Genomic DNA, 96,471 nt, shown 5'->3' with positions numbered 1-96,471 from the left:
CACCCCGGGGGTGTTGTCCACGAAATTGGTGATCAGCCAGTTCAGGTTCTGTGCGGCCTGGCTCATCTGACTCAACTCAACGCTCCTGGTGGTTCTGGCCGAAGCCGTCGAAGCCCTGCTGCTGGCGGCCGAAGTTGTTCTGGCCCTGACCCTGGCCCTGGGCCGGACCCTGGCCCTGGCCGGCCTGGCGGCCCTGCTGGATGCCGCGGCGCAGGTTGGTCAGGCGGCCGCGGACCTCCTCCGGGCTGCGGGAGACCTGCGGGCCGGTCAGCGGCGCCGACTCGGCGGTGCCGGAGACCAGGTTGGCCTGCGGGGTGCGGCGCGGCAGACCCGAGGTGGTCAGACCGCTGGTCGAGGGCTCGCGCACCTGCTCGGCACGGCGCCAGCGCTCGTCGTTGGCCGACGGGCGCCACGGGGCCTCGGCGGCCTCGCGGCGGCCGGGCTCACCGCCCTGCGGACCGGGCCGCTGCGGACCGGCCTGCGGGCCCGGACGCTGCGGGCCGCCCTGCGGACCGGCCGGCTGCTGCGGCGCCTGCGGGCGCTGCTGCTGGCGCGGCGGGCCCTGCGGGGCCTGCTGCTGCGGCGGGACGCCCGGCGCCGAGGTGCCGGGGCGCTGCGGCTGGTACTGCGGCTGCTGCTGCGGGCGCGGACGGGCCTGCTGCTGGCCGCCGTCCTCCGGACGGAACCACTGCTGGGTGTCCTCCGGGCCGGGGCCGGTCGGCAGCGCCATCGGCTGGGCCTGCTGCTGCTGCGGCTGGGGCTGCTGCGGGGCCTGCTGGGCGAACGGCTGGCCGCCGCCCGGCTGGGTGGCCGGGTCCGGCAGGACCGGCTCCACCAGGCCGAGGCCCAGCGGGTCGCGCGGGTCGATGTCGCTGGCCTCGAAGCGCGGCCGGCCGAACTGCACGGTGGACTCGACGGGGTTCTCCGCCGGGCCCGGCTGCTGCGGCGCCTGCGGGCGCTGCTGGCCGGGGACGGGACGGCCGCCCTGCGGGCCGGCCTCCGGACGCTGGCGCTCCGGCATCGGGGCACGGCCGCCGGGGCCCTGCTCCGGGCCGCGGCGCGGCAGGCCGCCGGCCTGGCCGCCGGGACCGCCCTGCGCGCCCGGGGCACCGGACGCGCCCGGGACCCGCCGCGGCTGGCCCTGCAGGCCCTGCTGGTTGGGCTGGCCCTGCGGGGCCTGCTGGCCCTGCTGGTTCGGGGCGCCGTTCTCGCGCAGCGCCTGGCCGACCTCACGGGTCGGCAGGCCGCCGGCGGGACGACCGCCCTGGGGCTGCTGGGGCTGCTGCGGGGCACCGCCCTGCGGGCCCTGACCGAGCTGCGGACGCGCCGGGGCACCGGTCGGGGCCTGGCCGAGCGCGGCGGCGGAGCGGCCCGCGAGGGCCTCCGCCGCGGTGCCGCGGCCCTGCTGGCGCGGGGTGGGGCCGAGGCCGCGGCCCTTGCCGGCCGCGCCGCCGGCGGGGCGCTGGCCCGGACGGCCGGAGGCGTTGGTGACGTCCACCGGCAGCATGACGAGTGCGGTGGTGCCGCCGGAGTCGCTGGGACGCAGCTGGATGCGGATGCCGTGTCGCAGGGACAGGCGGCCGACCACGAACAGGCCCATGCGGCGGGAGACGGAGACGTCGACGGTGGGCGGGCTCGCGAGGCGCTCGTTGATATCCGCGAGGTCGTCCGGGCTCAGGCCGATGCCGGTGTCGTGGATCTCGACCAGCACGCGGCCGTCGGGCAGCGCGTGGCCGGTGACCCGGACGCGGGTCTGCGGGCTGGAGAACGAGGTCGCGTTCTCCAGCAGCTCGGCGAGGAGGTGGACGAGGTCGTTGACGACGCGGCCGGCGACCTCGGTCGACGGCACCGCGGCGAGTTCGATGCGCTCGTACTGCTCCACCTCGGAGGCGGCGGCGCGGAGCACGTCGACCAGCGGGACGGGGCGGGTCCAGCGGCGGCCCGGGTCCTCACCCGCGAGGACGAGGAGGTTCTCGCCGTTGCGGCGCATACGGGTCGCGAGGTGGTCCAGCTTGAAGAGGCTGGCCAGCTGGTCCGGGTCGGCCTCGCGGCTCTCCAGCTCGGAGATGAGCGACAGCTGGCGCTGGATGAGGCCCTGGCTGCGGCGCGAGAGGTTGGTGAACATCGCGTTGATGTTGCCTCGCAGGAGGGCCTGCTCGGCGGCGAGGCGGACGGCCTCGCGGTGCACCATGTCGAACGCGGAGGCCACGTGGCCGATCTCGTCCGCGGAGTCGACGCCGACGGGTTCGACGGTGACGTCGACGTCGTGCGGGTCGCTCTCGGAGAGGGTCTTGACCAGCTCGGGCAGGCGGCGCTCGGCGACGTCCTCGGCCGCGGTCTGCAGACGGGTCAGCGAGCGCACCATCGAGCGGGCCACGATGGCCGCACCGGCGATGGCGACGATGAGGACGACGGCGATCAGCGCGGCGTTGACGAGCGCCTCGGTGTCGGCGTCGGACTGCAGCTTCTGGGCCTTGCCGTCGAGGTCCTCGAGCAGCTGGGTCTCGATGCGCTGCTCGGCGTTGATCTTGACGCTGGCGGCGTCGTACCAGTCCGTGTAGGTGCGCGGGTCGGTCTGCCGGATGCCGTTGGTGTTGAGGACCTGCTGGGTGTACCGGTCGGTGTCCGCGATGGTCTGGTTGAAGCTCAGGCTGGAGCGCTTCTTGCGGGCCTCTTCGTCACCGTAGATGGCGGTGAAGTTGGCGAGCGCGGACTCCTCGGAGACCTGCAGCCGGATGCCGAAGGTCTCGTCCGAGGGGGAGAGGTCGGCCTTCTGCGGGCGGGCCAGCGCGGCGGAGATCAGCGCGCGCTGCATGGACGCGTTCTCCTTGGACAGCGCGAACTGGCTGAGCGCCCGGGTGATCTTGATCAGCTCGGTCGAGTTCGACGCGATCGCGATCTCCTCGGTGATGCCGATGAGACCCTTGATGATCACGTCGTAGTTCAGGACGGTGGCCTGAATGTTGTCGATGTTGGTGTACGCGGAGCCGCGCGCCTCCGACAGCTGGTTGAGGTCCTTGCGGACCTGCAGCAGCAGGGCCTTTCCACCGGCGAGGTCGAGCTCGTCGAACTTGTCGGCGCTGGTGGCGAAGGCCTTGCTCAGCTGGTCGGTGTTCTTCTGGGCGTCCATGACGTCCGGGTCCTGCCGCTCGCCGGGCTTGGCGGTGAGCGGGCCGGCGCTGATGTCGCGCTCGGTCTCCAGGGCGTCCGCCAGCGCGGTCGCGCGGCGGGCGAGGTCCGCGAGGTCGGTCATCTGCGCCAGCTGGCGGGAGTTCTCCATCGAGGTCTGCACGCGCAGACCGCCGAGGACGAGCGCCACCATCACGGGGAGCAGCAGCAGCGCGATCAGGCGCGTGCGGATGCGCCAGTTGCGCAGCGCGAACCTGTTGAGGCCGGTCGCCCGGCGGTAGTTGAGCGTGCTGCGGAGCCGCGAACGGCCCGACTTGCCGTCGGCCGCGTCGTGGCCGTCCGTGACCGTGTCGTCGGCGGGCTCGGCGCTGCCGCCGGCCTGGCCTGCTGTCGGCGCTGCCTGGTGGGGGCCGGCCACCGGCTCGCGCGACTCCGGGTCACCCGCGGCGCCGCTGCCCCTCTTGAAACGTCCCTGCACTGGCGTCGCAACCTCTGGACCGGGCGCCCCTCCCCGCTGGCGCGGAGGGGGACGGTGTCGAGTTTTTCCGTGGCATTCCAGCACAGCGCGAGAAGTCCAACAAGGGCCGTTATGACTCGGTGTCCTGAGCTACCGACCGCGCGCAGGCTCTCACGGTCCGTGCGGTTACGCGCCGGTAATACGGCTCTTTTCGGACACGCAGCACCCTTCGGCCGACCGGGTGGAGCCCGGACATGTGCGACCAATGTCCGAGATGGGTGTTATGTCCGAATTCTCGAACCGCCCCGAATGTCCCGAAAGCCGAAATGGATCACGGAATTGTGACCAAAGTCACAGATTAATGTGTAGCTTTGGTCACGGCTCCTGTGACAGGAGATCCTTACCCTTGGCGGGGTCGCGGAGAGCCTTCCCAGGCCCGCGCCCGCCCAAAAGTCCTCCTCGCGAAACCAAGGTGCCCCGCCCATGTCCCAGCCGACGAAGGCCGCCGCGAAGTCCACGCTCACCGTCCGGCCGACCGCCAACCCGCGTCGGACCACCCTGGCCTCCGTCGCGGACTTCGCCCAGCTCCCCGGCGCGGTGGCCTCGCAGGAGCCGCGCGAGTACGCCGTCGAGCTGCCCGACAGCACGGCCAACCCGCGCCGCACCCAGCTGATGGTGGCGCCCGCGCCGCGCCTCCCCCGGGACTGAGCGCACCCGCCCGCAGGAGGGGCGCCGACCGCACCGGTCGGCGCCCCTCGGCGTGTCCGGGGCGTCCGGGGTGCCCGCGCGCCCCCGCCGCCGCGTGCCCCCGGGCCGGCGGCACCCCGCGCGATAGCCTGGGAACGATCGAGCAGGCCACCGACCGAGAGGCTGCAGGGTGCGTATCGCCAGGTTTTCCGTCCGGGAAGGGAGCCCTGCCGCCGGCAGCGTCTCCTTCGGCGTCGTCGAGGGCGATGCGGCCCAACCCGATTCCCTGGTGGTGCACGCGCTGGCCGGCCACCCGTTCGGGCCGCCGCAGCTGTCCGGCGAGAGCTACCGGATGCAGGACGTCCGCCTGCTGGCGCCGATGCTGCCCAACAAGATCGTCGCGGTCGGCCGCAACTACGCGGCGCACGCCGCCGAGCTCGGCAACGAGGTCCCGGACGTCCCGCTGACCTTCTTCAAGCCGTCCACCGCGGTCGTCGGCCCGACGGAGTCCATCGCCTACCCGCCGTTCTCCTCGGACGTGCAGCACGAGGCGGAGCTCGCCGTGGTGATCGGCCGGATGTGCCGCGAGGTCCCGGTGGGGCGCGTCCCCGAGGTGATCCTCGGTTACACCTGCGCCAACGACGTCACCGCGCGCGACGTCCAGCAGCGCGAGGGCCAGTGGGCCCGGGCCAAGGGCTTCGACACCTCCTGCCCGCTCGGCCCGTGGATCGAGACCGAGCTGGACCCGTCCGACCTGGCGATCACCTGCACCGTCAACGGCGAACTGCGGCAGACCGGCCGCACCTCCCTGATGGTGCGTTCGATCCCCGAACTGATCGCGCACATCTCCGAGGCGATGACGCTCCTGCCGGGCGACGTCGTCCTGACCGGCACCCCCGCGGGCGTCGGCCCCCTCAGCATCGGCGACGAGGTCGCCGTCTCCGTCGAAGGCATCGGCACCCTCGCCAACAAGGTGATCAAGCGTGGCTGACTCCCTCGCGGGCCCGGACGTCCGGGTCCGCTTCTGCCCGTCCCCGACCGGCAACCCGCACGTCGGGCTGGTCCGCACCGCCCTGTTCAACTGGGCGTTCGCCCGCCACCACGGCGGCACCCTGGTGTTCCGGATCGAGGACACCGACGCCGCCCGCGACTCCGAGGAGTCGTACGGCCAGCTGCTCGACGCGATGCGCTGGCTCGGCTTCGACTGGGACGAGGGCCCCGAGGTCGGCGGCCCGCACGCGCCCTACCGGCAGTCCCGGCGGATGGACGTCTACGCCGACGTCGCCCGCCGGCTGCACGAGGCGGGGCACGCCTACCACTGCTACTGCTCCACCGAGGAGCTCGACGCCCGCCGCGAGGCCGCCCGCGCGGCGGGCAGGCCGTCCGGCTACGACGGCCACTGCCGCGAGCTGAGCGAGGACCAGGTCGCGGTGTACCGGCTGGAGGGCCGCAGCCCGATCCTCCGGTTCCGGATGCCGGACACCACCCTCGCCTTCGACGACCTCGTCCGCGGCCCGGTCGCCTTCGACCCCAAGGACGTGCCCGACTACGGCATCGTCCGGGCCAACGGCGCCCCGCTCTACACCCTCGTCAACCCGGTCGACGACGCGCTGATGGGCATCACCCACGTGCTGCGCGGCGAGGACCTGCTCTCCTCGACGCCGCGCCAGATCGCCCTCTACGCGGCGCTCGCCGACATCGGCGTGGGCGGCGGCACCACCCCGCGCTTCGGCCACCTGCCGTACGTGATGGGCGAGGGCAACAAGAAGCTCTCCAAGCGGGACCCGCAGGCCTCGCTCAACCTCTACCGCGAGCGCGGCTTCCTGCCCGAGGGCCTGCTCAACTACCTGGCCCTGCTGGGCTGGTCGCTCTCCGAGGACCGGGACCGCTTCTCCATGGCGGAGATGGTGGAGGCCTTCGACATCGCCAAGGTCAACGCCAACCCGGCCCGCTTCGACCTGAAGAAGTGTGAGGCGATCAACGCCGAGCACCTGCGCGCGCTCGACCCGGAGGACTTCGTCCGCCGGCTGGTGCCGTACCTGCAGGCCGCCGGACTGCTGCCGGCCGAGCCCACCGCGCACCAGCTCGACCTGCTGGCCGCCGTCGCCCCGCTCACCCAGGAGCGGATGGTCGTGCTGAGCGAGATCGTCCCGATGGCCGGCTTCCTGTTCGTCGACCCGGCGGACTTCGCGGTCGACCCGGACGACGCCGCCAAGGCGCTCGGAGCCGACGCCCGGCCGGTCCTGGAGGCGTCCGTGCAGGCGCTGGAGGCGCTGGCCGACTTCACCCCGGACGCGATCCAGGCCGCGCTGCGCGAGGCCCTGGTGGACGGCCTCGGGATCAAGCCCAAGTTCGCCTTCACCCCGCTGCGGGTGGCGGTGACCGGCCGCCGGGTCTCCCCGCCGCTGTTCGAGTCGATGGAGCTGCTGGGCCGCGCCGAGACGCTGCGTCGGCTGAGGGCCGCCCTGGAGGCCGCGCCGGCCTCCTGAGGCCGTCCGCGCCGCCTGCGGCCCCGGTGCGCTGACCAGGGCCGCAGGCGCCCGGCGCCCTGCCTGCGGTTATCGATTTTGGAGCCGGGCCTGGCGTCGGGTAATGTTCTTTCTGCGCCGCCCGGGCAGGGAGGCGCAAGACACCGAGCGAAGGCCCCGCAGGGGTTGAACTCTGGTGGGGTATGGTGTAATTGGCAGCACGACTGATTCTGGTTCAGTTAGTCTAGGTTCGAGTCCTGGTACCCCAGCGCAGTACAGCAGTAGTGCAAGCCCCCGTTGTGTAGCGGCCTAGCACGCCGCCCTCTCAAGGCGGTAGCGCCGGTTCGAATCCGGTCGGGGGTACGCAGTTTCTTCGGAAAATTGCAGAGTGAATGAGTATGCCCCCGTTGTGTAGCGGCCTAGCACGCTGCCCTCTCAAGGCAGTAGCGCCGGTTCGAATCCGGTCGGGGGTACTCAGCACCACCTCGGTGGTGCGGGCCCCCGTTGTGTAGCGGCCTAGCACGCCGCCCTCTCAAGGCGGTAGCGCCGGTTCGAATCCGGTCGGGGGTACTTTTGGGGTATGGTGTAATTGGCAGCACGAGTGATTCTGGTTCATTTAGTCTAGGTTCGAGTCCTGGTACCCCAGCCAACAAGCTCCGGGTGACCGGGGCTTTTTTGTTTTCCGGCCCGTCCCGTTTCCCGGACCGCCCCGGAATTCCCGTGCGCAGCCCGAAGGGCCCGTCCCCGTGTTCCGGGGCGGGCCCTTCCGTCGTCGCCGGTGCCGCCGGGCGTCAGCCGCGGCGGAGCGCCTCGGTGAGGCGGTTGGCGGCCTCGATGATGGCCTGGGCGTGCAGCCGGCCCGGGTGGCGGGTGAGGCGCTCGATCGGGCCGGAGACCGAGACGGCGGCTACCACGCGGTTGGAGGGGCCGCGGACGGGCGCGGAGACGGACGCCACGCCCGGCTCGCGCTCGCCGATCGACTGGGCCCAGCCTCGGCGCCGCACGCCGCTGAGCGCCGTCGCGGTGAAGCGGGCGCCCTGCAGGCCGCGGTGCAGGCGCTCGGGCTCCTCCCAGGCCAGCAGGACCTGGGCGGCGGAGCCGGCCTTCATCGGCAGGGTGGAGCCGACCGGGACGGTGTCCCGCAGGCCCGAGAGCCGCTCGGCGGCGGCGACGCAGATGCGCATCTCACCCTGGCGGCGGTAGAGCTGGGCGCTCTCGCCGGTGACGTCGCGCAGGTGGGTGAGCACCGGACCGGCGGTGGCGAGGAGGCGGTCCTCGCCCGCCGCGGCGGAGAGCTCGGCGAGTCTGGGGCCGAGGATGAACCGGCCCTGCATGTCCCGGGTGACCAGGCGGTGGTGTTCGAGTGCGACGGCGAGTCGGTGGGCCGTGGGCCGCGCCAGACCGGTGGCGGCGACCAGCCCCGCCAACGTGGCGGGGCCAGACTCCAGTGCGCTCAGCACCAGAGCGGCCTTGTCGAGAACGCCGACGCCGCTAGTGTTGTCCATGTCTCGATACTGCAGTCTCAGTGGGCGAGACGCAAGTTCAATCTTCCGAGAAAAGCGCCACTCTTGATGCAGCAGCCCGGGAGACACCCAGGATGGACCCTCACCAAAGCGTCCACATCCTGGACAGACGATCCGGCGTGCAGGTCGCGACTCCGCAGCGAGCCTCACCAGGGCAGCACCGGAAGAGACCCCGACGACACGAGAAGGCCGGCAATGCGGCCGGCTGGAGGGAAAGCGATGGGACGGACACTCGCAGAGAAGGTCTGGGACGACCACGTCGTCCGGCGCGCCGAGGGCGAGCCCGACCTCCTCTTCATCGACCTGCACCTGCTGCACGAGGTCACCAGCCCGCAGGCGTTCGACGGCCTCCGGCTGGCAGGCCGCAAGGTCCGCCGCACCGATCTCACGATCGCCACCGAGGACCACAACACCCCGACCCTCGACATCGACAAGCCGATCGCCGACCCGGTCTCCAAGGTCCAGCTGGAGACGCTGCGCAGGAACGCCGCCGAGTTCGGCGTGCGCATCCACTCGCTGGGCGACGTCGAGCAGGGCGTCGTGCACGTCGTCGGCCCGCAGCTGGGCCTCACCCAGCCCGGCACCACCGTGGTCTGCGGCGACTCCCACACCTCCACCCACGGCGCCTTCGGCGCGCTGGCGTTCGGCATCGGCACCAGCCAGGTCGAGCACGTGCTGGCCACCCAGACGCTGCCGCTGGCCCCGTTCAGGACGATGGCCATCACTGTCGAGGGCGAACTGCCCGAGGGCGTCACCGCCAAGGACCTGATCCTCGCCATCATCGCCAAGATCGGCACCGGCGGCGGCCAGGGCTACGTCCTGGAGTACCGCGGTTCCGCCATCCGCAGCCTCTCCATGGAGGCCCGGATGACCATCTGCAACATGTCCATCGAGGCGGGCGCCCGGGCCGGCATGATCGCCCCCGACGACACCACCTTCGACTACCTCAAGGGCCGCCCGCACGCCCCCGAGGGCGAGGACTGGGACGCCGCCGTCGCGTACTGGCGCACCCTGACCACCGACGAGGACGCCGTCTTCGACGCCGAGGTGTTCATCGACGCCGGCTCGCTGACGCCGTTCGTCACCTGGGGCACCAACCCGGGCCAGGGCGCCCCGCTCGGCGCCAACGTCCCGAACCCCGAGGACTTCGAGGACCCGCAGGAGCGGATCGCCGCCGAGAACGCCCTGAAGTACATGGGCCTGGAGGCCGGCACCCCGCTGCGCGAGGTCCCCGTCGACGCCGTCTTCGTCGGCTCATGCACCAACGGCCGGATCGAGGACCTGCGGGCCGCCGCCGACATCCTGGACGGCCGCCGGGTCGCCGACGGCGTGCGGATGCTGGTCGTCCCCGGCTCCGTCCGGGTCGCCCTGCAGGCCGTCGAGGAGGGCCTGGACAAGGTCTTCACCGCCGCCGGCGCCGAATGGCGCCACGCGGGCTGCTCGATGTGCCTCGGCATGAACCCGGACCAGCTGGCCCCGGGCGAGCGCTGCGCCTCGACCTCGAACCGCAACTTCGAGGGCCGCCAGGGCAAGGGCGGCCGCACCCACCTGGTCTCCCCGCAGGTCGCCGCCGCGACCGCCGTGCTGGGTCACCTGGCATCTCCTGCTGATCTGAAGCCCGCCGACCCGGCGGCCAACCCCGTCGCCGTGGAGGCCTGAGCCATGGAGAAGTTCACCACCCACACCGGCCGGGCCGTCCCGCTGCGCCGCAGCAACGTGGACACCGACCAGATCATCCCGGCGCACTGGCTGAAGAAGGTCACCCGCTCCGGCTTCGAGGACGGCCTGTTCGAGGCCTGGCGCAAGGACGAGGACTTCGTCCTCAACCGCCCCGAGCGGCAGGGCGCCAGCGTCCTGGTGGCCGGCCCCGAGTTCGGCACCGGCTCGTCCCGCGAGCACGCCGTCTGGGCACTGCAGAACTACGGCTTCCAGGCCGTGATCTCCTCGCGCTTCGCCGACATCTTCCGCGGCAACTCGCTGAAGAACGGCCTGCTGACCGTCGTCCTGCCGCAGGAGACCGTCGAGCGGCTGTGGGAGCTGGTCGAGGCCGACCCGACCGCCGAGATCACCGTCGACCTGGAGGCCCGCGAGGTCCGCGCCGAGGGCGTGACCGCCTCCTTCGAGCTCGACGACAACGTCCGCTGGCGCCTGCTGAACGGCCTGGACGACATCAGCATCACGCTGCAGAACGAGGCCGACATCGCCGCTTTCGAGGCGACCCGCCCCTCGTTCAAGCCGCGCACCCTGCCGGTCGCCTGACGGACCGCAACTCCGCGCGTACGCCGGATGGCCCGCCTCCCCTCGGGGGGGCGGGCCATCCGCCGTTCGGCCCCCCGAGTGCATCGATGCGGCCCTTCGGACCGGCCGGAGTTCGAGTCCGAGTTCGGGTCTGACACCCACTCGGAACAGCACCGGGCATTTGCCCAAGACCCCCCTTGCGCAGGGCACATCACAACAGATGGCACAATCGTTGCATGCACCGGCACGACGAACCTCCGTACGCGGGCGGCGATCCCGCGCACCCGGAGGTGAACGGCGGTGCAGCCGGCGGTCGAATTGACGGCCGGACGGACGACCAGACCTCACCTGCTGAGGAACCGGACGACCCGGAAGCCGAAGCGCTCTTCGCGCTTGTGGCCGAGCGGTTGAAGCAAGCCCACGCTCGCGTATCTGCGCTGAACGTGTCAGCGGAAGCAAAGACCGCTCTCACCCGTCAACTGCTGATCGTCACGGAGACCGCCAAGCGCGATCTCCCGGGGGCGGCCCGGCGGTTGAGTCGCTTTGTGCAGGACCTCGACGCGGGGCGCCCGCCGCTCGGCTGAGGACGCGAACGCGCAAATCCATTGCGACACTAGGGTGATTCACGCGTTTGGTAATTGAAAGTCCGCAGATACATACCTAACGTGCGAAATGAACGGATGGATTCATCCGGCGCCCGTTTCCGAAGGGGAAGACGTGAACAAGGCTCAGCTTGTCGAAGCGGTGGCCGAGCAGCTGGGCGGTCGCAAGGCTGCCGCAGAGGCCGTCGACGCAGTGCTCGACACCATGGTGCGTGCCGTCGTGGCCGGTGACCGGGTCTCGGTCACCGGCTTCGGCACCTTCGAGAAGGTGGAGCGCTCCGCGCGCTTCGCCCGCAACCCGCAGACCGGTGAGCGCGTCAAGGTCAAGAAGACCTCCGTCCCGCGCTTCCGTCCCGGCCAGGGCTTCAAGGACCTCGTCAGCGGCTCCAAGAAGCTGCCGAAGGAGGGCCCCTCGGTCAAGAAGGCCCCCAAGGGCTCGCTCACCCCGGGCAAGGGCGGCGCCACCACGGCCGCCGCCAAGCGCGCCGCCACCAAGCGCGTCGCGGCCGCCACCGGCACCGCCGCCGCGGCCACCAAGAAGACGGCCGCGAAGAAGGCGGCTCCCGCCAAGACCGCCGCGGCGGCGAAGAAGACCACCGCGACGGCGAAGAAGGCGGCTCCCGCCAAGACCGCCGCGACGGCGAAGAAGGCGGCTCCCGCCAAGACCGCCGCGACGGCGAAGAAGGCGGCTCCCGCCAAGACCGCCGCGGCGGCCAAGAAGACCACCACCGCCGCTGCGGCGAAGAAGACCACCGCGACGGCCAAGAAGACCGCCCCGGCGAAGAAGACCACGACGCGCAAGACCACCGCGCGCAAGACCGCCGCCAAGTAGCCTCTGTCGGCCCTTCGGGCGACGGCCGGTCAGAGCACGGCGCGAGATCGGAGCACGGCGAGAGCTGCGGCGGCCCGCGGATCCGGGATTCCGGAGGCGGGCCGGCGCAGCTCTTCCGCGTGCGGTGGCGCCGTCCCTGGCCGGGCCGGGCAGTGGTACGGGGGAGGGGCTCAGCCCTCGGCGCCCTCGGCGCCCGGGTCGGGGAAGGTCTGCAGCGTCACGAAGACCACGCGGCGCCCGGCGCCCTCGCCCTCGGTGCGGATCCGCACCCGCTGGCCGGGCCGCAGCAGCCGCAGGCCGCCGGCGTCGAAGGCCGCCGCGTCGAAGGGCACCGGCGTGCCGTCGTCGAGCAGGACGGAGCCCGCCCGGGTGCCGGGATCGAAGGTGAACGCGGTGGCCTGCATGGCTGCAAGCATAGCGAGCGGTCACACCAGGGCGGCCGCCGCGGCGGCCGTCCGCGGCCCCACGCCGAGGGCCAGCGCCTCGCGCAGGTCCTCCCCGGTGTCCACGTCCCGCCGCACCGAGGCCACGTCGGCCAACTCCAGTTCGCACGCGCCGCCGAGGGCGTGCCGCAGCCGCGAGCCGTCCCCGAAGGCGGGCCGCAGCGCGCCGCCGGACGGTGCGGCGAGCAGGGTGGTGCCCAGGCCCGGGGAGTCCGCCAGGAAGGCCCGGCGACCGGACGGCACCGCGGCCAGCACACGGGCGAGTTCGGCCGGCCGCAGGGCCGGCAGGTCCGCGGAGAGCGCCGCCACCGGGGCGTGCGGGGCGAGCGCCGCGGCGCGCGCGGCACCGTGCGCCAGGGCCGCGTTGAGGCCGCCGCCGGGCTCGTCCGGCACCACCAGCGCACCGAGGCGAGCGAGTTGCTCCGCGGCCGCGGCGTCCCGGGTCACCGCCAGCACCCGGGCCACCGCCGGGCAGGCCAGTGCGGCCCGCGCGGTGTCCAGGGCGAAGGCCAGCGCCAGCCGCGGGCGGTGCGGCCCGGCGAACGGCCCCAGCCGGCTCTTGGCCACCGCGGGCGGCTTCACCGGCAGCACCAGCGACCACAGCGCCGGGGCCGGTGGCAGCGGCGGACGGCCGGCGGGGCGTACGGTGTCCTCGGTCATCGGCGCCATTGTGGCGTCGGCTCCCGGGCCCGGGCCAGGCGGCCGCGATTCGCGTGCGTTTGGTCACTCGCCCGGGGCCTGCCCAGGGCGGCTGCTCGACAGCCGGTCCGCCCGCGGGTGAGACTGGTCGGCGCCCCGGGCCCTCCCGGCCGTCCCGGCCGGTGGAGAGCAGCAGGTCACACCCCGTCGAAGCGCGGCAGCGAACGGCGTACGGGGGCCGGCGCCGGGGCCCCGCCCGGGCACACCGGGCGGCGATCGAGGACCGCGGCACCCCACGTGCCGCACCGGATGAGGAGGAGCTGGGTGGCCCGCCGCTCGTACGCCAGTTTCGGCAACGCCGACTACGGGATCTGGTACCGCTTCGCGGCGGTCCTCGTGAAGCCGGTGACCAATGCGCTGGCGAAGACCGAATGGAGCGGCTGGGAGAACCTGCCGAAGGAGGGCGGCTTCATCGCGGCCGTCAACCACAATTCGGTGATCGACCCGGTGTTCTACGCCCACTGGCAGTACAACAGCGGCCGCCCGCCGCGGATACTCGGCAAGTCCCAGCTGTTCTCGGTGCCGTTCATCGGCTTCATGCTGCGCAAGACCGGCCAGATCCCGGTGTTCCGCGAGTCCACCGACGCCGCCGAGGCGTTCCGGGCCGCCATCGAGGCCATCGACGGCGGCCAGTGCGTGCAGTTCTACCCGGAGGGCACGCTGACCCGCGACCCCGACCTGTGGCCGATGACCGGCAAGAGCGGCGCCGCCCGCGTCGCGCTGATGACCGGTGCGCCCGTCGTCCCGGTCGCCCACTGGGGCGCCCACGAGATCATCCCGCCGTACGGCCGCGGCGGTAAGGGCAAGTACCACCTCTTCCCGCGGCACAAGGTGACGGTCGCCGCCGGACCGCCCGTCGACCTGAGCAAGTACCAGGGCCAGGAGCTCACCGCGCAGGTCCTCAGGGACGCCACCGAGGACATCATGGCGGCCATCACCGCCGTCCTGGAGGGCATCCGCGGCGAGCAGGCCCCCGCCGAGCGCTACGACATGCGCAAGGCCGCCCGCGAGCGCGCCGCCGCCGCGGCCGCCAAGCGCGACCGGGCCCGCAAGGGCGACGCCGAGGAGCGTGCCGAGTGACCCGCTGCGCCGTCTTCGGCACCGGATCCTGGGGCACCGCCTTCGCGATGGTGCTCGCCGACGCCGGTTGCGACGTGGTGCTCTGGGGGCGCCGCAAGGAGCTCGTCGACGCGATCGACCGCACCCACGAGAACCCGGACTACCTGCCGGGCATCGACCTGCCCGCCCGCGTGCGGGCCACCACCGACGCCGCCGAGGCGCTGGCCGGCGCCGACTTCGCGGTGCTTGCCGTGCCCTCGCAGACCCTGCGCGCCAACCTGGCGGCCTGGGCGCCGCTGATCGAGCCGCAGACCGTCCTGGTCAGCCTGATGAAGGGCATCGAACTCGGCACCGCGGAGCGGATGAGCGAGGTGATCCAGGAGGTCGCCGGGGTCGGACCGGAGCGCGTCGCGGTGGTCTCCGGCCCCAACCTGGCCATGGAGATCGCCCGCCGGCAGCCGGCCGCCAGCGTGGTCGCCTGCACCGACGAGGCCGTCGCCCAGCGCTTCCAGAAGGCCTGCCACACGCCGTACTTCCGCCCCTACACCAACACCGACGTGGTGGGCTGCGAGCTCGGCGGCGCGGTCAAGAACGTCATCGGCCTGGCCGTCGGCATGGCGGCCGGCATGGGGCTGGGCGACAACACCAAGGCCACCCTGATCACCCGCGGCCTGGCCGAGACCACCCGGCTCGGCCTGGCGCTCGGCGCGGACGCGCACACCTTTGCCGGCCTCGCCGGGATGGGCGACCTGGTCGCCACCTGCTCCTCGCCGCTGTCGCGCAACAACACCTTCGGCATGAACCTCGGCAAGGGCATGACCCTGGAGGAGACCGTGGCCGCGACCAAGCAGACCGCGGAGGGCGTGAAGTCCTGCGAGTCGGTGCTCGACCTGGCCCGGCGCAACGGGGTCGACATGCCGATCGTGCAGGCGGTCGTCGACGTCGTGCACAACGGGCGCCCCACCCAGGAGGTGCTCGCCGGTCTGATGGCGCGCTCGGCGAAGCCGGAGCGACGGTGACCGGAACCGCGGGTTTCGCACGGTAGTCTCACGTCCGATATGAGCATCGAACAGACCTCCCCGAACCAGCCCGGCGCCAAGCCCCGGGTCGCGATCGTCTTCGGCGGCCGCAGCTCTGAGCACGCGATCTCGGTCGTCACGGCCGGCAGCGTGCTCAAGTCGATCGACCGGAGCAAGTACGAGGTGCTGCCGATCGGCATCACCCACGAGGGCCGCTGGGCGCTGGTCGGCGACGAGCCGTCCCGGATGGCCATCACCGACGGCAAGCTGCCCGACGTCGCCCAGGTCGCCGAGCACGTCGAGGGCCAGGTCGCGCTGCCGCTCGCCCCGGGCAACCGCGAGGTCGTCCTCAGCGAGCCCGGCAGCACCCCCAAGGCGCTCGGCGAGGTCGACGTCGTCCTGCCGCTGCTGCACGGCCCCTGGGGCGAGGACGGCACCCTGCAGGGCATGTTGGAGCTCTCCGGGGTGCCGTACGTCGGCTCCGGCGTGCTGGCCAGCGCGGTCGGCATGGACAAGGAGTTCACCAAGCGCGTCCTCGACTCGCACGGCATCGGCGTCGGCGACTGGACGGTCGTCCGCCCGCGCGACTGGGAGACCGAGGAGGGCCGCGCCGCCGCCCGCGAGCGGATCGCCGCGCTCGGCCTGCCGCTGTTCGTGAAGCCCTGCCGGGCCGGCTCGTCCATGGGCATCAGCAAGGTCAAGGACCTCGCCGACCTGGACGCGGCGATCGAGGAGGCCCGCCGCCACGACCCCAAGATCATCGTGGAGCGGGGCGTCGAGGGCCGCGAGATCGAGTGCGCCGTCCTGGAGTTCGAGGACGGGCCGCGCGCCAGCCTGCCCGCCGAGGTCCTGGTCGGCGGCGACTTCGAGTTCTACGACTTCGAGGCCAAGTACATCGACTCCTCCGAGGTCGAGATCCCGGCGAAGCTCACCGCCGAGGAGACCGCCGAGATCCGCCGCCAGGCCGTCGCGGCCTTCGAGGCGCTCGGCTGCGAGGGTCTCGCCCGGGTCGACTTCTTCCTGCTGGACGACGGGCGGTGGATGGTCAACGAGATCAACACCATGCCCGGCTTCACCCCGATCTCCGCCTACCCGAAGATGTGGGAGGCCACCGGGATGCCCTACCCGGAGCTGATCGACCGTCTGCTGCAGGCGGCCCTGCGCCGCTCCACCGGCCTGCGGTAGTCGCCGGGTTGCCCGTCTGGACTTCTCAGAGGCCCTCGGGAACGGCCGTCCTCACCGCGTCGGAGATCGCCGGGATCGGGTCGGCGTAGTTCGGGAAGGCGCCCTTGGGCACCAGCACCTCGACGTACGCCTTGCGCAGCGTGGTCACGAAGCGGTACCCGCCGTCGCCGTCCTCGGCGAAGCCCCACTGCACCCCGTTGATCTCGGGCGAGTTCTTCAACGGGTCGTCGTCGAGGTACGCGGGCCGCTCGATGCCGCAGCGCAGCACCGTCCGCGGCGAGCTCGCCCAGGCGGCGGTGTACGGCGAGGCGGGTGACGGGTCCCTGCGGTCGTGGCCCTGGACGGACTGCGGCAGCGCCCGGTCCAGCGCCTCGCAGTACCGCGCCACCGCGGCGGACGGCACCGGCGGCGCGACCTCGTCACCGCCGCCGTTGCCGACGAGCAGCAGCACGCACCCCAGCAGCGCCGCGGGCGGGGCGAGCCAGCGGACGGGGGTGGGGAGCGACGCGAACGGACGGGAGGAGGCCACCCGCCGATGGTATCCGCGCCTACAGGCGGACCACCGGACAGGTCAGCGTGCGCGTGATGCCCTCGATCTGCTGCACCTGGGCGACCACCAGGCGGCCCAAGTCGTCGATGGATTCGGCCTCCGCACGCACGATCACGTCGTACGGGCCGGTGACGTCCTCGGCCTGGACGACGCCTTGGATCTTGGCGATGGACTCGGCGACCGCGGTGGCCTTGCCCACTTCGGTCTGGATCAGGATGTACGCCTGTACCACGGGAGACCTCCAGGCGGCTGGGGGGTGGGCTGGCCGTCAGTCCGATCACCACGCTACCGCTCCCCTCCCCGGGGAGGGGAGACTTCTGCAGGGGTCGAGGGCGTACGCTGCGCGCGGGGGCGCGCGAGGACCGCGCCGGTTGAGTTGAGAGGACGGCAGATGCAGGGGACCGTGGGCGAGCTCGGCGAGTTCGGACTCATCAGGGAGCTCACCGCCCGGCTCGAGCCGACACCGGCCGTCGACCTCGGCCCCGGCGACGACGCGGCCGTGGTGAAGGCCCCCGACGGCCGGGTGGTGGCCACCACCGACGTGCTGATCGAGGGCCGGCACTTCCGCCGGGACTGGTCCACCGCCTACGACGTGGGCCGCAAGTCCGCCGCGCAGAACCTCGCGGACGTGGCCGCGATGGGCGCCGTGCCGACCGCGATCCTGCTGGGCTTCGTCGCCCCGGCCGACCTGCCCGCGACCTGGGCCACCGAGCTGATGGACGGGCTGCGCGACGAGTGCAAGGTGGCCGGCGCCGCCGTCGTCGGCGGCGACGTGGTGCGCGGCGACGCCGTCACCCTCGCCATCACCGCCCTCGGCGACCTGCAGGGCCGCCGCCCGGTGCTGCGCTCCGGCGCCCAGGTGGGCGACGTGGTCGCCGTCACCGGCTGGCTGGGCTGGTCCGCGGCCGGGCTGACGGTCCTCCAGCGGGGCTTCCGCTCGCCGCGGGCCTTCGTCGAGGCGCACCGCCGTCCCGAGCCGCCGTACCACGCCGGCCCGGCCGCCGCGGACCTCGGCGCCACCTCGATGGTCGACGTCAGCGACGGCCTGGTCGCCGACCTCGGGCACGTCGCCGCGGCCAGCGGGGTGGACGTCGACCTGCGGGCCGCCGACTTCGACGTCCCCGCGCAGATGGCCGACATCGGGCAGGCGGTCGGCGTGGACCCGCTGCTGTGGGTGCTCTCCGGCGGCGAGGACCACGCCATCGTGGCGACCTTCCCCAAGAGCGTGCAGCTGCCCGCCCGGTGGCGGGTGGTCGGCGAGGTCGTGCGCACCGCGCGGCCGGGCCGCGGCGGCCGGGTCACCGTCGACGGGGCGCCCTGGGAGCGGGTCGGCGGCTGGGACCACTTCGCCGCCGAGTGACCCCGAACGGGTGAGCCGGGGCCGGGCGCGGTGGGGCCGCCGGGACGGTAGCAGCGCGTAGTCTTGCCGTGGTGCCGGGGCGGCCGACCCGTCCGGCCCGGCCGCCCGGTGCCGACCGGCCCCGGACCGCCACGACTCGGGGCCGCCCGCCCCAGGGAGACCAGGCGACCATGCGTATCGGCGTCCTCACCAGCGGCGGCGACTGCCCCGGCCTCAACGCGGTCATCCGTTCCATCGTCCACCGCGGCACCGACGTGCACGGGGACGAGATCGTCGGCATCGAGGACGGCTTCCTCGGCCTGATCGAAGGCCGGGCCCGGACGGTGTCGCACGACGACGTCACCGGTCTGCTGACCCTCGGCGGCACGGTCCTCGGCTCCGCCCGGGTGCGGCGGGACCGCATCGAGCAGGCCGTCCGGGAGTGCCGGGACCTCGCCGCCGGCCTCGGCATCGACGCCCTGATCACCATCGGCGGCGAGGGCACGCTGACCGCCGCCCGGATGTTCAGCGACGCGGGCCTGCCGGTGGTCGGCGTGCCGAAGACCATCGACAACGACATCGACGCCACCGACGTCACCTTCGGCTTCGACACCGCCGTGCACGTCGCCACCGAGGCGATCGACCGGCTGAAGACCACCGCCGAGTCGCACCAGCGGGTGATGGTGGTGGAGCTGATGGGGCGGCACACCGGGTGGATCACCCTGACCGCGGGCATGGCCGGCGGGGCGCACGGCATCCTGATCCCGGAGAAGCCGTTCGACATCGAGGCCGTGGCACGGATGGTCGAGGAACGCTTCCGGCGCGGCAAGAAGTTCGCCATCATCGCCGTCGCGGAGGGCGCCCGGCCGATGCCGGGCACGCTGCTCTTCGACCACGGCGGCCTGGACCAGTACGGCCACCAGACCTTCGGCGGCATCGGCAACAAGCTCGCCCGCGAGCTGGAGGGGATCCTCGGCACCGAGGCCCGGCCGGTGATCCTCGGGCACACCCAGCGCGGCGGCTGCCCGACCGCCCGCGACCGGGCGCTCGCCACGCGGTTCGGCTGGCACGCCGTCGAGGCCGTCCACAAGGGCGCCTTCGGGCACTTCACGGCCCTGCGCGGCACCGAGGTCGAGCTGCTGCCGATCGCCGACGGGGTGCGGGAACTCAAGACGGTCCCGGAGTACCGCTGGCTGGAGTCGGAGGCCGTGCTCTGAGGCCTCCCCGGTAGGTTGTCGGGCATGGCTCCGACTGAACAGTCCTCCGTGTCCGCCGCCGGCTCCGCCGCTCCGCCCCGTGTGCTCACGGTGGCCGGTTCGGACAGCGGCGGGGGCGCCGGCATCCAGGCCGACCTCAAGGCGATGCTCGCGCTCGGCGTCCACGGGATGAGCGTGATCACCGCGGTGACCGCGCAGAACTCGCTCGGCGTCCAGGGCTACTGGGAGCTGCCGGCGGAGGCCGTCCGGGCGCAGTTCCGCAGCGTGGTCGACGACATCGGCGTGCAGGCGGTGAAGACCGGCATGCTGGCCTCGGTCGAACTGGTCGAGACCGTCTCCGAGCTGCTGGCCGGCGTCGGCGCGCCGATCGTGGTCGACCCGGTCGGGGTGTCCAAGCACGGCGACGCCCTGCTCGCCGCCGAGGCGGTCGCCACCGTCCGCGAGCGGCTGCTGCCGGTCGCGACGGTCGCCACCCCCAACCTGCACGAGGTGGCGCAGCTCACCGGGGTGGTCGTCGAGGACGAGGAGGACCTGCCCGCCGCCGCCGAGGCGGTCCTCGCGCTCGGCCCGCGCTGGGCGCTGGTCAAGGGCGGCCACCTGGCCGGCGAGGCCGTCGACCTGCTGGCCGGCGCCGACGGGGAGCGCCACTGGTACCGGGCGGCGCGCTACGACAACCGGCACACCCACGGCACCGGCTGCACCCTGGCCAGCGCGATCGCCGCCGAGCTCGCCAAGGGCAGCGCCGTGCCGGAGGCCGTCGGCGCCGCCAAGGAGTACGTCACCGGGGCGATCGCCGCCGGTTTCGCCCTGGGAGCCGGGATCGGCCCGGTCGACCACGGCTGGCGCACCCGCGGCTGACCGCCGCACCCCCGCGGGGGCCGCCGCCGGCCCCCGCGGACCCGCCCCTCGGACCGGCGGCACGCGGCGGCGCGGAACCGGCACGGCAGCACCGGCGGGAAACGCAGGAAAGCCGACCCACCCGAGGGTGGATCGGCTGTCCGGAGGACCGGCGTACCGGTCTGCGCGTCAGCGCGAGACCTTACCGGCCTTGATGCACGAGGTGCAGACGTTGAGCCGCTTCGGCGTCCGCCCAATCACAGCGCGCACCGTCTGAATGTTGGGGTTCCAACGACGGGGGGTACGGCGGTGCGAGTGGGAGATGCTGTTGCCGAAGCCCGGCCCCTTGCCGCAGACGTCGCAGTTGGCAGCCACAGGAGTCACTCCAAGACTTCAGATCAGGTACGTTCGAAAACCCCGGCTGAACCCACCGACACCACGCACGTGGGGCGAATCGGATCAAGGGGTGAGCCCGGGTTGTTCCAGGCAACCGGGAGAGCATACAACGCCTGCTCCCGAGCTACGAAACTACCATGTCGGCGCCGGTGATCGTGCCCGGGCGGCGCGCGGGCCCCGGACGCTCCCGGCCGCGACGCCCCCGCCCGGCCCCGATAACCTGCCAGCATCGCCCCACCGCCACCGCCTCCGGCAGCCCCCGCGCCGGCGGGCGTTCCCGTGGCGTTCACCCGGAGGAGACCTGGTGCTGGACACGCTCGACGCCACGGCCGTCCGCACCTGGTGCCGGCTGGCGCTGACCGCCCTCGGCCAGGCCCGGGAGGAGATCGACGCGCTCAACGTCTACCCCGTCCCCGACGGCGACACCGGCACCAACCTCTACCTGACCGTCGAGGCCGCCACCGAGGCCGCCGAGGAGGCCGCGGGCGACCCGGCGGCCGACGGCGACGGCCTCGGCCCGATCACCGCCGCGATGGCCCGCGGCGCGCTCATCGGCGCCCGCGGGAACTCCGGCGTGATCCTCGCCCAGTGGCTGCGCGGCCTCGCCGAGGGCCTGGCCGACGGCGGCGACGCCCCCGCCCTGCGCCGCGCCCTGCCGCGCGCCGCCGAGGCCGCCTACCTGGCCGTCGCCGACCCGGTCGAGGGCACCCTGCTCACCGTCGCCGCCGAGGCCGCCCGCGCGGCCGCCGCCGAGGACGGCAGCCTCGCCGACACCGCGCGCACCGCCTGCAGCGCCGCCCGCGCCGCCCTCCAGCACACCCCCGAGCAGCTCGACGTCCTCGCCGAGGCCGGCGTGGTCGACGCCGGCGGCCGCGGCCTGGTCGCCGTCCTCGGGGCGCTCGCCGACACCGTCCTCGGCCACACCCCGATGGGCCCGATGGCGCTGCGCCACGAGACCGTCCGCCCGCTCCCCGCCCACCACGACGACTGCGAGGGCCACGCCCGGCTGCCCGGCCACCCCGCCTTCGAGGTCATCTACCTGCTGGAGGCCGAGGAGGACGCGATGCCCGCCCTGCGCACCCGGCTCGCCGCCCTCGGCGACTCCCTGGTGGTCGGCGGCGGCGACGGCCTGTGGAACGTCCACGTGCACGTCGACGACGCCGGCGCCGCCGTCGAGGCCGGCGTGGAGGCCGGCCGGCCCCACCGGATCCGGATCACCCACTTCGCCGAGGCCGCGGCCCGCGCCGGCGCCGGCAGCCGCCCCGAGCCCTCCGCCCCCGCCCGCGCGGTGCTCAGCGTGGTCAGCGGCCACGGCCTCGCCGAGCTCTGCGAGCAGGCAGGCTCGGCCGTGCTGCACGCCGACCCGGACCGCCCGCCGGTCAGCGCCGAACTCGCCGACGCCGTCCGGCGCTGCGCCGCCCGCGAGGTGATCGTGCTGCTCAACGACCCCGAACTGCGCGCCGCCGCCGGGGCCGCCGCCGACCAGCTCCGCGAGGAGGGCGTGCGGATCGCCGTGCTGCCCACCCGCTCGCCCGTCCAGGGGCTCGCCGCCCTCGCCGTCCACGACGCCGGCCGCCGCTTCGACGAGGACGTGGTCGCCATGACCTCCGCGGCCGGCGCCACCCGGCACGCCGAACTCGCCGTCGCCGAGGGGGAGTCCTGGACGATGGCGGGCGTCTGCCAGGCCGGCGACGTGCTCGGCCTGATCGACGGCGACGTCGCCGTCATCGGCACCGACGCCGCCGAGACCGCCGCCACCCTGCTCGACCGGATGCTCGCCGCCGGCGGCGAACTCGTCACCCTGGTGCTCGGCGCGGACGCCCCCGGGCACCTCGCCGAGGACCTCGTCGCCCACGCCCGGCGGCAGCGCCCCGAGGTCGACACGGTCGTCTACCACGGCGGCCAGGAGTCCGAGCTGCTGCTCATCGGCGTGGAGTGAGGCCGCGCGCGCCCGCGCTGTCGTCGCCGTGGTGTCCAATAGGGCGTGATGGGCGCTCTCGATGAACCACTGACCAAGCTGGTCGGCGACCGCACCGCCAAGGTCCTCGCCGACTCCCTCAAGCTGCGCACGGTCGGCGACCTGCTGCACCACTACCCGCGCCGGTACGTCGAGCGCGGCCAGCTCACCAGCCTCGACGAGCTGGAGGTGGACGAGCACGCCACCGTCCTCGCCCGGATCGAGAAGGTCACCCTGATCCCGTTCCGCGGCCGCAAGGGCGACCGGCTGGAGGTGATCGTCACCGACGGGCGCAGCCGGCTCACCCTCGTCTTCTTCAACCAGGGCTGGCGGCAGAAGGAGCTCCGCCCCGGCGCGCAGGGCCTGTTCGCCGGCAAGGTCGGCCTCTTCAACCGCACCCGGCAGCTCGCCTCGCCCGACTACCAGCTGCTCGACGAGGACGCCGACACCGGCGCCGCGAGCGCCTTCGCCGGCCGGCTCATCCCGGTCTACCCGGCCAGCGCCCAGATGCCCAGCTGGAAGCTGGTCAAGTGCGTCGAGATCGCCCTGGACAAGCACCTCGCGGACGTCGGTGAACCGCTGCCCGCCGAGCTGCGCGCCGCGCACGGGCTGATCCCGCTGCCCGAGGCCCTCGAACTGATCCACCGTCCGCGCACCCAGGCCGACCGCGAACGCGCCCAGGACCGGCTGCGCTGGGACGAGGCCTTCGTCCTCCAGGTCGCGCTGGCCCGCCGCCGCGCCGCCGACTCCGCCCTGCCCGCCACCGCCCGCCACCGCCGCCCCGGCGGCCTGCTCGACGCCTTCGACGCCCGGCTGCCCTTCCGGCTGACCGACGGTCAGCAGAGGGTCTGCGCCGAGATCTTCGACGACGTCGCGAGCGAGCATCCGATGCACCGGCTGCTGCAGGGCGAGGTCGGCTCCGGCAAGACCCTCGTCGCGCTGCGCGCCATGCTCGGCGTGGTCGACGCGGGCGGCCAGGCCGTCATGCTCGCCCCCACCGAGGTGCTCGCCCAGCAGCACCACCGCTCGATCGTGGAGATGATGGGCGACCTCGCCGAGGGCGGCATGCTCGGGGGCTCCGAGCTCGGCACCAAGGTGGTGCTGCTCACCGGCTCCATGGGCGTGCCCGCCCGCCGCCAGACGATGCTCGACATGGCCAGCGGCGACGCCGGCATCACCGTCGGCACGCACGCCCTGATCGAGGACAAGGTGCAGTTCCAGGACCTCGGCCTGGTCGTCGTCGACGAGCAGCACCGCTTCGGCGTCGAGCAGCGCGACGCGCTGCGCGCCAAGGGCGAACGGCCGGCGCACCTGCTGGTGATGACGGCGACGCCGATCCCGCGCACCGTCGCCATGACCGTCTTCGGCGACCTGGAGACCTCCGTCCTCGACCAGCTGCCGGCCGGCCGCTCGCCGATCTCCAGCCACGTGGTGCCCGCCGTCGAGAAGCCCAACTTCCTCGCCCGCACCTGGGAACGGGTGCGCGAGGAGGTCGGCAAGGGCCACCAGGCGTACGTGGTCTGCCCGCGGATCGGCGACGAGCCCGAGGAACCCCGGAAGAAGCGGAAGTCCGCGGAGGAGGACCTGGAGGACGTCGGCGCCGCGAGCGACGACCGGCGGCCGCCGCTGTCCGTGGTCGAGACGGCCGAGATGCTCGCGAAGGGGCCGCTCGCCGGGCTGAGGATCGAGATCCTGCACGGCCGGCTGGCGCCGGAGGCCAAGGACGACGTCATGAAGCGGTTCGCGGCCGGACAGGTGGACGTGCTCGTCGCCACCACGGTCATCGAGGTCGGCGTCAACGTCCCCAACTCCACCGTGATGGTCATCATGGACGCCGACCGCTTCGGCGTCTCCCAGCTGCACCAGCTGCGCGGCCGGGTCGGGCGCGGCAGCGCGGCCGGCCTCTGCCTGCTGGTCACCGACATGCCGGCGGCGAGCCCGGCCCGCGGCCGGCTGGACGCGGTGGCCGGCACCCTGGACGGCTTCGAGCTCTCCCGGATCGACCTGGAGCAGCGCCGCGAGGGCGACGTGCTCGGCCAGGCGCAGTCGGGCGTGAAGTCCTCGCTCAAGGTGCTGAGCGTGCTGGTCGACGAGGACGTCATCGCCACCGCCCGCGAGGAGGCCACCCGCCTGGTCGCCGCCGACCCGGACCTCACCGACCACCCCGACCTGCGCACCGCCCTGGAGAGCCTGCTCGACGAGGACCGCGCCGAGTACCTGGAGAAGGGCTGACGGACGGGCCCGGAGCCCCGGTGATTGTCAGTGCCCGGAGGGAGAATGGTGTTGTTCGGGCGCACTCCCAACATGCTTGCCCGGCACGACACTTGGGGGTCTCCATGGCATTCCGTCATCTCAACGAGCTGCCGCTCGGCGACAAGGTCTTCCGGATCGAGCTCGCGAGCGAGGACGACCGCGAGGTCACCCTCACCCTGAACGGCTGGCGCGAGGGGGCGGCGGCCACCCCGTTCGCCTCCGGCCGGCTCCGGCTGCCGGTCGAGGACGTCGCGAGCCTGCGGATCGCGCTCAACCGGGCGCTGCGCGCCCTCGCGATCGTCGCCGACGTCGCCGAGCCGATCCCCGACCGCGACGTGCTGCGCGAGCTGTACCCGGGCCACGGCGCCCCCTGGGTGCCGCAGCACGAGGAGGAGCTCGTCCGCCGCTTCCACGACGGCGAGACGATCGCCCGGATCGCCGCCCGCTACGGCCGCACGCCGGACTCCGTCCGCACCAAGCTGCGCGAGCTCGGCCACGACCCGCGCCGTCCCGAGCACTGCCCGCCGGACGGCTGCCTGTCCTGGTCGCGGTTCGCCTCGCCGGCGCTGCTGGGGTCGGCCGCGCCCGCCGAGTGACGCACGGGGCCGCGCGGCGCGCTTGAATGGGGGAGCCCCGCCGGTCCGCCGACGGGGCTCCACAGCGACAGGCACGAGAGGACCGCGCACCCCATGACCCGCGTCATCGCCGGCACCGCCGGCGGCCGCCGGCTGGCCGTACCGCCCGGCCGGACCACCCGACCCACCTCCGACAAGGCGCGGGAGGCGATGTTCTCCACGCTGGAGGCACTGCGCGGCACCGTGCACGGGGCGCGGATGCTCGACCTGTTCGGCGGGTCCGGCGCGGTCGGCCTGGAGGCGCTCTCCCGGGGCGCGGAGCACGCGCTGCTGGTGGAGTCGGACGCGAGCGCGGCCCGGGTGATCCGGGAGAACGTGCGCACCCTCGGCCTGCCGGGCGCCGAGGTGCGCGCCGACCGGGCCGAGCGGGTGATCGCCGGGCCCGCCCCGGTGGTCCCCTACGACCTGGTGTTCATGGACCCGCCGTACTCGGTGACGGACGACGAGGTGCGCGAGATGCTGATCACACTCCGTGCCGGGGGCTGGATCGCGGAGGACGTTCTGGTCACCGTGGAACGCAGCACCCGCGGTGGCGAGTTCGGCTGGCCGGAGGGCTTCGAAGCGCTGCGCTCGCGCAGGTACGGCGAGGGCACCCTCTGGTACGGTCGCGCCGCCGACGAGGCCGATCGACACTCGTAGCACCGGTTACCCCACAAGGGAGCACACGACATGCGCCGCGCCGTCTGTCCGGGGTCCTTCGACCCCATCACCAACGGACACCTCGACATCATCGAGCGGGCCTCCCGGCTCTACGACGTCGTCCATGTCGCCGTCCTGATCAACAAGAACAAGCAGGGCATGTTCACCGTCGAGGAGCGCATCGGGCTCATCGAGGAGACCACCGCCAAGCTCGGCAACGTGAAGGTCGAGTCGCACAACGGCCTGCTGGTCGACTTCTGCAAGGAGCGCGGCATCCCGGCCATCATCAAGGGCCTGCGCGCGGTCAGCGACTTCGACTACGAGCTGCAGATGGCCCAGATGAACCACGGCCTCAGCGGTGTCGAGACGCTCTTCGTGCCGACCTCGCCGACGTACAGCTTCCTCTCCTCGACCCTGGTCAAGGAGGTGGCCTCGCTCGGCGGCGACGTCTCGCACCTGCTGCCCGAGGCGGTGCACCGCCGGCTGGTCGACCGGATCGCCGAGCGCCGCGGCTGACGGCGGGGGCGGCCGGGGCCGGACCGACCCGGCCGGGAGGCCCGTCGGCGGGAGGCATCCGGTCGAAACGGACAATCCTGGCGAACCGTCACAGCCCCCGGCGCGGCCGGAACGCCCGGCCGTGCCGGATGTTGTGAGCCGCGCCCCCGGTGGCCGTACAGTCTGTAGTCCTGCCCCGCGGTGCCGCCCGCGCTTCGGGGCCTGCCTCCGCCAGGACCCCCGGCGGCACACGGAAAGACAGAAGCGCCCGTGGACGTGCAGCAGCAACTGGACGAGATCGTCGCGTCGGTGGAGAACGCCCGCGCCATGCCGATGTCGGCGTCGTGCGTGGTGAACCGGGCCGACCTGGTCGGCATGCTCCGTGACCTGAAGGCCGCGCTGCCCGCCGAGCTCGCGCAGGCCCAGTCGGTGGTCGCCGACCACCAGCAGATGGTCGCGGACGCGCACTCCCAGGCGGAGGAGATCATCCGCGGGGCGCACGACGAGCGCGGCTCGCTCATCTCCGACACCGAGGTCGTGATGCGCGCCCGGGCGGAGGCGGACCGGATCCTCGCCGAGGCCCGCGCCGAGGTGGAGGCCAAGCGCGCCGAGGCCGACGACTACGTCGACTCCAAGCTCGCCAACTTCGAGGTCGTGCTGACCAAGACGCTCGGCGCGGTCGGCCGCGGCCGGCAGAAGCTGCGCGGCGCGGGCGTGTACGAGCCCGAGGACGGGACGGGCGAGGACGGCGAGGAGTTCCAGCCGCGGGTCAGCCCCAGCCCGGAGGCCGACGAGTACGTCGACGCCAAGCTCGCCACCCTGGAGGCGGTGCTCGGCGCCACCCTGGAGGCGGTCGGCAAGGGCCGCGACAAGCTCCTCGGCAAGCAGCCCATCGACGAGCTCGGCGCCTACCTGGCCGCCGCCGACGAGGCCCAGCAGCAGAAGGACCGCGCCGAGGCGGTCGCCGCCGGCTTCGCGACCGAGGGCGAGGAGCAGCCCTGGTACCGCGAGGAGGTGCCGCAGCAGCAGGCCTGGCCCGACCAGACGCCCGCCGCGGCCGGCTGGCAGAACCCGGGCGAGGACGCGTACGGCAACCAGGGCGCCCCGCAGTACGCCGACGTGTACGGCGGCGGCTACGACCCCTCCGCGGGCGGCCAGACCGACCCGTACGGCAACCAGTACGGCTACCAGCAGCCCGCCGCGGCCTACCAGGGCCAGGAGGGCGTGGCGGACGGCTACTACCAGCAGCAGGGCTACCAGGCCGACCCGTACGGCAACCAGTACGGCTACCAGCAGCAGCCGCAGGCCCAGCTGCCGCACCAGCAGCAGGCCGGTCTGGACGAGACGAGCTTCTTCGACACCAGCATGATCGACATGACCAGGCTGCGGGAGCTCGGCGGCCGCTGAGGGCGGAGGGTCGGGCACCGACTTTGGGCCTGGCCCGAGTCTCCGGTAGTCTGACCACTCCGGCCTGTTCGCACCGGCCCCGTCGCGTGCCCGCACACCGGTCACGCACACCACCCCAGAAGGATCCGCGGAACGCAGGGATGCGTACCGCCCCCAGGAAGTCAGGACACCTTGAACCGCCTCGACCACCGCGACCCACTCGTGTTCGACACGCACGAACTCGGTCGTCGCCCCGGCTCGATGCGCACGGTGTCGCGGACCCTGGAGGCCCCGCAGGGCCTGGGCGTCGCAGAGGTCATCGGGGTCCCGGAGAAGAGCGAGATCTCGCTGGAGCTCCGCCTGGAGTCGGTCGTCGAGGGCGTGCTGGTCACCGGCACCGCCGAGGCGCACGTCGAGGGCGAGTGCGTGCGCTGCCTGGAGCCGATGGACGACGACCTGGAGGTCGACTTCCAGGAGCTCTACTACTACCCGGAGTCCGACGAGCGCCACCGCGCCCGGACGGCCGGGGCGGAGGACCTCGACGAGGACTCCGAGGACGAGACTTACCGACTGGAGGGCGATTTCTTCGACCTCCAGCCGGTGCTGCGTGACGCGGTGGTGCTCGCACTGCCGCTGCAGCCGGTGTGCCAGGACGACTGCCTGGGCCTCTGCTCCGAGTGCGGGGCACGCCTGAGCGACGACCCGGCCCACCACCACGACGCCGTCGACCCCCGGTGGGCGGCTCTGCAGGGACTCTCCGCCGCCCCCGGCGACGAGGGTGACGAGAACAAGAACAGCGACACCCGTGAGGGTCTCGCCGAGAACCAGGAGAAGTAGCCGTGGCTGTTCCGAAGCGGAAGATGTCGCGCAGCAACACGCGCCACCGCCGGTCCAACTGGAAGGCCGTCGCGCCCGCGCTCGTCGCGTGCGACCGCTGCCACGAGCCGAAGCTGGCGCACATCGCGTGCCCGAGCTGCGGCACGTACAACCGTCGCCAGGTCCTCTCGGTCTGATCGGCGGGGTGCACGGATCGATGTCGGACGGCAACTCCTCCCGCAAGCCGGGCCCTTCGAACGGGGGCAAGGGCGGCGGGCCGGCCTCGACCGAATACGACGTCCTGGAAGGGCGCCTCGGGTACGAGCTCGAGCGCGCCCTTCTGGTACGCGCCCTCACCCACCGCTCGTACGCGTACGAGAACGGCGGGCTGCCCACCAACGAGCGCCTCGAGTTCCTCGGCGACTCGGTACTGGGCCTGGTGGTGACCGACACCCTCTACCGCCTCCACCCGGAGGTCGCCGAGGGCACGCTCGCCAAACTCCGCGCCGCGGTGGTGAACTCCCGCGCGCTCGCCGAGGTCGGCCGCGGCCTCGAACTCGGCACCTTCATCCGCCTCGGCAAGGGCGAGGAGGGCACCGGCGGCCGCGACAAGTCGTCGATCCTCGCCGACACCGTCGAGGCCGTGATCGGCGCGGTCTACCTCGACCGCGGCCTGGACGCCGCCACCGAGTTCGTCCACCGGCTGTTCGACCCGCTGATCGAGGAGTCCTCGCAGCTCGGCGCCGGCCTGGACTGGAAGACCAGCCTCCAGGAACTCACCGCCGCCGTCGGCATCGGCGTGCCCGAGTACGTGGTGTCCGAGTCCGGACCCGACCACGAGAAGACCTTCGACGCGGCCGCCCGCGTCGCCGGCCAGGACTTCGGGCACGGCAGCGGCCGCTCGAAGAAGGAGGCCGAGCAGAAGGCCGCCGAGAGCGCCTGGCGCGCCATCAAGGCCAAGTACGCCGAGAGCACGCCCGACACCACCGGCTGAGGCGGCCCGCATGCCCGAGCTCCCCGAGGTCGAGGTCGTCCGCCGCGGTCTGGCCCGCTGGACGGCCGGCCGCACCGTCGCCGAGGTGCAGGTCCTGCACCCGCGCTCGGTCCGCCGGCACACCGCGGGCGGCGAGGACTTCGCCGCCCGCCTCGTCGGCACCACCTTCGGCGAGGCCCACCGCCGCGGCAAGTACCTCTGGGTACCGCTCCCCGGCACCGGCCACTCGATGGTCGGCCACCTCGGCATGAGCGGACAACTGCTCGTCCAGGACCCGGCCGCCCCCGACGAGACCCACCTGCGGGTGCGGTTCCGCTTCACCGACGGCGGCCGCGAACTGCGCTTCGTCGACCAGCGGACCTTCGGCGGCCTCGCCGTCGAGGAGGCCGAGGACGGCGACCCGGAGGCCACCCCCGTCTCGCTCGCCCACATCGCCCGCGACCCGCTCGACGGACGCTTCGACGACGCCGCCTTCGTCACCGCCCTGCGGGCCCGCCGGACGACCGTGAAGCGCGCCCTGCTCGACCAGACCCTGATCAGCGGCGTCGGCAACATCTACGCCGACGAGTCGCTCTGGCGCGCCAAGCTGCACTACGACCGGCCCACCGCCGGCATCACCCGCCCCCGCGCCGCCGAACTCCTCGGCCACGCCCGGGACGTGATGAACGCGGCGCTCGCCGTCGGCGGCACCACCTTCGACAGCCTCTACGTCAACGTGAACGGGGAGAGCGGCTACTTCGCCCGCGACCTCGACGCCTACGGGCGCGAGGGCGCACCCTGCCACCGCTGCGGGACGCCGATCCGCCGGGCGGCCTGGATGAACCGCTCCAGCTACTTCTGCCCCCGCTGCCAGCCGGTGCCGCGACAGCGGTAGGCGCAGGGCAGATCCCTGGGTGCCGCCCCCGGGCGGGTCCTCAGTGGTCGGCGAGCTCGGGCTGGTGGGGTTCGACGCCGTGGAGGGCGCCCTCGTCCTCGCCGAACCAGGCGACGCCGACGGCGCTGACCACCGCCAGGACGAAGCCGATCGCGGCCAGCCAGCCCAGGCCGTCCCGCGAGGAGTCGCCCAGCCAGATCACCCCGACCGCGCCCGGCAGCACCGTCTCGCCGACCACCAGCGCGGCGGTCGCCCCGTTCACCGAGCCGACCTGCAGGGCCACGGTGTGCAGGTACATCCCGCCGAGGCCGCCGACCAGGATGGTGTACAGCGCCGGGTCCGACACCAGCGCGACCAGGTCGAACGGGTCGACGCCGTCCAGGATCCGCACGCCGATGCCCAGCGCGCCGAAGCCGAGGCCCGACAGCAGGCCCGCCACGATCGCCCCGCTGCGCCCCAGCCGCCGCACCAGCAGGCTGCCACCGGCGATCAGCACCACCGTCACCGCCAGCAGCCACCAGTGCACCGCCCGCGCGACCACGTGGTCGCCCTCCGGCCCGGCCGCCACGGCCAGCATCACCAGGGCCCCGCACAGCACGCCGATCGACAGCCACTCCAGCTGCTTGAGCCGCAGCCCGAGCAGTCTGACGCTGAGCAGCGCGGTGATGACCAGGTTGGCGCTGATGATCGTCTGGGAGAGGAACAGCGGCAGCAGCCGGGCGGCCAGCGCACCGAGCCCGAACCCGACGAAGTCCAGCACCGTGCCGAGGATGAACTCCCACGTCACGGCGGCCTTCGCGGTCGAGGACAGGCTCGGGCCGCCGTGCTCGGTCAGCGACACCCCGCCCTCGGACCGGGCGGCCTCCTCGCGCGCCGAACGCCGGGCGCCGAGCGCCTGCAGGACGGAGCCGGTGCCGTAGCAGGCGGATGCCGCGACGGCGGTGACGAGGCCGATGAACACGAGGGCTCCGATCATGAGCGGACTGGCAGGCACCACTATGCCCCGTCCGCGACGGCGTCCGGCACCGCCGGGGGGTCTTCCGGCCGGTCGGCGGGGGAGGGATCAGACCGGGGGCGCAGATCGGGGGGCCCGGCGTGCGACCGCAGGAGGGGGAGGGCGCGTCCGGGCGGTAGCGTCGGAGGCATGAGAACCCTCCTGCACCGCCCGGCGGTCGCGCTGACCGCGCTGCTGACCGGCGTGCTGCTGCTCCTCGCGCCGGCGGCGTCCGCGGCCGGCGTGCCCGACGCCGCGGCGACCCTCAAGCAGGGCAAGGTCTACGTCGACCCGTCGATGACCGGCCGTTTCTCCGAGGCCCAGGCCGCCGACCTGACCAAGAAGATCGCCGACACGGACAAGCCGATCTTCGTCGCGGTGGTCCCGGCGAACGACCAGTACCCCGCGGCCACCGTCGCCCGCGACCTGCGCACCGAGGTGGGCGTCGTCGGGGTGTACGCGATCTGGCGCGGTGAGCAGTTCAAGGCGTTCTCCGACCGTCAGGCCCTGCCGCCGGCCTCCGCGGACCGGATCGCCGGCGCCGCCTTCCGGGCCCACCCGAACGACGTCAACGGCGCCCTCAACGACTTCGTCGACCAGGCCGCCCCGCAGACCCGCGGGCACGGCGTGGCCTCCGGCGGGGTGAGCACCGCCGCGATCGTCGTCCCGCTGGTGCTGCTGGCCCTCGCCGGCGGCGGCGTGCTGCTGCTCCTCCGGCGGGCCAAGCGTCGCAAGGAGGAGCAGCGCAGGGCCCAGCTCGCGCAGCTGAGGACGGTCGTCGACGAGGACATCACCGCCTTCGGCGAGGAGCTCGACCGGCTGGACTTCGACCCGCGGGCGGCCGACGCCGACGACGAGCAGCGCACCGACTACACCCGGGCGCTGGACGCCTACGAGCAGGCGAAGCAGCGGATGGACGCGGCCACCGGGCCGGAGGACGTCCGGCCGGTGACCGAGGCGCTGGAGGACGGCCGGTTCTCGCTGGCCGTGCTCGCCGCCCGCCGCGAGAAGCGGCCGCTGCCGGAGCGCCGCCCGCCGTGCTTCTTCGACCCGCGGCACGGCCCGTCCGTGGAGGACGCCGACTGGGCGCCGGCCGGCGGGGCGCCGCGCAGCGTCCCGGTCTGCGCGCAGGACGCCGCCCGGCTGCGCTCGGGCCTGGACCCGGACGTCCGCACGGTGCCCACCGAGCACGGCCGCGAGCCGTACTGGAACGCCGGGCCCGCGTACAGCCCCTGGGCCGGCGGCTACTTCGGCTCGGGCATGCTGCCCGGGCTGGTCGCCGGCACCGTGCTCGGTTCGGTGCTGGCCTCGCCGGGCAGCGCCTGGGCCGCCGACGGCTACCAGGGCGGCCCGGAGGGCGGCGAGTACTCCGGCGCGGACTTCGACCAGAACGACTTCGGCGGCTTCGACGGGGGCGGCGGCGGGGACTTCGGCGGCGGGTTCGACGGCGGCGGGGGCGGGGACTTCGGCGGCGGCTTCTGAACCGCCGGTCCGTGCGCCCCGTCGCCGGCGCACGGCCGGGCGGGTGAATCCGGCCCGCCGCGTACCGGTCACCCGTCCGAGGGACTCGCGAAGGGCTTCGCAGGGTCGCGGAGGTGCCGTGCGGGTGCGGTGAAACCACTTCGCACCGACCGTCCGGGGTCGCACTATGGTCGTGGCATGCACGGTCACGACAGTTACGGCCATCACACGCTGGGGCACGACGGTGTCCGGCCGGTCCGGGTCACCGCCTGGGTCCGCGGCCGGGTCCAGGAGGTCGGATTCCGGTGGTGGACCAGGGCCCGCGCCCTGGAGATCGGCCTGACCGGGTACGCCGTGAACCTCGGCGACGGCCGGGTGCAGGTCGTGGCCGAAGGACTGCACGCCGACTGCGAGGAACTCCTCGTCCTGCTGCGCGGCCCGGACACTCCGGGCCAGGTCAGCGGGGTCACCGAGATCTGGACCGCGACCGGGGACGGGTACGACGGATTCGCGATCCGCTAGCACACCGCAGTTGCCGGAGGGATGGAGAGACCCTCCGGCAACTGCCGGTGTCATCCGGTTGCCAATCGGGCAGACTCGTGGTTGACTCCGCACCAGCAGTGATCCACCGGCTCAGGTGGCCCGCCCTACCCCGTGGTGTGACCTACCCGCCATGCAGGTGAGAGGGGCGCGGTAGCGTGCGGTGATCGTGTTGACCCGTACCGTCTTTGGTGAGACGCTGGAAGCCCGCGCACCAGTCCGCGTTTACCCGGCAGGGTCGAGCCGTCGTGTGCCCAGCTCACTGCGCTCGCCCTGGAGTGCCCAGCCAGCACGTTCGGGTGGACGGGGCGTGCGCACCCCTTCCCCCTAGACCAGTACCGCAAAACGGTTCGGTCACTCAGCGTGGAGGACCATACATCATGGCAAAGGCGCTTCTCGGGTACGTCGGCGGCCCCGACCCGCGAATGCTCTCCGAGATGCGACGGCTGCAGCAGCGCGTTCACGATCTGGAAGCCGAACTTCTCCGGCTCCGGACGGAGAACGACGCTCTCGCCGCTGTCGCCGACGAGCACTCGCTGCTCACCAGCATCGACATGGATCACCGGGAGCCTGCGCTCACCTGATCCTTCCACGATCCGATCGATCGACGCCGTCGGTGCGCTGAGCTTCCCGAAAGGGATCGCAGCCTGCAAGGGACGTCCGGTGTGGCGTCCCTTCGTCGTGTCCGGAGCCCTCCCCGCGCGAATGCTGCCCATGCCGCGTCGCACCCAAACCGCCTCCTGACGCCGTCTCCCGCCCATGGCCGGATACAGTCGCCAGCACAGCGCCGAACACTGGCGAGGAGGTCGGACGGGTGCACCTGAAGAGTCTGACGCTGCGCGGGTTCAAGTCGTTCGCCTCGGCCACGACCCTGCGGTTCGAACCCGGCATCACCTGCGTGGTCGGCCCGAACGGATCCGGGAAGTCCAACGTCGTCGACGCCCTCTCCTGGGTGATGGGCGAACAGGGCGCCAAATCGCTGCGCGGCGGCAAGATGGAGGACGTCATCTTCGCCGGCGCCGGAGGCCGCGCGCCGCTGGGCCGCGCCGAGGTCAGCCTCACCATCGACAACACCGACGGCGCGCTGCCCATCGACTACTCCGAAGTCACCATCACCCGGACGATGTTCCGCAACGGCGGCAGCGAGTACGCGCTCAACGGGACGGTCTGCCGGCTGCTCGACATCCAGGAGCTGCTCTCCGACTCCGGCATCGGCCGCGAGATGCACGTCATCGTCGGCCAGGGCCGGCTGGACTCCGTCCTGCAGGCCGACCCGATGGGCCGCCGCGCCTTCATCGAGGAGGCCGCCGGCGTCCTCAAGCACCGCAAGCGCAAGGAGAAGGCGCTGCGGAAGCTCGACGCGATGCAGGGCAACCTCAACCGCGTCCAGGACCTCGTCGCCGAACTGCGCCGCCAGCTCGGCCCGCTCGGCCGGCAGGCCCGGATCGCCCGCCGCGCCGCCGGCATCCAGGCCGAACTGCGCGACGCCCGGCTGCGCCTGCTCGCCGACGACCTGCTCGGCCTGCGCCGCGCCGTCGAGGCCGAGGTCGCCGACGAACTCGCCCTCAAGGTCCGCCGCACCACCGTCGAGCAGCAGCTCGCCGCCGCCGTCCGGCGCGAGGCCGTGCTGGAGGCGCAGGTCGAGCAGCTCGGGCCGCGGCTGGAGGCCGTCCGGCAGACCTGGTACCGGCTCTCCGCGCTCGCCGAGCGCACCCGCGGCACCGTCGGACTCGCCGAGGCGAAGGTCCGGCACGCCCGCGCCGGCGCCGAGGGCGAGGAACGGCGCGGCCGCGACCCCGAGGAACTCCTCGCCGAGGCCGCCCGGGTCCGCGAGGAGGAGGCCGCCCTCGCCGAGGCCCTGGAGGAGGCGCAGTACGCCCTTGCCGAGACCGTCGAGACCCGCGGCGAACTCGAACGCTCCCTCGCCGCCGAGGAGACCCGGCTGAAGGGCGCGGCCCGCGCCATCGCCGACCGCCGCGAGGGCCTCGCCCGGCTGCAGGGCCAGGCCGCCGCCGCCCGCTCGCGGGCCGCCGCCGCCGAGGCCGAGATCGGCCGGCTCACCGAGGCCGCCGCCGAGGCCGCGCAGCGCGCCGGGACCGCCCAGCAGGAGTACCGGGAGCTCCAGGAGGAGACCGACGGCCTCGCCGCCGCCGACGACGACCACGAACGGGCCCACGAGCAGGCCCGCGCCGACCTCCAGGAGGCCGAGCACGCCCTCGCCGCCGCCCGGGACGCCGCCGCGGCCGCCGAACGCGAACGGGCCGGCCTGACCGCCCGTCACGAGGCGCTCTCCCTGGGACTGCGCCGCAAGGACGGCAGCGGCGCCCTGCTCACCGCCGCCGACCGCCCGGCGGGCGTGCTCGGCTCCGCCGCCGAGCTGCTCACCGTCCACCCCGGCCACGAGACCGCCCTCGCCGCCGCGCTCGGCTCCGCCGCCGAGGCCGTCGCCGTCGACGGACCGGACACCGCCGCCGAGGCACTGCGGCTGCTGCGCAAGCAGGACGCCGGCCGCGCCGCCCTGCTCCTCGCCGACGCCCCCCGCCCCACCGGCGCCGAACGGCCCGCCCGGCCCGAACTCCCCGACGGCGCCCACTGGGCGGCCGACCTGGTGGACGCCCCCGCCGAGCTGCGCGCCGCCGTCGACACCCTGCTCGCCCGGACGGTCGTCGTCGCCGACCTCGCCGCCGCCGGCGAGCTGACCGCCCTGCACCCCGGGCTCACCGCCGTCACCGCCGACGGCGACCTGCTCGCCGCCGCCTGGGCCCAGGGCGGCGCCGCCGGTGCGCCCAGCCTGCTGGAGACCCGGGCCCAGGTCGCCGATGCGGCCCGCCGGATCGACGAACTCGACGTCCGCTGCGCACGGTCGGCGGAGGAACTGGCGGCCGCCGCCGAACGCCGCCGCGAACTCTCCCTGGCCCAGGACGAATCGGCCGCGGCCCGCCGCCGCGCCGAGAAGGAACGCGCCCGACTCGCCGGCGCCCTCGGCCGGTCCGCCGGGCAGGCCAGGGCCGCCGCCGGCGAGGCCGAACGCCTCGCCGCCGCCGCGGAACGCGCCGAACAGGGCCTGGCCGACGCCCGGGACGCCGCCGAGGAACTCGCCGCCCGGCTGGAGGCCGCCGAGGAACTCGACGCCGCCGCCGAGGACGAGCCCGACACCGCCGAACGCGACCGTCTGGCCGCCGCCGGAACCACCGCCCGCGCCACCGAGATGGAGGCCAGGCTCGCCGTCCGCACCCACGAGGAACGGGTCCGCTCCCTGGCCGGCCGCGCCGACCAGCTCGACCGCGCCGCCGCCGCCGAACGCGAGGCCCGCGCCCGGGCCGCCCGCCGCCGCGCCCGCGCCCGGCACGAGGCCGCGGTCGCCACCGCGGTCGCCGACGGCGCCCGGGTGCTGCTCGCCGCCGTCGGGTCCTCGCTGACCGCCGCCGACGCCGAGCGCACCGCCGTCGAGCAGGACCGCACCGGGCGGGAGGCCGAGCTGCGCACCGCCCGCGAGCACGGCCGCGAACTCAAGGCCGAACTCGACCGGCTCGTCGACGCGGGCCACCGGGACGATGTGCTGCGCGCCGAGAAGCGGCTGCGCATCGAGCAGTTGGAGTCCCGCGCGCTGGAGGAGTTCGGCATCGGAGGCCAGGAGCTGATCGACGGCTACGGCCCCGACCAGCCCGTCCCGCCGCCCGTCCCAGAGGACGGCGCCGAGCCCGGCGAGCCCCGCCCGTACGACCGGGCCGAGCAGGAGAAGCGGCTCAAGGCCGCCGAACGCGCCCACCAGCAGCTCGGCAGGGTCAACCCGCTGGCGCTGGAGGAGTTCGCCGCGCTGGAGGAACGGCACCGCTTCCTCGGCGAGCAGCTCGACGACCTCAAGAAGAGCCGGCGCGACCTGATGGACATCGTCCGGGACGTCGACGCCCGGGTCGAGCAGCTGTTCAGCGCCGCCTTCCAGGACACCGCCGCCCAGTTCGAGGGCGTCTTCTCCCGGCTGTTCCCCGGCGGCGAGGGCCGGCTGGTGCTCACCGACCCCGAGTCCATGCTGACCACCGGCGTCGAGGTGGAGGCCCGGCCGCCCGGCAAGAAGGTCAAGCGGCTGTCGCTGCTCTCCGGCGGCGAGCGCTCGCTGACCGCCGTCGCCCTGCTGGTCTCCATCTTCAAGGCCCGCCCCAGCCCCTTCTACGTGATGGACGAGGTGGAGGCGGCGCTCGACGAGACCAACCTGCGCCGGCTGATCGCGATCATGGAGGAGCTCCGGGAGAGCTCCCAGCTGCTCGTCATCACCCACCAGAAGCTCACCATGGAGGCCGCCGACGCCCTCTACGGCGTCACCATGAAGGGCGACGGCATCTCCCAGGTGATCAGCCAGCGGCTGCGCGACGAGCACAAGGAGAGGCGCACCCCGGCCCCGGCCGGGGTGCGCCCGCGCCCGGCGGGCCCGCGGACGGTGAGCGAGCCACGCCGCCCGGCTACTCCCGGCGGCGCGGGGGCGTCGCCGATACTGGGGGGGTTATGGAATACGTGATCCTTGCCGTAGTCATCGCCGTGGTCGCCGTCGGCGCGATCGCTGGCCTCGTCGTCAACGGCAGACGACGCAAGCAGGTGCCTCCCAAGCCCGAGGCACCCGTCATCACGCCGCCGCGCGAGCCGCAGGTCGGCGAGGAGTCCGCCCCGCCCAGCGAGGCACCCGTCCAGACCATCGAGGAGGTGCAGCTCCCCGAGGCCCCCGAGGCCGCCCCTGCTCCCGAGGCCCCCGAGGTCCCCGAGGTCCCGGTGGAGGCCCCGGCGGAGGCCGCGGCCCCGCCGGCGGTCGAGGTTCCCGAACCCACCGCGGGCCGGCTCGTCCGGCTGCGCTCCCGGCTCTCCCGCTCGCAGAACGCACTCGGCAAGGGCCTGCTCACCCTGCTCTCCCGGGACCGCCTCGACGAGGACACCTGGGAGGAGATCGAGGAGACCCTGCTCACCGCGGACATCGGTGTCGCGGCCACCCAGGAGCTCGTCGACAGCCTCCGCACCCGGGTCAAGGTGCTCGGCACCCGCACCCCCGCGGAGCTGCGCGGCCTGCTGCACGAGGAGCTCGTCGCGCTGATCGGGCCGGACGCCGACCGCACCGTCCGCTCCACCAAGCACGAGGAGGGCCCGGCGGTCGTCCTGGTCGTCGGCGTCAACGGCGTCGGCAAGACCACCACCACCGGCAAGCTCGCCCGGGTGCTGGTCGCCGACGGCCGACGGGTGGTGCTCGGCGCGGCCGACACCTTCCGCGCCGCCGCCGCCGACCAGCTCCAGACCTGGGGCGAGCGGGTCGGCGCGCACACCGTCCGCGGGCCCGAGGGCGGCGACCCGGCCTCGGTCGCGTTCGACGCCGTCAAGGAGGGCATCGCCGAGGGCGTCGACACCGTCCTGATCGACACCGCGGGCCGGCTGCACACCAAGACCGGCCTGATGGACGAGCTCGGCAAGGTCAAGCGCGTCGTCGAGAAGCACGGCCCGGTCGACGAGGTGCTGCTCGTCCTGGACGCCACCACCGGCCAGAACGGCCTCGTCCAGGCCCGGGTCTTCGCCGAGGTCGTCGACATCACCGGCATCGTGCTGACCAAGCTCGACGGCACCGCCAAGGGCGGCATCGTCGTCTCCGTCCAGCGCGAACTCGGCGTGCCGGTCAAGCTGGTCGGCCTCGGCGAGGGCGCCGACGACCTCGCCCCCTTCGAGCCGGCCGCCTTCGTGGACGCCCTGATCGGCGACTGACCGGCGACTGACCAGCAACCGGCCACGACCGGACGGCACGGCCACCACGGCACGGCCACGACAGCAAGAGCGGCGGGCCGCCGCCCCTTCACCGGGGCGGCGGCCCGCCGCTCTTCGTACGGCTCGGGTCAGGAGGCGAGCCAGGCCGGTTCGCAGGCGCGGGCCCGGCCGCGGTGGCAGGCGTACGCCAAGGTGCCGAGCAGCAGCCGCGCCTCCGGCGGACAGGCCGCGCTCTCCCTGGTCGGGCGGCGCAGCCAGCGCATCGGCCCGAGCCCGCCGAGCACGGTCGGCGGCGCCGCCACGTACGCGCCCGCACCGTGGCAGACCAGGTCGAGCGAGGCGTCGTCCCAGCCCGTCCGGTAGAGCAGTTCGGGCAGCCGGGGGGCGGTGCCGGGGGCGACGAAGAACAGCAGCCGACCGGCGGGGGAGGCGATCACCGGCCCGACCTGGGTGCCCATCCGCTCCAACCGGACGAGCGCCTGCAGACCGGGCTGCTCCGGCACGTCCAGCACGTCGAAGTGCAGACCGGCCGGCAGCAGCACCGGCGCGTCCGCGGCCAGCAGCGCGCGCAATTCGTCCGCGGGGGTGCCGGGCGCGGCCTTCGGGCCGGGCACCGCGTGCAGGCCGGGGGCGGCGCAGTGCGCGGCGGCGCAGTCGCAGACCCCGGGGGAGCGGCGGTGGGTGCGGGCCGCCCCCGCGACGACCGTCCAGCCGAGGCGGGAGGTGTACTCGCCGGCCGCCCGGAGGGTGGTGGCCCTGGTGCGCCGCAGGGTGCCGCGCGGCGCCAGCCGCAGGTGCCGCAGCCGGAGTTCGCCGAACAGGTTGTCCATGCCTCCCCCAACAGGTTCTGGATGCCGGTGGTTACGGGATTGTGACGGTGCGTCGGACGGACCGCGCGGTGCGGGTGGTGCACCGGAGGCGCGCGCCTGTGGATGCGCTCCGACTCGTGCGGCGCGTTCCAGCAGCCGGCGGGCCCCGGAGCTGCGCAGACCGGGAGGTCGCAGTCGCACGAGGGTTCCTCCGTCGTCTGGGGTGCCGTCAAAGCCGGTAGCATCAGCGGAAGTTGATCCGCCCCCAGGGCGGGAGCCCATCCGTCGGGCATGTGCCGGGGTCACTGCGAACCGGCTACCAGTGAAGCGCGACGCGGCCACTCTTTGTTCACTCTCAGGGGTGGCGAAAGGTGGCGTTTCCTCGGCGGTGCTCCCCCGGATGGCGGAAATCACGTTACGTTCGGCACACGGAGCACAGCGGACCGTCCACAGTACGGGGGTCCGCCTCCTCGGCAGTCGAGCAGGCACGGTACGTCGAGCAAGCGCCCGGACCGTCGGGCACCACGAGCGGGCCCCGAGGCGGGGCCGGGCGGGATGGGGACGTTCCCATGGGAGAGAAGCAACCGAACGAGAAGCTGACGTCGTGGTTCGCCCGAAGCGGCTGGTCCAAGGGCGAGTTGGCGCGTCAGGTCAACCGTCGGGCCCGCCAGATCGGCGCCCACCACGTCAGCACCGACACCTCCCGGGTGCGCCGCTGGCTCGACGGCGAACAACCCCGCGAGCCCATCCCGAAGATCATGTCCGAGCTGTTCTCCGAGCGCTTCGGCTCGGTGGTCTCCGTCGAGGACCTCGGTCTGCGCGCCGCCGTCCCGGTCTCGACCGTCGGCGGCGGCGTCGACCTGCCCTGGAGCGGCGACCAGACCGTCCAGCTGATCAGCGAGTACTCGCGCAGCGACCTGATGCTCAACCGCCGCGGCTTCCTCGGCACCTCGCTCGCCCTGACCGCCGGCGCCGCCCTGATCGAGCCGATGCAGCGCTGGCTGACCCCCGGCCCCGGCGGCGCGCCGACCCCGATCCTCACCGCCGCCAACGGCGGCGAGCCCTACACCGGCCGGCTCTCCGAGCCCGAGATCCAACTGCTCGAGCAGACCACGGTGATGTTCCGCCAGTGGGACGCGCAGAACGGCGGCGGCCTGCGCCGCAAGGCCGTGGTCGGCCAGCTCCACGAGGTCACCGACCTCCTCCAGGAGTCCTATCCCGAGCCCACCACCAAGCGCCTCTTCCGCCTGACGGCCGAACTCGCCCACCTGGCCGGCTGGATGTCCTACGACGTCGGCATGCACCCCAGCGCCCAGAAGTACTACGTCCTGGCCCTCCACGCCGCCAAGGAAGCGGGGGACCGCCCGTTCGGCGCCCTCATCCTGACCGACATGAGCCGCCAGATGATCCACCTCAACCGCGGCGAGGACGCCCTGGAGCTCATCCACCTCGCCCAGTACGGCAGCCGCGACACCGCCACCCCCCGCCAGCAGGCGCTGCTGTACGCGATGGAGGCCCGCGCCTACGCCACCATCGGCGAGGTCAACCGCTGCGCCCGGGCCGCCCGCCTGGCCGAGGACACCTTCAGCGACTGCCGCACCGGTGACGCCGACCCGAACTGGCTCACCTTCTTCTCCGAGGCCGAGCTCAACGCCGAGAACGCGCACTCCTTCCGCGACCTGGCGTACCACTCCAGCCGCAGCCAGCTGTACGCCTCGATGTCCGCGCCGGTGATGGAGCGCGCCGTCGACCTGTTCCGCCAGGACGGCGACCACGTCCGCAGCTACGCCTTCAACCTGATCGGCATGGCCAGCGTCCACCTGCTGCAGAACGAGCCCGAGCAGGCCGCGGTGATGGCCGAGCAGGCCGTCGACATCGCCACCAAGGTCCGCTCCGAGCGGCTGAACACCCGCGTCCGCAAGACCACCGAGGCCGCCAACCGCCAGTACAAGGGCGTGCCCGAGGTCTCCCGGCTCGCCGAGCGGGTCGTGCAGGACATCCCGGAGTTCGCCTCGGCGGTCTGACCGCCACCCGCGAGGGGGCCGGATTCCGGCCACTCGCCCCCCCGACCCCGACCGTGGGGGTCCGTGCGGCCTCGTATCCGTACGGGCTCCCCCGCCCTTCGGCCCGCGGGCCCCCACGGTCGGTGAACCACCCCGCACCCGCTGTACCGAGCGGCGGAACGGTAACGCAAGATCTGTCATGGCACGGCCGTGGTTCACGCGCTCGTAACGCTCCCGTCGGTTGCGTCACGGCGGCGAAACACCGAGCCGCATCGGCCGAAATCAGCCTTCGGCACTCTCCTTCACATCGCCGACACCCCGGGTGGCACGGGACAGGGATCCCGGGCGTGGAGCGGCTTCCATTCACGAGGAGACGCCGATGCCGGACGGCTTCAGCGCGGGCGATACCGCCTTTGTGTTCATCTGTGCGGCCCTGGTCATGTTGATGACACCGGGTCTGGCCTTCTTCTACGGAGGCATGGTCAGGGTAAAGAGCACCCTCAACATGCTGGTCATGAGCTTCATCACGCTCGCGATCGTCAGCGTCCTGTGGGTCCTCTACGGCTACAGCCTCGCCTTCGGGCCGGACGCCGGCGCCGGCCTCATCGGCAACCTGGACTTCCTGGGCTTCCGCGGCATCGGGATGAACGACCTCAGCGGCACCATCCCGGTCACCGGGTTCGCCGCCTTCCAGCTGATGTTCGCGATCATCACCCCGGCCCTGATCAGCGGCGCCATCGCGGACCGCGCCAAGTTCACCGCCTGGTCGCTGTTCGTGGCGCTCTGGGTCACCGTCGTCTACTTCCCGGTCGCGCACTGGGTGTTCGCCTTCGACAAGGGCAACGGCGGCTGGCTCGGCGACCGCAACGGCGTCATCGACTTCGCCGGCGGCACCGCCGTCCACATCAACGCGGGTGTCGCGGGCCTGGCGCTCGCCCTGGTCCTCGGCAAGCGCATCGGCTTCAAGAAGGACCCGATGCGCCCGCACAGCCTCCCGCTGGTGATGCTCGGCTCCGGCCTGCTGTGGTTCGGCTGGTTCGGCTTCAACGCCGGCTCCGCACTGGCCGCCAACGGCGTCGCCGGCATGGCCTTCCTCAACACCCAGGTGGCCACCGCCGCCGCCGTCCTCGGCTGGCTCGCCTACGAGAAGATCAAGCACGGCGCGTTCACCACGCTGGGCGCCGCGTCCGGCGCGGTCGCCGGCCTGGTCGCCATCACCCCCGCCTGCGGCTCGGTCTCCGCGCTCGGCGCCATCGCCATCGGCATCATCGCCGGTGTCGCCTGCGCCGCGGCGATCAGCCTCAAGTACAAGCTCGGCTTCGACGACTCGCTCGACGTGGTCGGCGTCCACCTCGTCGGCGGTGTCATCGGCTCGCTGCTGATCGGCCTCTTCGCCACCGGCCACGTCGGCCAGACCGCCCGGGGCCTGTTCTACGGCGGCGGGTTCGAGCAGCTCGGCAAGCAGGCGCTCGGCGTCGTCGCGGTCGCGGCGTACTCCTTCGTCGTCACCGGCATCCTGGGCCTGGCCATCCACAAGACCATCGGCTTCCGGGTCTCCGAGGAGGTCGAGGTGTCCGGCATCGACCAGGCCGAGCACGCCGAGTCCGCCTACGACTTCACCGCCGTCGGCGCCAGCCTCGTCCGCGCCGTCTCCGCCGCTCCCGCCGCCGCCAGCACCGCCGAGAAGGCCGAGGTCGACGCCTGATGAAGCTCATCACCGCAGTCATCAAGCCGCACCGCCTGGACGACGTGAAGGAGGCCCTGCAGGCCTTCGGCGTCCACGGCCTGACCGTCACCGAGGCCAGCGGCTACGGCCGCCAGCGCGGCCACACCGAGGTCTACCGGGGCGCGGAGTACACCGTCGACCTGGTGCCCAAGGTCCGCATCGAGATCCTCGTCGAGGACGACGACGCCGAGCAGCTGATCGACGTCGTGGTCAAGGCCGCCCGCACCGGCAAGATCGGCGACGGCAAGGTCTGGGCCGTCCCGGTCGACACGGCGGTGCGCGTCCGCACCGGCGAGCGCGGCCCCGACGCGCTCTAGCATCAGCACCACACGCCCTTGGCGGACCTGCCCACCGGCAGGTCCGCCGGACGCGTATCCGGCACCCCGCCCCACGGATGGGATCTCCGACGTGACCACGACCGAAGCCCACCCCTCCGACCCGGCCCGCCCGGACGACCACGGCGCCGCCCGCGCCCGGCTGCTCGCCGACCCCGGTCTCGGCGGGGCCGCCCGCCGCACCGCCCTCGCCCGGCTCACCGACGGCTGGCTCGCGGGCCTCCACCGGGACGCCGGCGCACCCGCCGGCACCGCGCTCGTCGCGGTCGGCGGCTACGGCCGAGGCGAACTCTCCCCGCGCAGCGACCTCGACGTCCTGCTGCTGCACGACGGCCCGATCGACCCCCGGTTGCCGGAACGCATCTGGTACCCGGTCTGGGACTCCGGCGCCGCCCTCGACCACGCCGTCCGCACCCTCGACGAGGCCCGCGCCGTCGCCGCGGACGACCTCAAGGCGCAGCTCGGCCTGCTGGACGCCCGCCACATCGCCGGCGACGCCGCGCTCACCGCCTCGCTCCGCTCCACCCTGCTCGCCGACTGGCGGGCCGGCGCCGCCGGCCGGCTGCCCGAACTCCAGCAGCTGTGCGCCGAGCGCGCCGAACGCCACGGCGAGCTCTCCTTCCTCCTCGAACCCGACCTCAAGGAGGCCCGCGGCGGCCTGCGGGACGTGGTCGCGCTCAAGGCCATCGCCGCCACCTGGCTCGCCGACGCCCCCCGCGACGGCCTGGAGGCCGCCGCCACCCGCCTCGCCGACGTCCGCGACGCCCTGCACCTCACCACCGGCCGCGCCACCGAGCGCCTCAGCCTGCAGGACCAGGACCAGGTCGCCGCCCGGCTCGGCGTCCTCGACGCCGACACCCTGCTCCGCCAGGTCTACGAGGCGGCCCGCACCATCACCTACGCCTCCGACGTCACCTGGCGGGCCGTGGACCGCGTCCTCGCCGCCCGCAGCAACCGCGGCCGCAGGCTCTCCCGGATCGCCTTCCCGTTCAGCGGCACCGGTCGCGGCTCCGGCGCGGTCGCCAAGGGCGCCGTGGAGCGCCGCCCGCTCGCCGAGGGCGTCGTCGAGCAGGACGGCGAGGCCGTGCTCGCCCAGGGCGCCCGCCCCGCGCAGGACCCGGTGCTGCCGCTGCGCGCCGCCGCCGCGGCCGCGCAGGCCGGCCTCACCGTCGCCTACGCCACCGTCCGGCGGCTGGCCGCCGAGACCAAGCCGCTGCCGGTGCCCTGGCCCGACGAGGCCCGCGAGCAGCTCATCACCCTGCTCGGCGCCGGCGAGGCCTGCCTGCCGGTCTGGGAGGCGCTGGAGGCCGAGGGGCTGATCACCCGGCTGCTGCCCGACTGGGAGCGGGTGCGCTGCCGCCCGCAGCGCAACGCCGTGCACCGCTGGACGGTGGACCGGCACCTGATCGAGACCGCCGTCAGGGCCGCCGCGATGACCCGTCGGGTGGCCCGCCCCGACCTGCTGCTCGTCGCCGCCCTGCTGCACGACATCGGCAAGGGCTGGCCCGGCGACCACTCCGAGGCCGGCGAGGTCATCGTCCGCGACGTCGCCGCCCGGATGGGCTTCGACAAGACCGACACCGACACCCTCGCCCTGCTGGTCCGCCACCACCTGACCCTGGTCGACACCGCGACCCGCCGCGACCCCGACGACCCGGCCACCGTCGACGCGATCACCAAGGTGGTCGGCACCCTGCCGCACCTGGAGCTGCTGCACGCCCTGACCGAGGCCGACGCCACCGCCACCGGCCCGGCCGCCTGGAGCAGCTGGCGCGCCTCGCTGGTGGGCAACCTGGTCGCCCGGGCCGCGGCCCGCCTCGCCGGCGGCGTCAGCCACCCGCAGGCCGGCGACCCGACCGCCGAGCAGGAACGGCTCGCCGTGGAGGCCGCCCGCACCGGCGGACCCGCGCTCTCGCTGCACGCCCACACCGAGACGGGCAGCGCCGGCACCACCGGAACCGAGCCGATGGGCGTCGAGCTCACCCTGGCCATCCCCGACCGCCCCGGGCTGCTCGGCACGGTCGCGGGCGTCCTGGCGCTGCACCGGCTCACCGTCCGCTCCGCCTCGCTGCGCGAGCTCGACCCGATCGACGCCGGCCCGGTGCTGCTGCTCTCCTGGACGGTCGCCGCCGAGTACGGCGAACTGCCGGAGGCGGCCCGGCTCCGCGCCGACCTGCGCCGGGCCCTGGAGGGCTCGCTGGACGTCGCCCGCAAGCTCGCCGAACGCGATGCCGCCGCGCCCCGGCGGCGCGGCATCGCCACCCCGCCCCCGGTGGTCTCGGTCGCCCCCGGCGCGTCCTTGAGCGCGACCATCCTGGAGGTCCGGGCGCACGACGCGCCGGGCCTGCTGCACCGGATCGGCCGGGCCCTGGACGCGGCCGGGGTGCGGGTGCGCACCGCGCACGTCTCCACCCTCGGCGCCGACGCGGTGGACGCCTTCTACGTCACCGACGCGGAGGGCCAGCCGCTGGCCGCGGACCGCGCGGCGCAGGTGGCCGGAGCGGTGCAGGAGGCGCTCGGCTGAGCCCCGCGCGGGCGGCCGGGGAGCCGGTGCGCCCGCGGGAATCCCGGGGTGGAGACCGTTCGCCGGGCGGCCGGATACCCTGGGGGCGACGACAGTACCCGTACCGATGCCGCAAGGGACCCGCGACCGACGTGTTCGACACTCTCTCCGACCGCCTCGCAGCGACGTTCAAGAACCTCCGGGGCAAGGGCCGCCTCAGCGAGGCGGACATCGACGCCACCGCCCGCGAGATCCGGATCGCGCTGCTGGAGGCGGACGTCGCGCTGCCCGTGGTGCGGGCGTTCATCAAGCAGGTGAAGGACCGGGCCCTCGGCGCGGAGGTCTCCGGCGCGCTGAACCCGGCCCAGCAGATCATCAAGATCGTCAACGAGGAGCTCATCAGCATCCTCGGCGGCGAGACCCGGCGCCTGCGCTACGCGAAGAGCGGCCCGACCGTCATCATGCTGGCCGGTCTGCAGGGTGCCGGTAAGACGACGCTCGCCGGCAAGCTCGGCCACTGGCTGAAGAAGCAGAAGCACACCCCGCTGCTGGTCGCCTGCGACCTCCAGCGCCCCAACGCGGTCACCCAGCTGGGCGTCGTGGCCGACCGCGCCGGCGTGGCCTTCTACGGCCCGGAGCCGGGCAACGGCGTCGGCGACCCGGTGAAGGTGGCCCGCGACTCGATCGAGTACGCCCGCCAGAAGCAGTACGACGTGGTCATCGTCGACACCGCCGGCCGCCTCGGCATCGACGCCGAGATGATGCAGCAGGCCGCCGACATCCGGGCCGCGGTCGACCCCGACGAGGTCCTGTTCGTGGTCGACGCCATGGTCGGCCAGGACGCGGTCACCACCGCCCAGGCCTTCCTCGACGGCGTCGACTTCACCGGCGTGGTGCTCTCCAAGCTCGACGGCGACGCCCGCGGCGGTGCCGCGCTCTCGGTCGCGCACGTGACCGGCCGCCAGATCATGTTCGCCTCCAACGGCGAGAAGGTCGACGACTTCGACGCCTTCCACCCGGACCGGATGGCCTCGCGCATCCTCGGCATGGGCGACATGCTCTCGCTCATCGAGAAGGCCGAGCAGACCTTCTCGCAGGCCGAGGCCGAGAAGATGGCCTCCAAGCTGCAGGGCGGCGGCAAGGACTTCACGCTGGACGACTTCCTGTCCCAGCTGGAGCAGGTTCGTAAGATGGGCTCGATCTCCAAGCTGCTCGGGATGCTGCCCGGCATGGGCCAGATCCGCGACCAGATCAACAACATCGACGACAAGGACGTCGACCGCGTCGGCGCGATCATCAAGTCGATGACCCCCGCCGAGCGCACCGACCCGAAGCTGATCAACGGCTCGCGCCGGCTGCGCATCGCCAAGGGTTCCGGCGTCCAGGTCGGCGAGGTCAACAACCTGGTCGAGCGGTTCTTCGAGGCCCGCAAGATGATGTCCGCGATGGCCTCGGGCAAGGGCATCCCCGGCATGCCGGGGATCCCCGGGATGGGCGGCGGCGGCAAGCGCTCCGCCAAGAAGGCCCCGGTCGCCAAGGGCAAGCGCAAGTCCGGCAACCCGCTGAAGCGGGCCCAGGAGGAGGCGGCCGCCGCCGAGCGCCGCGCCCTCGGTCCCGGCCAGGGCCAGCAGGCCGCGCCGGGCGGCGCCTTCGGCCTCGGCGCGGGCAAGGGCCCGTCCGACTTCGAACTGCCCAAGGAGTTCAAGGACCTGCTCTGACGGTCCCCGCCCGCCGGCCCGCCGCCCCTCGGGGGGCGGCGGGCCGGCGGCGTTCCCGGGCCCGCCGTGGCCGATCGCCGGGGTCGCCCGGCGTTCGACCGCACACATGCACGATGATGGTGGTGTGCGAGTGAGGATCAGGGAACCCCGACCGGACGACGTGGCCCCGTACGCCGAGGCGGTGCGCCGCTCGGCCGAGCACATAGGCCGGTGGAATCCGGTCGAACCGGACGGCCTCGCCGAACTGCTGGACCGTCAGGGACCGGGCCTGCGCACCTTCCTGATCGAGGACGTCGACACCGGCGGGCTCGTCGGCAAGTGCAACGTGGCCAACATCGTGATGGGCCGGTTCTGCAACGGCGCCCTCGGCTACGACTCCTACCTGCCCTACGCGGGCACCGGGCGGATGACCGAGGGCATGCGGCTGGTGGTCGACCGCTGCTTCGCCCCCGGCGAGCGCGGCGGACTCGGCCTGCACCGGCTGGAGATCAACGTGCAGCCGGACAACACCCGTTCCGTCGCCATGGCCGAGCGGCTCGGCTTCCGCCACGAGGGCTTCACCCCGCGGATGCTGTTCCTCTCCGGCGCCTGGCGCGACCACGAGCGGTACGCGCTGACCGCCGAGGAGTGGACCCCGCTCGACCGCTGACCCGTGTCGTCCGGCCGCCGACCCGCGTCCGCCCCGGGCCCGCGGCGGACGGACGTCCACCCCGGGCCCGCGGCGGCTCAGCGGGGCTGTTCGGCCACCACGTAGCGGAACACGTTGGCCATCCGGACGGAGGCGTCCGCCTGCACGAAGGGGTGCAGCGCCTCCTCCAGCTCCTTGGTCACCAGCGCCGGGCCCCACTCCTCGATCGCGCCCTCGTACAGACCGGTGGAGAGCATGCCGCGGACCGCGCTGTCGAGGTCCGGGTAGGCGAACGGACAGCTGACCCGGCCGCTGCCGGCGGGTCGGAGCCCGACGCCCGCGCACAGCTCCTCCAGTGCGCCGGGGGAGCTCAGCGCGAACGGGTCGAAGGACGGCGTCCGGACCGACCGGCGCCGGGCCACCTCCAGCACGCCCGCGCTCTCGCACCGCTCCGGCGGACCCCAGCCGGCCAGCACCACGTGCCCGCCCTGCAGGGTCAGCGCCGCGGCCTCCAGCACCAGCACCGCCGGATCCGCCACGTAGGCGAGCTCCTCGAAAACGGTGACCAGCGAATACGCCGAGCGGGGGACGGACTGGCCCGACCGGTCGACGCCGCCGGCGCCCGCCACCCGAAGCCGCCGGCCCTCCGCGAGCTCGCGCAGCTCGGCCTCCGCCTCCAGCCCGGCCACCTGCGCGCCGCGCTCCGCGGCGAGCAGCAGGGCGAGCCCCGAGCGGCATCCGAGACCGAGCAGGCTGGTCGCCGGACCGACCTCCAGCCGCCGGTATACCGCCTGGTAGAGCGGCACCAGCATCCGCTCCTGGATCTCCGCCCAGTCACGCGCCCGACCGTGCGACCCCGCTCCGCCACCCGCGTGCGGGCGCTGCGCGGTCGTACCGGTCACCTGCGCTGAAGCCATCGCGGCCTCCCATTCGGTGTGTGCGTCCGATGCTCCGGCTCCCCCCGGTCGTGTCCCGCCCCGCCTTCCAGCGAACAGCGCCCCGGCCCCGCCGTCCAGAGGTGTGCAGGGAGTGTCCGTGCGCCGAGGTGTGCGCCCCCGCAGTGCGCCGGTGAAACGGATTCACGGTCGGCACACCGATCGCCGTACCATTCGCCCCATGGCCAAGACACCCGTACTCACCCCCCAGTCGGAAGACTTTCCCCGCTGGTACCAGGACCTGATCAACAAGGCCGAACTGGCCGACAACGGTCCGGTGCGCGGAACGATGGTCATCCGACCGTACGGGTACAGCCTGTGGGAGCGGATGCAGCAGGAGATGGACGCCCGGATCAAGCGCGCCGGTGCCCAGAACGCCTACTTCCCGATGTTCATCCCGCAGTCCTACCTGACCAAGGAGGCCGAGCACGTCGAGGGCTTCGCGCCCGAGCTCGCCGTGGTCACCCACGGCGGCGGCAAGGAGCTGGAGGAGCCGGTCGTCGTCCGCCCCACCTCCGAGACGATCATCAACGAGTACTTCTCGAAGTGGGTCCAGAGCCACCGCGACCTGCCGCTGCTGATCAACCAGTGGGCCAACGTCGTCCGCTGGGAGCTCCGCCCGCGCGTCTTCCTGCGCACCACCGAGTTCCTCTGGCAGGAGGGCCACACCGCCCACGCCACCTACGAGGACGCCCGCGCCTACGCCTCGCGCATCCACACCGAGGTCTACGGCGACTTCATGACCAACGTGCTCGGCATCGACGTGGTGCTCGGCCGCAAGACCGCCCGCGAGCGCTTCGCCGGCGCCATCAACACCCTCACGCTCGAAGGCATGATGGGTGACGGCAAGGCCCTGCAGATGGGCACCAGCCACGAGCTGGGCCAGAACTTCGCCAAGGCGTTCAACACCACCTACCAGCTGCAGGGCGCCGAGCGCGAGCACGTCTGGCAGACCTCCTGGGGCGTCTCCACCCGCATGGTCGGCGGCCTGATCATGTCCCACGGCGACGACAGCGGCCTGCGGGTGCCGCCGCGCCTCGCCGCCGTCCAGGCCGTGGTGCTGGCGATCAAGGGCGACGAGGCGGTGCTCGCCAAGGTCCGCGAGATCGGCGCCGCCCTGGAGGCCGTGGGCGTGCGCACCGTCGTCGACGACCGGACGGACACCCCGTTCGGCCGCCGCGCCGTCGACTGGGAGCTCAAGGGCGTCCCGCTGCGCATCGAGGTCGGCCCGCGCGACCTGGAGAACGGCACCGCGATGCTGGTCCGCCGGATCGCCGGCGGCAAGGAGCCGGTCGCGGCCGACTCCCTGGCCGCGGTCGTGCCCGGCGTCCTCGAGGAGGACCAGGAGCTGCTGCTCCGCCAGTCCCGCGAGCGCCGCGAGTCCCGCACGGTCGACGTCGCCTCCGTGGAGGAGGCCGTCGAGGCCGCCGCCACCGGCTGGGGCCGCATCTCCTGGGCCGACCTCGGCCCGGAGGGCGAGGCCAGGCTGGCCGAGCAGGGCGTCTCGGTGCGCTGCATCGTCGCCGCCGACGGGTCCGTGCCGGAGGCCGACGACCAGCCCGGCAACGTCGCGATCGTCGCCCGCGCCTACTGACCGCCGTCGCCCGGTCCACCGGCCGCCCCGGGCGGCCCGGCCGGTAGCGGGTGCCGGGTGCCGGCGCCGGGTCGGGGAGTCAACGATCGTGGAGCGGCCGGGCGGTGCCGGTCGGGGAACGGTACAAACCGAAGCCGTTCCGGGACCGGCTCCGTTGCAATTCGATGCCGATTCAGCGGATTGTTAACCGAGGTTTGCACACTGCTCGTCGATGCTACTCGCCGGTCAACTCCCGGCGGTGCGAAACAAGCGGTACGGTATACGGCCCGTGGCCCTGTCAATTTTGACCGGGCTACGGGCCGTCCGCCTTGGGACGGCGTGCGCGTTCCCCGGGAGATAGCCGAGAGCCCCGCCGAGAATCGACGGGTCCACAGATGCAGGGGGTTGGTCTTGCGTCAGGTCAGAACAACGCAATTCAGGAGCGAGTGCGCATTCCTGAGAGATTGCTGGGAATTCCCGGTGAACGGGAACTCGCGGAACATCGGCCCTCTCTCCATCGTTGGTCCAGCGTGAGCACGACACAGCCTCTCGTCCTCGCGGCCGAACTGGCCGCCGCCTGGAGCGACATCCAGGCCCACCACCAGGACCTGCCCGACCTCGCCTCGCCCGAGGCGCTGATCGGCGAGTCCTCCTCGGCGTGCGGCACCCGGCTCGGTTTCGAGCGGCTGCTGCACGAAGCCGCCCACGGGCTGGCCGCCGCGCGGGAGATCCGCGACACCTCGCGGGCCGGCCGCTACCACAACCGGCGCTTCCTGATGCTCGCCTCCGAGCTCGGGCTGGCCCACCCGGTCGAGCCGCACGCCAGCAGCGGCTTCTCCCAGGTGACCATGCTCAAGGAGACGCAGGACAGGTACGCCGACACCATCGAGCGGCTGGAGCGCGCCCTCGGCGCCCACCAGCTCGCCGTCGCGGGCGAGGGCGGCCACCGGGCCTTCCGCGGCCCCGCGGCGCGGCACGGCTCGTCCGGTGGCGGCGTCCGCGTCAAGGCGGTGTGCGGCTGCGGGCGGAACGTCCGTGTCGTCCCCTCCGTGCTCGCCCAGGCGTCCATCGTCTGCGGCGCCTGCCAGCAGCCGTTCAAGATCGGCTGAGTACCGCCCGCCGGCCTCCGTGCCGTCGGTGACCACCCTCCAATTCGACAGTTCGCTGTGCTCGGCTCTACCGGGGGCGGGGGCCCTCGGTCGGGCCGATCTGCAGTGCTGTCGCCCGTGCCGTCGTCATCGCTCGTCGCCGTGCACCGCCCCCGGCAGGGTCCTGCCGGGGCCCCGTGTCGCGCTGCCGGGCCCGTCGCGCGCCCTTCCCGCCGCTCCGGCCGGCGGCGACCCCCGCGCGGGCCGGTTCGGGCCCTCGGCCCGACTGTGGCAGAATGGACAGCTGAGTACTCGGCAGCCGAGCAGGACCCCTCTCTCCTACGGCTGGCGTGTCCCTTGAACGGCCGGTCGCCGCAACCCCACGCGGTGGCAGCGGCCGCTCACCCACGTCAACACCAGGAGAATCCACTCCCGTGGCAGTCAAGATCAAGCTCAAGCGTCTCGGCAAGATTCGCTCCCCGCACTACCGCATCGTCGTCGCCGACTCGCGCACCAAGCGTGACGGCCGCGCGATCGAGGAGATCGGCATCTACCAGCCGACCTACAACCCCTCGAAGATCGAGGTCGACGGCGACCGCGCCCAGTACTGGCTGTCCGTCGGCGCCCAGCCGACCGAGCCGGTCCTCGCCATCCTCAAGCTCACCGGTGACTGGCAGAAGTTCAAGGGCCTGCCCGCGCCGGAGCCGCTGAAGGTCGCCGAGCCGAAGGTCGAGGACTTCTCGCACCTGTTCGCCAAGGCCGTCGCCGGGTTCGAGGACAGCACCACCGGTGTTGCCATCACCCCGAAGGCCAAGAAGGCGGACAAGGCCGAGGCTGACGCCGAGGCCGCCTCCACCGAGGCCTGAGCATGATCGAGGAAGCCCTCGACCACCTGGTGAAGGGCATCGTCGAGCACCCCGACGAGGTGCAGGTGCGCTCGCGCAACCTGCGCCGGGGCAACACCATCGAGGTCCGGGTCCACCCCGACGACCTCGGCAAGGTGATCGGCCGCGGCGGCCGCACGGCCCGCGCACTGCGCACCGTGGTGGGTGCGCTCGGCGGCCGCAACGTCCGGGTCGACCTCGTCGACGTGGACAGCATCCGCTGACGCGGAGCCGTCAGGTCATCGTCAGGTACCAGGGGCCGGCCGGGACGCACAGCGTCCCGGCCGGCCCTTCTGGCGTTCGCCGCCCGGCGTGACGCCGGGGAGCGGGTCGGACGCCGAGGACCGGGTCAGACGGAGCAGGGCCGGGTCGCGAGGACCAGGTCAGACAGAGCAGGGCCGGCCGGAGCCAGGCCGGCCGGAGCCAGGAACGCGCCGCGGGCGCGGGAACACCCAGGAGAACGATCACCGTGCAGCTCGTCGTCGGCAGGATCGGCCGTGCCCACGGCATCAGGGGCGACGTCAGTGTCGAGGTCCGCACCGACGAACCCGAACTCCGGCTCGGACCGGGCGCCGTCCTGCTCACCGACCCGGCCTCCGCAGGCCCGCTGACCGTCGAGTCCGGCAAGGTGCACAGCGGCCGGCTGCTGATCCGCTTCGCCGGCGTCAAGGACCGCAACGCCGCCGAGGCACTGCGCGGCACCATGCTGATCGCCGAGGTCGACCCGGAGGAGAGCCCCGACGACCCGGACGAGTACTACGACCACCAGCTGATCGGCCTGGACGTGGTGCTCACCGACGGCACCCTGATCGGCGAGCTCTCCGAGGTCGTCCACCTGCCGTACCAGGACCTGCTCACGGTCACCCGGCCGGACGGCAGCGAGGTGCTGGTGCCGTTCGTCGAGCAGATCGTCCCCACCATCGACCTGGAGAACCAGCGCGCCGTGATCACGCCGCCGGCCGGGTTGATCGAACCGCTGGAGTCCGAGACGGACGCCGGGGCCAGCCCGGTCTCCGAGGCGAGCTCGGTCTCCGAGGCGAGCTCGGTCTCCGAGGCGAGCTCGGTCTCCGAGGGCGACGAGGAGTCGGCGGGCGGTGCCGGGCGTGAGTGAGATGCGGATCGACGTCGTCACGATCTTCCCCGAGTACCTGGAACCGCTGAACGTCTCCCTGGTCGGCAAGGCCCGGGCGCGCGGCCAGCTGGACGTGCACCTGCACGACCTGCGCGGCTGGACGACCGACGTGCACCGCACCGTCGACGACACCCCGTACGGCGGCGGCCCCGGCATGGTGATGAAGCCCGAGCCGTGGGGCGCCGCCCTGGACGCCGTGCTCGCGCAGGGGCCGGAGGGAGAGGTGCCGACCCTGGTCGTCCCGACCCCGAGCGGCCGTCCGTTCACCCAGGAGCTCGCCCAGGACCTGGCCGGCCGCTCCTGGCTGGCCTTCGCCCCGGCCCGGTACGAGGGCATCGACCGACGGGTCATCGAGGAGGCCGCCACCCGGATGCCGGTGGTCGAGGCGTCGATCGGCGACTACGTGCTGGCGGGCGGCGAGGTCGCCGTCCTGGTGATGGTCGAGGCCGTCGCCCGGCTGCTGCCCGGGGTGCTGGGCAACGCCGAGTCCCACCGGGACGACTCCTTCGCGCCCGGCGCCATGGCAGATCTCCTCGAAGGCCCCGTCTACACCAAGCCCGCCGAGTGGCGCGGCCGCGAGGTGCCGGAGGTGCTGCTCAGCGGCCACCACGGCAAGATCGCGCGCTGGCGCCGCGAGCAGGCCTTCGCCCGGACCCTGGCCAACCGGCCCGACCTGGTCGACCGCTGGCGGCTCGGCTCCTTCGACAAGAAGGAGCGCGAGGCGCTCAACCTGCTCGGCCTGGTCTGGGACGAGGAGGCCGGCCGATTTCGGTCGACAGCCGGGGCTGTGGAAGAATAGGCGACTGTTGTCTGTCGCTGGGCGTCCCCCTCGGGGTCGCCACGTGGCCCGACGCGCCCGCCACAGGGGGTTCGTCGCCAGTCCATGCGGCCCGCAGCACCATCCTTTCTCACGACTTCCGTGGACGGCCTGTGGCGTCTGCGATGGAGAGCACCATGAGCAACAAGCTCGCTGCTGTCGACGCGGCTTCGCTGCGGTCCGACATCCCGTCCTTCCGTCCGGGTGACACCCTCAAGGTCCACGTCCGGGTCATCGAGGGCAACCGCTCCCGCGTCCAGGTCTTCCAGGGCGTCGTCATCCGCCGTCAGGGCTCCGGCATCGGTGAGACCTTCACCGTCCGCAAGGTCAGCTTCAACGTCGGCGTGGAGCGCACCTTCCCGGTGCACACCCCGGTCGTCGAGAAGATCGAGGTCGTGACCCGCGGTGCCGTCCGCCGCGCCAAGCTGTACTACCTCCGTGACCTGCGCGGCAAGGCCGCGAAGATCAAGGAGAAGCGCGACAACTGATCCGTCGTCCCGGCCCGCCGGGACACGGAGTCTCGGGCCGGGCGCACGCTCCCGGGCCGCAGGCCTTGGCGTTTCAGGCCCTGGGGATAAGCTCAGCCCGATGACCACGCACGAACCTTCCACGGACCGCGACGGATGGTCCGCACCCACCGGTGCGGACCATCCGGCGCGGTCCGTGGTCGTTCCCGCCGGTCCCGACCCGGATTCCGCTCCGGAACCGTCCCCGGATTCCGCTCCGGAACCGTCCCCGGATTCCGCTCCGGAACCGTCCCCGGATTCCGCCCCGGAACCGTCCCCGGAGGAGGACTCCGGCCGGGGCTGGGGCCGCGACCTCCTGCTGATCGGCGGGACGTGCCTGATCCTGCTGCTCGTGGTGAACGCCTTCGTGGCACGGCCGTTCGCGGTGCCGTCCGGTTCGATGGAGAACACCCTCCGGCCCGGCGACCGGGTGGTGGCCAACGAACTCGCCTACGCCTTCGGCGGGCACGTACGGCGCGGCGACGTCGTTGTGTTCGACGGGACCGGTTCCTTCCTGCCGTACGCGGACGAGCCCTCGGCCGGCCGACGGCTGCTGGACCGCCTCGGGCTCGCTCCGGGAGGCGATTCGGTGTTCGTGAAGCGGGTGATCGGCGTGGGCGGCGACAGGGTGACGTGCTGCGGATCGGACGGACGGCTCAGGGTGAACGGGGTACCGCTGGACGAGAGCGCCTACGTGGCGCCCGGGGACGCGCCGTCGCGCGTGCCCTTCGACGTGGTGGTGCCGGACGGACGGCTCTGGGTGATGGGCGACCACCGCAGCGACTCCCGCGACTCGCGCGACCACCTCGGTGAGCCCGGGGGCGGCTTCGTCCCGGAGTCCAGGGTGATCGGCCGCGCCGAGTGGGTGGTCTTCCCGTTCGGCCGCTGGACTTCGCTCGACCGGCCCGAGGCTTTCGCCGCAACAGGGGGGACTGGTGGTCATGGGCACCCGAGGTAGGGGCAGGACGATCGAGGCCGAGCCGGAGCAGGGCCGCCCGAGCACCCCGGTGCGCGGCCGGGCCGACCGGCGCCGGACGGCCCAGCGGGCCGCCCGCCGCCGGCGGCGTTCGCTGCTGCGCGAGATACCCCTGGTGGTGGTCGTCGCGCTGGTGATCGCACTGGTGCTGAAGACGTTCTTCGTCCAGGTCTTCGTCATCCCCTCGGGGTCGATGGAGGAGACCATCCAGATCGGCGACCGCGTCCTGGTGGACAAGCTCACGCCGTGGTTCGGCAACGAGCCGGGCCGGGGCGAGGTCGTGGTCTTCCGCGACCCCGGCGGCTGGCTGGAGAACGACCGCAACCCGTCCGACGACGGGCCGGTGGTCAAGAAGGTCAAGCAGGTCTTCTCCTCGGTGGGCCTGCTGCCCTCCGACAACGAGCACGACCTGATCAAGCGGGTCATCGGCGTCGCCGGCGACACCGTGGAGTGCTGCGACCCCCAGGGGCGGGTGAAGGTCAACGGCAATCCGGTGGACGAGCCCTACCTGGCACCGGGCAACGTGCCGTCCCGCCAGCCGTTCAAGGTCACCGTGCCCGCCGGGCGGCTGTGGGTGATGGGCGACCACCGCGACCTCTCGGCGGACTCCCGCTTCCACATGTCCAACCCCGGCAACGGCACCATCCCGGTGAGCAACGTCGTCGGCCGGGCCTTCCTCATCGCCTGGCCGCTGCCGAGGCTCGGTCAACTCGACGTGCCGACGTCACTCTCCTCGATCCGGGCCGGTTCGGCACCCGGGTCGTCCCCGGTCACGCCCGCGTCGACCGCACAGGCACCCGCCGCGGCACTCCCCGCGCCGACCGGATTGGTCGGCCTTCCGCCGACTCCTGCGGAACCCTCGCTCGTTATGGGTGTGTTGGGCGTCCTTCCGTTCGCCGTCAGGCGGAGGTCGACCGGGCCACGGCGGATCCGCCGGTCCGGTTGATGGATCCGGCCGCCGTGTGGGAGCACGGGCGGGCCGATCGGGAGTGATAGAGAAGTGCTGGAATGCTCGGCGCATGGTCTCTCGTGACCTTCCCGGGTTCTCGGGTCGCCACCGGTGTCGGACGAGCCCTCTGCGGGCAGGCTGATGCGGGTCGACGGTCGGTTACGGAGCGTGGTGCCCGCTGTGCGGCACTGGTGAGCGCGGGCGCACGGGCGTCCGCACAGCAGGGAGGAGATGTCGTGGGGGATCTGGTGGTCGGTGCCCGCTCGGGCGCCCCGGAGCCCGAGGGCACGGGGGGCCGCGCGGTCCGGTCGGCCCAGTCCGGACAGGCCGTGCAACCCGCCGACGCGGGCACGGCTGCCGCCGCCGGCGGTAGGCTCGTCGGTGCCCCGAACGACGCGGAGGACGTGGTGAGTGAGGCCGCGGAGGAGAACGACACCGCGCAGGACAACCCCGATCAGGCCGCCCGGCGGCCGCAGCGGCAGCGGTCGTTCTGGAAGGAACTGCCGATCCTGATCGGCATCGCGCTGATCCTGGCGCTGGTGATCAAGACCTTCTTCGTCCAGGCCTTCTCGATCCCGTCCGGCTCGATGGAGCAGACGCTGAAGATCGGCGACCGCGTCCTGGTCGACAAGCTGACCCCCTGGTTCGGATCCGAGCCGGAGCGCGGCGAGGTCGTGGTCTTCCACGACCCGGGCGGCTGGCTGAACGACGAGCCGACCCAGCAGAACAGCAACGCCTTCGTCCGCGGCATCCAGAACGTCTTCAGCTTCATCGGCCTGATGCCGTCGTCCAACGAGAAGGACCTCATCAAGCGGGTCATCGCGGTCGGCGGCGACACGGTCGAGTGCCAGGGCAGCGGGCCGGTCAAGGTGAACGGCGTCGCCCTGGACGAGCCGTACCTGTACCCCGGCAACACCCCGTGCGGCGAGAAGCCCTTCGGTCCGGTGAAGGTCCCGGAGGGCCGGATCTGGGTCATGGGCGACCACCGCGGCGACTCGCTGGACTCCCGCTACCACCAGGACCAGCCCGGTGGCGGCACGGTGCCGGTCAAGAACGTCGTCGGCCGCGCCTTCGTCGTCGCCTGGCCGATCGGCGACTGGTCCACCCTGCCAGTGCCGGACACCTTCGACCAGAAGGGCCTCTCCGCCTCCGCGCCGCTCCTGCCGCCGATGGCCGGGGCCGCTGCCGCCGTCCCGGCCGTCTGGTTGCTGCGCCGGAAGAAGCGCTGACCCTGGCGCCGGCACCGGAGCGGGTGCCGGCGCCGGAGCGACTGCCGGCCTGAGTGCCGACGCCGAGGCGTGTGTCGGCGCCGGAGCGGGGTGGGCGGGCTCCGGGAAACGATCCGCCGCCGACTCTTGCGCGAGCCGCGGTACCGACGAGTAATCTGCTCGGACGTGCCGCGGCTCGCCGGCTCTCCGGAGCCCGGTGCAGTGCCCGTACCGCAGGCGCGGACCACTCAGGGGCGAGCCGGCCGAGCCCGCACCGACCAGGAAGGTGCGACCGCGATGAGCAGTGTCACGGAGCGTCCGGCCACTGCGGCGACACCCCGCAGGCCCCGCCGGAGCATCGCCTCGCTGCTCCAGGGCGTCGCCATCGCCGTCGGCTTCGCGATGCTGGTCGGCGGATTCGCCTACCTCGCGCTGCAGTACCGGCCGTACCGCATCCCCACCACCTCCATGACGCCCACCCTGAAGAACGGCGACACCGTGCTCGCCCACCGGACGGACGGGGCGTCCGTCGGCCGCGGCGACATCGTCGTCTTCAGCGAACCGCTCTGGGGCGGCGCCACCATGGTCAAGCGGGTGGTCGCCGTGGGCGGCGACACCGTCGCCTGCTGCGGATCGGACGGGCGCCTCACCGTCAACGGCACCGCCGTCGAGGAGCCCTACACCGACCAGCACCTCGGCCCCGGCGAGGGCTACCGCATCACCGTGCCCGAGGGCCGGATCTTCCTGCTCGGCGACTCCCGGTCGAACTCCCTCGACTCCCGCAGCCACCTCGACCTCGCGAGCGGTACCGTGGCCGCGACCGACGTGGTCGCCCGCGTCGAGGGCATCGTCTGGCCCTCCGACCGGACGGCCGCCGTGCCGCGGACCACCGCCTTCGACGACGTGAAGGGCCGGCCCGCCTCGGCGCACGGCCTGCTCGTCCCCGCCGCCTACGCGGCGGTCGGCGGCGGAGCCCTCGTCCTCGCGGCCGGCGCCGCCGGCTGGGCGGTGTCGGTCGTCCGCTGGGTCGGCCGACGCACCCGCCGCTGACGCGGGCCGCTGTGGGCCCCGGGACCAGGAGGTGAGCGGATTGGCCGCCCTGCGCCGCCGCGCCGCCCGCGTGCTGCTGCTGGACCGCAGCGACCGGGTGCTGCTCCTGCGCGGGCTCGACCCGGCCGTCCCCGGCACCACGTGGTGGATCACCCCGGGCGGCGGGCTGGAGCCGGGCGAGGGCCTGCGCGAGGCGGCCCTGCGCGAGCTCGCCGAAGAGATCGGCCCGGCCGAGGTGGAGCTGGGGCCCGTGGTCGCGTACGGCACGGTGACGTTCTCCTTCCAGGGCCAGGCGTACGAGCAGGAGCAGTGGTTCCACCTGGCCCGGACCGAGGCCGAGCCGGACGCCTTCGGCCTCGCCGCCGCGGGGACGGGCGCCACCGGCCCGGCGACCGCCGGCGACGGCGAGCACGCGCTGCTGCTCGCCGCCCGCTGGTGGACGGTCGAGGAACTGCGCGGCACCGCCGAGACGGTCTACCCGGCGGGCTTGGCCCAGCTGGTCGAACAGCTGGTCGCGCAAGGCCCGCAAGTCCCACCGGTACGGCTTTGACGGCGGGTGCGGTGGTCCACAATGGGGTGGACGTGACGAGTGAGGGGACGCCTGGATGAGTGCCGAAGACCTCGAGAAGTACGAGACCGAGATGGAGCTCAAGCTCTACCGGGAGTACCGGGACGTCGTCGGGCTCTTCAAATTCGTGATCGAGACCGAGCGACGGTTCTACCTCACGAACGACTACGACCTGCAGGTCCACTCGGTGCAGGGCGAGGTGTTCTTCGAGGTGTCGATGGCGGATGCGTGGGTCTGGGACATGTACCGGCCGGCCAGGTTCGTCCGCAAGGTGCGGGTCCTGACCTTCAAGGACGTCAACATCGAGGAGCTGGCGAAGAGCGACCTGGAGCTGCCGTCCGACGACGCGTCGTTCGGGAACTGAACGGCGAAATACCTGACGAGTCCACCGGCGAGGCCACCGGGGACGCGACCGGGGAAGCACCTGCTGCGCCGACCGGGACCGCGGATGCGTCGGCCGACAGCGACCGGCGGCATCGGCCGTCGGCAGCGGGCAGCGCCGCGTCTGGAGCACCGAGCATGGACGGGTCGATCGCCCCGTGTCCAGAGCGGCTCCGCAAAGCCACCCCTGCGAGGGACCCGGGTTGTCCACAGGCCCGGGTTGTCCACAGGTCCTGACACCGCGGCGCTCCCGCCACGGCCCGTACGGCAACCTCCGTGGCACGGAGGTGATGGCCGTGCAGAGTTCCAACAACGGTCTCGGTCGCTACGGCGAAGAAGTGGCCGCCCGCAGGCTCGCCCACGAGGGCCTGCACATCCTCGAACGCAACTGGCGGTGCGCCGAGGGTGAACTCGACATCGTCGCGCTGGACGGCGACACCCTCGCGATCTGCGAGGTCAAGACGCGTTCGGAACACGCGTTCCAGCAGCCCACCGAGGGCATCGACCGGCCGAAGGCCGACCGGCTGCGCAGACTCGCCGAGCGCTGGCTCGCCGAACGCTGGCCCACCTACTTCGAACTGCTCGCCGAACGGGTGACGTACGTGCCCCGGGGCGACGGACTGCTCGTGCCCTCGGCCGCATCGGCCCACTCGACCCCCTCGGCTTCGGCCGGGCCCCCGCTGCCGGACCTTCCGGACCGGGATCCGGTGGACCTGGACCACGCTGCGGGTGCGGGTGCGGGTGCGGGTGCGGGTGTGCGGCCGAGGATGAAGGCCGCGAAGCGCATCGGGAAGGCGGCCCGGGAGCACCCCGAGCCACAGGGTGCGGCACGGGCCGACGAGCAGTCCGAGCCGCCGGACGAGCGGGCAGCCGAGCGCCCGGCCGGCGGGAGGGGCCAGGCCCGGAAGCGGACCGCGGCGAAGCGTGGCGGCACCGCCGCCTCGGACGCAGCAGCCCTCGGCGCCGGTCCGCCGCCGCCACCACCGCCCGGCGGCGTCCGCATCGATCTGGTGGCCGTCGTCAACCGGGCCAAGGGCGCGGCCCTGGTCGAGCATCTCCGAGGGGCGCTCTGACATGACCTTCGCCCGTACCTGTTCGGTCGCACTCGTCGGTGTCGACGGCGTGGTGGTCGAGGTCCAGGCCGACCTCGAACCCGGCGTGGCCGCGTTCACCCTGGTCGGCCTGCCCGACAAGGCGCTCTCGGAGGCCCGCGACCGCGTCCGCGCCGCGGTCGTCAACAGCGGCGAGAGCTGGCCGCAGCGCAAACTCACCGTCGGCCTCAGCCCGGCCTCCGTGCCCAAGAGCGGCAGCGGCTTCGACCTGGCCGTCGCCTGTGCCGTACTGGCAGCCGCGGACCGGATCGACCCGGCCGCCATCGCCGAACTCCTCATCATCGGCGAACTCGGCCTGGACGGCAGGGTCCGGCCCGTCCGGGGCGTCCTGCCGTCCGTCCTGGCAGCCGCCGACGCGGGATACCGCCAGGTCGTCGTGGCGGAGCAGACCGCGGCCGAAGCCTCGCTCGTACCGGGCGTCTCGGTGATGGGCGTCCGCAGCCTGCGCCAACTGATCGCTGTGCTCACCGACGCACCCCCACCCGACGACGAGCCCGACACGCTCGCCGGCCGGCCGAACCCGTTGCTGGCCGGGCTGCTGCTGCCCGGCATCGGTGTGCGCGACATCGCCGCGGAGAACACGATCCGGCCCGACCTCGCGGACGTCGCCGGCCAGTACGAGGCCCGCCACGCCCTGGAGATCGCGGCCGCCGGAGGCCACCACCTCTACCTGAAGGGGCCACCCGGCGCCGGCAAGACCATGCTGGCCGAGCGCCTGCCCGCGCTGCTCCCGCCGCTCACCGAGAAGGAGGCGCTGGAGGTGACGGCCGTGCACTCGGTCGCCGGACTGCTGCCGCCCAACCGGCCGCTCATCGACAGCCCGCCCTACTGCGCGCCGCACCACTCCACGACGATGCCCGCCATCGTCGGCGGCGGCAGCGGGATGCCCCGGCCCGGTGCCGTCTCCTTGGCCCACCGCGGGGTGCTCTTCCTGGACGAGGCGCCGGAGTTCCCGGTGCGCGTCCTCGACGCACTGCGCCAACCGCTGGAGTCGGGCGAGGTGATGATCGCCCGCGCCGCCGGGTCCATGCGCCTGCCGGCCCGGTTCCTGCTCTGCCTGGCGGCCAACCCGTGCCCCTGCGGGCGCCACTCGATCCGCGGCGAGGGCTGCGAGTGCACCCCGACGACGGTCAACCGGTACCAGGCCCGGCTCTCCGGCCCCCTGCTGGACCGCGTCGACCTCCAGGTCCAGGTCTCCTCCGTCTCGCGGGCCGAACTGATGACCCGCGACAACACGGCGGAGTCCACCGACGTCGTGGCAGCCCGGGTGCTGGCCGCCCGCCACCGCGCGGCCGCCCGGCTGGCCGAGACCCCCTGGCGCACCAACGCGGAGGTCCCCGGCCACGAACTGCGGACGCGCTGGCGACTGCAGCCCGACGCGCTCACCGACGCCGAACGGGATCTGGAACGGGGACTGCTGACGGCCCGCGGGCTCGACCGGGTGCTCCGGGTGGCGTGGACGATCGCCGACCTCTCGGGCCGCGACCGACCCGGCCGGTCCGACGTCCGGACGGCGCTCGCCCTGCGGACGGGCGTGCACCGCGGCCCGATGGCCGAGCCCCCGCGACTCCCGCGCGACACCCACCACGACCACGGCGGCTGCATCGCCGACCCGTGACCGCCCCGCCGGCCGGACCGGCCCCGGCATACGGCGCACGGCACATGGCGGACGGCACGCAAAACATCGACACGTCGACACATCAACCGAGGACCAAGGACCGAGGAGTCCGGAATGGACAGCACCAGCAGCACCTCCACGAGTCCGCCCCGCACGACCGACACCGAGGACGTCCGTCCGGACAGGTGCCCATCGGGTGACGCGGCGCGGGCGTCGCCCCCCGGGGGAGGCCCGGCTCCGTCACCCGAGCGCCTGGCCCGAGCGGCCCTCACCCGGCTGATCGAGCCCGGTGACGCGGTGATGGGGCGCTGGCTCGCCGAACTCGGGGCCACCACGGTGGTCGACGTCGTCCGGGGCCGGCTGCACCCCGGTCCGTACGGCCTCGACCCGGGCCGGGTCGGTGACTACCGGGCTCGCTGCGCGGCGCTCGATCCCGTCGCGGACCTCCGCCTCGTCCAGGCGCACGGCGGACGGTTCATCATTCCGGGCGATCCCGAATGGCCCAGCCAGCTGGACGACCTCCGGGAGGGCCGTCCGGTCGGCCTCTGGGTGCGGGGCACCGGATCGCTCCGGTTGCTGGCGCTGCGCTCCGTCGCCCTGGTGGGCTCCCGGGCGTGCACCGCCTACGGCGCGCACGTCGCCGGCGAGATCGCCTCGCAACTGGCCGAACGCGGCTGGGTGGTGGTCTCCGGCGCCGCCTACGGGATCGACTCGGCCGCCCACCGGGGCGCCCTCGCCGTCGGCGGCGCCACCGTCGGCGTCCTCGCCTGCGGGGTCGACATGAGCTACCCGCCCGGGAACACCGAACTGATCCGCCGCATCTCCGAGCAGGGGCTGCTGGTCAGCGAACTGGCACCGGGAGTCCATCCCAACCGCTTCCGGTTCGTCCTGCGGAACCGCGTCATAGCGGCGCTCACCCGCGGCACGGTCGTCGTCGAGGCGGCCGTCCGCAGCGGCGCCCTGAGCACCGCCCGCCGGGCCCGGGACCTCAACCGGCACACGATGGGCGTCGCCGGCCCCGTCACCTCGGAGCTGTCCGCCGGTGTGCACGCGCTGATCCGCAGCGGCGGTGCCACGTTGGTGACCGACGCGTCCGACATCGCCGAACTCGTCGGAGCGGTCGGCGACGACCTCGCACCACCCCGGTCCGGCCCGGTCCTCCCGCGGGACCTGCTGGAGCCTTCGGTGGCCCGGGTGCTGGAGGCCGTCCCCGGCTGTGCGGACGGAGCTCCGGTCGACCGACTCGCCCGGGAGGCGGGACTTTCTCCGGACGCCGTGCTGCAGCATCTGTACGAGTTGGTCTCGCTCGGCTACGTCGAGCGATTCGGCGCCCATTGGCGGCTCGTCAGGCGCCGTTGAGGGTCGCGACACGCACCGGCGCGCGTCGCGGGCACGCGCCGGGTGGGCCACCGGATCGGGCGACGACCGAGTGGCGGTAGCACACCGCAGCGACGTGGTCACGCTACGCTCCCTTGTGGCTTCCCTATCAGCACATGACTCGGCAGAACGGCGCAGACCAACGCATGCCCACAAACATTCCGGGACACAGGGTGACCGGTGACGCCCGGTCTGCGGGAAGGGCTGGGGCCGGGGCCCGTCCCGCGGCGGACCTCGGGCCCCAGGGGCCGACGCCGATGAACCCCGCCCGGTCGGTCGGCCAGACCCGCGTGCCGGGTCGGCCGCTCTCACCAGGCCAGCAGGAGACCCGCAGCGCAGCGGCCCCGCCCACCGCACCCGCGCGGTCCGGGCCTGCGGCGCCCGCGCCTTCCGCAGCGCACCCTGCTCCGTCCGCCCCGGCGCACCCGTTGGTGCCGCGCGCCCCCATGGGCCCGCCTGCGAGGGCGGAAGCCCAAGGAGCGGTCGGGCCGGCCGTCTCCGAGACCTCTGCCCGACCGTCGGCCCTTCCGCATGCCGTGCCCACCACGCACGAGCGGCCGGCCGGCCCGCCAGTGGCCCCGGAGGCGGCCTGCGGTCCGCAGTCGCACGGGCGGTACCGCGAGGAGCAGATCGACCGGACGGGCCGTACGGACGAGGCTCAGCGAGCTGCCGCCCGCCAGCCCTACCCGGAGGCGCGTCCCGACCAGCGTCGCGCCGTCGAGGGCAACGCCGGTGGGCGGTCCGCCCACGGCGGGGCGCGGTGGACCGATCCGTACGAGGCCGAGCCGAGCCACTCCCACGTCCATGCCCGTGCCGATCAGCCCCCGCCGTCGAGGAGCGCGCAGGCCAGGAGCGGACCGGCGGCACCGGGCGGGGAGCGGCCCTGGCCGACCGCCCGCCGGGCCGGAGCCGACGGCGCCGCGCCCCCCGGTGGTTCCGGAGGGGCGGACCGGACGGCGGCCCGGCGGCTCCCCGGCCCCGTGCGCCCGGTTCCGGCACGCCCTGCCGGCGGGGGAGGAGGGCACGAGCGGGTCCCGGACGGCGTGGAGACCGTCGGTCGGCCGGTGGCACCTCGGGAGCCCGCCCGTCCGGAGTCGGCGACGCCCGTCCCGGTGCCCGCACCGACATCAGGGTCGACACCGCCGGCTTCACCGCCGGGATCGACCTCGGGCGCCGCAGCGGAGTCCGGCCGGGTGGACGGAGCGCGGACGGAGGCCGACGGCCACCGCCCGACCCTCCCCGAGCCGGGCACCCCGGCGGCGCCCCACCCGGAGGTGGCGACCCCCAAGTCGGTGCCGTCCCCCGTCAAGCCACCCGTTGCGCCCGCCGAGGCTGCCCGGCCCGCGGCTCAGCCCGCGACACAACCCGCGGTGCCGACCTCCGGGCGGCTCGGACAGCAGGCGTCGGCCGGCCGTGCCGCCAAGGCCTCCGGCGAGCGCAGCGCGTTGGAGACGCTCTGGCGTTCCTACAAGGAGTCGGGGGACCCGCGGCTCCGCGAGCAGCTGATCCTGCATTACTCGCCGCTGGTCAAGTACGTGGCGGGCCGGGTGGGTGTCGGCCTGCCGGCCAACGTGGAGCAGGCCGACTTCGTGTCCTCCGGCGTGTTCGGGCTGATCGACGCGATCGAGAAGTTCGACATCGATCGCGCGATCAAGTTCGAGACCTACGCGATCAGCCGGATCCGTGGGGCGATCATCGACGAACTCCGCGCCCTCGACTGGATCCCCCGGTCGGTGCGGCAGAAGGCCAAGACCGTCGAGCGGACGTACGCCACCCTGGAGGCCCGGCTGCGGCGCACGCCGCACGAGCCCGAAGTGGCCGCCGAGATGGGCATCACGCTGGATGACCTTCACGCGATCTTCAGCCAGTTGTCGCTCGCCAACGTCATGGCCCTCGACGAGTTGATCCACCCCATCGGGGAGAGCGGCGACGCCCTCACCCTGATGGACACCCTGGAGGACACCGGCGCGGACAACCCGGTCGAGATCGCGGAGGACCGCGAGCTGCGCCGCCTGCTCGCCACGGCGGTCAGCACCCTGCCCGAACGGGAGAAGACGGTGGTGACGCTCTACTACTACGAGGGCCTCACCCTGGCGGAGATCGGTCAGGTGCTCGGGGTGACCGAGAGCCGGGTCAGCCAGATCCACACCAAGTCGGTGCTGCAACTGAGGGCGAAGCTCTCCGACGTCCGCTGACCCGGCCGACCAGCTGCTCCGCGGACGGTCGCGGGGCGGCTTCGGCCCGCAGGTCCGCGCCGGATCGGCTCCGACCGAGCGGGCCCGACCGGACCGGACGGGATCGGGCGGATCGGGTCGGGCACCACCGGATCGGACGGCGCCGTGCCGGGGCGCGGCGCGCGGGTCGGGCCGTGCGCCGGGGGACGCCAGGGGGTTCGCGTGGTGGCGGTCGGCGCTGCCGTAAGGCTCCGTAGAGTAGGAGTGTGCCGAAGATCAGGGCCGCCACGGTGGCCGAGCATCGCCAGTTGCAGCGGGCTGCGCTCCTGGACGCCGCCCGCCTGCTGCTCGCCGAGGGCGGCCGGGAGGCGTTGACCTTCGCGGCCCTCGCCGCCCGGACCGGGCTGGCCCGGTCTTCCGTGTACGAGTACTTCCGCTCCCGGGCTGCCGTGGTGGAGGAGCTCTGCGCGGCCGACCTCCCGCTGTGGACCGCCGAGATCGAGGCGGGGATGGCCGTGTGCGACAACGCCCGCGGCCGGCTGGAGGCGTACATCCGCGGGCAACTGCACCTGGCGGCCGATCCGCGGCACCTCGCGGTGACGGCGATCTCCGAAGTGGAACTGGACGACGCTGCCCGGGAGCGCATCCGGGCGGCGCACAGCGGTCTGGTCACGCTGGTCGTCGATGCCCTGGCCGAGCTGGGCCACGCGAACCCCCGCCTTGCCGCGCTGTTGCTGCAGGGCGTGATCGACACGGCCTCGCGCCAGACGGAGCGGGCCACCCCGGAGGAGGCCGTGGCGATCGCCGACGCGGCCGTCGCCCTGGCGCTGGACGGGCTGGCGGGCGGCGACCGCAGGTAGGCCGGCCCGGGGCCCGCACCCCGATCGGCAGCCCGTCGCGTGCAATCGGCTGTCGAACCCCGGCAGCCGGGTCCGCGCGGGGAGCCGTCCTCCGGGGACGCCGACCCGGATCCCCGGCTCGCCGTCACCGACCGACTGCCGCCAACGCCGGAGGCGTGGTGGTCGAGCGGCAGCAGCCGGACGCGGCCGGTGCCGAGCAGGGCGAGCGGGTCGAGGTACCGGGGGCCGCGCAGCAGTCCCCAGTGCAGGCAGTTCCCGGCAGGGCAGTGGTGGCCGCTGTCGGCGAGGTTCCCGATCACCTCACCCGCCCCGACGGCAGTGCCCGCGGCGACCGAGCCCTCGACCGGCAGGTAGGTCGTCCTCAACGGGGGATTCCCGGAGGCGGGGTGGGTGACCGTCACCACCGGTCGTCCGGCCACCGATCCGGCGAAGGAGACGACGCCGGGAGCGGCGGCCCGGACCGGCGTGCCGGCAGGCGCCGCCACGTCGACGCCCCGGTGCCCGGCCGCCCAGCGGGCAGCCGGCGGCTCGAACCGGCGGAGCAGTGCGGCGGCCCCGCCCACCGGCCAGGCCCGACCGGCACCAGGGGTGCGGCGGAAGGCGCGATCGCCGGTCGGTGCCCGGCCGTCCTGTGAGGCCGGCGCACCCACCGGTCCGCGCGCACCGACGAGTCCAGGCACACCCAGCGGCCCAGGCACACCCACCGGTCGGACCGCGCCGATCGATGCGGCCGCATCCGACCGCCCGGCCCCAAGGGCGCCGACCTCGGACCGCGGCGGCGGAAGCATCAGGGCGACGGTCCCGGCCAGCATCAGCGCGAGCAACAGCCCGCCTCGGGCGTCCGGGGGCAACCCCGGAGGCAGCCTCGGGGGCAACCCCGGAGGCGGCGCCACGTTCGACCCCGGGGACGGCCGGAGTAGATCGGGCACCCGCAGCAGGCCGGGCACCCGCAGCCTCGCCATCAGCAGTGATTTCCGGAACAGGGCCCGCCACGGGAACGGGCACCGGCGCATCAGGAGGATCGGAGGACCGATCGGACGGTGGTTCATGCCGGCCAGGCTGGCCCCCGCAGGAGCGCCCCGAGCACCGCGCCGCAGGACCTGTGGACAACCCCGCCCTGTGGACAACCGCTGTCACCCGGCCGGGTGAACAACTCCGGTCCGCCGGGGAGCGCCGTCCGGCCGGGAGCGAACGCCGTCCCACGTCCCGCTGAACCGAGCCCCTCTCACCCCTGTCCGCCCGGATGCTCCCGGCCGCCGGAGTCGCCCGCAACTCGGGCCTTCCCGTACACTTCACACGCGACCCGGTCCACCGGGTCGACTTCGCACGCCCCGCCACCGGTGGAGCGGCCGCCCCGCAAGGGGTCGGCGTGGTCTCCGTCCGGTGCGAGTGCCGCTCGGTCCGCCGAGCCTGCCGGCCCAGTGCCGTCCAGGCCGCGGCGGCTTGGCACGCCCGGGGCGTCAGGCGTGGCGGTCACCCGGCCGCCGCGGACACAACCGAGAGACCCGGTTCCCCGCCTCCTCCGTGGAGCGGCTCGCCGGGCGCAAAACCTGAGGAGCACGGCCATGGCCGTCGTCACGATGCGGGAGCTGCTGGAGAGCGGCGTCCACTTCGGTCACCAGACCCGTCGTTGGAACCCGAAGATGAAGCGCTTCATCTTCACGGAGCGCAACGGCATCTACATCATCGACCTCCTGCAGTCGCTGAACTACATCGACCGCGCCTTCGAGTTCGTCAAGGAGACCGTCGCCCACGGCGGCAGCATCCTCTTCGTCGGCACCAAGAAGCAGGCCCAGGAGGCCATCGCCGAGCAGGCCACCCGCGTGGGCATGCCCTACGTGAACCAGCGCTGGCTCGGCGGCATGCTGACCAACTTCTCGACCGTCTACAAGCGTCTGCAGCGCCTCAAGGAGCTCAGCGAGATCGACTTCACGGATGTGGCCGGTTCCGGCCTCACCAAGAAGGAGCTCCTGGTCCTCCAGCGTGAGTACGACAAGCTGGAGAAGACCCTCGGCGGTATCCGCGACATGCAGCGCGTTCCCAGCGCCGTCTGGATCGTGGACACCAAGAAGGAGCACATCGCGGTCGGCGAGGCCCGGAAGCTCAACATCCCGGTCGTCGCCATCCTCGACACCAACTGCGACCCGGACGAGGTCGACTACAAGATCCCGGGCAACGACGACGCGATCCGCTCCGTCACCCTGCTGACCCGTGTGATCGCCGACGCCGTCGCCGAGGGCCTGAAGTCCCGCGCCGGTGTCGCCAAGGGCGACACCAAGGCCGAGCCGGGCGCCGACCAGCCGCTGGCCGACTGGGAGAAGGACATCCTCGAGGGCCAGAAGGCCGCCGAGGCCCCCGCCGCCGAGGCTGCGGCCACCGAGGCTCCCGCCGAGGCTCCGGCCGCCGAGGCCGAGCAGGCCTGACGTACCAAGGGTGAGGGGCACCCACCGGGTACGACACCGGTAGGTGCCCCTCTCTCCCGTGCGGGGGCCGAACCACCGGCCCCGCACCACCCCACGCAGACACGCGAGACGTGAGAAGAGATCACACCATGGCGAACTTCACCGCCGCGGACGTCAAGAAGCTCCGTGAGCTCACCGGCGCCGGCATGATGGACTGCAAGAAGGCCCTGGACGAGGCCGAGGGTGACGTCCAGAAGGCCGTCGAGCTCCTCCGCATCAAGGGCCAGAAGGGCGTTGCCAAGCGCGAGGGCCGCGACGCCTCCAACGGCGCCGTCGCCTCGCTGATCGCCGAGGGCAACAAGGCCGGCGTCCTGGTCGAGCTGAACTGCGAGACCGACTTCGTCGCCAAGGGTGGCAAGTTCGTCGAGGTCGCCAACGCGATCGCCGCGCACGTCGCCGCCACCTCCCCGGCCGACCTCGAGGCCGCCCTGGCCTCCGAGATCGCCGCCGGCCAGACCGTCCAGCAGTTCGTGGACGAGGCCAACGCCACCCTCGGCGAGAAGATCGTCTTCCGTCGCTTCGCGCAGTTCGACGGCGACGGCTTCGTCGGCGTCTACATGCACAAGTCGGACCCGGACCTCCCGCCGACCATCGGTGTCCTCGTCGAGCTCGACAAGGAGAACGCCGAGGTCGCCAAGGACGTCGCGCAGCACATCGCCGCCTTCGCGCCGAAGTACCTCTCCCGCGAGGACATCCCGGCCGAGGACCTCGAGAACGAGCGCCGCGTCGCCGAGGCCACCGCTCGCGAGGAGGGCAAGCCCGAGGCCGCCCTGCCGAAGATCGTCGAGGGTCGCGTCACCGGCTTCGTCAAGGAGAACTCCGTCCTGGAGCAGGCGTTCGCCAAGGACAACAAGAAGACCGTCGCCAAGGTCCTCGAGGAGAACGGCGTCGCCCTCAAGCGCTTCGTCCGCTTCCGCGTCGGCGCCTGAAACCCGTTCCCCGGCGCTTCCGGCCTAAGGTAGGAAGCGCGCCGGGCCGCAGCAGCGGCCGGGAACGCGCCGATCGGGCTCTCCAGCACCCCTCGGGGGGCGCGTCGGCACCATGAACGACGAGGAGGCCATTGCCGTGCAGGACACCGTACCGGTTCCCGCGGCAGTGGCCTCCTCGCGTGTACGCGCCCGACGCGTACGCACAGAGCCGGGCACCGCACTCCCGGTGTTGTGAGCAGCACATGCAGCCCTGCGAGTCCGCAGGTGGAGAAGGAGAAGTCCATGCAGGAGACGCTGGAGACCGGCCGGAACACGCAGGACGGTTCGCGCCGCCGGGTGCTGCTCAAGCTGTCGGGTGAGGCCTTCGCCGGCGGTGGCGGCCTCGGCGTGGACCCGGACGTGGTGCACGCCATCGCCCGCGAGATCGCCACCGTCGTCCGCGCCGGCACCGAGGTCGCCGTGGTGATCGGCGGCGGCAACTTCTTCCGAGGTGCGGAGCTGCAGGTCCGCGGCATGGACCGGGCGCGCTCGGACTACATGGGCATGCTCGGCACCGTGATGAACTGCCTGGCGCTGCAGGACTTCCTGATCAAGGAAGGCATCGAGACCCGCGTGCAGACCGCCATCACGATGGGCCAGGTCGCCGAGCCCTACCTGCCGCTGCGCGCGGTGCGGCACCTGGAGAAGGGCCGTGTGGTGATCTTCGGCGCCGGTATGGGCATGCCGTACTTCTCCACCGACACGACGGCGGTGCAGCGCGCGCTGGAGATCCACGCCGAGGTGCTGCTGATGGGCAAGAACGGCGTCGACGGCGTCTACGACTCCGACCCGCGCACCAACGCGGCGGCGGTCCGGTTCGACTCGCTGGACTACACCGAGGTGATCGCCCGCGACCTCAAGGTGGCGGACCTGACGGCAATCACCCTGTGCAAGGACAACGACCTGCCGATCCTGGTCTTCGAGCTGCTGGCCGAGGGCAATATCGCCCGGGCGGTGAAGGGTGAGAAGATCGGCACACTCATCAGCCAGGAATCCGCCCGGCCCTGAGCAGCAATCAGCCGTCCGGGGCACCGGTACGGGACTACAGCAGATGAACCGGACAGGGAGCAGACAGTGATCGAAGAGACCCTCCTCGAGGCCGAGGAGAAGATGGAGAAGGCCGTCGCCGTCGCCAAGGACGACTTCGCCGCCATCCGGACCGGCCGTGCCCACCCGGCGATGTTCAACAAGATCGTCGCGGACTACTACGGCGCCCTGACGCCGATCAACCAGCTCGCGTCGTTCTCCGTGCCGGAGCCGCGGATGGCCGTCATCACGCCGTTCGACAAGAGCGCGCTGCGCAACATCGAGACCGCGATCCGCGACTCGGACCTCGGCGTCAACCCGTCCAACGACGGCTCCATCATCCGCGTGGTGTTCCCGCAGCTGACCGAGGAGCGCCGCAAGGAGTACATCAAGGTCGCGCGCGGCAAGGGCGAGGACGCCAAGGTCTCGATCCGTTCCATCCGCCGCAAGGCCAAGGACGCCATCGACAAGCTCGTCAAGGACGGCGAGGTCGGCGAGGACGAGGGCCGCCGCGGCGAGAAGGAGCTCGACGACGTCACGGCCCGTTACGTGGCCCAGATCGACGAGCTGCTGAAGCACAAGGAAGCCGAGCTCCTCGAGGTCTGATGAACGACGCCCCCGACGCCCAGGGCATCCGGGGCGGAACCGAAACGCTCGCCACCGAGTTCTCTGCTGCGGGTGGCCCCCGTGCCGGCGCCCCCCGTCGGCCCCGAACGGGTCACTCGCAGCAGCCTGTGGTGTACCGAAGGGGCACTGCGGCACAGAATCGGACCATGCCCCCCGCGCAGGAGACACCCGTGGCCCCAACCGACCAGCAGCCCCGCAAGCAGCGCGGCGGCCGCAATCTGCCTGCCGCGATAGGCGTGGGGGTCGGCCTCGGCGCAGTGATCGTCGCCTCGCTGTTCTTCGTCAAGGCGCTCTTCCTGGTGGTCGTGGTCGCGGCCGTCGCGGTGGGTGTCTGGGAGCTGAACTCCCGCCTGGCGGAGACCAAGGGCGTGCACGTGCCGATGGTCCCGTTGGTCGCCGGCGCGGTGGCGATGCCGCTGGTCGGCTACACCGCGGGCGGGCAGTGGGCGTCCGCCGTCCTGGCGCTCACCGGCCTGGCCGTGCTCGTGTGGCGGATGAGCAAGCCCCCGGAGGACTACCTGCGGGACGTCACGGCGGGTGTGTTCACCGCCTTCTACGTCCCGTTCCTGGCGACCTTCGTCGCGCTGATGCTGGCCGCCGAGGACGGTGCCTGGCGGATCCTGATCTTCCTCGTGGTCACCATCTGCAGCGACACCGGCGCCTACGCCGTGGGCTACAAGTTCGGGCGGAACAAGCTCGCGCCGACGATCAGTCCCGGCAAGACCCGGGAGGGCCTGGCCGGCGGCATCGGCCTGTCGATGATCGCGGGCGCGCTGCTGATGGAGTACGCGATCGACGGCGGTGCCTGGTGGCAGGGCCTGATCCTGGGCGGCTGCGCGGCGGTCACCGCGACCCTGGGCGACCTGGCCGAGTCCATGATCAAGCGCGACATGGGCATCAAGGACATGGGCACCCTGCTGCCGGGCCACGGCGGCATCATGGACCGGCTCGACTCGCTGCTGCCGACGGCCCCGGTGGCCTGGCTGCTGCTCGCGGCCTTCGTCGGCGGCTGAGCCGCACCACCCGTTCCACCTCCGCGAGCCCCGGGCGTCCACCGCCCGGGGCTCGCGGCGTGAAGGGGCGCTGCCCGGGTGGGTGGCGTGGCATCCGTGAACGCCACCGGGCAGGCACTGGAGCGGCTCCATCAGTGGTGCTCGCGCAGTGCGACGGCCGGTGGGAGCACGAGCGGGTCATCAGGACCGAGACCCCGGACAACCCCGGGTGGACGGTGTCCGTGGACCTCCGCGGCACCCCTCTCGCCGGGCGCCGCCTCCCGCGCCGGCACATCGACCGCAGCGAGCACGACCGGGTCGAGGCCTGGACGGCGAAGGGCGTCTTCCACGCCGTCTGCGGACCGCTCAACCTCGGTGAGGCCCTCGCCCTGTTCCACACCTGGGCCGAGGAGCCCGCGGATTCCCCCGGCCACGGCTGACGGCACCGGCGGCGCACCGACCGGGCCACGGCGACCGGGCCACGGCGGCCGGGCCACGGCGGCCGGGTCACGCCGACCGGGTCACGCCGACCGGGGCCGGGCAGGGTCTCGGATCGGCCGGCGCCAGGTCCGCGGTGCGGAGCGCGGCCGGGCCTCCTTCCGGCATCTGCGACACTGGATGCACCATGCCTAAGCCCGGAGAACTGACCTTCGTCGCGCCGCGCGGCGCCAAGCCCCCGCGACACCTCGCCGACCTCAGCCCCGCCGAGCGCAAGGAGGCCGTCGCCGAGCTGGGCGAGCAGCCGTTCCGCGCCAAGCAGCTGTCCAACCACTACTTCGGCCGGCTGTCCGACGACCCGGAGACCTGGACGGACATCCCGGCGGCCAGCCGCGGGAAGCTCACCGAGAGTCTGCTGCCCGAGCTGATGTCGGTGGTCCGGCACGTGTCCTGCGACGACGACGCCACCCGCAAGACGCTGTGGAAGCTCTTCGACGGCACCCTGGTCGAGTCGGTGCTGATGCGCTACCCGGACCGGGTCACCATGTGCATCAGCTCGCAGGCCGGCTGCGGCATGAACTGCCCGTTCTGCGCGACCGGCCAGGCGGGCCTGACCCGGAACCTGTCGACCGCGGAGATCGTGGAGCAGATCGCCTCGGGCATGCGGGACCTGAAGACCGGTGCCGTGCCGGGTGGTGAGGCCCGGCTCTCCAACGTGGTGTTCATGGGCATGGGCGAGCCGCTCGCCAACTACAACCGGGTGCTGGCCGCGATCCGCAGGCTCACCGACCCGGCGCCGGACGGCTTCGGCCTCTCGCAGCGCGGCATCACCGTCTCCACCGTCGGCCTGGTGCCCGCCATGCACCGCTTCGCGGACGAGGGCCTCAGCTGCCGCCTGGCGCTGTCCCTGCACGCGCCCGACGACGAGCTGCGCGACGAGCTGGTGCCGGTGAACACCCGGTGGAAGGTCGACGAGGTGCTGGACGCCGCGTGGAACTACGCGGACAAGTCCGGCCGCCGGATCTCCATCGAGTACGCGCTGATCAAGGACATCAACGACCAGGCGTGGCGGGCGGACCTGCTCGGCCGCCTGATCAAGAACCACCGGGTGCACGTGAACCTGATCCCGCTGAACCCGACGCCCGGGTCCAAGTGGACGGCGTCCCGCCCGGAGGACGAGCGGGAGTTCGTCCGGCGCCTGCAGGCGCACGGCGTGCCGACGACCGTCCGCGACACCCGCGGCCAGGAGATCGACGGCGCCTGCGGCCAGCTGGCCGCCGCGGGCTGATAGGTCGCAGGGAGAAGCACAACGGAAGGGCGGTGGACACCCGTCGGGTGTCCACCGCCCTTCCGGCGTCCGGTGTCAGACCAGGCAGGCCGCGGCGAACAGCGCGGTCAGGCCGCCGGTGAGGAGCAGCACGCCGACCGCGGCGGCGGCCCGCACGGCGACGGCCGCGCGCAGCGTCGCCGGTTCGGCGCCGAGCCGGACGAGGGCGGCGGTCACCTCCCGCCGGGCCGCGCGGATCTCCAGGGCGCGGGCGACCACGGCGCCGGCCGCGCAGCCGGTGACGAGGAGGACGGCCGCGCCGACGGGCAGGTCGGGCTCGTCGCCGTAGCCGAGCGCGGCGACGAGGACGGCGAGGCCGAGGACGAGCACTGCGAGCGGGCCGGCGAGCGGCCGGGCCTCCGCGGTGAGCGAGCGGGCGGCGAGCAGCCGCACCGGGCCGGGCCGGCGCAGGGCCAGCACCCGGCCGGCGAGTGCCAGCAGGGGCGCGGTGAGCAGGGCGAGCCCGAGGGCGGTGAGGGCCCAGCCGACGAGGGCGGCGGTGCCGACCGAGCCGAGATGGGCGGGCAGGTCGACGGGCCGGCCGTCCTGTTCGGCGCCGGGCCGCAGTCCGTAGAGCTCCAGGGCCATGCCGACGACGGTGAGTCCGACGGGCACGGCGATCCGCGCCGGGTGGAAGCCGGTGCTGCGGGCCACGACGGTGCGGCCGGGGAGCGCGTCGGTCAGCGGGACGGCCGCGGCGGCCGCACAGCCGGCGACCAGCGGCACGAGGACGAGCAGGGTGACCGGTGCGGCGGCCGGCAGCGAGCTGCCGAGGCCGACGTCGGCGGCGAGCCCCGGGCCGGCGATGTCGTTGCGCAGCACGAGGAAGAGCAGCAGGGCGAGCACGCTGCCGAGGGCGGCGGCGAGCGCGGTCTCGACGGCGATCAGCAGCCGGATGCGGACGGGGCCGTAGCCGGCCGCGGCGAGGCCGGCGATCCGTTCGGGGTGCTGGGCGGGTACGGCGCGGGCGGCGGCGGCGGAGAGCCAGCCGACCGCGGCCAGCGCGGGCAGGCACCAGAGCAGCCGGGGCACCGAGGTGGCGGCGGGTTCGCCGAGGGCCCGGCCGAGCGAGCGGAGCAGGAAGGCGGCGGCCGTCGCGGCGGCGGTCGCGGTGAGCAGCCAGCGGGCCAGGTCGAGTGCCCGGTAGCCCCTGACGAGTCGGAGTGGGAACAACGTCGTCCTCCCGGCTCTCAGCGCGCGGCCGTGACGGCCGTGGAGCCGCTGGCGGTGGAGCCCGCGGTCCTGCCGTCGGCGGTGCCCGCCGGGGTGGTGGACGTGCCGGCGATCCGGCCGTCGACCAGGGTGAGGGTGCGGTCGGCCTGGCCGGCCGGCTCCGGGTCGTGGGTGGCCAGGAGCAGGGTGAGGTCGTGCGAGCGGGCGGCGCTCGCCAGTATCCGCAGCACCTGTTCGCGCTCCTCGCGGTGCAGGGGGGCGCCCGGATCGTCGGCGAAGACCACCCGGGGCAGCGGTGCGAGGGCCCGGGCGACGGCGATCCGCTGGCGCTGGGCCTGGGTCAGCTCGGCGGGTCGGCGCTTGGCGCAGTCGGCGACGTCGAGGCGTTCGAGCCATTCGGCGGCGGCGGTGTACGCGGCGCGGTGGCCGGTGCCGGCGAGCAGCAGCGGCAGGGCGGTGTTCTCGCGGGCCGTCAGTTCCGGCACCAGGTGGGGCTCGGAGCCGACCCAGCCGAAGCGCTCCCGGCGGAGCTTCTCGCGTCCGGTGCGGCCGAGGGTGTGCACGGGGGAGCTGTGGAACCAGACCTCGCCCTCGTCGACCGGCAGCTGGGCGGAGAGGCAGCCGAGCAGGGTGCTCTTGCCGGAGCCGCGGGGGCCGGTGACGGCGAGCACCTCACCCTCCCGGACGGCGAGCGAGACTCCGCGCAGGGCGGGTGTGCCGTGGTGGGACTTGACGATCCCTCGGGCCCACAACGCGTCGTTGTCGGGCGGGGCCGCTGACATGGAGAACCGTCCTGGTGCCTTGTCGGGATATGACAGTCGTCAGATTAGAACGAACAGGTCGCGGTGCGGTTGCGGCACACTGGCCCATCTCCGGGCAAATCGCCGTGATTCCGGCGGCTGGATCCGGAGTTCGGCACCCCGGCACGCCGAAGGGCGGCCCCGGTGGACCGGGACCGCCCTGGCGGAGGGTGGGAGGAGGGTCAGATCTTCGCCCACGCGTCGGTGAGGCTGACCCGCAGGATCTGCTCGATCTCGTCGAAGGTCGACTGGTCGGAGATCAGCGGCGGGGCCAGCTGGACGACCGGGTCGCCGCGGTCGTCGGCGCGGCAGTACAGGCCGTTGTCGAAGAGCGCCTTCGACAGGAAGCCGTAGAGGACGCGCTCCACCTCGTCGTCGTTGAACGACTCCTTGGTGACCTTGTCCTTCACGAGCTCGATGCCGTAGAAGTACCCGTTGCCGCGGACGTCGCCGACGATCGGCAGGTCGCGCAGCTTGTCCAGGGTGCCCAGGAAGCGCGACTCGTTGTCGAGCACGTGCTGGTTGAGGCCCTCGCGCTCGAAGATGTCGAGGTTGGCCAGCGCCACCGCGGAGGACACCGGGTGGCCGCCGAAGGTGTAGCCGTGCAGGAAGGTGTTGTCGCCCTTGTAGAACGGCTCGGCGATGCGGTCCGAGATGATCGTGGCGCCGATCGGGGAGTAGCCCGAGGTCATGCCCTTGGCGCAGGTGATCATGTCGGGCTGGTAGCCGAACTTGTCGGCGCCGAACATGGTGCCGAGACGGCCGAAGGCGCAGATGACCTCGTCCGAGACGAGCAGCACGTCGTGGCGGTCGCAGATCTCGCGCAGGCGCTGGAAGTACCCGGGCGGCGGCGGGAAGCAGCCGCCGGCGTTCTGCACCGGCTCGACGAAGACGGCGGCGACGGTGTCCGGGCCCTCGAAGAGGATGGCCTGCTCGACCTGGTCGGCGCACCAGCGGCCGTAGGCCTCCGGGTCCACGGTGCCGTCCGGGCCCTGCAGGTACTCGGGGGCGCGGTAGATGTTGGTGTTGGGAGCCTTGTGGGTGCCGGGCACCAGCGGCTCGAACGGGGCCTTCAGGCCCGGCAGGCCGGTGATCGACAGGGCGCCCTGGGGGGTGCCGTGGTAGGCGACGGCCCGGGAGATGACCTTGTACTTGGTCGGCTTACCGGTCAGCTTGAAGTACTGCTTGGCCAGCTTCCAGGCGGTCTCGACCGCCTCGCCGCCGCCGGTCGAGAAGAACACCTTGTTCAGGTCGCCCGGGGCGTAGTTCGCCAGGCGCTCGGCGAGCTCGACGGCCTTGGGGTGGGCGTAGCTCCAGACCGGGAAGAAGGCGAGCTCCTTGGCCTGCTTGGCAGCCGCCTCGGCGAGCTCCTCGCGGCCGTGGCCGGCCTGGACCACGAACAGGCCGGCGAGGCCGTCGAGGTACTTCCTGCCCTTGTCGTCCCAGACGTAGGTGCCCTCACCGCGCACGATGGTGGGGACGGGGGAGTTCTCGTACGACGACATGCGGGTGAAGTGCATCCACAGGTGGTCGTAGGCGGTCTTGGAAAGGTCCTTCTGCGCCGGGTCGGCTGTCATCTGGTGCCCCAGGTGTAGGTCTGTTTCCGGAGCTTCAGATAAACGAAGCTCTCGGTGCTCCGCACGCCGGGAAGCGCGCGGATGCGCTTGTTGATCATTTCGAGCAGGTGCTCGTCGTCCTCGCACACCAGCTCGGCCAGCAGGTCGAACGAGCCTGCGGTGCAGACGACGTAGTCGACCTCGTCGAACGCGGCCAGGGCGTCCGCGACCGGTTCGATGTCGCCCTCCACCCGGATCCCCACCATCGCCTGCCGGGTGAAGCCGACGGTGAGGGGGTCGGTGACGGCGACGATCTGCATCACGCCCTGGTCGAGCAGCTTCTGGACGCGTTGCCGTACGGCGGCCTCCGACAGGCCGACGGCCTTGCCGATGGCGGCGTACGGGCGGCGCCCGTCCTCCTGGAGCTGTTCGATGATCGCCTTGGAGGCGGCGTCGAGGGGAACGCTGGCGTTCCGGTCGCGGTTGGCCACGTCGCCACTGTGCACGATCGCCGCGCGGCACGCAAGCCGCCGTCGTGCTGATTTCGTCGCTGTTTCCAAAATTGCATGCGGATTGCGTTGTGTCCGGAGATGAAGCCTGTCGATACCGTCGGTCATTGGGTAGCCTGGACCACGTACGCACGTAGGCGTGCACACACCCCCAGTGGACCGCGGCCGGTCCGACCCGGCCAGCCGTGCGCCGGAGGTACCCTGGCGCCGGATTCTGCAACGCCGCAGGCCCAGACCGAGGAGAGACCCGTGAGCGACCTTCGTACGCTGCGCAACTACATCAACGGCGAGTTCGTCGATGCGGCGGACGGCCGCACGCTGGACGTGATCGACCCGACGACCGGCGAGGTGTACGCGACCTCCCCGCTCTCCGGCGCCGCCGACGTCGACGCTGCGATGGCCGCCGCCGCCGAGGCCTTCCCCGTGTGGCGCGACGCCACCCCCTCGACCCGCCAGAAGCTCCTGCTGAAGATCGCGGACGCGGTGGAGGCCCGGGCCGACGAGATCGTCGACACCGAGTGCCGCAACACCGGCAAGCCGCGCGGGCTGACCCTCTCCGAGGAGATCGGCCCGATGGTCGACCAGATCCGGTTCTTCGCCGGCGCCGCCCGCCTGCTGGAGGGCAAGGCCGCGGGCGAGTACATGGACGGCATGACCTCCATCGTCCGCCGCGAGCCGGTCGGCGTCTGCGCCCAGGTCGCGCCGTGGAACTACCCGATGATGATGGCGGTCTGGAAGTTCGCCCCGGCCATCGCCGCCGGCAACACCGTCGTCCTCAAGCCCTCGGACACCACCCCGGCCTCCACCGTGCTGCTCGCCGAGATCATCGGCGGCATCCTCAAGGACATGGAGCTGCCGGCCGGCGTCTTCAACGTCATCTGCGGCGACCGCGAGACCGGCAAGCTGATGGTCGAGCACCCCACCCCGGCGATGGCCTCCATCACCGGCTCCGTCCGCGCCGGCATCCAGGTCGCCGAGTCCGCCTCCAAGGACGTCAAGCGCGTCCACCTGGAGCTCGGCGGCAAGGCCCCGGTCGTGGTCTTCGAGGACGCCGACATCGCCGAGGCCGTGGAGGGCATCTCGGTCGCCGGCTTCTTCAACGCCGGCCAGGACTGCACCGCCGCCACCCGCGTCCTGGTGCACGAGTCGATCCACGACGCCTTCGTCGAGGCCCTCGCCAAGGCCGCCGCCGACACCAAGACCGGCGGCATCGACGACGAGGACGTCCTCTACGGCCCGCTGAACAACGCCAACCAGCTCGCCCAGGTCACCGGCTTCATCGACCGCCTGCCCGGGCACGCCAAGGTCGAGGCCGGCGGCCACCGGGTCGGCGACAAGGGCTACTTCTACGCCCCGACCGTCGTCTCCGGCCTGCTGCAGGACGACGAGATCATCCAGCGCGAGGTTTTCGGCCCGGTCATCACCGTGCAGAAGTTCACCGACGAGGACCAGGCCGTCGGCTACGCCAACGGTGTCGAGTACGCCCTCGCCTCCTCCGTCTGGACGAAGGACCACGCCCGCGCCATGCGGATGTCCCGCCGCCTGGACTTCGGCTGCGTCTGGATCAACACCCACATCCCGCTGGTCGCCGAGATGCCGCACGGCGGCTTCAAGAAGTCCGGCTACGGCAAGGACCTGTCCTCCTACGGCTTCGAGGACTACACCCGCGTCAAGCACGTCATGACCGCGATCTGACCGACCGACGCGACCGGCGCACCCCAGGGGGCGCGGGCAGCTGCGCGCACAGCGCGGCCGCCCGCGCCCCCGCGCTTTGCCACCCTGTCACGGCGACGCGCCGATCGGGTGACATGGTGCAACTGCCTCGCGGCCCCCGTGCTCCCTAGGCTGGCCGCATGAGCATCCCCACCGCTGACTCAGCCGCAGGCCAGGCCGTCAAGGCCGCCGACCGCGCGCACGTCTTCCACTCGTGGTCCGCCCAGGCGCTGATCGACCCCCTCGCGGTGGCCGGCGCCGAGGGTTCCTACTTCTGGGACTACGAGGGCAACCGCTACCTCGACTTCTCCTCCCAGTTGGTGAACACCAACATCGGCCACCAGCACCCGAAGGTCGTCGCCGCGATCCAGGAGCAGGCGGCCAAGCTCTGCACCATCGCGCCCGGCTTCGCCGTCGAGCCGCGCAGCGAGGCCGCCCGGCTGATCGCCGAGCGCACCCCCGGCGAGCTGAACAAGATCTTCTTCACCAACGGCGGCGCCGAGGCCAACGAGAACGCCATCCGGATGGCCCGCCTGCACACCGGCCGTCAGAAGGTGCTCTCCACCTACCGCTCGTACCACGGCGCCACCGCCAACGCCATCGCGCTGACCGGCGACCCCCGCCGCTGGGCCAACGAGACCGGCGTCTCCGGCATCGTCCACTTCTGGGGCCCCTACGCCTACCGCTCGGTCTTCCACGCCGAGAACGAGGCGCAGGAGTGCGAGCGCGCGCTCGCCCACCTGGAGCAGGTCATCGCCTTCGAGGGCCCGGCCACCGTCGCCGCGATCATCCTGGAGACGGTCGTCGGCACCGCCGGCGTGCTGATCCCGCCGCCCGGCTACCTGCAGGGCGTCCGGGAGGTCTGCGACCGTCACGGCATCGTCTTCATCCTCGACGAGGTCATGGCCGGCTTCGGCCGCACCGGCGAGTGGTTCGCCGCCGACAACTGGGGCATCACCCCGGACCTGCTGACCTTCGCCAAGGGCGTCAACTCCGGCTACGTCCCGCTCGGCGGCGTCGCCATCAACCCGGAGATCGCCGCCACCTTCGACGAGCGGGTCTTCCCCGGCGGTCTCACCTACTCCGGCCACCCGCTGGCCTGCGCCTCGGCCGTCGCCACCATCGGAGCGATGGCGGAGGAGGGCATCGTCGAGAACGCCAAGCGGATCGGCGAGAGCGTGATCGGCCCCGGCCTGCGCGAGCTCGCCGAGCGGCACCCCTCGATCGGCGAGGTCCGCGGCCTCGGCGTCTTCTGGGCGCTCGACCTGGTCAAGAACCGCGAGACCCGCGAGCCGCTGGTCCCCTACAACGCGGCCGGACCGGCCAACGCGCCGATGGCCGAGCTGGCCGCCGCCTGCAAGCAGCGCGGCCTGTGGCCCTTCGTCAACATGAACCGCTTCCACGTGGTGCCGCCGTGCACCGTCAGCGCGGAGGAGGCCAAGGCCGGCCTCGCGATCCTCGACGAGGTCCTCACCCTCACCGACGCGCACACCGTCTGACCCGCGCGGCGGAGCGGCCCCGGGGCGGTCCGCCCCGGGGCCGCTCCGTCGCGCCCGCGCTCAGCGGCGCACCGCGTCCAGCGCCAGCAGCGCCACGTGCAGCGACAGGCAGGACTCCACCTGGTCCAGGTCCACCCCGAGGATCCGCTCCACCTTGTGCAGCCGGTCGTAGAACGACGGCCGGGACAGGTGCGCCGCGTCCGCCGCCGCCGACTTGTTGCGGCCCTGCTCCAGGTAGATCCGCAGCATCCGCACCAACTGCCCGCCGTGCTCGGCGTCGTACGCCAGCAGCGGCCCCAGCTCGCGCTCCACGTACGTCTGCAGCCGCTCGTCGTCGCGCAGCAGGTGCAGCAGACCGCGCAGCCGGACGTCCGGCAGCCGGTAGTAGGCGGCCGCCCGGCCGCCCGGGGCGTCGTGCAGCGCCGCGTCCGCGACCTGGGTCGCCTCCAGCAGGGTGCGCCGGGCGTCGCGCACCGATCCCACCGAGGAGCCCACCGCGACCACCGGCTCCGGCGGCGGCGCCGCCGCGTCCCGCGCACCGTCCGCCACCAGCTTGCGCAGCGCCGCCGCGAACGCCTCCAGCGCCGTGTGCTCGTCCTGCTGCGAGCCGAGCGCGATCAGCATCCCGACGCCCTCGTCGTCCAGCGCGCCGACCAGCGCCGACAGCCGACAGCCGCGGATCGCCGTCGCCGCCAGCTCGGTGAAGTCCCGCAGCCGGGCCTGCGCCTCCAGCGCGGCCGGCACCGCCCCGCGGCGCTGCCGCAGCACCACGCCCACCAGCCGCCGCCCTTCCAGCGGTACCCCCAGCGCCTGCGCCCGCAGCGCGACCTCACTGACCGTCAGGGCGTGCGTGAGGATGCCCGACAGCAGCGTGCGGTGGGTCTGCCGCTCCAGGCTCTCCCGGTCGCGCACCACCAGCCGGTTCAGCGCCAGCGTCGCCGCGCCGCGCTCCAGCATCATCGCGTGCGGGTGCGCGGTGCCCTCCGGCAGCGCGCCCGGCCCACCGATCAGCACCAGCCGCCCCCAGTCCTGGCCGCGCGCGCCGACCGCGGTCACCAGCCAGCCGCTGCGCGGGTCGTGCCCGGTGCGGCCCGGCGGGCGGACCCCGCGCGAACGCGCCTCCCAGCCCTCCAGCAGCTCCGCCTCCGGCCGGCCGGCGCTCTCGTGCGCCAGGACCTGGTGCGCCAGGTTCTCCAGCACCACCGGCGCGCCGGCCAGCTGCGCGACCTGCCGCACCACCTCGCCGGGCTCGGCGCCCTCCACCGCCAGCTCGTTGAAGACCTGGTGCACCGCCTCGGAGGTGCGCAACTGCTCCAGCTGGGCGTTGACCACCAGGGCGTGCACCGCCTCGGTGACGGCGACGAAGCGCAGCTCGCGGCGGAGCGCGACCAGCGGCAGGCCGCGCTGCTCGGCGGCGTTGACCAGGGCCCGCGGCAGCGAGTCGAAGTAGCGGCGGCCGAACTCGACGACCAGGCCGGCGGCGCCGACGTCGGCGAGCTCGTGGACGTAGCGGGCCAGGCCCTCGCGCTGCTCGGGCAGGGCGATGCCGGTGGTGAGCACCAGCTCGCCGCCCTGCAGGACGCCGGCGACGTCCGGCAGCTCGCTCACGTGGACCCAGCGGACGGGCCGCTCCAGGTGGTCCGCACCGGCCACCACGTCGGGCAGTCCGCGCCGCATCACGTCCAGGTCCAGCACCCGGGCGACGGTGGGGAGCATCGCGGGCCTCCAGCTGATCAGGGGTGTCAGGGAAATCTTGCCTCGGTGCGGTGCCCGCCCACCCGCCGCGCCGCCTTGCACCCTGTAAACCCCTTGCCGCCGGGCCTGCCGGAGTGACCCTTGTCACCCGATCGCCCGAGACGGCATGGTCGGGCAATCGGAAGTGGCGAAAACCGGGACGCGGCAGCGGAATCCGCAGCGTAACCAGAAGGCAACAGCGGAATCCCTTGTGGAAGCAAACTGGGCCTGTCAGGATCGCGCAATCCCGGTGAACCACCGCTTCGGATCTCTCCGTCTGCTATGCGGCGACTGGACCAGTCTCCGGCCATGGCTACGGGCATCGCCGCACCGCCGAGGAAGCATGGGCGTGCAGCGGCTTCCGCGCCGCGGCGCGGAAGCCGAACCACCGGGCACATGGAGGACAGCAGATGGACCTAACCAGCTTCGGCGCCGGCGCGCAGCACATCGCCGGGCGGGTGGTCACAGGGAGCGGCGACGAGCGGTTCCGGGTGGTCAACCCGGCCGACGGCAGCACCGTGGAGGAGGTCGTGCTGGCCTCGCCCGCCGACGTCGACGCCGCGGTCGACGCGGCCCGCGCCGCCCTCCCCGAGTGGTCCCGCGCCACCCCCGGCACCCGCGCCGAGGCCCTGGGCCGCCTGGCCGGCGTCCTCGCCGACCACGCCGAGGAGTTCGCCCGCGTCGAGACCTCTCAGACCGGCAAGCCGATCAAGCTCTCCACCGAGTTCGACGTCCCCGGCACCATCGACAACACCGCCTTCTTCGCCGGCGCCGCCCGCAACCTGGAGGGCAAGGCCGCCGGCGAGTACTCCGGCGACCACACCTCGTACGTGCGCCGCGAGGCGATCGGCGTGGTCGGCTCGATCTCGCCGTGGAACTACCCCCTGCAGATGGCCGCCTGGAAGATCCTCCCGGCGATCGCCGCGGGCAACACCATCGTCCTCAAGCCCGCCGAGCTCACCCCGCTGACCTCGCTGATGTTCGCCGCCGCGTGCACCGAGGCCGGCATCCCCGACGGCGTCGTCAACGTCATCACCGGCGCCGGCCGCACCGCCGGCGAGCACCTCGTCTCCCACCCCGCGGTGTCGATGGTGTCGTTCACCGGCTCCACCGCCGTCGGCAAGCGGGTCGCCGAACTCGCCACCGCCACCGTCAAGCGCACCCACCTCGAACTCGGCGGCAAGGCCCCGTTCGTGGTCTTCGACGACGCCGACCTGGAGGCCGCCGTGCACGGCGCGGTCGCCGCCTCCCTCATCAACAGCGGCCAGGACTGCACCGCCGCCACCCGCGCCTACGTCCAGCGCCCGCTCTACGACGCCTTCGTCGCCGGGGTCGCCGACCTGTACGCCGCGGTCCGCCTCGGCGACCCGCGCAACCCGCAGACCGACCTCGGCCCGCTGGTCTCCTTCGCCCACCGCGACCGCGTCGCCGGCTTCGTCGAGCGCGCCCGCCGCGACGGCGCCACCGTCGTGACCGGAGGCGGTACCGGCACCAAGGGCCACGACGGCACCGACCTCACCCTCGGCGCCTACCACCAGCCCACCCTGATCACCGGCGCCGCCCAGGACAGCGAGGTCGTCCAGGGCGAGATCTTCGGCCCCGTCCTCGTCGTCCTGCCCTTCGACAGCGACGAGGAGGGCCTGCGGCTCGCCAACGACACCCCCTACGGCCTCGCCGCCTCCGCCTGGACCCGCGACGTCCACCGCTCGCTGCGCGCCACCCGCGAGATCGCGGCCGGCTGCGTCTGGGTCAACGACCACATCCCGATCATCAGCGAGATGCCGCACGGCGGCTACAAGGCCTCCGGCTACGGCAAGGACATGTCGCAGTACTCCCTCGACGAGTACACCCAGGTCAAGCACGTCATGTACGACACCACCGCGGTGGCACGCAAGGATTGGCACCGCACGATCTTCGGGGACCGATAACCCCGTCCGTCCCCCACGCCCGAGCCCCCCTCAGGAGGGTGTCCCCGCATGCAGCTGAACGAGATCACCGACGGCCTGCCGGAGCCGGTCCGCAAGGCCTGGGAACGCAGCCTCACCAGCGGCCGCGCCGCCCTCAGCCGCCGGACGGTGCTGCGCGCCGGTGCGCTCGCGGCCGGCGCGGGCACCCTCACCGCCTGCGGCATCCCGCCGGCGAAGAGCCCGACCGGAAGCTCCGGCGAGGCCGCCAACGCCGCCGCGAAGGACCTCTCCGACACCGACAAGGTCGTCAACTTCTCCAACTGGCCGCTGTACGTCGACGTCGACCCCAAGGACGAGCAGAAGCACGGCACCCTCGACGCCTTCACCGCGGCCACCGGCGTCAAGGTCAAGTACACCGAGGACGTCAACGACAACGTCGAGTTCTTCGGCAAGGTCAAGCCGCAGCTCGCCGCCGGCCAGGACACCGGCCGCGACATCATGGTCCTCACCGACTGGATGGCCGCCCGGCTGATCCGCCTCGGCTGGGTGCAGAAGCTCGACCAGTCCCGGATCACCACCGCGATCACCAACCTGGAGGCCCGCTTCCGCGCCCCCGACTGGGACCCGGGCCGCCTCTACTCCTACCCGTGGGCGGGCATCCAGGTCGTCATCGCCTACAACAAGAAGGCGACCAAGGGGAAGGCCGTCACCAGCGTCTCCCAGCTGCTCGACGACCCCGAGCTCAAGGGCCGCGTCACCTTCCTGTCGGAGATGCGCGACACCATCGGCATGACCCTGCTCGACATGGACAAGGACCCGGCGAAGTTCACCGCCGACGACTACGCCGCCGCGATCGCCCGCCTCCAGAAGGGCGTCGACAGCAAGCAGATCCGCAAGTTCACCGGCAACGACTACGGCCAGGAGCTGTCCTCCGGCGACATCGCCGCCTGCGTCGCCTGGGGCGGCGACCTCATCCAGCTCAAGGCCGACAACCCCGACATCGAGTTCGTCGTCCCGGACAAGGGCTACGTCGCGTCGACCGACAACATGCTGATCCCGGCCCGCGCCCAGCACAAGCACAACGCCGAACGGCTCATCGACTTCTACTACCGGCCCGAGATAGCCGCCCGGCTCACCGCGGGCATCGGCTACGTCTCCCCGGTCACCGGCGCACAGGCCGAACTCGCCAAGCTCGACGCCGACGCCGCCGCCAACCCCCTGGTCATCCCCACCCCCGAGATGGCCGCCAAGGTCCACAACTTCCGCAGCCTCGGCGAGGCCGAGGAGAGCGACTTCGAGGACAGGTTCTCCAAGCTCATCGGCGCCTGACCCACGCCCCCGACCACCGGCCTCGGAGATAGGACCACACCATGACCGACCAGGCGACCGACACCACCGCGAAGGCCACCGGCCCCGCCGAAACCCCCTCGGGCGGCGACGTACGGCTCACCGGCATCAGCAAGACCTACGGCAGCTCCACCGCCGTCCACCCCCTCGACCTGACGATCCCCCAGGGCTCCTTCTTCGCCCTGCTCGGCGCGTCCGGCTGCGGCAAGACCACCACCCTGCGCATGATCGCCGGCCTGGAGGACCCGACCTCCGGCACCGTCCTCATCGGCGGACAGGACGTCACCGCCCTGCCCCCGTACAAGCGGCCGGTCAACACCGTCTTCCAGAGCTACGCGCTCTTCCCGCACCTCGACGTCTACGAGAACGTCGCCTTCGGCCTGCGCCGCCGCGGCAAGAAGGACGTCAAGAAGCAGGTCGAGGACATGCTGGAGCTGGTCGAACTCGGCCCGCTCGCCCGCCGCAAGCCGCACCAGCTCTCCGGCGGCCAGCAGCAGCGCGTCGCCGTCGCCCGCGCCCTCATCAACCACCCGCAGGTCCTGCTGCTCGACGAACCGCTCGGCGCCCTCGACCTCAAGCTCCGCCGCCAGATGCAGCTCGAACTCAAGCGCATCCAGACCGAGGTCGGCATCACCTTCGTCCACGTCACCCACGACCAGGAGGAGGCCATGACCATGGCCGACACCATCGCGGTGATGAACGGCGGACGCATCGAGCAGCTCGGCGCCCCCGCCGACCTCTACGAGAACCCCGCGACCACCTTCGTCGCCAACTTCCTCGGCCAGTCCAACCTCATCCCCGCCGAGGTCACCGGGAACTCCGGCGACGAGCTCCTGCTCAGCGCCGGCGGCACCCGACTCGCCGTCCCCCGCGCCCGCTGCGCCACCGACGCCACCAAGGTCCACCTCGGCGTCCGCCCCGAGAAGATCACCATCGCGCACTCCTCCACGGACGTCCCCGAGGACCGCAACCGCCTGGTCGGCACCGTCGTCGACTCCAGCTTCATCGGCGTCTCCACCCAGTACACCGTCCGCACCGGCACCGGCCAGGACATCGCCGTCTTCGAGCAGAACATGGAGCGCGACGGCCGGATCGTCCCCGGCGCCACCGTCCAGGTCCACTGGAACCCCGCCCACTCCTTCGCGCTCGACGCCTCCCAGGCGATCGACGCCGGCACCGCGGAGGAGGACGCGTGACCACCACCACCGAGACGGCGCCGCTCCAGGACGCCGCACCCCCCGCGCCGCCCCGGCGCACCCGGCGCAAGCTCGTCCCGTACTGGCTGCTGCTGCCCGGCATCGCCTGGCTCGTGGTCTTCTTCGCGGTGCCGATGGTCTACCAGGGCTCCACCTCCCTGCAGACCGGCTCGCTGGAGGAGGGCTTCCGCGTCACCTGGCACTTCGCCACCTACTGGGACGCCTTCACCGAGTACAAGTGGCACTTCGTCCGCTCCTTCGCGTACGCCGCCACCGCCACCGTGCTCTGCCTCGCCATCGGCTACCCGCTCGCGTACACGATCGCCTTCAAGGCCAGCAAGCGGTGGCGCAACGTCATCCTCATCCTGGTGATCGCGCCGTTCTTCACCAGCTTCCTGATCCGCACCCTGGCCTGGAAGACCATCCTGTCCGACGGCGGCTACGTGGTCGGCGCGCTCAACACCCTGCACGTCCTCGACCTCACCGACGCACTCGGCCTCACCGCCGGCCACCGCGTCCTCGCCACCCCGCTCGCCGTGGTCTGCGGCCTCACCTACAACTTCCTGCCGTTCATGATCCTCCCGCTCTACACCTCGCTGGAGCGGATCGACCCCAGGCTGCACGAGGCCGCCGGCGACCTCTACGCCAAGCCCTTCACCACCTTCCGCAAGGTGACCTTCCCGATCTCCCTGCCCGGCGTCGTCGCCGGCACCCTGCTCACCTTCATCCCCGCCTCCGGCGACTACATCAACGCCCAGCTGCTCGGCTCCCCCAGCGAGCAGATGGTCGGCAACGGCATCCAGAAGCAGTTCCTCAACGTGCTCGACTACCCCACGGCGGCAGCCCTGAGCTTCATCCTGATGGCCCTGATCCTGGGCGTGGTGACGGTGTACATGCGCAAGGCCGGAACGGAGGACCTGGTCTGATGAACAAGGTGTCCAGCTGGCTGCGCCGCAACCTCGTCACCCTCGCGGGCGTCCTCGCCCTCGCCTACCTCGTCCTGCCCAACCTGGTCGTCCTGCTCTTCTCGTTCAACAAGCCCGCCGGCAAGTTCAACTACGAGTGGGCCCAGTTCTCCACCGACGCCTGGACGGACCCCTGCGGCGTCGCCGACATGTGCGGCTCGCTCGTCCTCAGCCTGCAGCTCGCCCTCGCGGCCACCGCCGGCGCCACGGTCCTCGGCACCATGGTCGCCTTCGCCCTGGCCCGCTACCGCTTCCGCGGCCGCTCCGCCACCACCGGGCTGATCTTCCTGCCGATGGCCATGCCCGAGGTCGTCATGGCCGCCTCGCTCGGCACGCTCTTCCTCAACATGCGCATCCCGTTCGGCTTCACCACGATCCTGATCGCGCACATCATGTTCTGCCTGAGCTTCGTGGTCACCGCCGTCAAGGCCCGCGTCATGAGCATGGACCCGCGCCTCGAACAGGCCGCCCAGGACCTCTACGCCACCCCGGTGCAGACCTTCCTCAAGATCACCCTGCCGCTCGCCGCCCCCGGCATCGCCGCCGGCGCGCTGCTCAGCTTCGCCCTCTCCTTCGACGACTTCATCATCACCCAGTTCAACTCGGGCCCCACCACCGTCACCTTCCCGATGTTCGTCTGGGGCGCCTCGCAGCGCGGCATACCCGTCCAGGTGAACGTGATCGGCACCGCGATGTTCCTCGCGGCCGTCGTCCTCACCTTTGCCGGCCAGTGGATCGGCAACCGCCGGAAGGCCCGCGCCTGATGCCGCACCACTCCTCCTCCCCGTTCTACTGACCGAAGTCCGAACGACCATCAGAAAGCGGCTGATACGGCATGGACTCCGCCCGTGCGCTCAGTGACGTCAAACCCACCTCGTTCTGGCTGGAGGACCCGGGTCGGCCCGAGGCCCTCCCCGCCCTCGTCGGCGACACCACCTGCGACCTGCTGGTCGTCGGCGGCGGATACTCCGGCCTGTGGACGGCGCTCCTCGCCAAGGAACGCGACCCCTCGCAGGACGTCGTCCTCGTCGAGGCGGACGAGGTGGGCTGGGCGGCCTCCGGGCGCAACGGCGGATTCTGTGCCGCCAGCCTCACCCACGGCTTCGGCAACGGCCTGCAGCGCTGGCCCGCCGAACTGAACCGGCTCGAAGAACTCGGCCGCGCCAACCTCGACGCCATCGAGGACGCCGTCAAGAAGTACGACCTCGACTGCGAGTGGGAGCGCACCGGCGAGATCGACGTCGCCACCGAACCCCACCAGCTCGACGAACTCCACGAGGTCGCCGAGGCCCTCGCCGAACACGGCCTCGCCACCACCGTCCTCGACGCCGACCAGGTGCGCCGCGAGGTCGACTCGCCCACCTTCCTCGGCGGCCTCTGGGACCGCGACGGCGTCGCCATGGTCCACCCCGCCAAACTCGCCTGGGGCCTCAAGAAGGCCTGCCTCCGGCAGGGCGTCCGCATCCACGAACGCACCAAGGCCCTCACCCTCGTCGAACACGGCACCGGCATGGCCGTCCGCACCCCCTACGGCAGGGTCTTCGCCCGCCGCGTCGCCCTCGGCACCAACGTCTTCCCGTCCCTGCTCAAGCGCGTCCGCCCCTACATCGTCCCGGTCTACGACTACGCCCTCATGACCGAACCCCTCAACGACGAGCAGATGGCCGCCGTCGGCTGGCGCGGCCGCCAGGGCCTCGGCGACAGCGCCAACCAGTTCCACTACTTCCGGCTCTCCGCCGACAACCGCATCCTCTGGGGCGGCTACGACGCCATCTACCACTACGGCGGCAAGGTCCGCGCCGAGCACGACCAGCGCCCCGACACCTTCCGCACCCTCTCCCGGCAGTTCTTCGAGACCTTCCCCCAGCTCGAAGGAGTCCGCTTCACCCACGCCTGGGGCGGCGCCATCGACACCTGCAGCCGCTTCTCCGCCTTCTTCGACACCGCCCACCACGGCCGCGTCGCCTACGCCGCCGGCTTCACCGGCCTCGGCGTCGGCGCCACCCGCTTCGGCGCCGAGGTCATGCTCGACCTCCTCTCCGGCGAGCGCACCGAACGCACCGAACTGGAGATGGTCCGCAAGAAGCCGCTCCCCTTCCCGCCCGAACCCGTCCGCTGGGCCGGCATCGAACTCACCCGCTGGTCGCTCGACCGCGCCGACCGCCGCGGCGGCCGGCGCAACCTCTGGCTGCGCACCCTGGACCGCCTCGGCCTCGGCTTCGACAGCTGACCCCACCGCAGACCCGACCGCCGACGCCACCGCGGGGCGCACCCCGGCCACCCGGCCCGGATGCGCCCCGCGGCACGTCCGCGTCCGGCCGCCGGCCACCGCCCGGACCGAGAACCGCCGAAACCGGGTCCGCCTGGACCGAGAACCGCCTGGACCGAGAACCGCCGAAACGGTGTAAGAACCCGCACCCGCAGCCCTCTCCCCGGTGAGCGACCCCGACCGTCCCGAGGAGCACCGATGCCGCCCACCGCCCGCACCGCCGCAGCCTGGCTCGCCGCGGCCGCCCCCGACCCGCGCGCCTTCCTGCGCACCTGGGAACGGACCGGCCGCCGCCCCGCCCCGCTGCCCGCCGGTCGCCAGTGGGACGCCGTCCTCACCCCCGGCCCGTTCGGACGCACCGCCCTCGACGCCCTCGCCCGCCTCCCCGGACCGGGCCCCGTCCTCCAGGACCGCACCGCAGGCACCGTCGCCTTCCTCGTCCCCACCGGCACCGCCGACGGCTGGCTCGGCTCCGGCATCCGCACCCTCGGCCACGGCACCGCCCTCACCGTCCCCCACCCGGGCGGCACCGACCGCGCCCTGCACTGGCTGATCCCCCCGGACGGCACGGGCCGGCTCGTCGACCCCCGCCGCCTCGAACTCGCCCTCCACGACGCCGCCGCCCGACTCACCGGCCTCCCGTGACCCGCCGACCGAACCGCCCACCCGCAGGGCCACCGCAACGCCACCCCGAGGGCGAACCGCGCCAGACTGGTCCCATGACCGCAAGCGCGCTCTCCGACGAGCACCTCCGGCTGCTGGAGACCGCCCAGCCGCTCTGCCTCCGGTACGCCCTCGCCCTCGCCGGTCCCGACGCGCTCGCCGCCCACGGCCTCCCCGCCACCCGCTCCACCGGACTCGTCCTCGTCACCGGCGAGGGCCCGCCCCTCGCCGACATCGCCGCCGGCCTCGCCGAACACCTCCGCGCGGCCGGCCACCGCGCCCGCGTACAGCCCGGCACCCCGCGCCAGATCCAGCTGATCGGCACGCCCTGCCCGATCGACCTGCGCAAGGAGCCTCTGAGGCACCCTGCCGTGCTGCTCCCCGGCGCCCCCGTCCCGGTGGTCGCGCTGCCGGACGCCGCCGCGCTCGCCGTGCTCCTCCTCTGCGACCGGGGCCTGTCGGAGGACCTCGTCGCCCTGCACGTGCTGAGCGGCCCCTTCTCCGAGGGCGAGCTGCTGGCCCTGGCCGGCGCGCTCGACGAGGAGTTCCAGCCGGCGGTGCTCGCCGACCGGCTGGAGTCCGCGGCCGCGCTCGTCCACCCGGACGCCGCGGCCCGTTCGGCCTGGGCCCAGGCCTGGGCGCAGGACCTCCGACTGGACCTGATGGAGGTCCGGGAGGACGACGACGGGCTGCACGACCCCTATCTGGAGGACGTCGAGGCGGAGCAGCCCGACGACCTGTAAGGGTGAATCTCCGTTCCCCGTCACGCTGCTCGTTGAGGCCCGGCGGCAGGGTCCGCAGACTGGATTACGAGCGCGGGAGCCCCGTGATCCCGTCGTCCGGACGAAGCCGGGCGGCGCCGTTACCACGTACCGGCGGCCCACACACCGCACGGGACTTCGGAGGCAGACGATCTTGAGCAAGTCCAGCCCGAACAAGCACGTCACCCACTGGATCGGTGGCGCCCCCGTCGCCACCGCCGGCGCCGCGCCCCGTCGCGGTGACATCTTCGATCCGGCCACCGGACAGGTGTCGGGCCAGGTCGACTTCGCCGAGATCGCCGAGGTCGACCAGGCCGTCGCCGCTGCGGCCTCGGCGTTCGCCGAGTGGCGTCGCTCGTCCGTGGCCAAGCGCACCCAGGTGCTCTTCCGCTTCCGCGAGCTGTTCAACGCCCGCAAGGACGAGCTCGCGTCGATCATCGTCTCCGAGCACGGCAAGGTGCACTCGGACGCCCTCGGCGAGCTCGCCCGCGGCCTGGAGGTCGTGGAGTACGCCTGCGGCATCCCGCAGCTCTCCAAGGGCGGCTTCTCGGAGCAGGCGTCCACCGGCATCGACGTCTACTCGATCCGCCAGCCGCTCGGCCCGGTCGCGATCATCTCGCCGTTCAACTTCCCGGCCATGGTGCCGATGTGGTTCTTCCCGATCGCCATCGCGACCGGCAACACGGTCGTCCTGAAGCCCTCCGAGAAGGACCCGTCCGCCGCCAACTTCCTCGCCGAGCTGTGGAAGGAGGCCGGCCTGCCGGACGGCGTCTTCAACGTCGTGCACGGCGACAAGGTCGCGGTCGACCGCCTGCTGGAGCACCCCGACATCAAGTCGGTCAGCTTCGTCGGCTCGACCCCGATCGCCCGCTACGTCTACGAGACCGGCACCCGCTACGGCAAGCGCGTCCAGGCCCTCGGCGGCGCGAAGAACCACATGCTGGTGCTGCCCGACGCCGACCTCGACCTGAGCGCCGACGCCGCCGTAAACGCGGGCTTCGGTGCGGCCGGCGAGCGCTGCATGGCGGTCTCCGTCCTGGTCGCCGTGGACCCGATCGGCGACGAGCTGGTCGAGAAGATCAAGTCCCGTGTCGCCGCGCTGAAGGTCGGCCCCGGCTGCAACGGCGACTCCGAGATGGGCCCGCTGGTCACCGGCCAGCACCGCGACAAGGTCACCTCCTACGTCGAGTCCGGCCTCGCCGACGGCGCCGAGCTGGCGGTCGACGGCCGCAAGCACGCGATCGCGGCCGAGGACGTCAACGGCGCCCCGACCGCGGACGGCTTCTGGCTCGGCCCCACCCTGTTCGACCACGTGAAGCCGGGCATGTCCGTCTACAGCGACGAGATCTTCGGCCCCGTCCTCTCGGTCGTCCGGGTCTCCACCTACGAGGAGGGCCTGGCCCTCATCAACAGCAACCCGTACGGCAACGGCACGGCCATCTTCACCAACGACGGCGGCGCCGCCCGGCGCTTCCAGAACGAGGTGGAGGTCGGCATGGTCGGCATCAACGTGCCGATCCCCGTCCCCGTCGCCTACTACTCCTTCGGCGGCTGGAAGGCCTCGCTCTTCGGCGACGCCCACGCCTACGGCCCCGACGGCGTCCAGTTCTTCACCCGCGGCAAGGTCGTGACCCAGCGCTGGCTCGACCCGTCGCACGGCGGCATCAACCTCGGCTTCCCCACCAACAGCTGAACCTCCCCGCCCCGACCACCGGCCGGCCCCTCTCCCCGAGGAGCCGGCCGGTTCGTTTGCATCCGCTCCCCGTTCGGCGTAGTGTTCACTGGTCGCTCGGCAGGGAGCACCGGACACGCATCTGCGCGGACGGTCCCGGAGCGGCCAATCCCTTGAAACGCCACTTCCCGGCTCGGGCTGGGTCGCGTCTTGTCGCGTCCCCGTGCGAATTCGGCATGCGCGTTTATAGGAATTGCACTTCGGGCCGGCGCCGGATTCGCTTTTCGGAGCGGGGATCGGCTAAGGTTTGAAACGTCGGACGGGCCGTCAGGCCGGTTCCGACAAGGCAGTGAAGAAAGCACGTCGGTGAAGAGCACAGGCTCGGATCTGATAAGCTGGAAACACGAAAGAGCGAAACGCCCGGAGGGTCCGCTGGAAGGCGGTCCGAAGGAAGTGTCCGTTCCTTGAGAACTCAACAGC

84 protein-coding genes, 5 tRNA genes and 3 pseudogenes are annotated in these 96,471 nt (G+C 73.0%); 75 read left to right on the top strand and 17 right to left on the bottom strand.

What is annotated here, in order from left to right; translation table 11 throughout:
* Nucleotides 1-66: pseudogene (locus AB0O09_RS23010) on the bottom strand (roadblock/LC7 domain-containing protein); the annotation flags it as partial.
* Nucleotides 67-76: 10 nt separating this feature from the next.
* The gene (locus AB0O09_RS23005) at nucleotides 77-3,607 is read right to left on the bottom strand and encodes a nitrate- and nitrite sensing domain-containing protein (protein ID WP_363543915.1); all 3,531 of its coding nucleotides are present in this window, start codon (nucleotides 3,605-3,607) and stop codon (nucleotides 77-79) included.
* 462 nt (nucleotides 3,608-4,069) lie between these two features.
* Here AB0O09_RS23005 and AB0O09_RS23000 point away from each other — a divergent pair, with 462 nt between their 5' ends.
* The 8 genes from AB0O09_RS23000 (at nucleotide 4,070) to AB0O09_RS22965 (ending at nucleotide 7,390) form a co-directional block, all read left to right on the top strand.
* A complete protein-coding gene (locus tag AB0O09_RS23000) occupies nucleotides 4,070-4,294 on the top strand; it encodes a hypothetical protein (protein WP_363543913.1) in 225 nt (74 codons plus the stop codon).
* Between the two features lie 169 nt (nucleotides 4,295-4,463).
* Nucleotides 4,464-5,264, top strand: coding sequence for a fumarylacetoacetate hydrolase family protein (locus AB0O09_RS22995; protein ID WP_363543910.1), 801 nt, complete (start codon nucleotides 4,464-4,466; stop codon nucleotides 5,262-5,264).
* Nucleotides 5,257-6,762, top strand: coding sequence for a glutamate--tRNA ligase (gene gltX, locus AB0O09_RS22990; RefSeq protein WP_363543908.1), 1,506 nt, complete (start codon nucleotides 5,257-5,259; stop codon nucleotides 6,760-6,762). The genes AB0O09_RS22995 and gltX overlap by 8 nt, the downstream gene beginning before the upstream one ends.
* Nucleotides 6,763-6,938: 176 nt before the next feature.
* Nucleotides 6,939-7,010 (top strand) — tRNA-Gln (locus AB0O09_RS22985).
* Between the two features lie 21 nt (nucleotides 7,011-7,031).
* Nucleotides 7,032-7,104 (top strand) — tRNA-Glu (locus AB0O09_RS22980).
* Between the two features lie 37 nt (nucleotides 7,105-7,141).
* Nucleotides 7,142-7,214: transfer RNA gene (locus AB0O09_RS22975), tRNA-Glu, on the top strand.
* Nucleotides 7,215-7,238: 24 nt separating this feature from the next.
* Nucleotides 7,239-7,311, top strand: a tRNA-Glu gene (locus AB0O09_RS22970).
* Between the two features lie 4 nt (nucleotides 7,312-7,315).
* Nucleotides 7,316-7,390 (top strand) — tRNA-Gln (locus tag AB0O09_RS22965).
* A 142-nt stretch (nucleotides 7,391-7,532) separates the two neighbouring features.
* Here the strand turns inward: AB0O09_RS22965 and ndgR are convergent.
* Complete coding sequence (gene ndgR, locus AB0O09_RS22960; RefSeq protein WP_030275730.1) at nucleotides 7,533-8,246, bottom strand: IclR family transcriptional regulator NdgR; 714 nt, start codon at nucleotides 8,244-8,246, stop codon at nucleotides 7,533-7,535.
* Between the two features lie 237 nt (nucleotides 8,247-8,483).
* Between ndgR and leuC the strand changes: the two genes are divergently transcribed.
* The 4 genes from leuC (at nucleotide 8,484) to AB0O09_RS22940 (ending at nucleotide 11,936) form a co-directional block, all read left to right on the top strand.
* Nucleotides 8,484-9,923 carry a 3-isopropylmalate dehydratase large subunit gene (gene leuC, locus AB0O09_RS22955; protein WP_363543905.1) on the top strand — a complete coding sequence of 480 codons (1,440 nt, stop codon included), beginning with the start codon at nucleotides 8,484-8,486 and terminating at the stop codon, nucleotides 9,921-9,923.
* A 3-nt stretch (nucleotides 9,924-9,926) separates the two neighbouring features.
* Complete coding sequence (gene leuD / locus AB0O09_RS22950; RefSeq protein WP_344627300.1) at nucleotides 9,927-10,523, top strand: 3-isopropylmalate dehydratase small subunit; 597 nt, start codon at nucleotides 9,927-9,929, stop codon at nucleotides 10,521-10,523.
* Nucleotides 10,524-10,897: 374 nt separating this feature from the next.
* Nucleotides 10,898-11,086 (top strand): hypothetical protein, encoded by a 189-nt coding sequence (locus AB0O09_RS22945; protein WP_078661527.1) that lies wholly within the window; start codon nucleotides 10,898-10,900, stop codon nucleotides 11,084-11,086.
* A 133-nt stretch (nucleotides 11,087-11,219) separates the two neighbouring features.
* Entirely contained in the window at nucleotides 11,220-11,936 is a 717-nt protein-coding gene (locus AB0O09_RS22940; protein ID WP_363543902.1) for an HU family DNA-binding protein, read from the top strand.
* A gap of 170 nt (nucleotides 11,937-12,106) precedes the next feature.
* Here AB0O09_RS22940 and AB0O09_RS22935 read toward each other — a convergent pair whose 3' ends face one another.
* Together AB0O09_RS22935 and cofC are read right to left on the bottom strand one after the other, a co-directional pair.
* Complete coding sequence (locus AB0O09_RS22935) at nucleotides 12,107-12,340, bottom strand: hypothetical protein (protein ID WP_363543900.1); 234 nt, start codon at nucleotides 12,338-12,340, stop codon at nucleotides 12,107-12,109.
* A 21-nt stretch (nucleotides 12,341-12,361) separates the two neighbouring features.
* Nucleotides 12,362-13,039 carry a 2-phospho-L-lactate guanylyltransferase gene (cofC, locus tag AB0O09_RS22930; protein WP_344627297.1) on the bottom strand — a complete coding sequence of 226 codons (678 nt, stop codon included), beginning with the start codon at nucleotides 13,037-13,039 and terminating at the stop codon, nucleotides 12,362-12,364.
* Between the two features lie 303 nt (nucleotides 13,040-13,342).
* On the opposite strand from cofC, the gene AB0O09_RS22925 reads away from it, so the two are divergent.
* From AB0O09_RS22925 to AB0O09_RS22915, 3 genes are read left to right on the top strand one after another with little or no spacing between them, the layout of a single operon-like run.
* A complete protein-coding gene (locus AB0O09_RS22925; protein WP_363543898.1) occupies nucleotides 13,343-14,158 on the top strand; it encodes a lysophospholipid acyltransferase family protein in 816 nt (271 codons plus the stop codon).
* Complete coding sequence (locus tag AB0O09_RS22920; RefSeq protein WP_363543895.1) at nucleotides 14,155-15,156, top strand: NAD(P)H-dependent glycerol-3-phosphate dehydrogenase; 1,002 nt, start codon at nucleotides 14,155-14,157, stop codon at nucleotides 15,154-15,156. The genes AB0O09_RS22925 and AB0O09_RS22920 overlap by 4 nt, the downstream gene beginning before the upstream one ends.
* A gap of 39 nt (nucleotides 15,157-15,195) precedes the next feature.
* Nucleotides 15,196-16,341, top strand: coding sequence for a D-alanine--D-alanine ligase family protein (locus AB0O09_RS22915; protein ID WP_363543892.1), 1,146 nt, complete (start codon nucleotides 15,196-15,198; stop codon nucleotides 16,339-16,341).
* Nucleotides 16,342-16,366: 25 nt separating this feature from the next.
* On the opposite strand, the gene AB0O09_RS22910 is transcribed toward AB0O09_RS22915, so the two are convergent.
* Both AB0O09_RS22910 and AB0O09_RS22905 read right to left on the bottom strand, forming a co-directional pair.
* Nucleotides 16,367-16,870 carry a DUF3515 domain-containing protein gene (locus AB0O09_RS22910; RefSeq protein WP_363543889.1) on the bottom strand — a complete coding sequence of 168 codons (504 nt, stop codon included), beginning with the start codon at nucleotides 16,868-16,870 and terminating at the stop codon, nucleotides 16,367-16,369.
* Between the two features lie 19 nt (nucleotides 16,871-16,889).
* Nucleotides 16,890-17,123 (bottom strand): Lrp/AsnC ligand binding domain-containing protein, encoded by a 234-nt coding sequence (locus AB0O09_RS22905; protein WP_344627292.1) that lies wholly within the window; start codon nucleotides 17,121-17,123, stop codon nucleotides 16,890-16,892.
* A gap of 159 nt (nucleotides 17,124-17,282) precedes the next feature.
* Between AB0O09_RS22905 and AB0O09_RS22900 the strand changes: the two genes are divergently transcribed.
* The 3 genes from AB0O09_RS22900 to thiD all read left to right on the top strand — a co-directional run bounded on the left by AB0O09_RS22900 (nucleotide 17,283) and on the right by thiD (nucleotide 20,305).
* The gene (locus AB0O09_RS22900) at nucleotides 17,283-18,251 is read left to right on the top strand and encodes a thiamine-phosphate kinase (RefSeq protein WP_363543886.1); all 969 of its coding nucleotides are present in this window, start codon (nucleotides 17,283-17,285) and stop codon (nucleotides 18,249-18,251) included.
* A gap of 170 nt (nucleotides 18,252-18,421) precedes the next feature.
* Nucleotides 18,422-19,447: an ATP-dependent 6-phosphofructokinase gene (locus AB0O09_RS22895; protein ID WP_363543884.1), complete on the top strand. Its 1,026-nt coding sequence runs from the start codon at nucleotides 18,422-18,424 to the stop codon at nucleotides 19,445-19,447.
* Between the two features lie 24 nt (nucleotides 19,448-19,471).
* Nucleotides 19,472-20,305 carry a bifunctional hydroxymethylpyrimidine kinase/phosphomethylpyrimidine kinase gene (thiD, locus tag AB0O09_RS22890; RefSeq protein WP_363543881.1) on the top strand — a complete coding sequence of 278 codons (834 nt, stop codon included), beginning with the start codon at nucleotides 19,472-19,474 and terminating at the stop codon, nucleotides 20,303-20,305.
* A gap of 168 nt (nucleotides 20,306-20,473) precedes the next feature.
* Here the strand turns inward: thiD and rpmB are convergent, their stop codons facing one another.
* Nucleotides 20,474-20,659 carry a 50S ribosomal protein L28 gene (gene rpmB / locus AB0O09_RS22885; protein ID WP_014138233.1) on the bottom strand — a complete coding sequence of 62 codons (186 nt, stop codon included), beginning with the start codon at nucleotides 20,657-20,659 and terminating at the stop codon, nucleotides 20,474-20,476.
* Between the two features lie 325 nt (nucleotides 20,660-20,984).
* On the opposite strand from rpmB, the gene AB0O09_RS22880 reads away from it, so the two are divergent.
* The 10 genes from AB0O09_RS22880 to mutM all read left to right on the top strand — a co-directional run bounded on the left by AB0O09_RS22880 (nucleotide 20,985) and on the right by mutM (nucleotide 30,729).
* Nucleotides 20,985-22,619, top strand: a complete 1,635-nt coding sequence (locus AB0O09_RS22880; RefSeq protein ID WP_363543880.1) for a DAK2 domain-containing protein — start codon at nucleotides 20,985-20,987, stop codon at nucleotides 22,617-22,619.
* A 48-nt stretch (nucleotides 22,620-22,667) separates the two neighbouring features.
* On the top strand, nucleotides 22,668-24,869 hold the full coding sequence (recG, locus tag AB0O09_RS22875; RefSeq protein ID WP_363543878.1) for an ATP-dependent DNA helicase RecG: 2,202 nt from the start codon (nucleotides 22,668-22,670) through the stop codon (nucleotides 24,867-24,869).
* 104 nt (nucleotides 24,870-24,973) lie between these two features.
* Entirely contained in the window at nucleotides 24,974-25,486 is a 513-nt protein-coding gene (locus AB0O09_RS22870; protein WP_363543875.1) for a hypothetical protein, read from the top strand.
* Between the two features lie 93 nt (nucleotides 25,487-25,579).
* Entirely contained in the window at nucleotides 25,580-26,164 is a 585-nt protein-coding gene (gene rsmD, locus AB0O09_RS22865) for a 16S rRNA (guanine(966)-N(2))-methyltransferase RsmD (protein WP_363543873.1), read from the top strand.
* 30 nt (nucleotides 26,165-26,194) lie between these two features.
* Nucleotides 26,195-26,680 (top strand): pantetheine-phosphate adenylyltransferase, encoded by a 486-nt coding sequence (coaD, locus tag AB0O09_RS22860; RefSeq protein ID WP_363543870.1) that lies wholly within the window; start codon nucleotides 26,195-26,197, stop codon nucleotides 26,678-26,680.
* Nucleotides 26,681-26,929: 249 nt separating this feature from the next.
* Nucleotides 26,930-28,066, top strand: a complete 1,137-nt coding sequence (locus tag AB0O09_RS22855) for an ATP synthase F0 subunit B (protein WP_363543867.1) — start codon at nucleotides 26,930-26,932, stop codon at nucleotides 28,064-28,066.
* Between the two features lie 171 nt (nucleotides 28,067-28,237).
* Nucleotides 28,238-28,882 carry a DUF177 domain-containing protein gene (locus tag AB0O09_RS22850; protein WP_363543864.1) on the top strand — a complete coding sequence of 215 codons (645 nt, stop codon included), beginning with the start codon at nucleotides 28,238-28,240 and terminating at the stop codon, nucleotides 28,880-28,882.
* 2 nt (nucleotides 28,883-28,884) lie between these two features.
* Nucleotides 28,885-29,058 carry a 50S ribosomal protein L32 gene (gene rpmF, locus AB0O09_RS22845; RefSeq protein WP_030275709.1) on the top strand — a complete coding sequence of 58 codons (174 nt, stop codon included), beginning with the start codon at nucleotides 28,885-28,887 and terminating at the stop codon, nucleotides 29,056-29,058.
* A 20-nt stretch (nucleotides 29,059-29,078) separates the two neighbouring features.
* Nucleotides 29,079-29,855 carry a ribonuclease III gene (gene rnc, locus AB0O09_RS22840; protein WP_043175798.1) on the top strand — a complete coding sequence of 259 codons (777 nt, stop codon included), beginning with the start codon at nucleotides 29,079-29,081 and terminating at the stop codon, nucleotides 29,853-29,855.
* Between the two features lie 10 nt (nucleotides 29,856-29,865).
* Nucleotides 29,866-30,729, top strand: a complete 864-nt coding sequence (gene mutM, locus AB0O09_RS22835; RefSeq protein ID WP_363543863.1) for a bifunctional DNA-formamidopyrimidine glycosylase/DNA-(apurinic or apyrimidinic site) lyase — start codon at nucleotides 29,866-29,868, stop codon at nucleotides 30,727-30,729.
* A 40-nt stretch (nucleotides 30,730-30,769) separates the two neighbouring features.
* Here the strand turns inward: mutM and AB0O09_RS22830 are convergent, their stop codons facing one another.
* The gene (locus AB0O09_RS22830) at nucleotides 30,770-31,690 is read right to left on the bottom strand and encodes a hypothetical protein (RefSeq protein WP_363543922.1); all 921 of its coding nucleotides are present in this window, start codon (nucleotides 31,688-31,690) and stop codon (nucleotides 30,770-30,772) included.
* A 183-nt stretch (nucleotides 31,691-31,873) separates the two neighbouring features.
* Between AB0O09_RS22830 and AB0O09_RS22825 the strand changes: the two genes are divergently transcribed.
* From AB0O09_RS22825 to ftsY, 5 genes are all read left to right on the top strand, one after another.
* Nucleotides 31,874-33,205 carry a hypothetical protein gene (locus AB0O09_RS22825; RefSeq protein WP_363543861.1) on the top strand — a complete coding sequence of 444 codons (1,332 nt, stop codon included), beginning with the start codon at nucleotides 31,874-31,876 and terminating at the stop codon, nucleotides 33,203-33,205.
* Between the two features lie 177 nt (nucleotides 33,206-33,382).
* Entirely contained in the window at nucleotides 33,383-33,706 is a 324-nt protein-coding gene (locus AB0O09_RS22820; protein WP_263103514.1) for an acylphosphatase, read from the top strand.
* 398 nt (nucleotides 33,707-34,104) lie between these two features.
* The gene (locus AB0O09_RS22815; protein WP_344627281.1) at nucleotides 34,105-34,308 is read left to right on the top strand and encodes a hypothetical protein; all 204 of its coding nucleotides are present in this window, start codon (nucleotides 34,105-34,107) and stop codon (nucleotides 34,306-34,308) included.
* Nucleotides 34,309-34,538: 230 nt separating this feature from the next.
* Nucleotides 34,539-38,237, top strand: a complete 3,699-nt coding sequence (smc, locus tag AB0O09_RS22810) for a chromosome segregation protein SMC (protein WP_363543860.1) — start codon at nucleotides 34,539-34,541, stop codon at nucleotides 38,235-38,237.
* On the top strand, nucleotides 38,225-39,457 hold the full coding sequence (ftsY, locus tag AB0O09_RS22805; RefSeq protein WP_363543858.1) for a signal recognition particle-docking protein FtsY: 1,233 nt from the start codon (nucleotides 38,225-38,227) through the stop codon (nucleotides 39,455-39,457). The genes smc and ftsY overlap by 13 nt, the downstream gene beginning before the upstream one ends.
* 128 nt (nucleotides 39,458-39,585) lie before the next feature.
* Here the strand turns inward: ftsY and AB0O09_RS22800 are convergent, their stop codons facing one another.
* Nucleotides 39,586-40,287: a bifunctional DNA primase/polymerase gene (locus AB0O09_RS22800; protein ID WP_363543856.1), complete on the bottom strand. Its 702-nt coding sequence runs from the start codon at nucleotides 40,285-40,287 to the stop codon at nucleotides 39,586-39,588.
* A gap of 548 nt (nucleotides 40,288-40,835) precedes the next feature.
* Here AB0O09_RS22800 and AB0O09_RS22795 point away from each other — a divergent pair.
* From AB0O09_RS22795 to AB0O09_RS22770, 6 genes are all read left to right on the top strand, one after another.
* On the top strand, nucleotides 40,836-42,290 hold the full coding sequence (locus AB0O09_RS22795) for a hypothetical protein (protein WP_344625140.1): 1,455 nt from the start codon (nucleotides 40,836-40,838) through the stop codon (nucleotides 42,288-42,290).
* 358 nt (nucleotides 42,291-42,648) lie between these two features.
* Nucleotides 42,649-43,974, top strand: coding sequence for an ammonium transporter (locus tag AB0O09_RS22790; RefSeq protein ID WP_363543854.1), 1,326 nt, complete (start codon nucleotides 42,649-42,651; stop codon nucleotides 43,972-43,974).
* The gene (locus AB0O09_RS22785; RefSeq protein WP_030275697.1) at nucleotides 43,974-44,312 is read left to right on the top strand and encodes a P-II family nitrogen regulator; all 339 of its coding nucleotides are present in this window, start codon (nucleotides 43,974-43,976) and stop codon (nucleotides 44,310-44,312) included. Before AB0O09_RS22790 ends, AB0O09_RS22785 begins: the two co-directional genes overlap by 1 nt.
* A 91-nt stretch (nucleotides 44,313-44,403) precedes the next feature.
* Nucleotides 44,404-46,854, top strand: a complete 2,451-nt coding sequence (locus tag AB0O09_RS22780; protein ID WP_363543852.1) for a [protein-PII] uridylyltransferase — start codon at nucleotides 44,404-44,406, stop codon at nucleotides 46,852-46,854.
* Between the two features lie 131 nt (nucleotides 46,855-46,985).
* Nucleotides 46,986-48,551 (top strand): signal recognition particle protein, encoded by a 1,566-nt coding sequence (gene ffh / locus AB0O09_RS22775; protein WP_363543850.1) that lies wholly within the window; start codon nucleotides 46,986-46,988, stop codon nucleotides 48,549-48,551.
* Between the two features lie 106 nt (nucleotides 48,552-48,657).
* Nucleotides 48,658-49,200, top strand: coding sequence for a GNAT family protein (locus AB0O09_RS22770; RefSeq protein WP_363543848.1), 543 nt, complete (start codon nucleotides 48,658-48,660; stop codon nucleotides 49,198-49,200).
* A 77-nt stretch (nucleotides 49,201-49,277) separates the two neighbouring features.
* Here AB0O09_RS22770 and AB0O09_RS22765 read toward each other — a convergent pair whose 3' ends face one another.
* Nucleotides 49,278-50,096, bottom strand: coding sequence for a methyltransferase domain-containing protein (locus AB0O09_RS22765; RefSeq protein ID WP_363543847.1), 819 nt, complete (start codon nucleotides 50,094-50,096; stop codon nucleotides 49,278-49,280).
* A gap of 199 nt (nucleotides 50,097-50,295) precedes the next feature.
* Here AB0O09_RS22765 and proS point away from each other — a divergent pair, with 199 nt between their 5' ends.
* The 18 genes and pseudogenes from proS (at nucleotide 50,296) to AB0O09_RS22675 (ending at nucleotide 68,387) form a co-directional block, all read left to right on the top strand.
* Nucleotides 50,296-51,708, top strand: a complete 1,413-nt coding sequence (gene proS / locus AB0O09_RS22760; RefSeq protein WP_363543845.1) for a proline--tRNA ligase — start codon at nucleotides 50,296-50,298, stop codon at nucleotides 51,706-51,708.
* A gap of 509 nt (nucleotides 51,709-52,217) precedes the next feature.
* On the top strand, nucleotides 52,218-52,796 hold the full coding sequence (locus tag AB0O09_RS22755) for a hypothetical protein (RefSeq protein ID WP_030275691.1): 579 nt from the start codon (nucleotides 52,218-52,220) through the stop codon (nucleotides 52,794-52,796).
* A gap of 413 nt (nucleotides 52,797-53,209) precedes the next feature.
* Complete coding sequence (gene rpsP / locus AB0O09_RS22750; RefSeq protein ID WP_030275690.1) at nucleotides 53,210-53,641, top strand: 30S ribosomal protein S16; 432 nt, start codon at nucleotides 53,210-53,212, stop codon at nucleotides 53,639-53,641.
* Nucleotides 53,642-53,643: 2 nt separating this feature from the next.
* Nucleotides 53,644-53,883 carry an RNA-binding protein gene (locus AB0O09_RS22745; protein ID WP_030275689.1) on the top strand — a complete coding sequence of 80 codons (240 nt, stop codon included), beginning with the start codon at nucleotides 53,644-53,646 and terminating at the stop codon, nucleotides 53,881-53,883.
* A 245-nt stretch (nucleotides 53,884-54,128) separates the two neighbouring features.
* Nucleotides 54,129-54,770, top strand: a complete 642-nt coding sequence (gene rimM, locus AB0O09_RS22740; protein WP_363543843.1) for a ribosome maturation factor RimM — start codon at nucleotides 54,129-54,131, stop codon at nucleotides 54,768-54,770.
* Between the two features lies 1 nt (nucleotide 54,771).
* Entirely contained in the window at nucleotides 54,772-55,590 is an 819-nt protein-coding gene (gene trmD, locus AB0O09_RS22735; RefSeq protein WP_363543920.1) for a tRNA (guanosine(37)-N1)-methyltransferase TrmD, read from the top strand.
* Between the two features lie 155 nt (nucleotides 55,591-55,745).
* Nucleotides 55,746-56,096: a 50S ribosomal protein L19 gene (gene rplS, locus AB0O09_RS22730; RefSeq protein ID WP_263103501.1), complete on the top strand. Its 351-nt coding sequence runs from the start codon at nucleotides 55,746-55,748 to the stop codon at nucleotides 56,094-56,096.
* A 100-nt stretch (nucleotides 56,097-56,196) separates the two neighbouring features.
* Entirely contained in the window at nucleotides 56,197-57,072 is an 876-nt protein-coding gene (lepB, locus tag AB0O09_RS22725; RefSeq protein WP_363543841.1) for a signal peptidase I, read from the top strand.
* Nucleotides 57,056-58,036 (top strand): signal peptidase I, encoded by a 981-nt coding sequence (gene lepB / locus AB0O09_RS22720; protein ID WP_363543839.1) that lies wholly within the window; start codon nucleotides 57,056-57,058, stop codon nucleotides 58,034-58,036. Before lepB (AB0O09_RS22725) ends, lepB (AB0O09_RS22720) begins: the two co-directional genes overlap by 17 nt.
* 239 nt (nucleotides 58,037-58,275) lie before the next feature.
* A complete protein-coding gene (gene lepB, locus AB0O09_RS22715) occupies nucleotides 58,276-59,268 on the top strand; it encodes a signal peptidase I (RefSeq protein WP_363543837.1) in 993 nt (330 codons plus the stop codon).
* Between the two features lie 276 nt (nucleotides 59,269-59,544).
* Nucleotides 59,545-60,297 carry a signal peptidase I gene (lepB, locus tag AB0O09_RS22710; RefSeq protein ID WP_363543835.1) on the top strand — a complete coding sequence of 251 codons (753 nt, stop codon included), beginning with the start codon at nucleotides 59,545-59,547 and terminating at the stop codon, nucleotides 60,295-60,297.
* Between the two features lie 31 nt (nucleotides 60,298-60,328).
* Nucleotides 60,329-60,847, top strand: coding sequence for an NUDIX domain-containing protein (locus AB0O09_RS22705; RefSeq protein WP_363543833.1), 519 nt, complete (start codon nucleotides 60,329-60,331; stop codon nucleotides 60,845-60,847).
* Between the two features lie 55 nt (nucleotides 60,848-60,902).
* Entirely contained in the window at nucleotides 60,903-61,229 is a 327-nt protein-coding gene (locus tag AB0O09_RS22700) for a DUF2469 domain-containing protein (RefSeq protein WP_030275680.1), read from the top strand.
* A 307-nt stretch (nucleotides 61,230-61,536) separates the two neighbouring features.
* Nucleotides 61,537-61,794: pseudogene (locus tag AB0O09_RS22695) on the top strand (YraN family protein); the annotation flags it as partial.
* A 526-nt stretch (nucleotides 61,795-62,320) separates the two neighbouring features.
* On the top strand, nucleotides 62,321-63,976 hold the full coding sequence (locus AB0O09_RS22690; RefSeq protein ID WP_363543831.1) for a YifB family Mg chelatase-like AAA ATPase: 1,656 nt from the start codon (nucleotides 62,321-62,323) through the stop codon (nucleotides 63,974-63,976).
* 114 nt (nucleotides 63,977-64,090) lie between these two features.
* Nucleotides 64,091-65,335, top strand: coding sequence for a DNA-processing protein DprA (gene dprA, locus AB0O09_RS22685; protein ID WP_363543829.1), 1,245 nt, complete (start codon nucleotides 64,091-64,093; stop codon nucleotides 65,333-65,335).
* A gap of 1,388 nt (nucleotides 65,336-66,723) precedes the next feature.
* Nucleotides 66,724-67,548 carry an RNA polymerase sigma factor WhiG gene (gene whiG, locus AB0O09_RS22680; protein ID WP_363543828.1) on the top strand — a complete coding sequence of 275 codons (825 nt, stop codon included), beginning with the start codon at nucleotides 66,724-66,726 and terminating at the stop codon, nucleotides 67,546-67,548.
* A 269-nt stretch (nucleotides 67,549-67,817) separates the two neighbouring features.
* Nucleotides 67,818-68,387 carry a TetR family transcriptional regulator gene (locus AB0O09_RS22675; protein WP_363543918.1) on the top strand — a complete coding sequence of 190 codons (570 nt, stop codon included), beginning with the start codon at nucleotides 67,818-67,820 and terminating at the stop codon, nucleotides 68,385-68,387.
* Nucleotides 68,388-68,605: 218 nt separating this feature from the next.
* Here the strand turns inward: AB0O09_RS22675 and AB0O09_RS22670 are convergent.
* Nucleotides 68,606-69,175 (bottom strand): annotated as a pseudogene (locus tag AB0O09_RS22670) (M23 family metallopeptidase); the annotation flags it as partial.
* A gap of 777 nt (nucleotides 69,176-69,952) precedes the next feature.
* On the opposite strand from AB0O09_RS22670, the gene rpsB reads away from it, so the two are divergent.
* The 7 genes from rpsB (at nucleotide 69,953) to rlmN (ending at nucleotide 76,188) form a co-directional block, all read left to right on the top strand.
* Nucleotides 69,953-70,810 (top strand): 30S ribosomal protein S2, encoded by an 858-nt coding sequence (gene rpsB, locus AB0O09_RS22665; RefSeq protein ID WP_363543826.1) that lies wholly within the window; start codon nucleotides 69,953-69,955, stop codon nucleotides 70,808-70,810.
* Nucleotides 70,811-70,938: 128 nt separating this feature from the next.
* Nucleotides 70,939-71,778: a translation elongation factor Ts gene (gene tsf / locus AB0O09_RS22660; protein WP_344625124.1), complete on the top strand. Its 840-nt coding sequence runs from the start codon at nucleotides 70,939-70,941 to the stop codon at nucleotides 71,776-71,778.
* Between the two features lie 282 nt (nucleotides 71,779-72,060).
* Complete coding sequence (gene pyrH, locus AB0O09_RS22655) at nucleotides 72,061-72,825, top strand: UMP kinase (protein ID WP_363543824.1); 765 nt, start codon at nucleotides 72,061-72,063, stop codon at nucleotides 72,823-72,825.
* A 66-nt stretch (nucleotides 72,826-72,891) separates the two neighbouring features.
* Complete coding sequence (gene frr, locus AB0O09_RS22650; protein WP_344625123.1) at nucleotides 72,892-73,449, top strand: ribosome recycling factor; 558 nt, start codon at nucleotides 72,892-72,894, stop codon at nucleotides 73,447-73,449.
* On the top strand, nucleotides 73,449-74,483 hold the full coding sequence (locus AB0O09_RS22645) for a phosphatidate cytidylyltransferase (protein WP_363543822.1): 1,035 nt from the start codon (nucleotides 73,449-73,451) through the stop codon (nucleotides 74,481-74,483). Before frr ends, AB0O09_RS22645 begins: the two co-directional genes overlap by 1 nt.
* 134 nt (nucleotides 74,484-74,617) lie before the next feature.
* Nucleotides 74,618-74,902, top strand: a complete 285-nt coding sequence (locus AB0O09_RS22640) for an Imm53 family immunity protein (RefSeq protein ID WP_363543820.1) — start codon at nucleotides 74,618-74,620, stop codon at nucleotides 74,900-74,902.
* Between the two features lie 185 nt (nucleotides 74,903-75,087).
* A complete protein-coding gene (gene rlmN, locus AB0O09_RS22635) occupies nucleotides 75,088-76,188 on the top strand; it encodes a 23S rRNA (adenine(2503)-C(2))-methyltransferase RlmN (RefSeq protein WP_344625111.1) in 1,101 nt (366 codons plus the stop codon).
* A gap of 75 nt (nucleotides 76,189-76,263) precedes the next feature.
* Here rlmN and AB0O09_RS22630 read toward each other — a convergent pair whose 3' ends face one another.
* The 4 genes from AB0O09_RS22630 to AB0O09_RS22615 all read right to left on the bottom strand — a co-directional run bounded on the left by AB0O09_RS22630 (nucleotide 76,264) and on the right by AB0O09_RS22615 (nucleotide 80,247).
* The gene (locus AB0O09_RS22630) at nucleotides 76,264-77,400 is read right to left on the bottom strand and encodes a hypothetical protein (protein WP_363543818.1); all 1,137 of its coding nucleotides are present in this window, start codon (nucleotides 77,398-77,400) and stop codon (nucleotides 76,264-76,266) included.
* Between the two features lie 17 nt (nucleotides 77,401-77,417).
* Complete coding sequence (locus AB0O09_RS22625) at nucleotides 77,418-78,182, bottom strand: ATP-binding cassette domain-containing protein (RefSeq protein ID WP_363543816.1); 765 nt, start codon at nucleotides 78,180-78,182, stop codon at nucleotides 77,418-77,420.
* A 200-nt stretch (nucleotides 78,183-78,382) separates the two neighbouring features.
* Entirely contained in the window at nucleotides 78,383-79,777 is a 1,395-nt protein-coding gene (locus tag AB0O09_RS22620; protein WP_363543814.1) for an aspartate aminotransferase family protein, read from the bottom strand.
* Nucleotides 79,774-80,247 (bottom strand): Lrp/AsnC family transcriptional regulator, encoded by a 474-nt coding sequence (locus AB0O09_RS22615; protein WP_043175796.1) that lies wholly within the window; start codon nucleotides 80,245-80,247, stop codon nucleotides 79,774-79,776. The genes AB0O09_RS22620 and AB0O09_RS22615 overlap by 4 nt, the downstream gene beginning before the upstream one ends.
* A gap of 267 nt (nucleotides 80,248-80,514) precedes the next feature.
* On the opposite strand from AB0O09_RS22615, the gene AB0O09_RS22610 reads away from it, so the two are divergent.
* Nucleotides 80,515-81,960, top strand: coding sequence for a gamma-aminobutyraldehyde dehydrogenase (locus AB0O09_RS22610; RefSeq protein ID WP_363543812.1), 1,446 nt, complete (start codon nucleotides 80,515-80,517; stop codon nucleotides 81,958-81,960).
* 158 nt (nucleotides 81,961-82,118) lie between these two features.
* Nucleotides 82,119-83,477: an aspartate aminotransferase family protein gene (locus tag AB0O09_RS22605; RefSeq protein WP_363543810.1), complete on the top strand. Its 1,359-nt coding sequence runs from the start codon at nucleotides 82,119-82,121 to the stop codon at nucleotides 83,475-83,477.
* A gap of 60 nt (nucleotides 83,478-83,537) precedes the next feature.
* Here AB0O09_RS22605 and AB0O09_RS22600 read toward each other — a convergent pair whose 3' ends face one another.
* Nucleotides 83,538-85,193 (bottom strand): PucR family transcriptional regulator ligand-binding domain-containing protein, encoded by a 1,656-nt coding sequence (locus AB0O09_RS22600; RefSeq protein ID WP_363543809.1) that lies wholly within the window; start codon nucleotides 85,191-85,193, stop codon nucleotides 83,538-83,540.
* A gap of 428 nt (nucleotides 85,194-85,621) precedes the next feature.
* Between AB0O09_RS22600 and AB0O09_RS22595 the strand changes: the two genes are divergently transcribed.
* From AB0O09_RS22595 to AB0O09_RS22555, 9 genes are all read left to right on the top strand, one after another.
* Nucleotides 85,622-87,139: a gamma-aminobutyraldehyde dehydrogenase gene (locus tag AB0O09_RS22595; protein ID WP_363543807.1), complete on the top strand. Its 1,518-nt coding sequence runs from the start codon at nucleotides 85,622-85,624 to the stop codon at nucleotides 87,137-87,139.
* Between the two features lie 48 nt (nucleotides 87,140-87,187).
* Nucleotides 87,188-88,447, top strand: a complete 1,260-nt coding sequence (locus AB0O09_RS22590) for a spermidine/putrescine ABC transporter substrate-binding protein (protein ID WP_363543805.1) — start codon at nucleotides 87,188-87,190, stop codon at nucleotides 88,445-88,447.
* 41 nt (nucleotides 88,448-88,488) lie between these two features.
* Complete coding sequence (locus AB0O09_RS22585) at nucleotides 88,489-89,661, top strand: ABC transporter ATP-binding protein (protein ID WP_363543803.1); 1,173 nt, start codon at nucleotides 88,489-88,491, stop codon at nucleotides 89,659-89,661.
* A complete protein-coding gene (locus tag AB0O09_RS22580) occupies nucleotides 89,658-90,587 on the top strand; it encodes an ABC transporter permease (protein WP_363543802.1) in 930 nt (309 codons plus the stop codon). Before AB0O09_RS22585 ends, AB0O09_RS22580 begins: the two co-directional genes overlap by 4 nt.
* Entirely contained in the window at nucleotides 90,587-91,390 is an 804-nt protein-coding gene (locus tag AB0O09_RS22575) for an ABC transporter permease (RefSeq protein ID WP_363543800.1), read from the top strand. The genes AB0O09_RS22580 and AB0O09_RS22575 overlap by 1 nt, the downstream gene beginning before the upstream one ends.
* A gap of 71 nt (nucleotides 91,391-91,461) precedes the next feature.
* Nucleotides 91,462-92,856 carry an FAD-dependent oxidoreductase gene (locus AB0O09_RS22570; protein WP_363543799.1) on the top strand — a complete coding sequence of 465 codons (1,395 nt, stop codon included), beginning with the start codon at nucleotides 91,462-91,464 and terminating at the stop codon, nucleotides 92,854-92,856.
* Nucleotides 92,857-93,093: 237 nt separating this feature from the next.
* Nucleotides 93,094-93,540: a hypothetical protein gene (locus AB0O09_RS22565; protein ID WP_363543797.1), complete on the top strand. Its 447-nt coding sequence runs from the start codon at nucleotides 93,094-93,096 to the stop codon at nucleotides 93,538-93,540.
* Nucleotides 93,541-93,614: 74 nt separating this feature from the next.
* Entirely contained in the window at nucleotides 93,615-94,301 is a 687-nt protein-coding gene (locus AB0O09_RS22560) for a hypothetical protein (RefSeq protein ID WP_363543795.1), read from the top strand.
* A gap of 172 nt (nucleotides 94,302-94,473) precedes the next feature.
* Complete coding sequence (locus AB0O09_RS22555) at nucleotides 94,474-96,012, top strand: CoA-acylating methylmalonate-semialdehyde dehydrogenase (RefSeq protein WP_344625096.1); 1,539 nt, start codon at nucleotides 94,474-94,476, stop codon at nucleotides 96,010-96,012.
* The last annotated feature ends 459 nt before the right edge of the window (nucleotides 96,013-96,471 follow it).

This window comes from Kitasatospora sp. NPDC093679 (assembly GCF_040683455.1).
Classification (GTDB): Bacteria; Actinomycetota; Actinomycetes; order Streptomycetales; family Streptomycetaceae; genus Kitasatospora; species Kitasatospora arboriphila.
Note: the sequence above shows the minus strand (reverse complement) of the source record. Positions and strands in the feature narration are given on the sequence as shown.

Bases quoted from the DNA above. Each gene is read 5' to 3' on its own strand.
- rnc (WP_043175798.1), top strand. From the start codon at position 29,079: ATGTCGGACGGCAACTCCTCCCGCAAGCCGGGCCCTTCGAACGGGGGC.
- AB0O09_RS22625 (WP_363543816.1), bottom strand. From the start codon at position 78,182: ATGTCAGCGGCCCCGCCCGACAACGACGCGTTGTGGGCCCGAGGGATC.
- AB0O09_RS22785 (WP_030275697.1), top strand. From the start codon at position 43,974: ATGAAGCTCATCACCGCAGTCATCAAGCCGCACCGCCTGGACGACGTG.
- AB0O09_RS22795 (WP_344625140.1), top strand. From the start codon at position 40,836: ATGGGAGAGAAGCAACCGAACGAGAAGCTGACGTCGTGGTTCGCCCGA.
- AB0O09_RS22800 (WP_363543856.1), bottom strand. From the start codon at position 40,287: ATGGACAACCTGTTCGGCGAACTCCGGCTGCGGCACCTGCGGCTGGCG.
- AB0O09_RS22585 (WP_363543803.1), top strand. From the start codon at position 88,489: ATGACCGACCAGGCGACCGACACCACCGCGAAGGCCACCGGCCCCGCC.
- AB0O09_RS22815 (WP_344627281.1), top strand. From the start codon at position 34,105: ATGGCAAAGGCGCTTCTCGGGTACGTCGGCGGCCCCGACCCGCGAATG.
- AB0O09_RS22915 (WP_363543892.1), top strand. From the start codon at position 15,196: ATGAGCATCGAACAGACCTCCCCGAACCAGCCCGGCGCCAAGCCCCGG.
- lepB (WP_363543839.1), top strand. From the start codon at position 57,056: ATGGGCACCCGAGGTAGGGGCAGGACGATCGAGGCCGAGCCGGAGCAG.
- AB0O09_RS22765 (WP_363543847.1), bottom strand. From the start codon at position 50,096: ATGGCTTCAGCGCAGGTGACCGGTACGACCGCGCAGCGCCCGCACGCG.
- AB0O09_RS22895 (WP_363543884.1), top strand. From the start codon at position 18,422: ATGCGTATCGGCGTCCTCACCAGCGGCGGCGACTGCCCCGGCCTCAAC.
- AB0O09_RS22900 (WP_363543886.1), top strand. From the start codon at position 17,283: ATGCAGGGGACCGTGGGCGAGCTCGGCGAGTTCGGACTCATCAGGGAG.
- dprA (WP_363543829.1), top strand. From the start codon at position 64,091: ATGGACAGCACCAGCAGCACCTCCACGAGTCCGCCCCGCACGACCGAC.
- ndgR (WP_030275730.1), bottom strand. From the start codon at position 8,246: ATGGACAACACTAGCGGCGTCGGCGTTCTCGACAAGGCCGCTCTGGTG.
- AB0O09_RS22825 (WP_363543861.1), top strand. From the start codon at position 31,874: ATGAGAACCCTCCTGCACCGCCCGGCGGTCGCGCTGACCGCGCTGCTG.
- rpsB (WP_363543826.1), top strand. From the start codon at position 69,953: ATGGCCGTCGTCACGATGCGGGAGCTGCTGGAGAGCGGCGTCCACTTC.
- lepB (WP_363543841.1), top strand. From the start codon at position 56,197: ATGACCACGCACGAACCTTCCACGGACCGCGACGGATGGTCCGCACCC.
- AB0O09_RS22600 (WP_363543809.1), bottom strand. From the start codon at position 85,193: ATGCTCCCCACCGTCGCCCGGGTGCTGGACCTGGACGTGATGCGGCGC.
- proS (WP_363543845.1), top strand. From the start codon at position 50,296: ATGGCCAAGACACCCGTACTCACCCCCCAGTCGGAAGACTTTCCCCGC.
- leuC (WP_363543905.1), top strand. From the start codon at position 8,484: ATGGGACGGACACTCGCAGAGAAGGTCTGGGACGACCACGTCGTCCGG.
- AB0O09_RS22935 (WP_363543900.1), bottom strand. From the start codon at position 12,340: ATGCAGGCCACCGCGTTCACCTTCGATCCCGGCACCCGGGCGGGCTCC.
- AB0O09_RS22700 (WP_030275680.1), top strand. From the start codon at position 60,903: ATGAGTGCCGAAGACCTCGAGAAGTACGAGACCGAGATGGAGCTCAAG.
- recG (WP_363543878.1), top strand. From the start codon at position 22,668: ATGGGCGCTCTCGATGAACCACTGACCAAGCTGGTCGGCGACCGCACC.
- pyrH (WP_363543824.1), top strand. From the start codon at position 72,061: ATGCAGGAGACGCTGGAGACCGGCCGGAACACGCAGGACGGTTCGCGC.
- tsf (WP_344625124.1), top strand. From the start codon at position 70,939: ATGGCGAACTTCACCGCCGCGGACGTCAAGAAGCTCCGTGAGCTCACC.
- AB0O09_RS22620 (WP_363543814.1), bottom strand. From the start codon at position 79,777: ATGACAGCCGACCCGGCGCAGAAGGACCTTTCCAAGACCGCCTACGAC.
- thiD (WP_363543881.1), top strand. From the start codon at position 19,472: ATGGCTCCGACTGAACAGTCCTCCGTGTCCGCCGCCGGCTCCGCCGCT.
- coaD (WP_363543870.1), top strand. From the start codon at position 26,195: ATGCGCCGCGCCGTCTGTCCGGGGTCCTTCGACCCCATCACCAACGGA.
- AB0O09_RS22645 (WP_363543822.1), top strand. From the start codon at position 73,449: ATGAACGACGCCCCCGACGCCCAGGGCATCCGGGGCGGAACCGAAACG.
- leuD (WP_344627300.1), top strand. From the start codon at position 9,927: ATGGAGAAGTTCACCACCCACACCGGCCGGGCCGTCCCGCTGCGCCGC.
- AB0O09_RS22565 (WP_363543797.1), top strand. From the start codon at position 93,094: ATGCCGCCCACCGCCCGCACCGCCGCAGCCTGGCTCGCCGCGGCCGCC.
- trmD (WP_363543920.1), top strand. From the start codon at position 54,772: ATGCGGATCGACGTCGTCACGATCTTCCCCGAGTACCTGGAACCGCTG.
- AB0O09_RS23000 (WP_363543913.1), top strand. From the start codon at position 4,070: ATGTCCCAGCCGACGAAGGCCGCCGCGAAGTCCACGCTCACCGTCCGG.
- AB0O09_RS22770 (WP_363543848.1), top strand. From the start codon at position 48,658: ATGCACGATGATGGTGGTGTGCGAGTGAGGATCAGGGAACCCCGACCG.
- AB0O09_RS22690 (WP_363543831.1), top strand. From the start codon at position 62,321: ATGACCTTCGCCCGTACCTGTTCGGTCGCACTCGTCGGTGTCGACGGC.
- AB0O09_RS22605 (WP_363543810.1), top strand. From the start codon at position 82,119: ATGAGCATCCCCACCGCTGACTCAGCCGCAGGCCAGGCCGTCAAGGCC.
- AB0O09_RS22560 (WP_363543795.1), top strand. From the start codon at position 93,615: ATGACCGCAAGCGCGCTCTCCGACGAGCACCTCCGGCTGCTGGAGACC.
- AB0O09_RS22595 (WP_363543807.1), top strand. From the start codon at position 85,622: ATGGACCTAACCAGCTTCGGCGCCGGCGCGCAGCACATCGCCGGGCGG.
- AB0O09_RS22570 (WP_363543799.1), top strand. From the start codon at position 91,462: ATGGACTCCGCCCGTGCGCTCAGTGACGTCAAACCCACCTCGTTCTGG.
- lepB (WP_363543835.1), top strand. From the start codon at position 59,545: ATGAGCAGTGTCACGGAGCGTCCGGCCACTGCGGCGACACCCCGCAGG.
- cofC (WP_344627297.1), bottom strand. From the start codon at position 13,039: ATGACCGAGGACACCGTACGCCCCGCCGGCCGTCCGCCGCTGCCACCG.
- AB0O09_RS22745 (WP_030275689.1), top strand. From the start codon at position 53,644: ATGATCGAGGAAGCCCTCGACCACCTGGTGAAGGGCATCGTCGAGCAC.
- AB0O09_RS22790 (WP_363543854.1), top strand. From the start codon at position 42,649: ATGCCGGACGGCTTCAGCGCGGGCGATACCGCCTTTGTGTTCATCTGT.
- rplS (WP_263103501.1), top strand. From the start codon at position 55,746: ATGAGCAACAAGCTCGCTGCTGTCGACGCGGCTTCGCTGCGGTCCGAC.
- AB0O09_RS22575 (WP_363543800.1), top strand. From the start codon at position 90,587: ATGAACAAGGTGTCCAGCTGGCTGCGCCGCAACCTCGTCACCCTCGCG.
- rsmD (WP_363543873.1), top strand. From the start codon at position 25,580: ATGACCCGCGTCATCGCCGGCACCGCCGGCGGCCGCCGGCTGGCCGTA.
- rlmN (WP_344625111.1), top strand. From the start codon at position 75,088: ATGCCTAAGCCCGGAGAACTGACCTTCGTCGCGCCGCGCGGCGCCAAG.
- AB0O09_RS22820 (WP_263103514.1), top strand. From the start codon at position 33,383: ATGCACGGTCACGACAGTTACGGCCATCACACGCTGGGGCACGACGGT.
- AB0O09_RS22590 (WP_363543805.1), top strand. From the start codon at position 87,188: ATGCAGCTGAACGAGATCACCGACGGCCTGCCGGAGCCGGTCCGCAAG.
- mutM (WP_363543863.1), top strand. From the start codon at position 29,866: ATGCCCGAGCTCCCCGAGGTCGAGGTCGTCCGCCGCGGTCTGGCCCGC.
- ftsY (WP_363543858.1), top strand. From the start codon at position 38,225: ATGGAATACGTGATCCTTGCCGTAGTCATCGCCGTGGTCGCCGTCGGC.
- AB0O09_RS22870 (WP_363543875.1), top strand. From the start codon at position 24,974: ATGGCATTCCGTCATCTCAACGAGCTGCCGCTCGGCGACAAGGTCTTC.